Below are 115,343 nucleotides of genomic sequence, written 5' to 3' on the forward strand. Positions count from 1 at the left end.
ACGGTGGCGGTGCTTTCCGGCATCTCGATGATGTCGATATCCGGTGCATGTTCGGCAAAGAAGTGCCGTACCGACTCCAGGCTCATTTTTTTCTCCGGTAAAAACAGAGCCAAAAAAATGCCATAAGGCAGGAAAACTGTAAACGAGAGAAAAGGAGAATCTGTAACAGAATGCGCGGGCGTTACACCGCTTTTAACGTGCAGTTACCGCAGCGCTCAACGTCGGGGATACGATAGCGCTGACAGCAGCTGCGTCGCTCCATTTCGCCATTACGCGGGATCATGGTGCGGTACAACGGGTTATCACTGCCATCCCGCAGCGATTTGCTGAAAAACAGCGCCTGCTCGAGTTGTAACACCGTGTGTTGCGGCAGCTGGTTTTTCAGCTCGCCAAGAAACCAGTAAAACGAATAGCCCATGTTGTTCCAGATGAGTTTGGCGTTGATATCGCCGTGCTGGGCCATACCGTTGACCGCAGGAATCAGGCATTGCTGAATCAGGCGATCGATGCGCTGCTGCCCATTGAGATAGCGCGCGTCTTCATCTTCCTGCACATCGATCCAGAAAGCGCAGGGGTGTCCGTTTTCGTGGAATTCAACGTGAATCAGATGCGGCGAGCAGTTCAACGCACGCGGCTCCAGCAATAGCGCCATCATTAACGGCGGCAACAACAAGCCAAAATACCATTGCGCCCACAGCGACTGCAGCGGCTTGGCTTCCTGCTGAACATCGGGATGGTCGCGGTAGAGGTAATCGCTGTAGCGCTGCGTCAGGCGGCGAAAGTGAACGGGATTTGACCACTCGGCTAGCGTTAAGGTTCCGGCAGGTGCCGGTTGGCCCAGCTTGAGGTTGTCCAGCATATAGCTGCGTTGATCGCGCATCAGATCTTCCAGCGCGCTCGCTAAGCTGCGGTCGCTCTGCATGAAGATCAGGGGATGCTCGCTGTAGCGATGATCCTGACGCGTGATGATGGCCATGCTGGTCCTGAGTGATAACGGGAATCGAGAGACAAATGATAATCGTTCCCGGTTTATTGCACAACTTTTCTGCACGTGTGGACGTTTGGCCTGGTACGCATAAATGCGCACCCTACGGGTACATCGCAGGGACGCCATTCATGGCGACCAGGGTTCAATCCACGCGAAAGACAGGCCGTGCCGCCGTAGGGTCGCCATTCATGGCGACCAGGCATACCAAACCAAACCTTATGTCAGCTCGTTACTCATCTGCGCCACTTTCGGCAAATCTTCCCAGGCAAGAATGGTATTGCGCCCCTGATTTTTCGCCACATAGAGCGCGCGGTCCGCATTGGACACCGCTTGCTCAAAGTCCTCAGCATAAATCGGTGCGATGCCGGCACTCACGGTAACGTGCGTGGAAACCTTTTCATTAAAGCGGTGAGGGATTTCCAAATCGACGACGTACTGACGAATGCGTTCGGCCAGCTTCATCGCAATAGAGGCATTCACGTTGGTTAACAGCACCAGAAACTCTTCGCCACCGTAGCGCGTTACGACATCGCGTGAACGCACCGCATCACGAATCGCCACGGACACGCGCGCCAGTGCCTGATCGCCCATCGCATGGCCGTAATTGTCGTTGTAGGCTTTGAAATGGTCGATATCCAGCAGCAGCACAAAGTGGCTGCCTGCGTGGTTTTCCATGATGGTATCAAGACGATTCTTCAGTCCGCGACGGTTATATAAGCCGGTGAGGGGATCAAGCATACTCAAATCACTAAAGCTCTCTTTCTCCTCATACAGCTGGCTGACCAGGCGCAGCGTAAAGGTATCAAAGCGGCGTCGCATTAAATGGTGCAGTGAAAATCCGATTAACGGCAGCATAATCGTGAAGAGGATCATCATTAAATGCTGCCCATCGTCCAATAACAATACTGTTAATACGGGCGGTGTAATGTGTAAACAAAATGCGATCAAATAATCACTTAAGGCAATGGCACTGATAAAAAAGACGCTTAACAGGCTAATTATTAAAAAGCTGCCATCAAAATAGTAAACCAGATGATATCTGAGGTTAATATGCCATGCCCATAATGCGCCTAATAGAAATGCGACAGGATTTAATAGCGGCAATTTTTGTTTTGACACCATTAAGCAAATAAGCAGCAGTGTGGTGCTACAGCCCGCTACCAGCGCGACCGGCAGCGATCGTACGGGATTATCACTGCCTAAAAATGGCAGCAGACAAAAAAGCGAAACGGCGACATTAAGAAACAGAAAAAGCATCAGCGACAGCCGATATTTACTGTGTTTCAACTCTTCATAAGATTGTAATTTCATTATTATTCTCGTGACTGCCCTGATATATCAAAGCGCTACCCGGAATAAATAGCGTTCCTACCCGGATAGTGAGCACGTTATTGTTGTGTTGGCGATTATAGTTATCGGCGGCAATTTAGCATTTTCCAATAATTCTGTCATCCGACATGACGGAGGATAAAAATCCGCTGCAATATGAGAAATATTGTCATATGATAATACGAATACTTATCATTTGAGGGTTGTGCGATGATCGTGGCGATGATGGCCGCCTGCGGCTTATGGGGGGTGAGCTGGATAATGGGTAAGCGTCTGGACAGTGGCTGGGGTGTGTTATTGCCGTGTGCAGCGATGCCGGTTTTTGCCCTGTGGGAACCCAGCTTTAGCCAGTGGCGCGTGGTGATGATCGTGGCGCTGCTGCTGACCATCGTGATGCTGTTTCACCATCGTCTGCGCCACTATTTACTGCTGCCTTCTTGCCTGGCTTTAGCCGGCGGCTTAGCCGCAGTCTCGGTCAATTTCCACGTTATTTAACACAGTGGGCAAATCGCAGAAACGACAACATCACGCTATGAGCGTGAAGTTCGTTGGCAAAATCTTTTTGAGAATTTACTGCCGGGAAGGAGTGACAACTGTTGGTGCGAAGGGAGGGACTTGAACCCTCACGTCCGTAAGAACACTAACACCTGAAGCTAGCGCGTCTACCAATTCCGCCACCATCGCATCTTAGTTGTCTGTTTATATCATCGCATTGGTGCGAAGGGAGGGACTTGAACCCTCACGTCCGTAAGAACACTAACACCTGAAGCTAGCGCGTCTACCAATTCCGCCACCATCGCTCAGTGCGTACGATATAAACTGTGTGATTATGAGTTTGGTGCGAAGGGAGGGACTTGAACCCTCACGTCCGTAAGGACACTAACACCTGAAGCTAGCGCGTCTACCAATTCCGCCACCATCGCAAACTCACAACACTCTAAAGTATTGCTAACCACGGAGGCGCATTTTAGAGATTTTACTCATTGCGTCAACACATATTTCGCGACGGCAAAACGATCGCTGTAAAAAGCAACGTTTCTGCCGCCGCGCTGGTTGAATCGCGGATTAACGCGTTTTGGCGCCGCGACCATAGACGGCACGATACACCTTAAAGCGGCCGGTTTGCGCCAGCACTTCATGGTTGCCGAAAGTTTCATCCAGAATCTGTGGATACGGTAGGAAGGCGTTGGCCACAATGCGCAGTTCGCCGCCGCTGTTCAGATGCTTCAACGCGCCGCGAATCAGCGTGTTGGCGGCATCAAGACTGGTTTGCAGACCATCATGGAACGGCGGGTTGGAGATGATCATATCGAAACGGCCGGTTACGTCAGAGAACACGTTACTGGCGAACACTTCACCTTCCAATTCATTCGCCGCCAGCGTCGCTTTACTGGCTTCAATGGCGGCGGCATGCACATCACACAGCCATAAACGCACGCGCGGCGAGACTTTGGCCATCACGGTCGCCAGCACGCCGCTGCCGCAGCCGATATCCAGCACCTTACCACGGAAGTGCGGCGTCAGCGTGGAGAGCAGCAGATCGCTGCCGATATCCAGACCATCGCGGCTGAACACGCCCGGCAAAGTGTGAATAGTCAGATCGTCGAGCTGATAAGTATTGCCATAGCTGCTGGCATCAAAGGTTGGCTGCTTGTCGAGACGACCGTGGTACAGGCCGCAACGGCGCGCGCTGTCGACTTTCTCCAGCGTTGCCCACGCTTCCAGCATGCCTTCGGCGCTGCGCACGCCGCTGCGGTTTTCACCCACCACGAAGATATCGCAGCCAACCGGCAGCAGCGACAGCAGGTTTTGCAGCTGGAACTGCGCTTCGGGTTTGTTTTTCGACCAGTAATAGACCAGCGTATCGCAGCCTTCAACATCTGCCGCCGTGGCAACCATGCTGTAAACCGCACGTTCACCGAGGCGATGGCTAAGGTTCTGCCAGTGATGATATTGCTGGGTATGCACGCGGCTCGACGCGGTTTCTAGCTGGGCGGGCAGGTCATCCTGCAGGTCGCCAGCAAACAACACGTGGCGGGCGGTAAATTCATCACTGTGGCGCAGAATCACTTCGCTGGCCGGGGTAAAAGCAGACATGGAACGCTCCTGTTAAATCAGAGCGGCGATTATAGTGCTTTGTTGGCGCATGTTCGATGGGTTTGCTAGCATAGCGTCGCATTCTGGCAGCATAACGGGTAATAGCATGAGCACAAGGCGCGACTGGCTTCTACAGCAAATGGGGATCACGCAGTATCAGCTGCGGCGTCCGCGCGTGCTGCAAGGGGAAATTGCCGTCACGCTTTTGCCCGATACGCGTTTAGTGTTGGTAGCCGAACAGGCGCCGACGCTGCAAGAACCGCTGATTCGCGACGTGCTGCGTGCGCTGAATATCCAACCTGCGCAGGTGATGGCGCTAACGCCCGAACAGCTGCAAATGCTGCCGGAGCAGGTGGATTGCGCCGGCTGGTTGCTGGGCGTGGAGAGCGAGCATCCCTTTAACGGCATTACCTTCAATACCGCCGTTTTTAATGAACTGATCAGCAGCGGCGCGGCAAAACGCGCCCTGTGGCAACAGATGTGTAACTATGACAGCCATCTCTTTAGTCACCCCTGAAGACCAGCCGCAGCTGCTGGCAATTGAACGTCGCGCGCATGCTTTCCCGTGGAGCGAGCAGACGTTTGCCAGCAATCAAGGCGAACGTTTTGTTAATTTCCGCATTGCAGCAGATGGTCAGCTGGCTGGATTTGCCATCACCCAAGTGGTGCTGGATGAAGCGTCGCTATTCAACATCGCGATAGATCCCGATTTTCAGCGTCGTGGCCTCGCGCGCCAGCTGTTGCAGCATGTGATTGCCGAGCTGGAACAGCGCGACGTGATGACGCTGTGGCTGGAAGTGCGCGCCTCAAATACACCGGCGATTGCATTATATGAGCAGCTGGATTTCCACCAGGTGAGCGTACGCCCCAACTACTATCCCACCGCCAGCGGGCGAGAAGATGCCATTATTATGGCGCTAACCCTTTAAGCGATTTGAAAGGAGCACCATGCTAAACGACTGGGACTGCATCCTGTTTGATGCAGACGACACGCTTTTCCATTTCGATGCTTATGCCGGTTTGCAGCGTATGTTTGCCCGCTACGACGTGCAGTTTAGCGCGCAGGATTACAGCGACTATCAGGCGATCAACAAACCGTTATGGGTTGATTATCAGAATGGCACTATCTCCGCGCTGCAGCTGCAAACGCGACGTTTCACCTTGTGGGGTGAAAAGCTCAGCGTGGCGCCGGAAGTGCTTAATAGCGATTTTCTCAGCGCGATGGCCGATATCTGCCTGCCGCTTGAGGGCGCGGCGCATCTGCTGAATACGCTGAAAGGCAAAGTGAAGATCGCTATCATCACCAATGGTTTCACGGCGCTACAGCAGGCGCGTCTTGAACGCACCGGTTTCCGCGATATCTTTGATGCGCTCGTCATTTCCGAGCAGGTGGGCGTGCCGAAACCGGACGTGGCGATTTTTGATCACACGCTGGCGTTACTGGGTAACCCGGATCGCCGCCGCGTGCTAATGGTGGGCGATACGCCAGAATCGGACATTCTCGGCGGCATGAATGCTGGCCTGAAGACCTGCTGGATCGATCACGATACGCGTCCGTTGCCGGAACATATCACGCCAACCTGGCAGGTAAAAACGCTGGCCGAGCTGGAAGCGTTAATTATTGAAGCTTAAAGTATCTATTCATCGGTAACCTCATGATGATGCTAACAAGCCCGCTGTGCGGGCTTTTTTGTGCAAAAAATCTATTCAAGTATCTATTCACGAATCTATTCATGAAGCGTTCAGATGAGGTAAAACCGCCGATGTTGTTAACGCCCTTTTTCTGTCTCTGAGGCCGCCGCTTCTTCTTCCTCTTTCTCTTTATCCTCTTTCACCGTGCGGCTGGCCGTTAGCAGGAACGGTGATTGCTGCCAGCGGGTGCGGCGGTCACGCAGCAGGGTGCGCGTCAGGATAATGCCGATGGCCAGCGCCAGTAACATCATCAAACGCAGGATATTGGTGGTGTTATCCACCTGGCGGGATTCCGTCACCAACACATGGGTATCCAGCGTGACGCGCAGAAAACCTTGCGGGCCCTCTTTGCCTTCCAGTGGTTGCACGATTTGATGGTTGAAGTAGCTGCCCGCGCGTTTGCCATCCAGCGCCAGACGGTCGCGCACATTAATGCTCTCGCCGCTGTGTGCCACCAGGCTGCCGTCGTCAGCATAAACTGAGGCATCAAGAATGCGGCTGTTGTCGGTCATTTGATTGAGGATGGCAGCAATCTGCGCACGGTTATCATCACTGTTGTCCATCAGCGGTTTAAGGCTGAAGGCGACTTGTCGGGTCAGCGTGTGCGCCAGTTCTTCAACCTGTTCGGATCGCGCCATTTGGTGGCCGAGGCTAAACCAGGATGCGCCTTGCATCAGTACTACTAATAGAGCCAGCGAGATAAGAACAATCACCGTGCGATGCAGGCGAAATTTCAGTGCGGTTTTAACCATCAGAAACCCGTGTGATGTAACAGCAGAAAGGCTGGCAATTATGTTGCCAGAACCCGCGCAGACAAGGTAGCCTCTTGCGTGGTTTTGTTGTCCCTACAGGAGCTGTAATGCCAAATCGTCTTACCTGGTGCGATCTGCCCGCCGATGTTTCACTTTGGCCGGGTCTACCCCTTTCCCTCAGCGGTGATGAAGTGATGCCGCTGGATTACCGTGCCGGTCGGACTGGCTGGCTGCTGTATGGGCGCGGGCTCGATAAACAAACCCTGACCGATTACCAGCACAAGCTCGGTGCGGCGATGGTGATCGTCAGCGCCTGGAATGTCGATGAGTATCAGGTGGTACGGTTAGCCGGTTCACTGACGCCGCGCGCCAGCAAACTGGCACACGAAGCCGGTTTCGACGTGGCGCCACTCGGTAAGATCCCGCATTTGAAAACGCCAGGTTTACTGGTGATGGACATGGATTCCACCGCTATCCAGATTGAGTGCATCGATGAGATCGCTAAACTGGCGGGCTGCGGCGAGCAGGTGGCGGACGTCACCGAACGCGCGATGCGCGGCGAACTCGATTTCAAAGCCAGTCTGCGCGAGCGCGTGGGCACTCTAGCGGGCGCGGATGCCAATATCCTGATGCAGGTGCGTGATGCGCTGCCGCTGATGCCGGGTTTAACCACGCTGGTGCAGAAACTGCAGGCGTTGGGCTGGCAGGTGGCAATTGCCTCGGGCGGCTTCACGTTTTATGCCGACTACTTGCGTCAAACGCTGCATCTGGCTGCGGCAGTCGCTAACGAGCTGGAAATTCGCGACGGCAAGCTGACTGGCCAGGTGCTGGGACAGATTGTCGATGCTCAATTTAAAGCCGATACCCTGAACGATCTGGCACAACGCTTTGAGATTGCCCCGGAACAAACCGTGGCGATTGGCGATGGCGCTAACGATCTGCCGATGATTAAAACGGCGGCGCTGGGTATCGCGTATCATGCTAAACCTAAAGTGAATGAGCAGACGGAAATCATCATCCGCCATGCTGACCTGATGGGCGTATTCTGCATCCTGACCGGCAGCCTGATTCACGAAGAGCGTTAACTGAGGATTTGATTTGGCCAAAGCGGCAAAACGCGCCTTCGTTTGTAACGAATGTGGCGCTGATTATCCGCGCTGGCAGGGGCAATGCAGCGCCTGCCATGCGTGGAACACCATCACCGAGGTGCGCATTGCCGCCTCGCCTGCGGCGGCGCGTAACGAGCGTCTAAGCGGTTATGCCGGCGGCAACGCGGGCGTTAGCCGCGTGCAGAAGCTATCGGAAATCAGTCTCGAAGCCCTGCCGCGTTTCTCTACCAGTTTCAAAGAGTTCGATCGCGTGCTGGGCGGCGGCGTGGTGCCGGGCAGCGCCATTCTGATTGGCGGTAATCCGGGCGCCGGTAAATCGACGCTGCTGCTGCAGGTAATGTGTAAGCTGGCGGAAGGGATGAAAACCCTGTACGTCACCGGCGAAGAGTCGCTGCAACAGGTGGCGATGCGCGCCCATCGTCTGGGATTGCCGACCGAAAATCTGAATATGTTGTCGGAAACCAGCATTGAGCAGATCTGCCTGATCGCCGAGCAGGAACAGCCGAAACTGATGGTGATCGACTCGATCCAGGTGATGCACATGGCGGAGATCCAGTCGTCGCCGGGTAGCGTAGCGCAGGTGCGTGAAACCGCCGCGTACCTGACGCGTTTCGCTAAGACGCGCGGCGTGGCGATCATTATGGTCGGCCACGTCACCAAAGATGGTTCGCTAGCCGGCCCGAAAGTGCTGGAACACTGCATCGACTGTTCGGTGATGCTGGATGGTGATGCTGATTCACGTTTCCGTACCTTGCGCAGCCATAAAAACCGCTTTGGTGCGGTGAATGAGCTCGGCGTGTTCGCCATGACCGAGCAGGGTATGCGTGAAGTGAGCAATCCGTCGGCCATTTTCCTGTCACGCGGTGATGAAATCACCTCGGGCAGCTCAGTGATGGTGCTATGGGAAGGCACGCGCCCGCTGTTGGTGGAGATTCAGGCGCTGGTCGATCACTCAATGATGGGCAATCCGCGCCGCGTGGCGGTAGGCCTGGAGCAGAATCGTCTGGCTATTTTGCTCGCGGTGCTGCATCGCCACGGCGGGTTGCAGATGGCGGATCAGGATGTATTTGTCAACGTGGTCGGCGGGGTAAAAGTCACCGAAACCAGCGTCGATTTAGCACTTTTGATGGCGATGGTCTCCAGCTTCCGCGATCGTCCGCTGCCGCAAGACTTGGTGATCTTCGGCGAAGTCGGACTCGCGGGCGAAATTCGTCCGGTGCCGAGCGGCCAGGAGCGCATTGCTGAAGCGGCAAAGCACGGCTTTAAGCGCGCCATTGTCCCGGCCGGTAACGCACCGAAAAAGCCGGTAGAAGGGATGAAGGTGTACAGCGCGAAGAAGCTGGCGGATGCGCTGGCGATTCTGGATGAGCTGTAAGTTTTACCGGTCGGCATGAATGCCGACCCTACATTCGTAGGGTGCGCATTTATGCGCACCGTCTTAAAGGCCGCACCGCCCTTTATTCCACGCAGGAGGCACTAAATGTCATCGTTTGACTACCTGAAAACAGCCATTCGCCAGCAAGGCCACACGCTGCAGCAGGTTGCCGATGCCAGCGGAATGACCAAAGGCTACTTAAGCCAGCTGCTCAACGCCAAAATCAAAAGCCCGAGCGCGCAGAAGCTGGAAGCGTTACACCGTTTTCTGGGGCTGGAATTTCCCCGTCGCGACAAAACCGTTGGTGTGGTATTTGGTAAATTTTATCCGCTGCACACCGGCCATATCTATTTGATCCAGCGCGCCTGTAGCCAGGTGGATGAACTGCATATCATCATGGGCCACGACGATCCGCGCGATCGTGAACTGTTTGAAAACAGCGCCATGTCACAGCAGCCGACCATCAGCGATCGTTTGCGCTGGCTGCTGCAAACCTTCAAATACCAGAAAAATATCCGCATCCACTCGTTTAATGAGGAAGGCATTGAACCTTATCCGCACGGCTGGGACGTGTGGAGCGGCGGCGTTAAAACGTTTCTGGCTGAGCAGGGCATAGAGCCGAATTGTGTTTATACCAGCGAAGAACCTGATGCCGCGATGTATGAGCAGCACCTCGGTATTCCGGCGGTGGTGGTTGATCCTAATCGATCGTTTATGAACATCAGCGGCGGTCAGATTCGCCAGGATCCGTTCCGCTATTGGGAATACATTCCTACCGAAGTGAAGCCGTTCTTCGTGCGCACCGTGGCGGTGCTGGGCGGCGAGTCGAGCGGTAAATCGACGCTGGTGAACAAGCTGGCAAACATCTTCAATACCACCAGCGCGTGGGAATATGGCCGCGACTATGTCTTCTCGCACCTCGGCGGCGATGAGATGGCGTTACAGTATTCCGACTACGACAAAATCGCGCTGGGACAGGCGCAGTACATCGATTTCGCGGTGAAATACGCCAGCAAAGTCGCCTTTATTGATACTGACTTCATCACTACGCAGGCGTTTTGCCTCAAGTACGAAGGGCGTGAACATCCGTTTGTGCAGGCGCTGATTGATGAGTACCGTTTCGATCTGGTGATTCTGCTGGAGAACAATGTGCCGTGGGTGGCGGATGGTTTACGCAGCCTCGGCAGCTCAATGGATCGCCGTGAGTTCCAGACGATGCTCATCACCATGCTGCGCGAAAACAATATTGAGTTTGTCCACGTAAAAGAGGATGACTACGATGCGCGCTTCCTGCGCTGTGTGGAGTTGGTGAAGCAGATGCTGGGCAGTTAAAACACAATATCAGGCGGTGTCATAGCCGCCTAAATCACGGCTCAGGCAAGACAAATACATGCTGTAAGAAAAGCGTATTAAGCGCATCAGGACCTATCTCGTAAGCTGAAATATTCGCTTTTAGCCAATCCTCAACCTGCAAATTAGACCAATCGATACGATATCCTGCATTCAACGCAATGTGTTCAAACAGAATGCGTAGTGTTCGTCCATTGCCTTCGCGAAACGGATGCAAAATGTTGAGTTCACCGTAATACCATGCCAGTCTCTGACAAAACTCTGGATGGTTAAGATCGCTGAGCCAGTTTTCCTGTTCCATTTTACTAAACAGCAGTTCAGCTTCGCGTCGGATAAACATAGGTTGGCAAAAGCGTGTATTGCCTTTGCTAATGGCAATATCGCGAATATCGCCTGCCCATGAATAGAGTTCGGCAAATAATGTACGGTGAATGGTGCTCAATGTGTTTAATGAGAAAGGGGGATGAAGCAGGGTGATTTGATTAATAGTAAGGGCTGTCACGCTACGTTCGGCAGCTTCAAGTTGTTCACCATCACGAATGTTATAGCGATTAATCAGTATCGAAGAATCGGGATAGCAATAGTGATCGCGCCATGAAGAGTAGCGATCCATGATGGTTAACTCTGCTGAAAGTGTTTACGAACTTGCGCCAGCGAGGTAAATACAGGCTCTTTAGGGATCTCAATGCCTTCCAGCGAAGAGCTGGCAATAAAATTGGCATGTTTAGTTTGCTCGTAAATCATCTCTTCACGCTTCATTGAACGACTTTTTTGATCTTTTCTCATCGCACACCTCATATTAAGTAAAAGGTGCCATTGCTGGCACCTTTTATAAATTACTTCGCCATACGTTTGTACTTGATACGCTTTGGCTCGAGCGCGTCGGCGCCGAGGGTGCGTTTCTTGTACTCTTCGTATTCGGTAAAGTTACCTTCGAAGAACTCCACCTTGCCTTCATCCTGATAATCGATGATATGGGTGGCGATACGGTCGAGGAACCAACGGTCATGCGAGATCACCATGGCACAGCCAGGGAATTCCAGCAGGGCGTTTTCCAGCGCGCGCAGGGTTTCGATGTCGAGGTCGTTGGTCGGTTCATCGAGCAGCAGCAGGTTGCCGCCCACTTGCAGCAGTTTCGCGAGGTGCAGACGACCGCGCTCGCCACCTGACAGCTCACCGACGCGTTTGCCCTGATCGGTGCCTTTGAAGTTAAAGCGGCCAACGTAAGCACGGCTTGGCATCTCGGTATTGCCGACACGCATAATGTCCTGGCCACCAGAGACTTCTTCAAATACGGTTTTGGAATTATCCATCGCGTCACGGAACTGATCAACCGACGCCAGCTTGACGGTTTCGCCCAGCTCGATGGTGCCAGAATCTGGTTGCTCCTGGCCTGACATCATGCGGAACAGCGTGGATTTACCTGCGCCGTTCGGACCGATGATGCCGACAATCGCGCCTTTTGGTACGGAGAAGGTCAGATCGTCGATCAGCACGCGATCGCCATACGATTTCTTCAGATTGGTCACTTCCAGCACTTTGTCGCCGAGGCGCGCGCCAGGTGGAATGAAGAGTTCGTTGGTTTCATTACGCTTCTGGTAATCGGTGTTATTCAGCTCTTCAAAGCGTGCCAGACGGGCTTTGCCCTTCGACTGACGGCCTTTCGCGCCTTGACGCACCCACTCCAGCTCTTTCTCGATAGATTTGCGACGTGCCGCTTCAGAAGAGGCTTCCTGCGCCAGACGCTGATCTTTCTGCTCCAGCCAGGAAGAGTAGTTACCTTCCCACGGAATACCTTCGCCGCGGTCCAGTTCAAGAATCCAGCCGGCAACGTTATCAAGGAAGTAACGGTCGTGCGTGATCGCCACAACGGTACCTTCGAAGTCGTGCAGGAAGCGTTCCAGCCACGCCACGGATTCCGCATCCAGGTGGTTGGTCGGTTCGTCGAGCAGCAGCATGTCTGGCTTTTCCAGCAGCAGACGACACAGCGCGACGCGGCGACGTTCACCACCAGAAAGGGTGGCGATTTTGGCATCCCAGTCTGGCAGACGCATCGCATCGGCCGCACGGTTCAGCTGCGTATCAAGGTTGTGACCATCGTGCGCCTGGATCACTTCTTCTAGACGGCCCTGCTCGGCGGCTAGTTTGTCGAAATCGGCATCCGGATCGGCGTACAGCGCATAGACTTCATCAAGGCGCTTCAGCGCACCCACCACTTCGGAAACCGCTTCTTCCACGGATTCACGTACGGTGTGTTCCGGGTTCAGCTGCGGTTCCTGCGGCAGATAGCCAACATTAATGCCCGGCTGCGGGCGTGCTTCCCCTTCGATATCGGTATCAATACCGGCCATGATGCGCAACAGCGTCGATTTACCGGAACCGTTTAGGCCGAGGACGCCGATTTTTGCTCCAGGGAAGAAGCTAAGAGAAATATTCTTCAGGATGTGACGCTTCGGCGGAACGACTTTGCCGACGCGATGCATGCTATAGACGAATTGAGCCACGTTGTTATGAGCCTTTTGGTCTGTGAGTGGTGGACAACTGATGCAGAAGTTTAGCCGTTTTCCCCCTTTATTCATACCCGTCATACTTCGAGCTGCAGGTGCGCAAGAATGCGCACCCTACAAAAGGCTGGCGCATAATTCGTAGGGTCGCCATTCATGGCGACCAACATGTGATTAATTTAGAAATACTAAAACGTTATGGCAGGCGCAGTGGGATGTTATGTTGCGCCAGCCAGTTCTTCAGCGCCGGTTCCGGTGCGCTGTCGCTCACCAGCAAATCAAAACCGCGCAGGTCGCCAATCCGTGCCGGCAGCACTTTGCCAAACTTACTGCTGTCGGCCACCAGCACCCGCTGGCGCGCTCGCAGCATGGCATGGTGCTTCATCGCCAGTTCATTGATGTTGTAGCAGGTTGCGCCCTGTTCATGGTCGATCCCCGCCGCGGAGATAAAGGCCAGCGTGGGACAGAGATCGTCGAGGATCGAATGTGCGCCAATCGGCGTAAACAGCGCATTATCAGCATGAAACTCGCCGCCGCTAAGGATCACATTGCAGGCCGGTTTCTCTTTCAGCGTCAGGAAGGTGTTCATGGCGCAGCAAATCGCCGTGAAGGGCAGGCCATCTGGGATCGCATCGACGATGTAAGGCAGCGTGGTACCGCAATCAAAAAACACCGTGTCATTTTCACCGATTAGGTCCGCAGCGGCCTGCGCCAGGCGCTGCTTGCGTGCGGCATTTTGTCCATGTTGATCGGAAATGAAATAGTGGCCAGCGTGGTTTTTCGGATCGCTAACAATATAACCGCCTAGCAGCACCACGCTTGAGGCGGGTTCGGTAAGGTCACGGCGGATGGTCATTTCTGAAACGCCCAGTAGCTGCGCCGCGTCTTTCAGGTGCAGTTTATCAGTGCGTTTTAACGCCTGAGCCAACTTGTGAATACGTTCGTCGCGCCGGGTTTCCATGATCATCTCTGCGTTATGAATCCTGAAGTCGAAGTTGCCTGGTCAAAAATCACGATAAATCTCACAGTTTTTAATCAGTTGCGACCTATCTCGTAGGTCGGTTTTCAATCTTACCTGTAATGAGATCGCCCCGCAAACGCCACGCAAATCCGTAATCACCGCGCTTCGCTCACCGGTTGGCTTACTTCTTAATGATGTTGTTTTGTTAGAATAATAACATTCCATTCCATGAATGTTTGGCTGTTTTTCGGCTTTTGTTGGCAACTCTGAGGTGTGAAATTTATCACATAATTAACTTTATTAACCTGATATTGTTATTTTTATAACATTTAGGCGTTGAAAATTTACCGGGAGAAAAAAATGGATATCGCGGTCATTGGGTCAAACATGGTTGACCTCATTACCTATACCAATCAGTTACCTAAAGCAGGGGAAACGCTGGAAGCCCCCGATTTTGCCATTGGCTGTGGTGGTAAAGGTGCGAATCAGGCGATTGCGGCAGCGAAAATGGGGGCGAGCGTCATGATGGTCAGCAAAGTTGGCGACGATCTCTTCGCGCCGAACACCGTAGCCAATCTGCAACAGCAGGGTGTTGATACGCGTTTTGTAACGACCGCGCCCGGTACCTCGAGCGGTGTCGCACCGATTTTCGTCGACGATCAATCACAAAACCGCATTTTGATTATCAAAGGAGCCAACCAGCAGCTGAAACCAGCCGATATCGATGCCGCCGCCGACGCGTTGAAAGCCTGTAGGCTTATCATCCTCCAGCTGGAGATCCCGCTGGAAACCGTCTATTACGCCATTGATTTTGCCCGCCAGCACGATATCAACGTGATCCTCAATCCGGCACCCGCCGTGGCGGATCTCAATATTGACTACGCCTGTAAATGCGACTTTTTCATGCCGAACGAAACCGAGCTGGAGATCCTCACCGGTATGCCGGTTAACACCGATGAAGAAGTGCAACTGGCGGGGCAATCACTGCTCAAACGCGGGCTGAAAAACCTGATCATCACGCTCGGCGGCCGCGGTTCGCTGTGGATGTCTGGCGACCAGCTGCATCACGTGGCACCTACCGCTGTTAACGCGGTGGACACCAGCGGCGCGGGCGATGCCTTCATTGGCTGCTTTGCACAGGCGCTGGTGAAAACCGGCGATATTGCGGGCGCGATGGTACAAGCCTCCGCCTATGCCGCCTGCAGCGTGACCGGTCGCGGCACGCAGCGCTCCTATCCCGACGCGGAAACCTTCCAGCGTTTTCTCAACGTTCATTGAGGTCGAGTTATGCAAACGAACATTGTTCAGCAATCTGATGGCTATTTGAATAAAACGCCGCTGTTCCAGTTCATTTTGCTCTCGTGCCTGTTCCCGTTGTGGGGCTGTGCGGCGAGCCTGAATGATATCCTGATCACCCAGTTCAAAAGCGTATTCGCGTTGAGCGACTTCGCCAGCGCGCTGGTGCAGAGCGCGTTCTACGGCGGCTACTTCCTGATTGCCATTCCGGCCTCGCTGGTGATCCGCAAAGCGACATACAAACTGGCGATTTTGCTCGGTCTGGCGCTGTATATCGTCGGCTGCGTGATGTTCTATCCCGCTTCACACATGGCGACTTACACCATGTTCCTTGCGGCGATTTTTGCCATCGCCATTGGTTTGAGTTTTCTGGAAACGGCGGCCAATACCTATAGCTCGATGATTGGTCATCGCGATCACGCGACGCTGCGGCTCAACATCAGCCAGACGTTCTATCCCGTGGGTGCTTTAATGGGCATCGTGCTGGGCAAATATCTGGTGTTCCAGGATGGCGACAGTCTGGCAAGCCAGCTGGCGGGCATGAACGCTGAACAGGCGCACGCGTTCCGCCTTTCCATGCTGGAGCACACGCTGGAACCGTACAAATATCTGGTTATGGTGCTGGTGGTGGTGATGCTGCTGTTCCTGTTCACCCGCTATCCGCGCTGTAAACCAGAAAGCAGCGAAAAATCATTGCCGTCGCTCGGCGAAACCTTCCGCTATCTGGCCTCCAATCGTCACTTTAAACGCGGCATCCTGGCCCAGTTTCTGTATGTCGGCATGCAGGTGGCGGTGTGGTCGTTCACCATTCGTCTGGCGCTGACGCTCGGCGCAACTAACGAACGTCATGCTTCCAACTTCATGATTTATAGCTTTATCGGCTTCTTTATCGGCAAGTTTGTGGCCAACTTCCTGATGACGCGTTTCCGCGCGGAAAAAGTGCTGATTGCCTACTCGGTACTCGGCGTGATCACGCTGGCGTGGGTGATGTTTGTGCCGAACTTTACTGCCGTGTATGCCGCCATCTTTGTCAGCGCGCTGTTCGGCCCCTGCTGGGCGACCATTTATGCCGGTACGCTGGCGACTGTCGATAACAAATACACTGAAGTGGCAGGTGCGTTTATCGTGATGTCGATTGTCGGTGCCGCCTTTATTCCCGCGCTGCAGGGCTTTGTTTCCGACCATCTGGGATCGATGCAGCTGGCCTTTGGCGTATCACTGCTGTGCTTTGCCTGGGTTGGTTTCTTCTTCTGGGGCGAACTGCGCCATAAAAAGCAGGCTGAAGCGGCCGGTCGTTTAGTCGAGGAGATGCCATGAAAACCCGTTTGCCGTTACGTCGTGAACAGTTTCAGGAAACACCGAGCACGCTGCTGCGCAACGAGACTTTTCACGTTGAGCTGTTTCGCTACCCAGCGGGCGTGGAAGCGGTGCGCATCAGCAACCCTCGCGGCACGGTGATCGTGCTGCCGTTTTACGGCCAGATGGTGTGGGACGCCCATTTTGATGGGCATTCGCTCACGATGGGGCACAGCTTTAAACAGCCGCTGCTCGGCAGTTCGATAATTGATACCTACGGCTGCTTTGCTTTCCACTCCGGGCTGTTGGCCAACGGCTGCCCGGCGGCCGATGACGACCATCCGCTGCACGGCGAAATGGCCTGTGCGCGTATGGATAGCGCGTGGATGGTATTGGAAAACGATCGCCTGTCACTGGAAGGCGAAACCGAATATGTGAAGGGCTTCGGTCATCACTATCTCGCTGCGCCTGCAGTGCGGCTTGAGGCCAATGCGGCAAGGCTGCACATTGAGATGAACGTCACTAATCTGGCCGGTGCGCCGATGCCCTTGCAGTACATGTGCCATCTCAACAGCGCGTGGATTGAGCAGGGCCGTTTCCAGCAGTCAATCCCGACGGATGCGTTCCAGCTGCGCACCTCGATCCCGGCACACGTCAAGCCTACGCCGCAGTGGCGCGCTTATACCGAGCGGCTGGCGGCCGATCCACTGGCGTTTCAGCAGTTGGATCAGCCTGAGATGTGCGATCCGGAGATCGTGTTCTTCGCCGACGATCTGCAGCAGTATGGCGATGAGGTGCAGTTCGAGCTGCACTCGCCGCAGGGTTTTGCCCTGATGACGCGCTTCTCCAGCCAGCAGTTCCCACACGCTACGCGCTGGATGCTGCATAATCGCGATCAGCAGGTCGCTGCCTATGTGCTGCCGGCAACCTGCCGCCCGGAGGGGTTCAAGGCGGCGCAGCACGCGGGAACGTTGATCGAATTGGCGCCCGGCGAGCAGCGCCACTTCAGCGTCGAAACCGGGATTTTGTAATTAAACCGTAGGGTCGCCATTCATGGCGACCAGGTGCGCATCAATGCGCACCCTACGATTAAATGGCGCGACTAAATCGCCACCAACCCGCGCACGCCGTCGGCTTCCATGCTGGAGCCGGCGCCGCGCTGCACGATCTCACCGCGCGACATCACCAGATAGCTGTCGGCCAGCTCGGCGGCGAAATCGTAAAACTGCTCGACGAGCAGGATCGCCATATCACCGCGCTGCGCCAGCTGGCGGATCACCGCGCCGATCTCCTTGATCACCGACGGCTGGATCCCTTCGGTAGGCTCATCGAGGATCAACAGCGTTGGTGAACAGGCGAGGGCGCGGCCAATCGCCAGCTGCTGCTGCTGACCGCCCGACAAATCGCCGCCACGGCGCGCTTTCATCTCGCGCAGCACCGGGAACAGCTGGTAGATCTCCTCCGGCACCGCTTTGGCCTGCGCGCCAGAAAAGCGCGCCAGCCCCATCAGCAGATTCTCTTCCACCGTTAAACGCGGGAAGATTTCACGCCCCTGCGGCACATAAGCGATGCCAGCCTGCACGCGCTGGTGTGGCTTGCGGCCGTTAATCACTTTGTCCTGCCAGCGAATCTCGCCGGATTTGGCCGGAATCAGCCCCATCAAACACTTCAACAGCGTGGTTTTGCCCACGCCGTTGCGTCCCAGCAGGCAGGTGATTTCACCTGGTTTAGCCTCAAACGACAGGCCGCGCAGAATGTGGCTGCCGCCGTAAAATTGATTTAGATCCGCCACTTGCAGCATGTTAGCGCCCCAGATAAACGTCGATAACCCGATCGTCCGCCTGCACTTCGCGTAACGATCCCTCGGCCAACACCTGGCCCTGATGCAGCACGGTAACGTGATCGGCAATGGTTTCGACAAAGCCCATGTCGTGTTCAACCACCATCAGCGAATGCTTGCCGGCGAGGCTGCGAAACAGCTCGGCGGTGTACTCGGTTTCGGCATCGGTCATGCCTGCCGCCGGTTCATCCAGCAGCAGCAGATGTGGGTCCTGCACCAGCAGCATGCCAATTTCCAGAAACTGCTTCTGGCCGTGCGACAGCAAACCGGCCTGACGCTGACGCTCGCCGCCGAGTCGTAGCAGCTTTAACACCTCATCAATGCGATCCTGCTGCTCGCCGTTCAGCCGGGCGCGCAGGCTGGCCCACACCGATTTGTCATTTTTCAGCGCGATTTCCAGATTCTCGAACACCGAGAGCGCTTCAAACACCGTGGGTTTCTGGAACTTGCGTCCAATGCCGGCGCGCGCGATTTCCACCGGCGACATTTTGCTGAGATCGGTATCCTGGTCGTAGATCACCTGGCCATTGTCCGGCCGGGTTTTACCGGTGATCACATCCATCAGCGTGGTTTTACCCGCGCCGTTGGGGCCGATCACGCAGCGCAGTTCGCCGACGCCGATCTTCAGGGAAAGATCGGTCAGCGCGCGGAAACCGTCGAACGACACGTTGATCTTCTCCAGCTGCAATACCGGATCGGTCTGCGCACGATGACGATCCGCTGGATGAGGTTGGGTAAACAGGTGTTCAGTCATCACGCCTCCGGCGCAGCAGGCCAATCACGCCACGCGGCAGGAACAGCGTGACCAGGATAAACATCAGGCCGAGGAAGAACAGCCAATATTCCGGGAAGGCGACGGTAAACCAGCTCTTGGCACCGTTAACGATCGCCGCGCCAAGCAGCGGTCCAATCAGCGTGCCGCGTCCGCCTAATGCCACCCAGATTGCGGCTTCAATCGAGTTGGTCGGCGACATTTCACTCGGGTTGATAATGCCGACCTGCGGCACATAGAGCGCGCCCGCCAGCCCGCATAGCACCGCCGAGAGCGTCCAGACAAACAGCTTGAAGCCTTTGGGATCGTAACCGACGAACATCAGGCGGTTTTCCGCATCGCGCACTGCCGTCAGCACGCGGCCGAATTTGCTGCGTGCCAGCGCGAAGCCGATGCCGAGACTCACCAGCAACAGCAGCACCGTGGCAACGAACAGCCCGATGCGCGTGCCGGTCGCGGTGACGTTAAAGCCAAGCAGCGTGGTGAAGCCGGTAAACCCGTTGTTGCCGCCGAAGCCCGTTTCGTTACGGAAAAACAGCAGCATGCCGGCGTAGGTCAGCGCCTGCGTCATGATGGAGAAGTAGACGCCTTTGATTTTCGAGCGGAAGGCGAAGAAGCCGAACACCAACGCCAGCAGGCCCGGCGCCAGCACGATCAGGCACAGCGCCCAGGCGAAATGCTGCGTGCCCGCCCAGAACCATGGCAGCTCGTTCCACGAAAGAAACGACATAAACGCCGGCAAGCCGTCGCCGGAGGCCTGACGCATCAAATACATGCCCATCGCATAGCCGCCGAGCGCGAAAAACAGGCCGTGACCGAGTGACAGCAAACCGGCGTAACCCCACACCAGATCGAGCGCTACCGCGACGATGGCGTAACAGAGGATTTTGCCGACCAGCGTCAGCGTGTAGGTGGAGATCGCCAGCGGATGCGTGGCGGGCAGCAAGGCGCAAAACGGCAGCACCAGCAGCAGCGCCGTGATGGCTACACCCAGGCTGAGGGTCAGGCGCGGCGCTTTACGCGCGAGGGTTAACGTCATTGGTTGGCTCATCAGTCAATCACCCTCCCTTTGAAGGCAAACAGCCCCTGCGGACGTTTCTGGATAAACAGCACGATCAGCACGAGGATGAGGATTTTGCCCAGCACTGCGCCAATCTGCGGTTCCAGCACTTTGTTAAGAATGCCGAGGCCAAACGCCGCCACGACAGTGCCCGCCAGCTGGCCAACGCCGCCCAGCACCACCACAAGGAAAGAGTCGATGATGTAACCCTGGCCGAGCTCCGGGCCAACGTTGCCCAACTGCGACAGCGCCACGCCACCGAGCCCGGCGATGCCGGAACCGAGGCCAAACGCCAGCATATCGATGCGTCCGGTAGGCACGCCGCAGCAGTCGGCCATCGCCCGGTTCTGCGTCACGGCACGCACGCTGAGGCCAAGCCGGGTTTTGTTTAGCAGCAGCCAGGTGAGGCCCAGAACGGCAAATACGAACAGGATCACTGCGATGCGGTTGTACGGCAGAACCAGATTCGGCAACAGCTGCAGGCCGCCGGAGAGCCAACCTGGGTTAGCCACCTCGAGGTTTTGTGCACCAAACAGCATGCGCACCAGCTGAATCAGCATCAGGCTGATGCCCCAGGTGGCGAGCAGCGTTTCCAGCGGACGTCCGTACAGATGGCGGATGATGGTGCGCTCCAGCAGCATGCCCATGCAGGCGGTGACCAGAAATGCCACCGGCAGCGCCAGCAGCGGATACCAGGCGAGCCACTGCGGCGCGAACTGCTGGAACAGACTCTGCACAAACCAGGTGGCGTAGGCGCCGAGCATCAGCATTTCACCGTGCGCCATGTTGATCACCCCCAGCAGGCCGTAGGTGATCGCAAGGCCGAGCGCTGCCAGCAGCAGAATCGAGCCGAGCGACAGGCCGGTAAACGCCTGGCCGAGCAGATCGCCCCACATCAGGCGCTGTTTAATCTGCTTCAGGCTGGCGGCGGCGGCCTCGCGTACTTTGGCATCGGGTTCATTGCTGGCCTGGGTTAAGCGAGTAAGACTAGCCTGCATGTTGGGATCGCTGGATTCGCCGAGCAGCGTCACCGCGTTGAGGCGCAGCGCGGCATCCGGGCTGGCCAGTTGCAGGTTTGCCGCCGCCATCAGCAGCACCGCATGAACCTGCGTGTCTTTCTCACTGGCGAGGCGCTGTTCAAGCAGTGGCAGCATGTCGGCGACGCCATCGTTTTGCAGCTGCTGTGCGGCGCGCAAGCGGATCGCGGGGTCCTCGCTCACCAGCTGGTGGGCGGCGAGGGCGCTGGCGATTACTACGCGCAGCCGATTATTCATAAACAGCTTTTTCGTGTCGCCGCTGGGCTGTTGCGCGCTGTCGAGCGGCTGCAACGTATCGCCCTGTTTGCTGAACGGCTGCTGTTTTTGGTCGATGACCACGGTTTCATTGCGCAACGCCTCGAGTAGCGGCAAGCGGCTGGCCTGCGGCGCGGCGGCCCACTGTTGCAGCAGCGCAGCTTGTTGGGTGCGGCTGGCGGCCGCGAAGTCTGCGCCATCGCCCGCCTGGGCGAGCCAGGGCAGCAGTAACAGCAGACAGCAGAGATAACGGCGAATTGTCATGGTTCTGGCCCTGAAGGAGGTTGAGGTCGCCATCAATGGCGACCCTACGGCACGGTTAATGTAGGGTCGCCATTTATGGCGACCGCTATCGCTTACTGCGTTGATTTCACCGGATGATCGGGCTTCTTGTCGTTACCCGCGATGTACGGGCTCCACGGCTGGGCGCGCACCGGTTGCTCGGTCTGCCACACCACGTTGAACTGGCCGTTCTCTTCCACTTCGCCAATCATCACCGGCTTGTGCAGGTGGTGGTTGGTTTTATCCATGGTGAGAGTGAAACCGTCCGGCGCTTTGAAAGTCTGGCCCGCCATCGCCGCGCGTACTTTGTCCACATCCGTGGTGCCGGCCTTCTCCACCGCCTGTGCCCACATATGCAGCCCAACGTAGGTCGCTTCCATGGGATCGTTAGTGACGACGGTATTGGCGTTCGGCAGATTGTGTGCCTTGGCATAGGCGCGGTAATCGGCGACAAACTTAGCGTTGGTTGGGTTATCCACCGACTCAAAGTAGTTCCACGCCGCTAGCTGACCAACCAGCGGTTTGGTATCAATACCGCGCAGCTCCTCTTCACCCACTGAGAAGGCGATCACCGGAATATCGGTGGCTTTGATGCCCTGATTCGCCAGCTCTTTGTAGAACGGCACATTGGAGTCGCCGTTAATGGTGGAGATCACCGCGGTTTTGCCACCGGCAGAGAATTTTTTAATGTTGGAAACGATGGTCTGGTAATCGCTGTAACCAAACGGCGTGTAGACCTCTTCGATATCTTTATCCTGCACCCCTTTGCTGTGCAGGAAAGCGCGCAGAATCTTGTTGGTGGTGCGCGGATAGACGTAGTCGGTGCCCAGCAGGAAGAAGCGTTTAGCGCTGCCGCCATCTTCACTCATCAGGTACTCCACCGCCGGAATCGCCTGCTGGTTAGGCGCGGCACCGGTGTAGAACACGTTCGGCGACATCTCTTCGCCTTCGTACTGCACCGGATAGAACAGCAGGCCGTTCAGCTCTTCAAACACCGGCAGCACCGATTTGCGCGAGACCGAGGTCCAGCAGCCGAATACCGCCGCGACTTTATCCTGCGTCAGCAACTGGCGCGCTTTCTCGGCAAACAGCGGCCAGTTGGAGGCCGGATCCACCACCACTGGCTCCAGCTTTTTACCCAGCACGCCGCCTTTGGCGTTGATCTCATCGATGGTCATCAGCGCCACGTCTTTCAGCGGCGTCTCGGAGATCGCCATGGTGCCGGAGAGTGAGGACATAATGCCCACCTTGATGGTGTCAGCAGCCTGTGCGGCAAAGGCAAAGCCCATGCTGGCCACCGAGGCAGAGAGCGCAAAAGCCTTGAGCAACGAACGTCTTTTCATCAGTAAACCCCTAACTGTGTTTATGTTGTTATTCAATGGGTTGAAGTCGAGCCTGCTGTAACATATGCAATGTGATCTTTCTGACCTCAGCCTTACTGACGGCGATGTGGTCGGTTAAAATGCGCTGCGCCTCCTCGGTCTGTTGCTGGAAAATCGCCCGTAAAATCTGAGCGTGTTCGCGGTATGTCGCCTCGATTCGGTCGTCGCGGGTGAAATCGAGACGGCGAATGATGCGGATTTTTTCGGTCAGTTCGGCGTGGATGCGCGCCATCTCCTGATTGCCGGCGGCCGCCACCAGCGCCATATGAAAGGCTTCATCCTGCGCGGAGACCGCTTTGCCATCGGCCAGCGGTAGCGCATCAATCCAGAAGCTTTTCACCGCCGTTAAGGTTTGTGCGCACTGCGCAGCAGGCAGCGCGCACAGGCGGCGCACCGCTTCGCACTCCAGTACGGTACGCAGATCGTACAGCTCCTCGAAATAGGCGAAGTCGAACGGCTTCACCTGCCAGCCGCTGCGGAACCACACTTCGACGTAGCCCTCGCGCTCCAGCCAGAACAGCGCCTGACGCACCGGCGTGCGGCTGACTTCCAGCCGGTCGGCGATTTCGTTTTCGCTGAAACGGTCGCCAGGCATCAGACGGAACTCAAAAATGTCCTGTTTCAGCGCCTGGTAAACCTTCTCGGCCAATGCTTCAGGGCGACCTTTGCTGCGTGGGTTCGTGTTCATGCCGTCTCCTTATTCCAGCCACAGCAGGGCATCGCCCGGACTCACCGGACGTCCTGCCTGGCAGGCAATGCGTTTCACCTGGCCTGCCTGCGGCGCGACAATCGCCAGTTCCATTTTCATCGCTTCCACGATGATCAGCGTTTGACCGGCCTCCACCACGTCGCCCGGCTGAACCAGCACTTTCCAGATGTTGCCGTTCATATCGGCGCACACCGCCAGCGCATCGTCGTCGGCTTCGGCCACCACCAACGTCTCCTCGCTGGTGAGCGGCGCGTTCTGCTCTTCCTGCGCCCACAGCGTCACCTCCTGTTCGAAGGCGGCGGATTGGCGCTGACGAAAATCATGAATCGATGCGGCATGATCGGCCAGGAACTGCTGATGCGCGGCGAAGTCGAATACCGTTTCTTCGATGCGCACCGTGGCGCGGCCTTCGCGGAAGTCATCGCGCAGCTGCGTCAGTTCGTCTTCGGTGACCGGATAGAAGCGCACCTGATCGAAGAAGTGCAGCAGCCAGGGTTCGTCGGCGGCGAACTGCGGGTTTTTGAGGAACTTGTTCCAGATTGGCAGGGTGCGGCCCACCAGCTGATAGCCACCCGGTGAATCCATGCCGTAGATGCACATGTACATGCCGCCAATGCCAACGGTGCCTTCGGCGGTGAAGGTGCGCGCCGGGCTGTATTTGGAGCTCAGCAGGCGATGGCGTGGATCGATCGGCACCGCGCACGGTGCACCGAGATAGACATCGCCGAGGCCGAGAATCAGGTAGCTGGCGTCAAAAATCGTGTCGCGCACCGCTTCACGGCTGGCTAAACCATTAATGCGCTGGATAAAATCGACGTTGTTCGGTAGCCACGGTGCGCTGGCGCGCACGGTTTCTTTGTAGCGCTCCACCGCGCCGAGCGTGGCGCTGTCTTCGAACGCCATTGGTAGCCAGACAATGCGCGACGGCACTTTCAGCTGGCTGACATCGCCAAGTCCAGACTCCAATTCCAGCAGCAGCTGCATCAGCTGTTTCTGGCTGAGGATCAGGCTGTCGTAGCGCACCTGCAACGAGCGTACGCCAGGCGATAGCTCTTCCACGCCGGGCACCGCGCGCTCACGCAGCGCATTCATCAGCAGATGCACGCGCAGGCGCAGCGCCAGATCCAGCACGTTGTCGCCGTACTCAATCAGCACATATTTGTCGCCAGCCTGACGATAGACCGCCGCGGGCGTGGTTGCCGTGGCCGGTAACGCCGCCAGCAGGGTGGCGGAGCCGATGTCGCTAGCGGCCAGCGATGGCACGGTAAAGGTTGGTGCATGCGCGCTGCGCAGGGTGGCCACGCTGTGCGCCTGGGCTTTTTCCAGCGCCACCGCTTCGTCAGCGCTGATCGGGTGGAAGCGAATGCGGTCGCCCGGTTTCACCTGGCCCACTTTCCACAGCTCGGCTTTGGCAATGGTCACCGGGCAGACGAAGCCGCCGAGGCTTGGGCCGTCATGTGTCAGGATCACCGGGAAGTCGCCGGTGAAGTTCACCGCGCCAATGGCGTATTCGCAGTCGTGTACGTTGGACGGGTGCAGACCGGCTTCACCGCCGTTGGCGCGCGTCCATGTCGGTTTTGGGCCAACCAGGCGTACGCCGAGACGGTTGGAGTTGTAGTGCACCTGCCAGTCGCTGGCAAAGAACTCATCAATTGCCGCCTGAGTGAAGAAATCCGGTGCGCCGTGCGGTCCGTACAGCACGCCAATGCGCCACTCACTGCCGTAATGCGGCACCAGTGCATGATCGAGCGGCTGCGGTGCGCTAACCGGCGCGGGCGTGGTGCAGGCCGGCAGCTGCGGCTGGGAGATCGGCAGCATATCGGCGACGCGCAGGGTGCGTCCGGCGTGGCCGCCAAACTGGCCGAGCGAGAAGGTTGAGCGGCTGCCGAGATACTCCGGCACGTCGAAGCCGTTGCGCACCGCTAAATAGGTGCGGCAGCCGCTTTGGGCGCGGCCTAACGTCAGGGTTTGACCTGCTTTAACGCTGACGGGCTGCCAGTAGGCGATGCTGTCGCCATCAATATCGGCTGGGCAATCGGCGCCGGTTAAGGCGATCACCGCATCGCTATGGAAGCGCAGCGTGGGGCCTTGCAGGGTGAATTCGAGGCCCGCGGCGCTGTCGTGGTTGCCGACAATGCGGTTGGCGAGGCGGAAGGCGAAATCGTCCATCGGGCCGGACGGCGGCACGCCGATATCCCAATAGCCAAGGCGGCCAGGGAAATCCTGAATGCTGCTGAAGGTGCCGGGCTGCAGCACTTCAATCACGGTGGCGGATGGCGTGAAGCTGTCGAGGAAGCGCGTCCACACCTTGCCGCTGCGGAAGGCCTCGGTGGCGACGATCTGGCGCAGATAATCGAGGTTGCTGGCAATGCCGTGCAGCTGCGTGGCACCCAGCGCCTGCTGCATTTTTGCTAGCGCCGCGTCACGCGTCTCGGCATGCACGATCAGTTTGGCCACCATCGGATCGTAAAATGCCGAGACTTCGGTGCCGGTGTCGATCCAACCATCGACGCGCACATCATCCGGGAAGCTGACGTGGGTCAGCACGCCGGGGCTGGGCTGGAAGTTTTTCAGCGGATCTTCGGCGTAAATGCGCACTTCAATCGACGCACCTTGCGGTACCTGCTGCAGACGCGCCCAGTCGATGGCATCGCCCGCCGCCACTTGCAGCATGCACTCCACCAGATCGAGACCGGTGACGCATTCGGTGACCGGATGTTCCACCTGCAGGCGGGTGTTCACTTCGAGGAAGTAGAAAGCATCCTGCTCGGCGTCGTAGATGTACTCCACCGTACCGGCGCTGCGATAGTTGACCCGCTCGCCAAGGCGCACCGCCGAAGAGAGCAGCGCTTCACGCGTGGCCTGTGGCAGATTCGGCGCCGGGGTTTCTTCCACCACTTTCTGGTTGCGGCGCTGCAGCGAGCAGTCGCGTTCGCCGAGGGCAATCACTTTGCCGCGGCCGTCGCCAAAAATCTGCACTTCCACGTGGCGTGCGCGGTCGATGCAGCGTTCTAAAAACACCCCCGCATCGCTGAAGAACTGCTCGCCAAGACGGCGCACGCTCTCCCACGCGTTGCGCAGCGCGTCGGCGTCGGCGCAGCGCGTCAGACCAATGCCACCGCCGCCAGCGGTGCTTTTCAGCATCACCGGATAACCGATGCTGTCGGCGGCGCTTAAGGCTTCGTCCAGCGAACTCAGCAGCGGCGTGCCCGGCGTCATTGGCACGCCAGCGCTGGCGGCTAATTCACGCGCGCGGTGTTTCAGGCCAAACTCGCCAATCTGCTGTGCGGTGGGGCCGACAAAGGCGATACCGGCTTTTTCACAGGCATCGGCGAACGGCAGGCTTTCCGAGAGGAAACCGTAGCCGGGCCAGATGGCTTCGGCGCCGGTTTCCTGCGCGGCGGCGAGAATTTTATCGATGCGCAGATAGCTGTCGCTGGCTTTATCGCCGCCAAGCGCGATCGCCACATCGGCTTCTTTGACGTGGCGCGCGTTGCGATCGGCATCGGAATAGACGGCGACGCTTTTCACGCCGAGGCGTTTTAAGGTGCGGATGGCACGACAGGCGATTTCACCACGGTTAGCAATCAAAACGGTGCTGAACATGCTTATTTACTCCCCTGAGCAGCCAGCCAGTTGCGCCAGCCGCCAAATTCGGTAATTTCCAGCGCCTGCGACAGCACCGCCGGTTCACAGATAAAGCCTTTGACGCTGCGGCCGTCGGCCAGCGTTAACGAGCCAATGCCGAGCGGGGCGGGGATTTCTGCTACGAACTCGCCAAAGCGTGCCAGCGGGATATCCCACAGCTCGACGGTAATCGCCGCGCCGCTCTCGCCGCGCAGCAGGCCCGGCTTCTTAATCGGGCCATCGAGCAGGGCGAACAGGCGGTAGTTACTGGCGGTTTGCGTCTCTTCCACCAGCACCGCCTGACGCGTTGTCAGCTGGAAGTTGAGCGGCATACCGGTGAGATGCGCGCCAACCACCGCCACGCGTACGTGATCGGCAGAGAGCGGGAAGGTGGCAGATTCCGCAGGCTGCGCTTTGCCAGTGGCACCCAATGGCAGCGCCATCTGCTGCTGCCAGCGCACACCGAAAGCGGCCAGTGCGCGATCCTGCCAGGCGGGCGCAATCAGCGTGATGCCCGCCGGTAAACCATCGGCGCGGAAGGGCGCTGGCAGCGCCAGCGCGCTGAGGTCGGCAAGGTTGGTGAAGTTGGTGTAGGTGCCAAACTGCGAGTTGTAGTGCACCGGCTCCTGCTGCATTTCGGCCAGCGTGTGGATGGTGGGCGAGGTGGGCACCACCAGCGCATCAAACTGCGCCAGCGTTTGCTGGATCTGACGCGTCAGCTCGGCGCGCAGGTATTCCGCCTGATAGGCTTCCACCGCGCTGTATTTCAGGCCGCTGCTGACAATGCCGAATACCACCGGATCCATCTCTTCCGGACGATTGATCATCTCGCCCACCGCGACGGTGCGCTCGGCGACCCACGGGCCGTAATAGAGCTGTTCGGCCAGCTGGTGGAACACGGAGAAATCGATTGGGTGCAGCGTCGCGCCACCCGCCTGCAGTTGCTCCAGCGCCGCCAGCCATGCCGCTTCGGCCAGTTTGTCGCCGAAAAATTCGGGCGAGGCGGGAATGGCGAAATCGGGCTGCGCTTTGAAACTGGCTGGCGCGGTGTGCGGATTGCTGCGCGAGTAGGCGTCGCCCGCGTCATAGCCGCCCGCCGCTGTTGCCACCGCGAAGGCATCTTCCACCCGCAACGCGAATACCGAAATGGTGTCGTTCAGGCGGCAAGCCGGTACCACGCCGCTGGCCGAGAACCAGCCTTTGGTGGGCTTGAGGCCGACGATATTGTTGAAACCAGCGGGCACGCGGCCCGAACCGGCGGTATCGGTGCCGAGTGAGAAGCCCACCAGCCCGCGCGCCAGGACCGAAGCCGAACCGGAGCTGGAACCGCCGCTGACATAATCAGGATTGAAGGTGTTACTCACCGCACCAAACGGTGAACGCGTACCGACTAAGCCGGTGGCGTATTGGTCGAGGTTGGTTTTACCCATCACCACCGCGCCGGCGGCTTTTAGCTGTGCCACCACAAAAGCATCGGCCTGAGCGGTATAAGTGAAGGCAGGGCAGGCGGCGCTGGTCGGCCAACCGGCAACATCAATATTGTCTTTCACCGCAAAAGGTACGCCAAACAGCGGCAGCGCGGCCGGATTGCGCTGGTAGCTGGCCAGCAGCGGCTCGATTTGTGCCTGCAGCTGCGCGGGCGTGGCGAGATAGAGCCAGGCATTATCCTGCGGGTCGATGGCGTCAAGATGCGCCGCCAGCAGGGAGGTAATTTGCTGTGGATCCTGTTGGTAACTGTGCTGCCAATCCTGGAGCGTAAAGCCAAAGGTCGATGCCATGAGTGAATTCCAACTGGTATACAAGATGGAATTCAACAGAGCAAAGCGCGTGCCATTTTTGTAAGCCGATGAAAGAGCGTAGTTAATTGATGTGTAATACGTTTTTCTGATGATAAATTGCACAACGGCGGCGCAAACGCTGCGCAATGGCGGTGCGCGAGCGTAAATTTTGTGAAGAACATGGCAAGAGGCGGTTGGCCTGGTTAGCATGAAGGAAGTCTGGCATGAGCTGGATCGCAGCACTGAGAGGAGAGCGTAATGGAGAAGTGGCGTTACTGGATGCTAGGGATCTGTCTGGCCAGCACGGCCAGCAGCGTATGGGCCGATTCGCTGGATCAGCAGCGACAGCGCTATGCGCAAATCAAGCAAGCCTGGGATAATAAACAGATGGACCAGGTAACGCAGCTGATGCCAACGCTGCAGGATTATCCGCTCTACCCGTATCTGCAATATCGCCTGCTGGCGCAGGATCTCGATCAAGAGACGCCGCTGGCGGTGAAAAACTTTATTCAGCAGTATCCTACGCTGCCGCCGGCGCGCTCGCTCTCAACGCGCTTTGTGAATGTGCTGGCTAATCGTCAGGACTGGCAAGGCGTGCTGAGTTTCAGCCCGGATGAACCAAAACCGGTGCAGGCGCGCTGTAACTGGTATTACGCCAAATGGGCCACCGGACAGCAGCAGGCTGCGTTTGCCGGCGCGAAAGAGATTTGGCTGCGCGGCACCGCGTTGCCGAATGACTGCGACAAGCTGTTCTCGGTCTGGCAAGCCAGCGGGCAGCTCTCGCCGATCACCATTCTGGAGCGTATCCGTCTGGCGATGAAAGCCGGTAACGATAGCCTGGTGAATTATCTGGCGAAAATGCTGCCGGCGGATTATCAAACCACCGCCAGCGCGCTGATTGCGCTGCAGCAGAATCCGCAAACCGTCACTTCCTTTGCCAGCAGCATGGGCCCCACTGATTTCACTCGTATGGCAACCAGCTATGCCTTCGCCCGCGTAGCGCGTGAGGATATGGACAACGCGCGTATGATGATTCCGCAGCTGGTGCAGGCGCAGAAGATGAGCCAGGCCGATGAGCAGGATCTAAAAGAAACCGTGGTGTGGCGCATGATGGGCGCGGATCTCACCAGCGAGCAGGCGCGCTGGCGTGATGCGGTGGTGATGAACAGCGAATCCACCGCGCTGGTGGAGCGCCGCGTACGTTTGGCGCTGAGCCAGAACGATCGCCGCGGGTTGAATACCTGGATCGCGCGTTTGCCGGTGGAAGCCAAAGAGAAAGATGAGTGGCAATACTGGCAGGCGGATTTGCTGATATCGCAGGGCCGCAAGGAGGAAGCGGATGAGATTCTACGTAAGCTGATGCAGGCGCGCGGCTTCTATCCGATGGTGGCGGCACAGCGGCTTGGCGTGGAGTATCCATTGCAGGTCGATCAAGCGCCAGCAGCCGACAAGAGCGTGGTGCAGGGCGCCGAGATGGCGCGCGTGCGTGAGCTGATGTATTGGGGACTGGATAACCTGGCGCGCAGCGAATGGGCCAATCTCATCGCCAGCAAAACCCGTTCACAGCAGCAGATGCTGGCGCGTTATGCCAACGAGCAGGATTGGTGGGATCTTAGCGTGCAGGCCACCATCACCGCGAAGATGTGGGATAGCCTGAAAGAGCGCTTCCCGCTGGCGTGGCAGAATCTGTACCAGCAATACACCAGCGACAAAGGTATTCCGCCAAGTTATGCGATGGCAATTTCGCGTCAGGAGAGCGCGTGGAATCCGAAAGCACGTTCACCGGTGGGCGCCAGCGGCTTAATGCAGGTGATGCCCGGCACGGCGACGCATACCGTGAAGATGTATAACATTCCCGGCTATGTGAACAGCAGCCAGCTGCTGGATCCGCAGACCAATATCCAGATTGGCACGCAGTATCTGGAATATGTCTATCAGCAGTTTGGTCAGAACCGTATCTTTGCCTCGGCGGCTTACAACGCTGGCCCGGGACGCGTACGTACCTGGCAGAATAACAGCGGCGGCAAGCTGGATGCGGTGGCGTTTATCGAAACCATTCCGTTCTCAGAAACGCGTGGCTACGTGAAAAACGTGCTGGCCTACGATGCGTATTATCGTTATTTCATGGGTAAGCCGGACAAGATCCTCGCCGACAGTGAGTGGAATCGTCAGTATTGACTGTGCTATGCTTCCGTACTCGCTAATGAGTACGGAAGCCCGCCATGAGCCAACCCCTTTCTTCCCAGCCGGAATCGGCTCAGCCTGTTGAAGATAACTGGCTGCGTTTTATTGAATTAATGCAAAACGCCTTTGCCGATGGCGTCGCGCTACCATTGCTACAGCTGATGATGACGCCCGATGAGCGTGAATCTTACGGCACGCGTTTGCGCATTATCGAAGAGCTGATGAGCGGTGAGATGAGCCAGCGTGAACTGAAAAATGAGTTAGGCGTGGGTATCGCCACCATTACGCGCGGCTCAAATAGTCTGAAAGAAGCGCCGCCAGAGCTGAAACGCTGGCTAGAGGCGCATCTTGGTCGCGATTAATCTTGATCGTAGAGCGGATGGGTGAAGGGACACAGCGCCAGAATTAGCGCCTGATGATACACGCTCGAGCGGCTCAGCAGGCCATGCGTAAAGGCACCAATCGCGCCGCCTTTGTGTTTGATATTCTCTACGCCGGTCAGGCGTGCCATTTCGTCACCGAGTTCACGTCCGGCCGCTAAGCCAGCCACGACAATCGGTGGCAGGGTAAAGCTGGCGGAACGCGATTCACCGCGCTGCTGTGCATTCTCAATCACCATCCACGCAAAGGCACAATCTCCCTCAATTCCCGCTTCAATCGCCACCCAATAATCGGCCTGTGGACGTTCCTGACGCGCGTTGGCTACGCGTTGACGTGCGCCAGTTCGCGTTTCAACATCGCTAATTGGCTGGGCTGCGACGCCGCTCTCGACCTCGACCCCTTCAATGTGGCAGGATCCTTCGCCGAAAACGTCGTTGAACGCCTGCGCAATCGCGCGAATTTTTGCCGGGTTGATGGTGGCTGCGACAACATGGTACATAATTGATTGAACCCTCGAGGCAAATTTGTCGCAGTATAACGGAAATTAAGCATGCTACAGGTCTATCTTGTTCGTCACGGTGAAACGGTATGGAATGCGGCGCGACGCATTCAAGGGCAATCTGACAGCCCGCTAACGGAAAAAGGTGAGCTGCAGGCTCATCAGGTTGGCGAGCGCGTGAAATCGCTGGGCATTACCCACGTGATTGCCAGCGATTTAGGACGTACACGTCGCACGGCGGAGATCATCGCCGATGCGTGTGGCTGCACCGTTACGCTCGATGCGCGTCTGCGTGAGCTCAACATGGGCTGCCTGGAACAGCGTCCTCTCGATGGTTTGACGGAAGAAGAGGAAAACTGGCGTAAAACGCTGGTGGACGGGACTACGGCGGGTCGTATCCCGGGCGGTGAATCGATGGCAGAGATGGCGGCGCGTATGCACGAAGCGCTGAATGCACTGCTGGAATTGCCGGCCGGCAGTCGTCCGCTGATTGTTAGCCACGGCATGGCGCTTGGCGTGCTGGTCAGCACCATTCTTGGCCTGCCTGCGCATGCGGAACGTCGTTTGCGTTTGCGTAACTGCTCGATTTCCCGCGTGGACCATCAGCAGAGTGCGTGGCTGGCGGCGGGTTGGGTGGTGGAAACGGCGGGCGATGTTTCGCATCTGGATGCGCCGGCGTTGGATGAACTTCAGCGTTAAAAAAGGTCGCCAGCAATGGCGACCTTACGATGTTGTAGGGTGCGCATTAATGCGCACCTTGCTGATAGGATTAATGATTTTGCGGGCGAATCGGAATCAGGTATTCGCAGCGGATCTCTGCCGGTGGCTCGCTACGCTTCTTGCCGCCGTGCGTATAGAAGCGCTCAATGTCCTGCCCCTGGCGACGCACTAAACCGAGCGTAGGCATGCAGGTTCCATACAGCAGCAGGATGAATTCCCCCAACGCGCTACGCGCACCCTGATAGGTAAACTGTACGTAATCGCCCGCGTCCACTATCACGCTCTGGTTCGATTGCATGCTCAATGCCTGCTGATCGGTTGGCACCGCCGTGGTGTAGAGAATCTCCTGCTCATCATCCTTTTCATGGCTGGCGCGTACCTGATGCAGGCCATACAGCACCGGCGGCACCGTATCGGTTTCCAGCAGGAACTGCTTCCAGAAATGAATGCGCATCTCATCGCGGTAGCTGGATATCTGCTCCAGCGTGCAAGAGTAGCTCTGCGTCTGACCGACCAGAACAGTTTCTGGCAGGGTAACAAACTGCGCTTCTGGCAGGCTACTGTCATCCAGCCGAATCGGCGGACGGATACCAAAGGAGTTCCACTCCGATGAGCGACGATACCAGGCGGGCGTTTGGTTAAACTGCTTTTTAAACGCGCGCGTGAACGTCTGCTGTGAATCGAAGCGATATTGTAAGGCGATGTCGAGAATGGGGCGGCTGGTCAGGCGCAAGGCCACCGCGGCTTTCGACAGCCGACGCGCGCGAATGTACGCGCCAATCGCGTGGCTGGTTACTTCCTTGAACATACGCTGCAGATGCCACTTGGAGTAGCCCGCTTTCTGCGCAACGTTATCTAATGAAAGCGGTTGATCCAGATGGCTCTCCAGCCAGACAAGCAAATCGCGAATGATACCGGCTTGGTCCATAAAACATCCTCATAACTCTCTGGTGGCGCAACTATGAAGTCGTCGAATAATAGCACGAAATGCACAAAAGCGTGGGGGCGGTTTGCTAATCGAGTGTGCTAAGTCAATGCGGGTTAAAACCCGTTTAGGTTTGGTTCTGGGTTCGATTGACAGTACATTACATTCTCATCTATTCGATTGGCAATGGTAACTCAATGACAATAGCTCGTATTCTTATAATCACGCTGGCAACTTATGTGTTCAGCGCTGGCGTTCAGGCCGAGGAAATCGGCTCTGTAGACACGGTATTCAAGATGTTCGGGCCCGATCATAAGATCGTGGTGGAAGCCTTCGATGACCCCGATGTAAAAAATGTAACCTGTTATATCAGTCGGGCAAAAACCGGTGGCATTAAGGGCGGACTGGGTTTGGCGGAAGATACTTCTGACGCCGCCATCTCCTGCCAACAGGTTGGGCCGGTAGAGCTTAGCGATAAAATCGCACAAGGCAAGTCGCAAGGTGAAGTGGTGTTCAAGAAACGGACATCGCTGGTATTCAAGAAACTGCAGGTAGTGCGCTTCTTTGACCAGAAACGTCATGCTCTGGTGTACCTGAGCTACTCAGACAAAGTGGTGGATGGTTCGCCAAAAAATGCGCTTAGCGCCGTGCCGATTATGCCTTGGCATTAATGCAGGCATAAAAAAACGCCCTGATGGGCGTTTTTTTTCATTCATACTTAATCCTGCAGCTCACCGCAGAAGCGGTAGCCTTCGCCATGAATGGTGGCGATGATTTCTGGCGTATCTGGGGTAGATTCGAAATGCTTGCGAATACGGCGGATGGTGACATCCACGGTACGGTCATGCGGCTTCAGCTCGCGACCGGTCATTTTCTTCAGCAGGTCGCCACGCGTTTGGATTTTGCCTGGGTTCTCACAGAAGTGCAGCATGGCGCGGAATTCACTGCGCGGCAGTTTGTACTGTTCGCCATTCGGGCTGATCAGTGAGCGGCTGTTGATGTCAAGCTCCCAGCCATTAAAGCGATAGCTTTCAACCTGACGGCGCTCTTCACTCGGCATTGCCAGATTCATGGTGCGCGACAGTAAATTGCGGGCACGAATAGTCAATTCACGCGGGTTGAAAGGTTTGGTGATGTAATCATCGGCACCAATTTCCAGACCGAGGATTTTATCCACTTCATTATCACGACCTGTCAGGAACATCAGCGCCACGTTTGCTTGTTCGCGCAATTCGCGCGCCAGCAGCAAACCGTTTTTACCTGGCAGGTTAATATCCATAATCACCAGATTGACGTCGTTCTCCGTCAAAATCTGATGCATCTCGGCGCCGTCGGTGGCTTCATAGACCACGTAACCTTCTGCCTCAAAGATGCTTTTGAGGGTGTTACGCGTGACCAGTTCGTCTTCAACGATAAGAATGTGCGGGGTCTGCATGTTTCGCTACCTAAAATTTGCCAACAAATCGAAAACAGGGCGTACGGCGGTTGCTGAACCTTGTCGCAACCGGTATACGAAATAATCTTCGGAATACACCATCCATCTACGTCAACTTCAGTGTTAGCTCAGCCAGTCAGGATGGATATTTGCGCGCCCCGAGGGTATCGGACTGGCGCTCATCCTAACCGTATTAACAGCAACCTAACAGCACCAACAACAACCGATAAGCATAAAAACAACGCTTCGTTGACTTATATCAAATGCAAGTGTAGCACGTTAACACTTTTATGAAAAACTTCTCCAGGAATGCTAGTTTAGCTCACAAAATGCAGCATTTTCGCTACATTTATCCCTAGCTGAACGGAAAGGTAAATGCGCAGGAAATTATATTTCAATAAATTGAAATGAAAGGGGTTTGTGCCAGATAAGTGCTATAATTTTGCTTATGCCCACTAATTTTCCCTACACAGCGATTTTCTCCTCTTTTAACATCCTTAACATCTTATTTTCTCACACCGCGACGGTTGGTATTTTCTCTGCTGCATGCCAACATAATGCGAGTTGTTAATTGCTCGATGGAAAAATCATGCATTTCCCCTTAATCCTTGTCTCTCCCGCCCGTCCGGAAAATATCGGCGCGGCTGCTCGTGCCATGAAAACCATGGGATTCAGCGAGTTGCGCATTGTGGCCAGCGATGCCTGGCAAGATCCGGCAGCACGGCGTGTGGCGCACGGTGCCGGCGAGATCCTCGATAACGTAAAAACCTATGCCACGCTGAGCGAGGCGCTTAAGGATGTGGATTTCTCCGTGGCGACCACCGCACGCAGCCGCGCGAAGTTTCGCTATTACGCTACACCCGTTCAGGTTGAAAACATTCTGCAGGAAAAACGTCAGTGGCTAAGCCGTATCGCACTGGTGTTTGGCCGTGAAGACAGCGGCTTAACCAATGAAGAGCTGGAGCAGGTTGATCTGTTGACCGGCATTCCCATGGCGAATGACTATCCTTCGCTTAATCTTGGCCAGGCGGTGATGGTGTATTGTTATCAGCTGTCAGCGCTGAATCAGATTGCGGCCGAACCTGCCGAGGCGGCTAACGCCCATCAACTTCAGGCGCTGCGAGAGCGTTTCCACCAGCTGTTGGTGAAACTGGATGTTACCGATGACGTCAAAATGTCTGACTGGATCGACCAGCGCATTGGCCTGTTGGAACAGCGCGATAGCGCCATGCTGCATCGCTTACTCCACGATGTAGAAAAAAAACTTATAGATAATTGCTCGGATAAATCCTGAGTTGCTAGTGACAGATCGGGTTAATCCCCTCATCTCGTGAACGATCGCAATAGGATTTACCCCGACAAGCGCAGCAGTGCGCAGCAGTGAAGCGGGCGCGGCTAAGACAAATTCGTTGACTTAACGTGCGCTTTGCTTTACTTCTGGAAGGCAGACGGACAAGACAAAGACAGACAGAAAAAAATCTAAATGCGTAAACTCAGCCTGAACACCACAATTATTATTACCACCACCATTACCACAGGTAACGGTGCGGGCTGACGCATACAGGAAAAACAAAGAAAAAAGCCCGCACCTAAACAGTGCGGGCTTTTTTTTCGGCAAAAATTCAGGAGAGCTTCAACTATGCGAGTGCTGAAATTCGGCGGAACCTCAGTGGCCAATGCGGATCGTTTTCTCCGCGTGGCGGACATTCTGGAAAGCAATGCACAACAGGGACAGGTTGCGACCGTTCTCTCTGCGCCAGCGAAAATTACCAATCATCTGGTGGCGATGATTGAGAAAACCATCAGCGGCCAGGATACGTTACCGAATATCAGTGATGCCGAACGCATTTTTGCCGACCTGCTGCAAGGCTTGCATGATGCGCAGCCCGGTTTTGACTTCGACGGACTGAAAACCCGCGTACAGCTGGAATTTGCGCAATTAAAGCAAGTGCTGCACGGCATCAGCCTGCTGGGCCAATGTCCCGATGCCGTCAACGCAGCCATCATCTGCCGTGGCGAGAAGCTGTCGATTGCCATTATGGAAGCGCTGCTGCAGGCGCGCGGCCATAAAGTGACCGTTATCGATCCGGTTGAAAAGCTGCTGGCCGTCGGTCATTACCTTGAATCTACCGTTGATATTGCTGAATCCACCCGCCGCATCGCTGCCAGCCAGATCCCGGCGGATCATTTTATCCTGATGGCCGGTTTCACCGCGGGCAATGAGAAGGGCGAATTGGTGGTGCTGGGCCGCAACGGCTCTGACTATTCTGCTGCCGTGTTGGCCGCTTGCCTGCGCGCCGACTGTTGTGAAATCTGGACTGATGTCGACGGTGTCTACACCTGCGATCCACGTCAGGTGCCAGATGCGCGCTTGCTGAAATCCATGTCTTATCAGGAAGCGATGGAGCTCTCCTACTTCGGCGCTAAAGTACTTCACCCTCGCACTATCGCACCTATCGCCCAGTTTCAGATTCCTTGCCTGATCAAAAACACCGCCAATCCGCAAGCGCCTGGCACCTTAATTGGCGGCGAAGGCGAGCTGGATGAAAATCCGGTAAAAGGCATTACCAACCTGAACAACATGGCGATGTTTAACGTCTCCGGTCCGGGTATGAAAGGCATGGTGGGCATGGCGGCGCGCGTGTTCGCTGCCATGTCACGCACCGGCATTTCGGTGGTACTGATCACTCAGTCCTCTTCCGAATACAGCATCAGCTTCTGCGTACCGCAAAGCGACCAGGCGCGTGCGCGTCGCGTGCTGGAAGAGGAGTTTTACCTGGAGTTGAAAGATGGCCTGCTCGATCCGCTCGACGTGCTGGAACAGCTGGCGGTGATCTCGGTGGTGGGCGATGGCATGCGTACGCTGCGCGGCATCTCCGCTAAATTCTTCTCGGCATTGGCGCGCGCCAATATCAATATCGTGGCGATTGCGCAGGGCTCGTCTGAGCGTTCCATCTCGGTCGTCGTGAGCAATGATGAAGTCACCACTGGCGTCCGCGTGGTGCACCAAATGCTGTTCGCTACCGATCAGGTGATCGAAGTGTTCGTGGTCGGCGTTGGCGGCGTTGGCGCGGCGCTGCTCGATCAGCTGCACCGCCAGCAAGCGTGGCTGAAACAGAAGCATATCGATCTGCGCGTGTGCGGCATCGCTAACTCGCGTGCGCTGTTAACCAACGTGCACGGTATCGACCTCAGCAACTGGAAGGCGGAGTTGAGCGAAGCCAAAGAGCCGTTCAATCTCGGCCGCTTGATTCGTTTGGTGAAGGAGTATCACCTGCTGAATCCGGTGATCGTCGATTGTACCTCCAGCCAGGCGGTGGCCGATCAATATGCGGATTTCCTCGCCGAGGGCTTCCATGTGGTCACGCCGAACAAAAAGGCCAACACCTCGTCGTGGAATTATTACCAGCAGATGCGTGCCGCAGCAGCGAAGTCGCGCCGTAAGTTCCTGTACGACACCAACGTGGGCGCCGGTTTACCGGTGATCGAAAACCTGCAAAACCTGATGAACGCCGGTGATGAGCTGATCAAATTCTCCGGTATTCTTTCGGGTTCACTCTCCTTTATCTTCGGTAAACTCGATGAAGGCGTTTCGCTGTCAGAAGCCACCAAAATGGCGCGTGAGCTGGGCTTTACCGAGCCGGACCCGCGCGACGACCTTTCCGGCACCGACGTGGCGCGTAAACTGCTGATTCTGGCGCGCGAAGCCGGACATCAGCTGGAGCTAAGCGATATCGACATCGAACCGCTGCTGCCCGCCAGCCTGGCGGATATCGCCGACGTTGAGCAGTTTATGGAACGCCTGCCGGAGTTGGATAATGCTTTTGCGGCGCGCATTGCCAAAGCGCGTGACGAAGGGAAAGTGCTGCGCTTCGTCGGTGCGATTGAAGAGGGCGGCGTCTGCAAAGTGAAGATTGATGCGGTGGACGGCAACGATCCGCTGTACAAAGTGAAGAACGGTGAGAATGCGCTGGCATTTTACAGCCGCTATTATCAGCCCATCCCGCTGGTTCTGCGTGGATATGGTGCGGGGAATGATGTAACAGCTGCTGGCGTATTTGCTGACCTGTTGCGTACGCTGTCGTGGAAGTTGGGAGTTTGATGATGGTAAAAATTTATGCACCGGCCTCGATAGGCAACGTTAGCGTCGGCTTTGATGTGCTAGGCGCAGCGGTTTCGCCGGTGGATGGCACCCTGCTGGGTGACTGTGTTTCCGTGGAAGCGGCCGACAGCTTTAGCCTGGTGAATTCCGGGCGCTTTGTCAGCAAACTGCCGAGCAATCCGCAGGAGAACATCGTTTATCAGTGCTGGGAGCGTTTTTGCCAGGCGATTGGCAAACAGGTTCCGGTGGCGATGACGCTGGAAAAAAATATGCCGATCGGTTCCGGCCTCGGCTCCAGCGCCTGCTCGGTGGTGGCTGGGCTAATGGCGATGAACGAGTTCTGCGGCAAACCGCTGAATGATACTGAACTGCTGGCGCTGATGGGCGAGCTGGAAGGGCGGATTTCCGGCAGCGTGCACTACGATAACGTCGCGCCATGCTTCCTCGGTGGCGTACAGCTGATGATTGAAGAGAACGGCATTATCAGTCAGGAGGTGCCGTGCTTTGACGAATGGTTGTGGGTGATGGCCTATCCGGGCATCAAAGTCTCCACCGCCGAAGCGCGCGCCATTTTGCCGGCGCAATATCGCAAAGAAGATGCCATCAAGCATGGACGTCTGCTGGCGGGCTTTATTCACGCCTGTCATACGCGCCAGCCTGGGCTGGCGGCTAAACTTATGCAGGATGTTATCGCCGAGCCGTATCGTACCAAACTGCTGCCGGGCTTCGCCGATGCGCGTAAAGCCGCGCAGGATATTGGCGCGCTGGCGTGCGGCATTTCGGGTTCTGGCCCCACGCTTTTCGCCGTTTGCAACGAGATGGCAACGGCACAGCGGATGGCGGACTGGCTGAGCCAGCACTATCTGCAGAATGAAGAAGGTTTCGTCCACATCTGCCGTCTTGATACGGCTGGCGCACGTAAATTGGGATAATGCATGAAACTCTACAACCTTAAAGATCACAACGAGCAGGTTAGTTTTGCTCAGGCGGTTAAACAGGGCCTCGGCTCGCAGCAAGGGCTGTTTTTCCCGCTCGAACTGCCGGAATTTGAACTAACCGATATCGATGCCATGCTGGAGATGGATTTCGTCAGCCGCAGCAGCAAAATCCTGTCTGCTTACATTGGCGATGAAATTGCGGCGCATCAGCTGGCTGAGCGCGTGAAAAACGCCTTTGCTTTCCCGGCTCCCGTCGCGAAGGTGAGCGCTGATGTGGCTTGCCTTGAGCTGTTCCACGGCCCAACGCTGGCGTTTAAAGATTTCGGCGGCCGCTTTATGGCGCAGATGCTCTCGTACGTAAGCGGCGCGGATGAGCAGATCACTATTCTGACCGCGACTTCCGGCGATACCGGTGCCGCCGTGGCGCATGCGTTCTACGGCATGGAAAACGTGCGCGTGGTGATTCTCTATCCGCAGGGTAAAATCAGCCCGTTGCAGGAGAAACTGTTCTGTACGCTGGGCGGCAACATTGAAACCATCGCGGTTGAAGGCGATTTCGATGCGTGCCAGGCGCTGGTAAAACAGGCATTTGATGATGAAGAGCTGAAGAAGGCGATTGGTCTGAACTCGGCGAACTCTATTAACATCAGCCGCCTGCTGGCGCAGATTTGCTACTACTTCGAAGCGGTGGCGCAGCTGCCACAAGAGCAGCGCAATCAGCTGGTGGTTTCCGTACCAAGCGGTAACTTTGGTGACCTGACGGCGGGTCTATTGGCGAAATCGCTGGGTCTGCCGATCAAGCGTTTTATCGCCGCAACCAATGCCAACGACACCGTGCCGCGCTTCCTCGGCAACGGCGCATGGCAGCCAAATGCGACGGTGGCTACGCTGTCGAATGCGATGGATGTTAGCCAGCCTAACAACTGGCCGCGCGTGGAAGAGTTGTTCCGCCGCAAAACCTGGCGTTTGACCGATCTGGCTTATGGTGCGGTTTCTGATGAAACCACTAAATCCACTATGCGCGAGCTGGCGGAGATTGGCTATATCTCTGAACCGCATGCGGCAATCGCTTATCGTCTGCTGCGCGATAACCTGCAGGAGGGCGAATATGGTCTGTTCCTTGGGACTGCGCATCCGGCGAAGTTCAAAGAGAGCGTGGATGAGATTTTAGGTCAGGATCTGCCGCTGCCAAAAGAGCTGGCCGAGCGTGCCGATTTGCCACTGCTGTCACACAATCTGAAAGGCGATTTCGCTGAGCTGCGGGCGTTTTTGCTGAAGTAAATCCAGTAGGTGCGCATTAATGCGCACCCTACATAACCATGCTGAGATGGGGTCGCCATTCATGGCGACCTTGCTTATTTCTGCTCGCGGCGCTTAAACACCAGCTCGTTATCTTTGCTTTCTGCCGCATCAAAGAAGTAGCCATCCACATCGAATTTCTTCAACTGCGCTGGCTTGGTCAGGCGGTTCTGGATCACATAGCGGCTCATCAAACCACGCGCTTTCTTAGCGTAGAAGCTGATGACTTTAAACTTGCCGTTCTTCTCATCCAGGAAAACCGGTTTGATCAACTGCGCGTTGAGTTGTTTTGGCTTGATGGCTTTGAAATACTCATCGGATGCCAGATTAATCAGCACTTCATCGCCCTGTTCCGCAATTGCCTCGTTCAACTTCTCTGTTAGCAGATCGCCCCAGAAGCCGTAAAGATCCTTCCCGGCCGGATTCGCCAGCTTGATCCCCATCTCCAGACGATAGGGCTGCATCAGATCGAGCGGTCGCAGCAAGCCATATAAGCCGGAAAGCATGCGCAGGTGCTGCTGGGCAAACTCGAAATCGCCATCATTGAAGGTTTCAGCCTGCAAGCCGGTATAGACATCACCTTTAAACGCCAGAATCGCCTGACGCGCGTTGTCTGGTGTGAATGTGGGTTGCCAGCTGTGAAAACGATCGGCATTGAGATGCGCCAGCTTATCGCTAATGCCCATCAGCGAGCTGATTTGCGCCGGTGAAAGGCCGCGCGCCACCTGAATCAGCTGTTGTGACTTGTCTAACAACGCCGGCTGAGTAAAACGCTTGGTCGCCAGCGGGCTTTCGTAATCCAGCGTCTTCGCAGGAGAGATGACAATCAGCATGGTTTTGCTTTTCCATTGAGTTTTGAAATGACGTGATGAGTGTAACAAATTCATCTGCGTAATCGAACCGGCCAAAGTGCGTTGTTAATTATCAAAGCAACAGGTGGACTTTTAAGAAACGGTAAATAGAGGTATCGATGTTATTTGTGGTGCAGGTTAAGCCCAGTCTTAAATTTAACTTTTTTCCTTTATAAAATTCTGAAAGTTTAATGTTGAGAACGGTCTCAAAGGATGTCTTTTTGCATTTTGTGTTTATTTATCAATTATTTATTATTTTTGTTCAATCGTTTTCTTCTGATAAATTAAAGCGGCTGTTAATGGCTATTGGCGCATATCTCTATTAGCAATGGAGTGAAACTTTAACTATATGGATGAATGGTTATGAGCAATGAAGAAAATAAATTAATAAAAGAAAAAAGACGGTCGCAGCGAAATAGATCATCAGTTCAATTATCGGGTAAAAAATGGGTTGCCTGGACGACGTTATCCATACAGATCGCCACCCTATTAAGTTCAACATTGCTGCCGGTCGCGCAGGCCGCTTCAATAAGTCGCGACAATGAAAAAGCGCTCACGGCCAAACAGGCTGAAACCTTACAACAAACTGAACAAGAACGTTACGCCACTTACAGTGATAAAGCACAAACTTTGGCGACGGTACTCAGCCAGAAAGACAGCGCCAATGCCGCCAGTTCGCTGGTACGCGGTGCTGCCGTTAATGAAGTGAATCGTTCAGTTGAAAGCTGGCTAAATTTATATGGATCGGCGCGTGTTGCGCTGAACGTTGATGCAAAAGGTGGGCTGGACGGCAGTGCTGCCGATGTTCTCTTCCCGCTGTACGATCGTGAATCCTGGCTGTTATTTAATTCGCTGGGGCTGCGCCATATCGATCAACGTACCACCGGGAATATCGGTATTGGCGGTCGTTATTTCGCTGATAGCTGGATGATGGGTATTAATACCTTTCTGGATAATGACTTTACCGGTAAAAATCGTCGTTTTAGTGTGGGAGCAGAACTGGGGCGTGATTTTGCTAAAATCTCAGCCAACACTTACTGGCGCATCAGCGACTGGCATCAGTCGCGCGATTTTGTCGATTATGATGAGCGTCCAGCCAATGGTTACGATTTGCGCTTCGAAGGTTGGCTGCCGATCTACCCGCAATTAGGGGGGACGCTGGCGTATGAAAAATATCGCGGTAACGAAGTGGCTTTATTTGGCAAAGACCATCGTCAGAAAGATCCTTCCGCATTGACCATGGGCATTAATTACACCCCAATTCCACTGGTCACATTAGGCAGTAACTATCGAAGCGGAAGCGGCGGTAATAACGAAACGCAGTTCAATCTGCAGCTGAATTATCGCTTGGGTGATAAATGGAGCGATCACCTTGATAGCGATCGCGTAAAACAAACCCGAACATTAGCAGGCAGTCGCTACGATTTAGTCGATCGTAATAATACTATCGTTCTTGATTACCGCCGTAACGATACCGTCACGCTGGATATCGCGCCTAAACATAGCGGCAATGCCAGTGATACGTTATTAATCAAAGGTCATGTCAGGTCAAAATATCCGCTCAAGGCGATTGATTGGGATATAGGACCTATTTTGGCTGCCGGTGCGAAAATGGTTCAACAACAGTCTGATTCGATAGTGATTATGCTGCCCGCCTATCATTACGATCGTGACCTGAATGCGAACAAGTATGTTATTTCCGCCGTCGCTCGGGATGAAAAAGGCAACGCTTCCAAACGCGTACAGACCGTGGTTGAAGTTATGCCTGCAACCGGTTCATTTGGCGCCGTGAAGGTAGTTAAGAATTACGCGGTCGCCAACCAGATTGAACACAACCAAATCACGGCTGAAATTCTGGACAATCTCGGGCAGCCGCTGGAAAACGTCGAAGTTCGCTTCAGCACATCCTCCGCCGCTCTGCTTTCCAGCAATAAAGCCTTGAGTGATGCCCAGGGTAAAGTCAGCGTGGACATCCGACATAACAAGGCGATATCGGTTCCCGTGACATTTGAAGTCAGCGGGAAACAACAGACAACGGCAGTGGACTTTATTGCTGACAGCACAACGGCCACCTTTGAGCCGGGAACGCTGCTGGTTAAACAGGATAATGCCATTGCGGATGGCGGTTCATTTAACCAGGTAACCGGACGTATCCTGGATGCTTTTGGTAACCCGGTCGCGGGCATGAAGATGACCCTGACGATGACCAATGGCGCGACGATACAGGGCGATGTGATTACCGATGAAAATGGTGTCTTCGTCGCGGATGTCTTCAACAAAAAAGCCGGCGAAGCGCGGGTTACTGTACAGGTCAATGGTCAATCTCAGGAGTTGAGTACGACGTTTATTGCCGATAACGGATCTGCTTCGCCAACCTTGACGCTGGTGAAGGATAACAGTGCCGCCAATGGCACGGCGATGAACACCTTGCAGGTGAAAGTCGTTGATGCCAATAGCAACGACGTTCCCGCACAGAGCATCACTGTCTCAGCCAGCAATGGCGCTAAATTAAAGGCCGATACCGTGGTGACCAATGCAAGCGGCGTGGCGACTATTGAAGTCAGTAATACGCTGGCTGGCATCACGAATGTCGTTATCGAAACCAACGGTAAGCAGCGTAAGCTGGATACGCACTTTATTGCTGATGTTGCTACGGCAAAAGTCACCGACTTTGTGGTGCAGCAGAATGGTGTGGTTGCCAATGGCAGTGCGACAAACACGTTGAAAGCAGTGCTTAAGGATGCCTTGAATAATCCGATTGCAGGCGAGGTCATCAATTTTACGGCGACCAATGGTGCATCTATACAGGGCAGTGGCACGGCGAGTAATGCACAAGGGGAAGTGATCGTTGCCGCGACGAACCTGCGTGCAGGAACCAGCAAGGTCAGCGCGGCATTCAATGGCTCGCAAATGACGCAGAATATTCAGTTTATTGCTGATGCCAGCACCGCTAAAGTTGATGATGCTACTTTTATTATCACCCGCGATCGTGCCGAAGCAGGAAAAGAAGCCAACCGCGTATCGATGAAAGTTGTGGATGCTAATAGTAACCCGGTGGCAGGCGTGAAAGTGCGGTTCAGCGCCACGAACGGCGCTACACCAGCAAATCCCGAAGTATCTACCGACAAAGATGGCAATCTTTCCGTGGAGATTAACAGCACAAAGATTGGCACTGCTCGCTTAACCGCAACGTCAGGGAATGTGCTGACTCGCGATCTCACGTTCTCGGGAATAAGTAGCATTGAGGGATTGGATCTGGCCAATGGCGCCGTTCGTAGCCATCAGCCTGGTGCTGCATTCCCTCAAACCGGTTTTAAAAGTGCCAGCTTCAATGTGGTGGTGAATAATCTGACGGCAGCGGCAACCGACTTTATCTGGAGTAGTAGCGACCCTGCGGTAACCGTCAATGCGAGCGGTAAAGTCACAATTAACGACTTGCCTGCTAGCCGCACGGTTGAAATCAGTGCCAAAGATAAGACAACAGCAACATCATTGCGCTACAGCTTTACGATTAAACACTGGGCGTTTGTTCCTTCGCCTAATAGCGACATCACTTATTCAGTTGCAAAATCGTATTGCGCATCTGAAGGAGCCGTCCTTCCCAACTCCACCTTGCTGGGGGCTAAAGGCGTTCGGGGTGTAGGAACGGTGTTTGGTGAATGGGGCGATTTAACGCGTTTGATAGCAACCTTATTCTGGTCTGATAATTCTCTCTACCATTTCCATCAAGATAGTGCTGAATATCATGCTAATACCGGAACGCTGTACTATCAGACTCTATGTATAAAATGAGTTTAAAATAGTTTTATTTTCTTCCTAAGAGGCAGATTAGCTGCCTCTTTTCCCTTTTTTCAGTAGCACTCTGTGCACTGAACCTCTCCTTGCACCGCCGTTGCTGCATGATATTATCCCTTCAGCTTTTTTCACCCTGACAGTCAACTAAGAGAAAAGAACATGACGGACAAACTTACTTCCTTGCGTCAGCTGACCACCGTAGTCGCCGACACCGGTGATATCGCAGCGATGAAGCTGTACCAGCCGCAGGACGCTACTACCAACCCTTCTCTGATTCTGAACGCCGCGCAAATCCCTGAATACCGCAAACTGATTGACGAAGCCATTAGCTGGGCGCGTCAGCAGAGCAGCAACAAAGACGATCAGCTGGCGCTGGTTTCTGACAAGCTGGCCGTCAATATTGGTCTGGAAATTCTTAAACTGATCCCGGGTCGCATCTCGACGGAAGTCGATGCGCGCCTCTCTTACGACACTGAAGCGAGCATCGCGAAAGCGCGTAGCCTGATCAAACTGTACAACGATGCCGGCATCAGCAATGACCGCATTCTGATCAAACTGGCGTCAACCTGGCAGGGCATCCGTGCCGCCGAGCAGCTGGAAAAAGAAGGCATCAACTGTAACCTGACGCTGCTGTTCTCCTTCGCGCAGGCGCGTGCATGTGCCGAAGCGGGCGTGTTCCTGATTTCGCCATTCGTAGGCCGTATCCTCGACTGGTACAAGCAGAACACCGATAAGAAAGAGTACGCAGCACACGAAGATCCAGGTGTGGTCTCTGTGGCTGAAATCTACAACTATTACAAGCAGCACGGTTATGAAACCGTGGTCATGGGCGCCAGCTTCCGTAACGTTGGTGAAATCATTGAGCTGGCTGGCTGCGACCGTCTGACCATCTCTCCAGGCCTGCTGAAAGAGCTGGCGGAGAGCGAAGGTACCGTTGAGCGCAAACTGAGCTATACCGGCGAAGTGAAAGCGCGCCCGGCGAAAATGACCGAAGCTGAATTCTTCTGGCAGCACAACCAGGATCCAATGGCTGTGACCAAGCTGGCCGAAGGCATCCGCAACTTTGCCATCGATCAGGGCAAACTTGAGAAGATGATCGCCGAACTGCTGTAAGGTGATATGTCGTGGCGGCGTCGAGTCGCCACGGTTTTACCCGCTTCCCTCGCTACTGTATTATCCTTTTCATTTCCCCCATTTGCAGCCTACACAGCGATAACACTATGGATACTTTACGTATTGGCTTAATTTCCGTTTCCGATCGTGCGGCTAACGGCATCTATCAGGATCAGGGCATTCCAGCGTTGGAAAGCTGGCTCGCCGCCGCGCTTGCCACGCCGTTTGAAATCGAAACGCGGCTGGTGCCGGATGAGCAGCCGATGATTGAGCAGGCGATCTGCGAACTGGTCGACGAGCTGTTCTGCCATTTGGTGCTCACCACCGGCGGTACCGGACCGGCGCGGCGCGATGTAACGCCCGACGCCACGCTGGCGGTCGCCGATCGTGAAATGCCGGGTTTTGGCGAGCAGATGCGCCAGATCAGCCTGCAGTTCGTACCCACGGCGATACTTTCGCGTCAGGTTGGTGTGATTCGCAAGCAGTCATTGATCCTCAACTTGCCGGGCCAGCCGAAATCCATCAAAGAGACGCTGGAAGGGCTGAAAGCTGACGATGGAACGATCAAAGTGCCGGGGATTTTTGCCGCTGTACCTTATTGTTTACAGTTGCTTGAAGGGCCATATGTGGAAACGCATCGCGACGTCGTAGCAGCTTTTCGCCCTAAAAGCGCACGCCGTGAGACAAATAACTAAAGATCGGCATTTTCAGGTATAAAATCTAGCAGCGCTGGTGTGGCAAAATATTGACGGTATAGTAATTCAATCTTTACAAACGTCTGTTTAGCCTTTGGATACTGCTGGATTATGGATTCGCACACCTCGCGTCGACTCAATGGACAGGATTACAAAACGCTGTCGCTAGCCGCCCTTGGCGGGGCGCTGGAATTCTACGACTTCATTATATTTGTCTTCTTTGCCGCCGTCATTGGCGAGCTATTTTTCCCGCCAGACATCCCCGAATGGTTGCGCCAGGTGCAAACCTTCGCCATCTTTGCCGCTGGCTATCTGGCGCGTCCACTGGGCGGCATCATCATGGCGCACTTTGGTGACAAGGTCGGGCGCAAGAAGATGTTTAGCCTGAGTATTCTGCTGATGGCGTTGCCCACGTTGGCGATGGGTGCGCTGCCAACCTATGCCAGCATCGGCATCGCTGCGCCGTTGTTAATGCTGCTGATGCGCGTGCTGCAAGGCGCCGCGATTGGTGGTGAGGTGCCTGGCGCGTGGGTGTTTGTGGCCGAACATGTGCCTGAGAAACGCATCGGCTTTGCCTGCGGCACGCTAACAGCCGGATTAACCGCCGGCATTCTGTTGGGTTCGCTGGTGGCAACCGTGCTGAATACCGCTCTATCCCCGGCGGCAATTCGCGATCACGGCTGGCGCATTCCGTTCTTCCTCGGCGGTATATTTGGCCTGCTGGCAATGTATTTGCGCCGCTGGCTGCATGAAACGCCGGTGTTCCAGCAGCTGCAGCAGCGTAAAGCGCTGGCAGATAAATTGCCGCTGCAAACCATTCTCACCAGTCATAAGCGCGGCATCGTAATTTCGATGCTGCTCACCTGGCTGCTGTCAGCCTGCATTGTGGTGGTGATTTTGATGGCGCCCACGCTGATGCAGAAACAGCATGGCATTTCAGCGGCGCTCAGCCTGCAAGCCAACAGTGTCGCTACCATTATGCTGTTGCTGGGGTGCATTATCGCCGGATGGCTGGTGGATCGCTTTGGCGCGGCGCGTACGTTGGTGGTGGGTTCGATACTGTTGGCCATCGCGAGCTGGAACTTCTTCCATCAGCTGGGCAACACACCAGAAATGTTGTTTGTCTGGTATGGCTTAGCGGGTTTGAGCGTCGGCGTGGTGGGCGTGGTGCCTTTTGTTATGGTGCATGCGTTTCCGGCGGCGGTGCGCTTTACCGGCATCTCTTTCTCGTACAATGTCTCATACGCCATTTTTGGTGGACTGACGCCGATTAGCGTGACGCTAATGATGAGTCTGACGCCGATGGCACCCGCGTGGTATGTGCTGGCGTTAGCGGTGATGGGTTTTCTGGTGGGCGTTTGGCTGTGGCGAGATAGTCGCCAGCAGCATACACAGCTGGATGTGTCGCTGCACTCTTCTTAAAAAAACGCGGAGCCCAACAGGCTCCGCGTTTTTTTTAATCACCGATTGGCAGCACGCTGCGGCCAAACTTTTCGTTCAGGACTTCGCCCATCGCCAGATAGAACGCGCTCGATCCGCAAATGATGCCAATCCAGCCGGCAAAACGTATTAAGCCAGCGTTGTCAGCCAGATGTCCGATTGCCAGCAACGCAAACAGCAGCGTCAGGCTGGCAAACACAAACTGCAGCATTTTCGCTGACTTCAGCGTACCGACGAACAGGAATGCGGTAAAAATCCCCCACAGTGCCAGATATGCGCCGAGGAAGTGGCCATCCGCCGCGGCAGCCAGTCCCAGTTTCGGCAGCAGCAGGATGGCGACCAGCGTTAACCAGAAGCTGCCGTAAGAGGTGAAGGCGGTCAGCCCGAAGGTATTGCCTTTTTTGTACTCCAGCAGCCCGGCAAAAATTTGCGCGATGCCGCCATAAAAAATGCCCATTGCCAGGATGATCACATCCATCGCGAACAGACCGGTGTTGTGTAAATTGAGCAGGATGGTAGTCATACCGAATCCCATCAGGCCCAACGGGGCGGGATTCGCCAGCGTAGTGTTGCTCATAATTCCTCAGAAGCAGCGTTTAAGATATTTTTAATGTTTACCCACGCATACCGCTGGGGGCGCGAGGCGCTGCATAATAATCAACCTCATTTTGGCCAACTTTGATCTTAATCGCGCAGAGAATGAAATTTTTTTTAGTTTTAACCCTTGATGCGCATCGAACCGGCCCCATTTAGTTGTCATCGAGCGTTGTGAGGCAGCAAAAAAAAGCCTGCTCCAGCAGTTGAAAGTGGTCAGTTTGACCGCATCTCTGTTTCACAACCCAAATTGGCAAAGAATTTAAGTAGGAGACGTTTAGATGGGTAAGATTATTGGTATTGACTTGGGTACAACCAACTCATGTGTTGCGGTTATGGATGGTGGTAAAGCACGCGTGCTGGAAAACGCCGAGGGCGATCGCACCACGCCGTCGATCATTGCGTATGCACAAGATGGCGAAACTCTGGTAGGTCAACCGGCTAAACGTCAGTCTGTGACCAACCCGCAAAACACCCTGTTTGCGATCAAGCGCCTGATTGGCCGTCGCTTCCAGGACGAAGAAGTACAGCGTGATATCAAAATCATGCCTTACAAAATTATCGGCGCTGATAACGGCGACGCATGGCTGGATGTAAAAGGCCAGAAAATGGCACCGCCGCAGATCTCTGCTGAAGTGCTGAAAAAAATGAAGAAAACCGCGGAAGATTTCCTCGGTGAAGCAGTAACCGAAGCGGTTATTACCGTTCCAGCTTACTTCAACGATGCGCAGCGTCAGGCGACTAAAGACGCCGGCCGTATCGCAGGTCTGGAAGTAAAACGTATCATCAACGAACCAACCGCAGCCGCGCTGGCTTATGGTCTGGACAAAGGTCAAGGCAACCGTACTATCGCGGTTTATGACCTGGGTGGCGGTACCTTCGATATCTCAATCATCGAGATCGATGACGTTGATGGCGAGAAAACCTTTGAAGTGCTGGCAACCAACGGTGATACCCACCTTGGTGGTGAAGACTTCGATAGCCGTTTGATTAACTACCTGGTGGCTGAATTTAAGAAAGATCAGGGTATCGATCTGCACAACGATCCACTGGCAATGCAGCGTCTGAAAGAAGCCGCTGAGAAAGCGAAGATCGAGCTGTCTTCTGCGCAGCAGACCGACGTTAACCTGCCGTACATCACGGCTGATGCAACCGGTCCTAAGCACCTGAACATCAAAGTGACCCGTGCGAAACTGGAATCACTGGTTGAAGATCTGGTTGCGCGTTCTATCGAGCCGCTGAAAGTCGCTCTGCAGGATGCGGGTCTGTCGGTTTCAGACATCAACGACGTGATCCTGGTTGGCGGTCAAACGCGTATGCCAATGGTTCAGGCCAAAGTCACTGAGTTCTTTGGTAAAGAGCCACGTAAAGACGTGAACCCGGATGAAGCAGTTGCCGTTGGTGCTGCGGTTCAGGGTGGCGTGTTAGCGGGTGAAGTGAAAGACGTACTGCTGTTGGACGTTACTCCGCTGTCGCTGGGTATCGAAACCATGGGCGGCGTGATGACCTCGCTGATCAGCAAGAACACCACCATCCCAACGAAACACAGCCAGGTGTTCTCGACGGCTGAAGATAACCAGTCTGCCGTGACCATTCACGTGCTGCAGGGTGAGCGTAAACGTTCGGGTGATAACAAATCACTGGGCCAGTTCAACCTCGACGGTATTCAGGCTGCACCGCGCGGTATGCCGCAGATCGAAGTCACCTTCGATATCGATGCGGATGGTATCCTGCACGTGTCTGCGAAAGACAAAAACAGCGGTAAAGAGCAGAAGATCACCATTAAGGCGTCTTCTGGTCTGAACGAGGAAGAGATCGAAAAAATGGTGCGTGACGCGGAAGCGAACGCCGAGTCTGACCGTAAGTTCGAAGAGCTGGTGCAGACCCGTAACCAGGGCGATCAGATTTCGCACAGCACCCGTAAGCAGTTAGATGAAGCGGGCGACAAGCTGTCTGCTGACGATAAAGCGCCGATCGAAGCGGCACTGACCGAGCTTAACACCGCGCTGAAAGGCGAAGATAAAGCTGAAATCGAAGCCAAAATGCAGGCCTTGATGGAAGTGTCCAGCAAACTGATGGAGCTGGCACAGCAGCAGGGTCAGGCAGCTGACGCTGGCGATGCTTCTGCGAAGAAAGATGACGACGTAGTCGACGCTGAATTCGAAGAAGTAAAAGACAAAAAATAATTGCCCCTGACCGGGCGCGACGGCTGGCCTGACAGCCGTTGAAACCAGCACGGGCGTAGGAGATTTCTCCACGCCCGTGCGATCATGTTAAGGGCAGAACAAATATGGCTAAGAGTGATTTATACGAGATCTTAGGCGTCTCTAAATCCGCAGATGAGCGTGAAATCAAAAAGGCTTATAAGCGCCTGGCGATGAAATACCATCCGGACCGTAATCCGGACAATAAAGAAGCCGAAGCGAAGTTTAAAGAAATTAAGGAAGCCTACGAAATCCTGACCGATGCGCAGAAGCGTGCGGCCTACGACCAATACGGTCATGCAGCCTTTGAACAAGGTGGTATGGGTGGCGGCGGTGGCTTCGGCGGCGGCGGTGCTGATTTCAGCGATATCTTTGGCGACGTATTTGGCGATATTTTTGGTGGTGGCCGCCGTCAGCGTGCCTCTCGTGGCGCCGATTTACGCTACAACATGGAGCTAACGCTGGAAGAAGCGGTACGCGGCGTGACCAAAGAGATCCGCATTCCTACGCTGGAAGAGTGCGATGTCTGCCACGGCAGCGGCGCCAAAGCGGGCACCAAACCGCAGACCTGCTCAACCTGTCACGGAGCGGGCCAGGTGCAGATGCGCCAGGGTTTCTTCACCGTGCAGCAGGCGTGTCCAACCTGTCATGGTCGCGGTTCGGTGATCAAAGATCCGTGCAATGCTTGTCATGGTCACGGTCGTGTTGAGCGCAGTAAAACCCTATCGGTGAAAATCCCGGCGGGCGTCGACACCGGCGATCGCATTCGCTTGAGCGGTGAAGGTGAAGCGGGCGAGCACGGTGCACCGGCGGGCGATCTCTACGTTCAGGTTTCGGTGAAAAAACACCCGATCTTTGAGCGTGAAGATAACAACCTGTACTGCGAAGTTCCGATCAACTTTGCTATGGCAGCATTGGGCGGCGAGATTGAAGTGCCAACCCTTGATGGCCGCGTAAACCTGAAAGTGCCTTCTGAAACGCAAACCGGCAAACTGTTCCGGATGCGGGGTAAAGGGGTGAAATCGGTACGTGGCGGTGCGGTAGGCGATTTGCTGTGTCGTGTGGTGGTAGAAACGCCAGTGAGCCTTAATGACAAACAGAAAGCGCTGCTGCGCGAACTGGAAGAGAGCTTTGGTGGTGCAGGCGGCGAGAAAAACAGCCCGCGCTCCAAAAGCTTCTTCGATGGCGTGAAAAAGTTCTTTGACGATCTGACACGTTAATCTTGCCAGGCATGCTAACGAAGCGGAGAGGAAACTCTCCGCTTTTTTTATGTTTCGCTGTTAACCTGCCGCTCCTGATATATGCTCAATTTTGCCGGAATTGATGTAAGCCAAAAAAAACCTGCTAAAAATCGGTATTATCGAGCAATCACTGAGAAATAAGCTGCTTTTAACGAGGTGTTTGAATCGCTACACTTCTCAGCCAAATGTCTCTAATCAGGAGGAGTTGTGAACAAACCCCGCAGTATTCGAAGCTTGCTGAAAAGCTTCATCGCCAGTGATGCCAGTAATGGCCTGGTACTGATTCTGGCCGCCGTGGTGGCAATGATATTAGCGAACAGCGCGGAGACCGCTCAGGGCTATCAATCATTGCTTGCGCAACCGGTACAAATTCGCTTTGGCGCATTAGATATCAGCAAAAACCTGCTGCTCTGGATCAATGACGCTATGATGGCGCTGTTTTTCCTGGTGATCGGCTTAGAAGTGAAACGCGAACTGGTTACCGGCGAACTGGCCAGCCGCGATCGCGCCATATTTCCGGTTATTGCTGCGCTCGGCGGCATGGTTTTACCGGGACTGATATTTTTTGCGTTAAACCATGGCGATCCTATTGCACGCAATGGCTGGGCGATTCCCACTGCTACCGATATTGCCTTTGCTTTAGGCGTGCTGGCTCTATTGGGAAGCCGTGTTCCGACCGCGCTGAAAGTATTCCTGATGGCGCTGGCGATTATTGATGACCTCGGCGCCATCGTGATTATCGCGCTGTTCTATACCAGCGATCTTTCTGTACTGTCGCTGAGCGTGGCGGCGGGGGCAATTGTGCTGCTGGCGATTCTTAATCGCTGTGGTGTACGCAATATCGCGATCTATATGCTGGTCGGCATAGTGCTGTGGACTGCGGTGCTGAAATCTGGCGTGCACGCCACGCTGGCGGGCGTTGTTGTCGGCTTCTTTGTGCCGCTGGAAGAGAAGAACGGCCATTCACCGGCTGAGCATTTAGCGCATGGCTTGATGCCATGGGTAAACTGGCTGATTCTGCCGCTGTTTGCCTTTGCGAATGCCGGTATTTCACTGAGCGGCATTACCTTTATGGATACGCTGTCGCCAGAACCGCTCGGTATCATTCTGGGATTGCTGGTCGGTAAACCGTTGGGTATTACGCTGTTCTGCTGGCTGGCGGTGAAGTGGCGGCTGGCGGTGCTGCCTGCAGGCACTACGATACGCGATATCATGGCGATTGGCGTGCTGTGCGGTATTGGGTTCACCATGTCGATATTTATCAGCTCGCTGGCCTTTGATGCCGCACATGAGCAACTGGTGACCTTCTCCAAACTGGGGATTCTTAGCGGCTCAATGCTCTCAGCGGTGATCGGTTATACGCTGCTGCGCATCAAACTGCGTTAAAGAGAGGAAAGAGGGAGCAAGCCCTCTTTTTTTGCCGATGAATCAGCTTAACTTCAATCATCTCTACTATTTCTGGCAGGTGTGCAAAACCGGTTCGGTGGTGCGGGCGGCAGATGTGCTGTGCCTTGCGCCACAAACCGTTACCGGCCAGATTAAGTCACTGGAAGAGCAGTTAGGCGGCGTGCTGTTTCGCCGTCAGGGACGCGGCTTAGTGCCTTCAGAACTCGGACAATTGGTGTTCCGCTACGCCGACCGCATGTTCATGTTGAGCCAGGAGATGCTCGATATCGTTAACTACCGCAAAGAGTCGCATCTGCTGTTTGACGTGGGCGTCGCGGATGCGCTGTCTAAGCAGTTGGTGAGCAAGGTGCTGGAAGCTGCGGTGGTCGCTGATGAGAGAATCCATCTGCGCTGCTTTGAATCGACACACGAGATGCTGCTGGAGCAGCTCAGCCAGCATAAGCTGGATATGATCCTCTCCGATTGCCCGATTGATTCCACGCAGCAGGAAGGGCTGTTTTCGGTCAAACTTGGTGAGTGTCCAGTTAGCTTCTGGTGTCACACCCCGTTGCCAACCATGCCGTTTCCCGCTTGTCTGGAAGCGCGTCGCTTGTTGATTCCGGGACGGCGCTCCATGCTCGGACGCAAACTGCTGAACTGGATTCATAGCCAGGGTTTGCAGGTGGAGATTCTAGGGGAATTTGATGATGCGGCATTGATGAAGGCGTTTGGTGCGCTAAATAACGCGATTTTCGTCGCCCCCTCACTGTACGGCGCAGACATCTATCGTGATGATGCTATCCGGGAAATTGGGCGTTTAGATACGGTGCTGGAGGAGTATCACGTGATCTTTGCCGAACGTATGATCCAGCATCCGGCGGTACAGCGGATTTGCCATCGCGATTTCAGTACGCTGTTTACCACGGAATGACAGGCATAAAAAAACCGGCTAAGCGCCGGTTCTTTCTACAAAGCGATTAACAGACGGGCGATTAAGCCAGTTTGTTGATCTGTGCAGTCAGGTTTGCTTTATGACGTGCAGCTTTGTTTTTGTGGATCAGACCTTTAGCAGCCTGACGGTCCACGAGTGGTTGCATTTCGTTGAATGCGTTCTGCGCAGCAGCTTTGTCGCCTGTTGCGATAGCCGCGTATACTTTCTTGATGAAAGTACGCATCATTGAACGGTTGCTTGCGTTATGCTTGCGACGTTTCTCAGATGTTACGGCGCGTTTCTTAGCTGATTTGATATTAGCCAAGGTCCAACTCCCAAATGTGATCTATATGGACAAATCAAAGGCCGAGGACTATGCCTTTTGCGCCTTCTTATGTCAATGGATTTGTGCAAATAAGCGTCGTTTTAGTAACAACACTCGATTACGTAATTGATGGCGCAGGATTCTACCAGCAACGCGTCGTTGAATACAGTATTTCGCAGCAAAAATCTTCAGATCCTTGCTAAGCGACTGGCCACATACGGATTAACCCGCTTCAGAAGCAGGAAAGGCACGTATACGGGTTAACCTCAACGCCATTCAAGGGTATAATCCGCCGATTTCCACCGGTTTGAGTCAGCCATGAAGTTTATCCGCGGTATTTATAATCTGAAAGAGCAGCATCGCGGCTGCGTCCTGACCATTGGTAATTTCGACGGCGTACATCGCGGCCACCAGGCTTTGATGGCGCAACTGATTACCGAAGGACGACAACGCAATCTGCCGGTGGTGGTGATGCTGTTCGAGCCACAACCGCTTGAATTGTTCGCTGGCGATAAAGCCCCGGCGCGCCTCACGCGTTTACGTGAAAAACTGAAATACCTCGAACAAGCGGGCGTCGATGCGGTGCTCTGCGTGCGTTTCGATCGCCGCTTTGCTGCGCATTCAGCGCAGAGTTTTATCTCTGAGCTGTTGGTCGATAAGCTGAACGTTAAATTCCTCGCGGTCGGCGATGATTTCCGCTTTGGCGCTGGTCGCCAGGGGGATTTCCTGTTATTACAGAAAGCCGGTGCGGAGTATGGCTTTGAGGTCATCAGCACCCAGACTTTTTGTGATAGCGGCAAGCGTATCAGCAGCACAGGTGTTCGTCAGGCGCTAGCGCAGGATGATTTTGCGCAAGCTGAAGCGCTGCTGGGCCATCCATTCAGCATCTCAGGCCGCGTAGTGCACGGTGATGCACTTGGGCGCACCATCGGTTTTCCTACGGCTAACCTTCCTTTACGGCGTACCGTTACGCCGGTGAAAGGCGTGTTCGCGGTTGAAGTTTTAGGCCTCGGCGAACAGCCGCTGCCGGGCGTGGCAAATATTGGTACACGTCCAACGGTGAAAGGTTTACGTCAGCAGCTTGAAGTTCATCTGCTTGACACACATATGAATCTTTATGGGCGTCACATTGAAGTGGTGCTGAAACAGAAGATTCGCGATGAACAGCGTTTCGCTTCGCTGGACGCGTTGAAAGAACAAATTGCGAAAGATGTGGTGACGGCCCGCCAATTCTTTGGGCTAAAAACACCGGTTTAATGACCGAAATACGGAATCGAGAATCTGATGAGTGACTATAAATCTACCCTGAATTTGCCGGAAACGGGGTTCCCGATGCGTGGCGATCTGGCCAAGCGTGAACCGGGAATGCTGCAACGTTGGTATGATGACAACCTGTACGGCATCATCCGCGAAGCCAAAAAAGGGAAAAAAACCTTTATTTTGCATGATGGCCCTCCTTATGCGAACGGCAGCATTCATATTGGTCACTCAGTTAACAAGATTCTGAAAGACATTATCGTTAAGTCGAAAGGCATGGCGGGCTATGACTCGCCGTACGTTCCTGGTTGGGACTGCCATGGCTTGCCGATTGAACACAAAGTTGAGCAGATGATCGGTAAGCCGGGCGAGAAAGTGAGCGCGGCTGAATTCCGTGCAGCTTGCCGTCAATATGCGGCTGAGCAGGTAGAAGGTCAGAAAAATGACTTCATCCGTCTCGGCGTATTAGGCGACTGGGATCGTCCTTACCTGACGATGAATTTCCAGACTGAAGCCAACATCATCCGCGCGCTGGGTAAAATCATCGGCAACGGACATCTGCACAAAGGCGCCAAGCCGGTGCACTGGTGCATGGATTGCCGTTCTGCGTTGGCTGAAGCGGAAGTCGAGTACTACGACAAAACCTCGCCATCCATCGACGTGATGTTCAATGCCGTTGATGCTGACGCAGTGCGCGCGAAGTTTGGCGTGACGGCTTCAGAAGGCCCGGTTTCTCTGGTTATCTGGACCACCACGCCGTGGACTATGCCGGCCAACCGCGGTATCTCGCTGCATCCGGAATTTGAATACCAGCTGCTGCAGATTGAAGGCCGCAGTCTGATCCTCGCTAAAGAGATGGTCGAAAGCGTGATGAAGCGCGCCGGCATCAGCGACTGGACAGTGCTGGGCGAATGCAACGGCGCGGCACTTGAGCTGCAACTGTTCCAGCATCCGTTCCTTGAGCAGATCCAATCCAAAGTAGTTCTGGGTGAACACGTAACCCTGGAAGCCGGTACCGGTGCGGTACACACTGCACCTGGTCACGGCCCGGATGACTATGTGATCGGACAGAAATATGGCCTGGAAACCGCCAATCCGGTTGGTCCGGACGGCGCTTATCTGCCAGGCACGTATCCTACGCTGGATGGCGTGAACGTCTTTAAAGCCAACGACATGATCGTTGAGCTGCTGAAAGAGAAGGGCGCGCTGCTGCACGTTGAGAAACTGCTGCACAGCTATCCGCACTGCTGGCGTCACAAAACGCCGATCATCTTCCGCGCTACGCCGCAATGGTTCATCAGCATGGATCAGAAAGGCCTGCGTGCGCAGTCGCTGAAAGAGATTAAAGGCGTGCAGTGGATTCCGGATTGGGGCCAGGCGCGTATCGAAGCGATGGTGGCCAACCGTCCAGACTGGTGTATCTCACGTCAGCGTACGTGGGGCGTGCCGATGGCGCTGTTCGTGCATAAAAAGAGCGAGCAGCTGCACCCAGATACCCTGGAGCTGATGGAAAAAGTCGCCAAACGGGTTGAGCAGGACGGCATCCAGGCATGGTGGGATCTCGATCCACGCGATCTCATGGGCGACGACGCTGATCACTACATGAAAGTGCCAGATACCTTAGACGTCTGGTTTGACTCCGGATCGACCAGCTACTCGGTGGTGGATGCGCGTCCAGAGTTTGGTGGCCACACGCCAGATATGTATCTGGAAGGGTCGGATCAGCATCGCGGCTGGTTCATGTCTTCCCTGATGATTTCCACGGCAATGAAAGGCAAAGCGCCTTATCGTCAGGTACTAACGCACGGCTTTACCGTTGACGGTCAGGGCCGCAAGATGTCGAAATCCATCGGCAACACCGTGGCACCGCAGGACGTCATGGATAAGCTGGGGGCGGACATTCTGCGTCTGTGGGTTGCCTCAACCGATTACTCTGGTGAGATGGCGGTATCCGACGAAATCCTCAAGCGTGCCGCAGATAGCTATCGTCGTATCCGTAATACCGCGCGTTTCCTGCTGGCTAACCTCGCTGGCTTCAATCCGGCGACCGACTGCGTGAAGCCGGAAGAAATGGTCGTGGTAGATCGCTGGGCGGTCGGCCGTGCGCTGGCAGCGCAGCAGGATATCGTGCAGTCCTACGAGAACTATGATTTCCATGAAGTGGTGCAGCGCCTGATGCACTTCTGCTCCATCGAAATGGGCTCGTTCTATCTCGATGTGATCAAAGATCGTCAGTACACCGCGAAAGGCGATAGCCTGGCGCGTCGCAGCTGCCAAACCGCGCTGTGGCACATTGTGGAAGCGCTGGTGCGCTGGATGGCACCCATCATGTCCTTCACCGCCGATGAAATCTGGGGTTATCTGCCGGGCGATCGCGTGAAATACGTGTTCACCGAAGAGTGGTATCAAGGCCTGTTTGGTTTAGCGGATAACGAAGCGCTGAACGACGCCTACTGGGATGATCTGCTGAAAGTGCGTGGCGAAGTGAACAAGGTTATTGAACAGGCACGTAGCGATAAACGCATCGGTGGTGCGCTGGAAGCCACGGTCACGCTTTACGCGGATGCCGAGCTGGCAGCCAAGCTGCAGGCGCTGGGCGATGAGCTGCGCTTTGTGCTGCTAACCTCAGGCGCAACCGTAGCGGATTACGCCACAGCCAGCGATGAAGCGCAGCAGAGCGAGTTGTTAAAAGGTCTGAAAATCGCGCTGCACAAAGCTGAAGGCGAGAAATGTCCGCGCTGCTGGCATTACACTACCGATGTAGGCCAGAATCCCGAGCACGCTGCAGTATGCGGTCGTTGCTATACCAACGTTGCCGGTAATGGCGAACAGCGGAAATTTGCCTGATGAGTAAAGCGCTTTGTTCAACCGGTTTGCGCTGGCTGTGGCTGGTGCTGGTGGTGATTGCCATCGATTTTGGTAGCAAGATGTGGGTCATCAACAACATGATGCTGCATGAAACGCAGCCACTAATGCCGTTCCTGAATCTGTTCTACGCGCACAACTACGGCGCGGCGTTCAGCTTCCTGGCGGATAAAGGCGGCTGGCAGCGCTGGTTCTTTGCCGGTATCGCCATTGCTATCGTGGTGGCGCTGTTGGTGATGATGTATCGCAACCGCGCCGCTAACAAGTTAACCAATATCGCCTACGCGCTGATTATCGGCGGGGCGTTAGGCAACCTGTTTGACCGTTCATATCACGGCTTTGTGGTCGATTTTATCGACTTCTATGTCGGTGACTGGCACTTCGCAACCTTTAATATCGCCGATTGCGCCATCTGCATCGGGGCGGCGCTGGTGGTGATAGAAGGTTTTCTCAGCCCGAACGGCAAACCGGCTAAGGAATAAAAGATGACAGACTTAGTTCAGCGCGATAGCGCGTTGCTGGTGCATTTTACATTGAAGCTGGAAGATGGCTCGACAGCTGAATCCACGCGCGCCAACGGCAAACCTGCGCTGTTCCGTCTGGGTGATGGCAGCTTATCGGCCGCGCTGGAACAGCATCTCATCGGGCGTAAAGTGGGTGATAAGCACGCCTTTACACTGGAACCGGAAGATGCGTTTGGCGGCACCAGTCCTGACCTGGTTCAGTACTTCTCGCGTCGTGACTTCAACGATGCGGGCGAACCGGAAGTGGGCGCCATCATGCTGTTTAGCGGTCGAGGCGGCAGCGAAATGCCGGGTGTGATCCGTGAAGTTTCTGGCGACTCGATCACCGTGGATTTTAACCATCCGCTGGCGGGTCAACGCATTCAGTTCGACATTGAAGTGCTGGAGATTGATCCGGTGCTGGAGGCCAACGATGCAAATCCTGTTAGCTAACCCACGCGGTTTCTGCGCAGGCGTTGATCGCGCCATCAGCATCGTTGAGCGCGCGCTGGAGATGTACGGCGCGCCCATCTACGTGCGTCACGAAGTAGTACATAACCGCTACGTGGTGAGCAGCCTGCGCGAGCGCGGTGCAATCTTCATTGAAGAGATCGCTGAAGTGCCGGACAACGCGATTCTGATCTTCTCCGCGCACGGTGTATCACAAGCCGTTCGCGCTGAAGCCAAAGCACGTAACCTTACCATGCTGTTTGATGCCACCTGTCCGCTGGTGACTAAAGTGCATATGGAAGTGGCGCGCGCCAGCCGTAAAGGTGTTGAAGCCATTCTTATTGGTCATGCGGGTCATCCTGAAGTGGAAGGGACCATGGGCCAATACAGCAATCCGAACGGCGGCATGTATTTGGTGGAATCTCCGGAAGACGTCTTCAAGTTGAATGTGAAAGATGAGAGCAACCTGTGCTTTATGACGCAGACCACGCTTTCCGTTGATGATACCTCGGACGTGATTGATGCCTTGCGTCAGCGCTTCCCGGCGATTATCGGCCCACGTAAAGATGACATCTGCTACGCCACTACCAATCGTCAGGAAGCGGTGCGCGTGCTGGCGCGTGATGCCGAAGTGGTGTTGGTGGTGGGTTCGAAAAACTCCTCTAACTCCAACCGGCTGGCGGAACTGGCGCAGCGTGCCGGCAAGCTGGCGAAGTTGATCGACTCAGCGGATGACATCCAGGAAGAGTGGGTTAAAGATAAGCAGGTCATCGGCGTTACGGCGGGGGCATCAGCGCCGGACATTCTGGTGCAGCAGGTGATTCAACGTTTGCGCGAGCTTGGTGGTGAAGCCGCCATTGAGCTGATTGGTCGCGAAGAGAACATTGTGTTTGAAGTACCGAAAGAACTGCGCGTCGACGTGCGCAACGTGCAGTAAGCGGTTCACGCCGCAGTAGAAATCAGGCCGACATTGTTCGGCCTTTTCTTTGTCTGTCGCCACGGAAAATCCCACTTCCAACATGCGGGATTGCTTTTACTGATAATGTTCCGCGGCTGGCATAAAATTCTTATTATCCCTTTATTATTGTGGCGTGACGGTTATCGGACCGTTAACCTGTTTACGCTTTATATGCATAGATTTGTATCAGGAATGAATAATTATGAGTGAAATCCGCATTGCTATCGTTGGTGCGCCGGGTCGCATGGGACGCAATTTGATTCAGGCCGTTCAGCAGGCGGAAGGTGTCGCACTCGGTGCGGCATTGGCACGTAGCGGTTCATCGCTGCTGGGTGTAGATGCCGGTGAACTGGCGGGCATTGGTAAAACCGGCGTGATTGTCACCGACGATCTGCGACAAGTGGTCAACGACTTCGATGTGCTGATCGATTTCACCCGTCCGGAAGGCACGCTGGAGTATCTGACGTTTTGCCGCCAGCATAAAAAGGCGATGGTGATCGGTACCACCGGTTTTGATGAAGCCGGTAAAGCCGCGATTAGCGCGGCGGCAGAAGAGATTGGCATTGTGTTTGCCGCCAACTTCAGCGTCGGCGTTAACCTGGTGCTGAACCTGCTGCAGCAAGCGGCAAAAGTGATGGGCGACTATGCGGATATTGAAATCATCGAAGCGCACCATCGTCATAAAGTTGATGCACCCTCAGGAACCGCGCTGGCGATGGGCGAAGCGATTGCCGATGCTATGAACTGGAATCTGGATGAGCACGCGGTCTATGCCCGTGAAGGCCATACCGGCGAGCGTAAAGCGCAAACCATCGGTTTTGCTACGGTGCGCGCGGGCGATATCGTCGGTGAGCATACTGCGATGTTTGCAGATATTGGCGAGCGCGTAGAGATTACCCACAAGGCTTCCAGCCGTATGACCTTCGCAAATGGCGCAGTTAAGGCGGCAAGCTGGCTTAAGAGTAAGAAATCTGGCCTTTATGATATGCGTGATGTGCTGGATTTATCGATGTTGTGAGTGTTGTGAACCATCGTGATGTGGTTATTTCAATCGGTAAGACCTTGATTGACGAGGGCAATGTGATCATTGCCCTTTATTTTATGTGAAAAAGGACATCTTGAGTCATTATCTCTATGAGTTTGTTGTTTTGGATTGTTTTAGCATAATTATCAGGCTTAAAAAGGTCATTTTTGACCATTTGGTCAAAAATTTATGCGAGTTAGCACCGCTTTGTAATCATTGCCGTCAGGCAACCGATTATTTTTCCGAGTTATCTCACTCTTTTATCGTCTTTCGCCATTTTTAACATTCAGGTGCCCGAAATATACAAAAAAATAACCTCATGGTGTAGACAAGGCGCAGGCCGATCATTAGAATGCGCGCAATTTGCCAAAATTCGAGTACTCAGGCGGGTTTTGCATTGATTCTGGCACTGCTTTTGAATTAATATGCAAATATTGTGACTGTTTATTCCCTGGAGGATGTTTTGATTAAGTCAGCGCTCTTGGTTCTGGAAGACGGAACCCAATTCCACGGTCGGGCCATCGGGGCTACGGGGTCGGCAGTGGGAGAAGTTGTTTTCAACACTTCAATGACCGGTTATCAAGAAATCCTCACTGATCCTTCCTATTCCCGCCAAATCGTTACCCTCACTTATCCCCATATCGGCAATGTTGGCGTTAACGCCGCTGATGAAGAATCCAGCCAAATTCATGCACAAGGCCTCGTTATTCGCGATCTGCCGCTGATTACCAGCAACTTCCGCAGTGAAGAAAGCCTGTCAGCTTATCTGCAGCGCAATAACATCGTCGGCATCGCCGATATTGATACGCGCAAACTGACCCGTTTGCTGCGTGAGAAAGGTGCACAGAGCGGCTGCATTATTGCGGGCGATAATCCGGATGCCGCACTGGCGCTGCAGAAAGCGCAGGCGTTCCCGGGCCTGAAAGGGATGGATCTGGCGAAAGAAGTCACCACCGCAGAAACTTACGCGTGGCAGCAGGGCAGCTGGACGCTGGAAGGCGACCTGCCGGAGCAAAAAAGCGCTGAAGCGCTGCCGTTCCATGTGGTGGCGTACGATTACGGCGCTAAGCGCAACATCCTGCGCATGCTGGTGGATCGCGGCTGCCGCCTGACGGTGGTACCGGCACAAACTTCGGCGGAAGACGTGTTGGCACTTAATCCAGACGGTATTTTCCTGTCGAACGGTCCTGGCGATCCTGAGCCGTGCGACTACGCCATTAAGGCCATTCAGGCGTTCCTGAAAACGGACATTCCCGTATTTGGTATCTGCCTCGGCCACCAGCTGTTAGCGCTGGCGAGCGGTGCCAAAACCGTCAAGATGAAACTCGGCCACCACGGCGGGAACCATCCGGTGAAAGATCTCGATAACAATACCGTGATGATTACCGCGCAGAACCACGGTTTTGCGGTTGATGACAGCCAGTTGCCAGCGAATCTGCGCGTGACGCATGTGTCGCTGTTCGACCAAACCGTGCAGGGTATTCACCGCACCGACAAACCGGCCTTCAGCTTCCAGGGACACCCGGAAGCGAGCCCAGGCCCGCACGACGCGGCGCCGCTGTTCGATCACTTTATCGAACTGATCGAAGCTTTCCGTTCTAACGCGAAGTAATCAGGAGCCATTGATGCCAAAACGTACAGACATAAAATCCATCCTGATCCTTGGCGCTGGCCCGATCGTCATCGGCCAGGCATGCGAATTTGACTACTCCGGTGCGCAGGCGTGTAAAGCGCTGCGCGAAGAGGGTTACCGCGTCATTCTGGTGAACTCGAACCCGGCCACTATCATGACCGACCCGGAAATGGCCGATGCCACCTACATCGAGCCGATTCACTGGGAAGTGGTACGCAAAATTATCGAAAAAGAGCGCCCGGATGCAGTGTTGCCAACCATGGGCGGCCAGACAGCGCTGAACTGTGCGCTGGAGCTGGAGCGTCAGGGCGTGCTGGCGGAGTTCGGCGTGACCATGATTGGTGCCACCGCCGATGCGATTGACAAAGCCGAAGATCGCCGCCGTTTTGACGTGGCGATGAAAAGCATTGGTCTCGGCACGGCGCGTTCCGGTATTGCGCACAATATGGAAGAAGCGCTGGCGGTGGCCGAAGACGTTGGCTTCCCGTGTATCATCCGTCCTTCCTTTACCATGGGCGGCACCGGCGGCGGTATCGCCTATAACCGCGAAGAGTTCGAAGAGATTTGCGAACGCGGTCTGGATCTGTCGCCAACCAATGAGCTGCTGATTGATGAGTCGCTGATTGGCTGGAAAGAGTACGAGATGGAAGTAGTGCGTGATAAAAACGACAACTGCATCATCGTCTGCTCAATCGAAAACTTCGATGCGATGGGCATTCACACCGGCGACTCCATCACCGTGGCACCAGCGCAAACCCTGACCGACAAAGAGTATCAAATCATGCGTAACGCCTCGCTGGCGGTACTGCGTGAAATCGGTGTAGAAACCGGCGGTTCTAACGTGCAGTTCTCGGTGAACCCGAAAGATGGCCGTATGATCGTCATCGAAATGAACCCGCGCGTGTCGCGCTCTTCGGCGCTGGCCTCGAAAGCTACCGGCTTCCCGATTGCAAAAGTGGCCGCAAAGCTGGCGGTAGGCTTTACCCTCGATGAGCTGATGAACGACATCACCGGCGGCTTAACGCCGGCATCGTTCGAACCGTCAATCGACTACGTCGTGACCAAGATTCCTCGCTTCAACTTCGAGAAGTTTGCCGGTGCCAACGATCGTCTGACGACGCAGATGAAATCGGTGGGTGAAGTGATGGCGATTGGCCGTACTTTCCAGGAATCGATGCAGAAAGCGCTGCGTGGTCTCGAAGTCGGCGCCAACGGTTTTGACCCAAAAGTCAGCCTGGACGATCCCGAGGCCTTAACGCGCATCCGCCGTGAACTGAAAGACGCCGGTTCTGACCGTATCTGGTACATCGCCGATGCCTTCCGCGCCGGCATGTCAGTGGATGGCGTATTCAATCTCACCAACATCGACCGCTGGTTCCTGGTACAGATTGAAGAGCTGGTGCGTCTGGAAGAGCGAGTTGAGCGCGAAGGCGTGAACTCGCTGAATGCTGAGTTCCTGCGAGCTCTGAAGCGTAAAGGCTTTGCCGATGTGCGCCTGGCTGCGCTGGCGGGCGTTTCAGAAGGTGAAATCCGCAAGCTGCGTCAGCAATTTAACCTGCATCCGGTCTACAAGCGCGTTGATACCTGCGCCGCTGAATTCGCCACCGATACTGCGTATATGTACTCCACCTACGAGGAAGAGTGCGAAGCCAATCCAAACCAGGATCGTGAAAAAATCATGATTCTGGGCGGCGGTCCAAACCGTATCGGTCAGGGCATCGAGTTCGATTACTGCTGTGTGCATGCCGCGCTGGCACTGCGTGAAGACGGGTACGAAACCATCATGGTTAACTGTAACCCGGAAACCGTATCGACCGATTACGATACCTCAGACCGCCTGTACTTCGAACCCGTTACCCTCGAAGACGTGCTGGAAATCGTGCGCATTGAGCAGCCAAAAGGCGTGATCGTGCAGTACGGTGGCCAGACGCCGCTGAAACTGGCGCGCGCGCTCGAAGCGGCTGGCGTACCGGTGATTGGTACCAGCCCGGATGCGATTGACCGTGCAGAAGACCGTGAGCGTTTCCAGCAGGCGGTTGATCGCCTGAGCCTGAAGCAACCAGCGAACGCCACCGTGGCTACGCTGGAGCAGGCGGTAGAAAAAGCCGCCGGCATCGGCTATCCGCTGGTGGTGCGTCCTTCTTATGTGCTGGGCGGCCGCGCGATGGAAATCGTTTACGATGAAATCGACCTGAAGCGCTACTTCCAGACCGCGGTTTCCGTCTCTAATGATGCGCCAGTACTGCTGGATCGCTTCCTCGACGATGCGGTTGAAGTGGATGTCGATGCGATTTGCGACGGCGAGCGCGTGCTGATTGGCGGCATTATGGAGCACATCGAGCAGGCGGGCGTGCACTCTGGTGACTCTGCGTGTTCACTGCCGGCCTACACGCTGAGCACGGAAATCCAGAACGTCATGCGTCAGCAGGTCGAGAAACTGGCCTTTGAGCTGAATGTACGCGGCTTGATGAACGTGCAGTTTGCGGTGAAGGACAACGAGGTTTACCTGATTGAGGTTAACCCGCGTGCCGCACGTACCGTACCGTTCGTGTCGAAAGCCACCGGCGTGGCGCTAGCCAAAGTGGCGGCGCGCGTAATGGCAGGCAAAACGCTGGCGGAGCAGGGCGTCACCAAAGAAGTGATTCCACCGTATTACTCGGTGAAAGAAGTGGTGCTGCCGTTCAACAAGTTCCCAGGCGTTGACCCGATTCTTGGCCCGGAAATGCGCTCTACCGGTGAAGTGATGGGCGTGGGTCGTACCTTCGCGGAAGCCTTTGCGAAAGCGATGCTAGGCGCGCAGAGCAACATGAAGAAAACCGGTCGTGCACTGTTGTCGGTGCGTGAAGGCGATAAGAAACGGATCGTCGACCTGGCGGCGAAGCTGCAGAAGTTTGGTTTCGAGCTGGATGCGACACACGGTACCGCAGTGGTGCTGGGCGAAGCGGGTATTAATCCTCGTCTGGTGAACAAGGTGCACGAAGGTCGTCCACACATTCAGGATCGTCTGAAGAATGGCGAATATGCCTATATCGTGAACACCACGGCGGGACGTCAGGCAATTGAAGACTCCAAGCTGATTCGTCGCAGCGCGCTGCAATATAAAGTGCATTACGACACCACGCTGAACGGCGGTTTTGCGACGGCGATGGCGTTGAATGCCGATCCGACTGAGCAAGTTATCTCAGTGCAGGAAATGCACGCGCAAATTAAAGGCTAAGCAGACATTGCGGTATGAAAACGGCTCCTGTGGGGGCCGTTTTTTTTGCCTTTAGTGACCAGGCAAATATCGTTATCTGTAAAAATCATATTAATTTGACATAGTATTTATCAGTTGATGCGGAAAATGTTACATCCAGGAATATCCGCACAAAATTATAAATAACAACCTAGTAAGCGCACCGTACTATTTCGCTCGCTCATCAATAGAGCGCTCACCTTTACTGGGAATAAAAAATGAAAATGCGTGCTTTCACTCTCAGCGCTATTGCTGCATTACTCGCAGCGGCGCCACTTGCTAGCCAGGCGGAAATTACTCTGCTGAAGCAGGATCCACAGGCAGGCGATCCGCTTAGCCGTCTTGACTTCAAAGTGGGCGGCAGTATTCGTCCACAGTTCCAGCATCAGAACGGGGTTAACGACCAATCATACAAACGCAATGGTTATGATGGTGGTTCACGTTTCCGTTTTACCGCTAACTACTACCTGTTTGATGACGTGAGTTGGGTAGGTTATTACGAGCTGGGTGTTAACTTCCCTGCATGGTGGGGATGGGATAATCATCATGCTGATGGTGCTAACAATACCACGCGTCGCCAGCTCTATACCGGCTTCAAGAGCGCCTCTTTGGGTGAACTCTACTTTGGTCAGCAGAACAGCGTTTATTACGATGTAGTAGGCGCGAAAACCGATATCTGGGACTACGATATGCTGGCCCAGGCGCCGGGCAACGGCATCAATGGTGACTACGACGGTTCTTATCGTTCACGCAAAATGCTGAAGTACAAAAACACCTTCGGTGATGCGGATGTGTACGCGGCATATCTGTTTGAAGATGATGATTTCCTGCCGGGAAATGGCCTGCGCTACAAGCGTAAAGGCGGTGGCTCGTTGGGTGTTAACTACCACATCACTAAAGATCTGGCATGGGGCACCGCGTGGAACTACACCCGTGCTGATATCCATAATCCAGGCAACGGCGACAGCAAGCGCTACGACCAGAATATCTACGGTACCGCACTGAGCTGGACGCCGGATAACTGGACGCTGTCAGCCGGCGCCGGTTGGTATGAGAACTTCTCGCCTACCAAACGCAATACCGTCAACAACTACTTCGCCGATGACGCGTGGGGCGTTGAATACTTCGCGGGTTACAAATTCCCGATTGGTCAGTACGCGGTGAAATCCATCCAGCCTTACTTCATGGGTGACCGTCTGGAGTTCGTCAATGGACGTGATTACAAACGTATCGACAATGGGGTTGGCGTGAGCGCACAGCTCGACTATGGCTTCCGTGTTGATTACGAATATGTCATCACATCTAGCACCGACAAATCACTGGGTAACGTAAACCTCGTGCGTCTGCGCTACGATTTCTAATTTGTCTTAACGGCTCCCGCGGGAGCCGTTTTCTTTTATCGCACAGAGTGCGCTTTTCTTTACACTGCGCTACCCATGATCTGCCCTGATGTGCTGAGTTGTGCCGTCTCACCAGCAATTTCTGGCGCCTCTCCCCGCTATTGCTGGAAAAGTCGGTGCAAAACTCTGTCCAATAACAAAAGTGCGGTGGCATCGGAGCTTTACTCAAATAGCGGGGTCGGCCTATCGACGAAAGTTTCGCCTTTACGTATGATGGCGCCAATTTTTTCCTGTAGGTCTTTTAACATGATTAGTCTGATCGCGGCGCTGGCTGCGGATCGCATTATCGGTATGGAAAACGCCATGCCCTGGAACCTGCCTGCTGATTTGGCGTGGTTTAAGCGTAATACCTTGAATAAGCCGGTGATTATGGGCCGTCTGACCTTTGAATCTATCGGTCGTCCGCTGCCTGGGCGTCTGAACATTGTGGTCAGCAGCCAGCCAGGCAACCATGAAGGCGTTACCTGGGTAACGTCGCTGGAAGAAGCAGTGAAAGCCGCAGGTGATGTTGACGAGATGATGGTGATTGGCGGTGGACGCGTTTACGAGCAGATGCTGGCGCGCGCAGATCGTCTGTATCTGACGCATATCGACGCGGAAGTAGAAGGGGATACGCAGTTCCCGGATTACGAGCCGGATGAGTGGCAATCTACCTTCAGCGAATTCCACGATGCCGATGAGCAGAACTCACACAGCTACTGCTTCGAGATTCTGGATCGCCGTTGATTACATTTGTTATTCGTAGGGTCGCCATTCATGACGACCTTTTTATTTATGGCGTATCGCTTAACGGTGGGTGTGCGCTGACCGCACTTTCCGCCATCGCCTGCTCGCGATTGGAGGCTTGCACGTAATAGTGTTTGCTTTCCCAATGCAGCAGCGTCAGTGTTCCGCCCCAGCAGCAACCGGTATCCAGACCAATTACCTGCTCCGGCGTGCCTTTCCCCTCCAGTGACGCCCAATGACCAAATATCTGCGTGTAGTGACTGTCGATCTTGCTCGGCACCATAAACCACGGCTTCAGCGGCGGTGGTGCAGATTCCGGGGATTCCTTGCAAATCATGTCCAGCTGACCATTTGGGAAGCAGAAGCGCATGCGCGTCAGCGCATTGGTGCTAAACCGCAGGCGTGCCAGCCCGCTAAGCTCCGGCGTCCAGTTATTAGGCATGTCGCCGTACATGGCGTCGAGAAACAGCGGATAGCTGTCGCTGGAAAGCACCGCTTCTACTTCGCGCGCGCACATTTGCGCCGTGTCCAGATCCCACTGCGGCGTAATGCCGGCATGAGCCATCAACAGTTTCTTCTCTTCATCCACCTGCAACAGCGGCTGACGGCGTAACCAGTTGATCAGTTCATCGGCATCATCGGCTTCCAGCAGCGGCGTCAGGCGATCCTTCGGCTTATTACGGCTGATTCCCGCATACACAGCGAGCAGATGCAGATCGTGATTGCCCAGCACTAAGCGTACGCAATCTCCCAGCGATTTCACGTAGCGCAGCACCTCAAGCGAGCCGGGGCCGCGCGCCACCAGATCGCCGGTAAGCCATAGAGTGTCGTGCTGCGGATCAAAATCTACCTGCGCCAATAGCGCACGAAGCTCGTCATAACAGCCATGAATATCGCCAATCAGGTATGTACTCATTGTCAGTCCGATGAAAACGCGCCGCCCGGACTGGCCGGGCGGGGGAGGATTAATGAATGTGGGTTTGCACCGCAAGTCGGAACACCGGGATCTCGACGTGGAACTCTTCTCCCGCGTCATCGATCATCACATAGTGGCCCTGCATGGTGCCCATCGGCGTTTCCAGAACTGCGCCGCTGGTATACTGATATTCGCCGCCGGCAGCAATGTGCGGCTGTTCGCCGACCACGCCTTCACCTTGCACTTCAGTCTCGCGACCGTTGCCATTAGTGATGAGCCAATAGCGGCTGCGCAGCTGTACGCTGCTGCGCCCTAAATTGCGGATGGTGATGGTGTAGGCAAACACGTAGCGATCCTCGTCGGGCAAGGATTGCGACTCCACATACTGACTATGTACATGGACACAGACGCGGGCCAATTCACTCATGCACTCAATTCTCCGGAGTTTCTGCCTGATGATTGCTCAACCAGTTTGCCAGTTGGCAATATTGCGCCACAGAAACGTTTTCTGCTCGCAGCGAGGCATCGATGTCCAATTGATCCAGCGCACCAGCCGCAAACATATGAGCGAGGCTGTTGCGCAGCGTTTTACGGCGTTTACCAAAGGCTTCAGTGGTAATGCGGCTCAGCAGACGAATATCGCTGACCGGATACTGCGGCTGCATATAAGGCACTAAACGCACCACGGCCGAATCCACTTTCGGTGCCGGCGTGAATGACTCAGGCGGCACTTCAAGCACAGGAATGACCTGGCAGTAATACTGCGCCATCACACTTAAACGCCCATAAGCTTTGCTGCCCGGTCCGGCGACTAAGCGATTCACCACTTCTTTCTGCAACATAAAGTGCATGTCTTTAATCGAACCAGTATAGCTGAAAAGGTGGAACATCAGCGGCGTCGAGATGTTGTACGGCAGGTTGCCAAACACGCGTAGCGGCTGACCTTTCTCCTGCGCCAGCGCGGAGAAATCAAAGGTCATGGCATCCTGCTGGAAAATGGTCAGCTTTGGACCGAGGAACGGATGCGTTTGCAGACGCGCGGCAAGGTCGCGGTCCAGTTCGACAACGGTCAGCTCATCCAGACGCTCACCTACCGGCTCGGTTAACGCACCAAGGCCGGGGCCAATTTCCACCACCGCTTCACCTTTTTGTGGGTGAATGGCGGAGACAATGCTGTCGATAATGTACTGATCGTTCAGGAAGTTTTGCCCGAAACGTTTACGGGCATAATGCCCCTGATGGACGCGATTATTCATTACTGCTCTTGATCATAGTGATGGCGAGATTAAGCGCCGTGATAAAGCTGCCCGGATCTGCCTGGCCAAGGCCGGCTAATTCAAGCGCGGTGCCGTGATCGACAGAAGTCCGGATAAAGGGCAGGCCAAGGGTGATATTCACCGCACGACCAAACCCCTGAAATTTTAGCACCGGTAAGCCCTGGTCGTGATACATCGCCAGCACTGCGTCGGCATGTTGCAGATATTTCGGCTGGAACAACGTATCCGCGGGCAGTGGTCCGGTGAGTTGGATGCCTTGCTGACGCAGCTCGTTGAGTGCCGGAATAATAGTATCAATCTCTTCGCGGCCCATATGGCCGCTTTCGCCTGCATGCGGATTAAGGCCACAGACGAAGATATGGGGATTCGGCAAACCAAACTTTTGCTGCAGATCGCGATGCAAAATGGCGATCACTTCATGCAGGCTTTCGCGGGTAATCGCAGCGGAAACATCTTTCAGCGGCAGATGGGTGGTGGCCAGCGCAACGCGCAGCTCTTCCGTTGCCAGCATCATCACCACCAAATCGCCGCCAGCGCGATCGGCAAAGAACTCGGTATGGCCGGTAAACGGAATGCCGGCATCATTGATAACGCCTTTATGCACAGGGCCGGTAATCAACGCGGCGAACTCACCGTTGAGGCAGCCGTCACAGGCGCGTGCCAGCGTTGCCAGCACATAGTGACTGTTCGCGACACAGAGTTCGCCAGCCGTGACCGGCTGAGCAATATCCACTTGCAGCAGCGTTAGGGTGCCCGCCTGCTGCGGTTGTGCTGCGACGCCAGGCTGATAATCGCGTAGCGTCAGCGGTAAACCCAGTAAAGCAGCGCGACGGCGCAGAAGCTCGCCGTCGCCGCAGACTACCAACTCAACTGGCCAGTTTTGCTGCGCCAGTTGAACGGTGAGGTCGGGACCAATCCCGGCAGGTTCGCCGGGGGTGATCGCTACACGATAATTACTGACCATTGTTATCCAGGATCTTCACGTAAGCACCGGCGCGTTGTTCCTGCATCCAGGTTTGCGCTTCTTCCGCAAATTTACGGTTGAACAGCATGCGATACGCGCGCTCTTTTTGCGCTGCGTCGGTCTTATCAACCTGACGCGTATCCAGCAGCTGAATCAAGTGCCAGCCAAATGAGGAGTGAACCGGTTGGCTAACCTGGCCTTTCTGCAGTTTCAGCAATGCATCACGGAACGCTGGATCGTAAATTTCCGGGGATGCCCAGCCGAGATCGCCGCCCTGGTTTGCTGAGCCCGGATCGTCAGAGAACTGTTTAGCCGCAGCAGCGAAGGTGGTTTTGCCACTTTTAATATCGGCTGCAATCTGTTCGATCTTGGCTTGTGCCTGCGCATCAGTCAGGATCGGTGACGGCTTCAGCAGAATGTGGCGCGCGTGGACTTCGGTCACGGAGATGTTTTTGCTTTCGCCACGCAGATCGTTCACTTTCAGGATGTGGAAGCCCACGCCTGAACGAATTGGACCGACAATATCGCCTTTCTTCGCCGTGCTCAGCGCCTGCGAGAACAGCGTTGGCAGCTCTTCAATCTTGCCCCAACCCATGTTGCCGCCTTTCAGCGCCTGCGGATCGGCAGAGTAGGTCACTGCCAGTTTGCCAAAGTCGGCGCCGCCTTTCAGTTGACCGACCAGCTGGCGAGCCAGCGTTTCTTGATCGTCAACCTGCTGTTGCGTTGGATTTTCTGGCAGCGGCAACAGAATCTGGCTGATATTCAGTTCGGTACCCTGCGTGTTCTGTGCGCCAACCTGAGCGGCCAGCGTGTCGACTTCCTGCGGCAGGATAGTGACGCGGCGACGCACTTCGTTATTACGCACTTCAGCGATCGTCATCTCTTTGCGAATCTGCGCACGGTACACGTTATAGTCCATGCCATCGTACGCCAGACGGCTGCGCAGCTGATCGAGACTCATGCGGTTCTGCGCGGCGATGTTCTGAATAGCCTCATCCAGTTGCTGATCGGTAATCTGAACGCCCGCTCTTTCACCCATCTGCAGAATGATGGCATCCATGACCTGGCGTTCCAGGATTTGATGACGCAATGTTTTGTCATCAGGGAGCTGCTGTTTTGCCTGCTGCGCCTGTGATTTCACGGTGCGCATCATATCATCAACGTCACTTTCCAGTACCACGCCGTTATTCACGACAGCGGCAACTTTATCAACCACTTGTGGGGCTGCGAACGCAGTGTTGGCGGTAATCGCCACACCAAGAATCAGCATTCTCCAGTTCTTCATACTTTATCCATTGTTGTTTCCGCACTGCGGGATAGCCTGTCAAACATCACAACATCAGAAAGCGCGCTGGTAAGGGATGATGCCCTGACGCAGCATTTCATTGGTGCCTAAGCCATAGTTGGAACTCAGACCACGCAGCTCAATGTTGAATGAGATTTGGTTGTCATACTTACTGTCGTTGTTTTCCCAACCGTTGATCTTGCGTTCGTAACCCAGACGGATGGCGTAGCAGCACGAGCTGTACTGCAGGCCGACCAGCTGCTCAGCCGGACGACTGTTGCGGGTATCGTAGTAATAACCGCCAACCAGTGACCAGGCATCGGCAATGGGCCAGCTGGCGGTGGCACCCACCTGCGAAATCCCGTTTTTGTAAATCGGATCCGTCACCAGGTTTGAGTTATTCAGCGCCTGCGCTACGTATTCCGGGCTGCTGTAGCGGTAGCTCAGCTGTACCATGCGATCGGCATCCTGACGATACTCAACCACGGCGTTGCCCTGTGCCACGTTATCGAGGCGCGTGTCATATTGCAGTCCACCACGCGCGCCCCAGCGATCGCTGATTTTCCAGTAAGTGTCGCCGGCCCAGACCAGGCTGCCGGTGTCATCTTCTTTGTTCGTCTGGTTTACGCCGGTACGAGACGGGGTAAACGAGTAGATTTGACCCACAGAAACGTTAAAACGTTCAACCAGATCGTTATCATAAATACGCGTGGTAACACCAGAAGCCACTTCGTTAGCGGAAGCGATGCGATCCAGGCCGCTGTAGGTACGATCGCGGAACAAACCGGTGTAATCAGTTTGCAGTAGGGTTGAGTCGTAAGGGTAGATATTGCTCTGGTTACGATAAGGAACGTAAAGGTACTGCACACGCGGTTCCAGCGTCTGCGTATAGCCAGGTTCCCAATCCATATCGCGGTCAAACACTAAGCGACCATCGATTTTGAACTGCGGCAGAGTACGGTTAACCGAATCATCCAAACGACCGCTTGAACCGCCGACGTTCGCAATTTCACCGTTGTTATAGGCGTTGATATTTTCTTGTTGGTAATGGGTTGCCAGGAATTTCGCTTCGGTATCCAGGCTTGCCCAGCCGTTTGACAGTGGCAGATCCAGCGTTGGTTCGAGGTGCAAACGCGTCGCTTCCGGCATGCGGCTGTTTACGTTGGTAAATTTCACCGCTTGCGCATAGACGTGGCCATCAAACGGTCCTATATCGTTCTGATAGAAATTCAGATCGAGCTGAGGCTGAGCGCGATAGACATTGCTGTTGCTGGTGTTACCAAAGACCTGGAAGTCTTTACTCGATAGGGTGGCATCCCAGTTGGTGTCCGCATAGCCAAAACTGAACTTCTGCGTGGCGTAACCGTCGGTGGAGCTGTAGTACTTCGAGTCGAGATCGTTGAAGTAATACGGATCGCTCACTTTGGTGTAGTCAGCATTGAAACGCCAGTGCTGATCGTAAACGCCTGCATGACGCCAGAAGAATAACCAGCGATCGGAGCTGTCATTCTGTGCGATTCCGCGCACGGCTTTGTCGTTATCGTACTGCTTATCTGACTGGAGATAATCCAGCTCCATCAGACCCGCACCAAACACCGTCAGATAGCGGAATTCGTTCTGCAATTGCAGACCGCGTTTTTCCATATAATGCGGCGTAATGGTGGCATCGGCCTGTGGCGCGATATTCCAGTAATACGGCAGCATGAATTCGAAGCCGTTATTGCTACCGTACTTCGCATTCGGGATCAGGAAGCCAGAACGACGACGATCGCCAATCGGCAACTGCAAATAGGGGCTGTAAAACACCGGCACATTGCCGAGTTTAAAGCGGGCGTTCCAGATCTCCGCGACTTCTTCTTCGCGGTCCTGAATCACTTCGGAACCCACCACGCTCCAACTGTTGGAACCCGGCAAGCAGGAGGTAAAGCTGCCGTTTTCCAGAATGGTATAGCGATTATTACCGCGCAGTTTCATCTGATCGGCATCGCCGCGGCCCTGGCGGCCAACCATCTGATAATCACCGTTCCACACATTGGTGTCTTTGGTGTTCAGATTTGACCAGGCTTTCGGACCTTTGAGGATGACCTGATTGTCGTCATAGTGCACATTACCCAGCGCATCCACGGTGCGAACCGGCGTGGTTTGGCCATCCTGCGGACGTTGATGCAGCTGCACCTCGTCGGAACGCAGGCGGCTATTGCCCTGTTGCACATCGACGTTGCCAGTGAACACCGCGTCATTCGGATAATTGCCTTTGGCTGAATCAGAATTGATGGTGACCGGCAGCGAATTGGTATCGCCATTAACCAGCGGGCGGTTGTAGCTCGGCACGCCCAGCATGCACTGCGACATCAGATCGTCGGCAAGTGATGACTGGCTATAAAGCGCTGCACCAATCATGGTAGCCAGCAGGGTAGGTATACGTTTTTTCATACGCGGTTTCGATAATTCCATGAAAACTGGCATCATGCCGACAATCCGGTCAGAGACTAACTTACTGCCCGGCGTTGCGCCAGTGTTAATCCTTGTCTGTCCGCGTTGCCGTTAGGCGCTGAGATAAATGACAGGTATGATAATGCAATTTTCAGCCGCAAGCATGGCGAATTGAGGAGTTTATGCGCTACTGGGGAAAAGTAATCGGTCTGGCTATCGGGATATTTTCCGGTGCAGGCTTTTGGGGCATTGTACTGGGTCTGATCATTGGTCACATGTTTGACAAAGTACGCAGCGTGAAGGGACAGGGTTATTTTGCCAATAACCAGGCGCGTCAGACGCTGTTTTTCAGTACCACTTTCCAGGTGATGGGCCATTTGACCAAGTCAAAAGGGCGCGTGACCGAAGCAGATATCCAGATTGCTTCCTTATTTATGGATCGTATGCAGCTGCACGGTGATGCACGTACCGCCGCACAGCGGGCTTTTCGTGAAGGCAAACAGAGCGACTATCCATTGCGTAGTAAACTACGCGAGCTGCGCAGCGCCTGCTTTGGTCGTTTCGATCTGATTCGGATGTTTCTGGAAATCCAGATTCAGGCGGCGTTCGCCGATGGTTCACTGCATCCCAACGAGCGGCAGGTGCTGTATGTCATCGCCGAAGAGTTGGGCATTTCACGAGCACAGTTTGATCAGTTCCTGCGTATGATGGAAGGCGGCCAGCAGTTTGGTGGCGGCGGTTCTTACTCCGGCGGGGCCTATCAACAGTCGCAACGTGGGCCTACGTTAGAAGATGCCTGCAGCGTGCTGGGCGTGAAAAGCAGCGATGATGGCACCACCATCAAGCGCGCGTACCGCAAGCTGATGAGCGAGCATCATCCCGACAAGCTGGTGGCGAAAGGCTTGCCGCCGGAAATGATGGAGATGGCGAAACAGAAAGCGCAGGAAATTCAGGCGGCTTACGATTTGATTCGTAAGGAGAAGGGGTTTAAGTAAGGTTGTTTTTCCCTCACCCCGGCCCTCTCCCGCAAGCGGTAGAGGGGGCTGATCGAGCAAATTTTGAGGTTGAGTGACTCACTTTAACATCGCACAAAACGGTTCCCTCGCCCGCTTGCGGGAGAGGGCTAGGGTGAGGGACGAAACTAAAAATCTGCCGGCTGTCTAAACGTCATACTGTTACCAAACGCCGGATGGGTAATCGACAGCGACTCGGCATGCAGTTGCAAACGTGGTGCCATCGCCAACGCTTCCTCATGCGCATAAAAGCGGTCGCCAAGAATCGGATGCCCCAGCGCCAGCAAATGCACACGTAGCTGGTGGGAACGCCCGGTAATGGGCTTCAGCTGTACGCGCGCACTGTTGGTGGTTTCATACTCCAGCACCTGATATTCGGTCTGCGCTGCTTTGCCGTTCTCGAAACACACCATCTGCTTCGGTCGATTTGGCCAGTCGCAAATCAGCGGCAGATCGATTAAGCCTTTCTCGGCGGCCGGATGGCCCCAAACGCGCGCCACATAATACTTAGAGGGCTCACGCTCACGGAACTGGCGCTTGAGTTCACGCTCAGCGGCTTTATTCAGGGCCACGACAATCACGCCGCTGGTCGCCATATCAAGACGATGCACCGATTCCGCCTGCGGGAAATCACGCTGGATGCGCGTCATCACGCTATCCTTGTGCTCCTCCAGGCGGCCCGGCACCGACAGCAACCCGCTCGGTTTATTCACCACCATAATGTGCTCGTCCTGATACAGAATATGCAGCCAGGGTTCGAGCGGCGGGTTGTACGCTTCCATCAGCATGATGTCGTGGTCCTGAACATTATTGGTGCGTCACGACGATCAGGCGCAGCGCATCAAGACGCCAGCCGGCGTCGCCGAGGCTTTCCAATACCTGCTCGCGATTGCTTTCCAGCGCTTCAACCTCATCATCACGGATGTTGGGGTTAACGGCGCGCAGCGCTTCAAGGCGTGACAGTTCGGCTCCCAGCTTCTCTTCGGCTTCGACTTTCGCCGCAGCAATAATCGCCTGCGCTTCCGGCACGATCACTTTTTCCGCCTGGGTCAGAATCTCATGCACGTCTTGCTGCACCGCATTCACCAGCTTGCTGCCGGTATGACGATTCACCGCATTCAGCTGACGGTTGAAGCTTTCGAACTCGACCTTGCCAGCCAGGTTATTACCGGCACGGTCCATCAACAAACGCACTGGCGTTGGCGGCAGGAAGCGGGTGAGCTGCAGGTTTTTCGGTGCCTGCGCTTCCACCACATAGATCATCTCGACCAACAGCGTGCCTACCGGCAGCGCCTTGTTTTTCAGCAGCGATAGCGCGCAGCTGCCGGTATCGCCCGAAAGAATCAGGTCAAGACCATTGAGGATCAGCGGATGCTCCCAGGTGATGAACTGGGTATCTTCGCGCGACAGCGCCTGATTGCGGTTAAAGGTCACAGTGCAACCGTCTTCCGGCAAGCCTGGGAAATCGGGAACCAGCATATGATCGGAAGGCGTCAGCACGATCAGACTATCGCTGCGATCTTCCTGATTGATGCCGACGATATCGAACAGATTCAGCGCGAAACTGACCAGATCGGTATCGTTGTCCTGCTCGCCGATCGCGTTCGCCAGCGCTTGCGCCGCTTCACCGCCATTGGAGTTCAGTTCCAGCAAGCGATCGCGCCCCTGTTCCAGCTGAGATTTCAGCGCATCATGCTGCTTACGGCTTTCCGTGATGAACGCATCCAGCCCCTGCGGATTCTCCGGCGCGGCGAGGTATTCAATCAGCTGAGAGTACTCTTTATCGTAAATGGCGCGGCCGGTTGGGCAGGTATGCTCAAACGCGTCCAGACCTTCGTGATACCAGCGCAGCAGCACCGCCTGTGCGGTTTTTTCCAGCCACGGCACCAGAATCTGGATGTCATGCATTTGGCCGATACGATCGAGACGACCGATACGCTGCTCGAGCAGATCCGGGTTAAACGGCAGATCGAACATCACCAGGCGGCTAGCGAACTGGAAGTTACGGCCTTCAGAACCGATTTCTGAGCACAGCAGCACCTGCGCACCATCCTCTTCTGAGGCGAAGAAGGCTGCCGCGCGGTCACGCTCGATGATCGATAAACCTTCGTGGAAGACGGCGGCGCGGATGCCTTCGCGCTCACGCAGCACCTGCTCCAGCTGCAGCGCGGTGGCCGCTTTAGCGCAGATCACCAGCACTTTCTCTTTGCGGTTGCTGGTGAGATAGCCCATCAGCCACTCTACGCGCGGATCAAAGTTCCACCAGGTTCCGCTATCGCCTTCAAATTCCTGATAAATCTGCTCGGGATACAGCATGTCACGCGCGCGTTCTTCTGCGCTTTTACGCGTGCCCATAATGCCGGAGACTTTAATGGCGGTTTGATACTGCGCCGGCAGCGGCAGGCGAATCTGATGCAGCTCGCGTTTCGGGAAGCCTTTTACACCGTTACGCGTGTTGCGAAACAGCACGCGGCTGGTGCCGTGGCGATCCATCAGCATTGAAACCAGCTCTTTACGCGCATCTTCTTTGCCGTCGCGATCGCTATTAGCCACCTGCAGCAGCGGCTCGATATCCTGCTCACCGATCAAATCGTTGATCAGATTCATTTCATCTTTGCTGATGGCGTGATCGGCCAGCAGCGAGCTGACGGCATCCGCCACCGGGCGGTAATGCTGCTGTTCTTCAACGAACTGGCCAAAATCGTGGAAGCGATTCGGATCGAGCAGGCGCAGACGGGCAAAGTGGCTCTCTAAGCCCAGCTGTTCCGGCGTTGCGGTCAGCAGCAGCACGCCAGCCGTTTTCTCAGCCAGCTGCTCAATAACCTGATATTCACGGCTCGGTGCGTCTTCGCTCCACGCCAGGTGGTGCGCTTCATCGACCACCAGCAGATCCCAATCGGCATCCGCCAGCAGTTCAAGACGCTGCTTGTTACGGCGTACAAAATCGAGCGAACAGATAATCAGCTGCTCGGTTTCAAAGGCGTTATCGCTGTCGTGCTGCGCTTCGGTATAGCGATCATCATCAAACAGCGCAAAGCGCAGGTTGAAGCGACGCAGCATTTCGACCAGCCACTGATGTTGCAGCGTTTCTGGCACCACGATCAGCACGCGCTCGGCACGACCCGCCAGCAGCTGTTGCTGGATGATCATGCCGGCTTCGATGGTTTTACCCAAGCCGACTTCATCCGCCAGCAGCACGCGCGGTGCGTGACGACGGCCAACATCGTGCGCAATGTGCAGCTGATGCGGGATCAGGTTGGTGCGCATGCCGCGCAGGCCGCTGATCGGCAAGCGGTATTGCTCACTGTGATATTTGCGGGCGCGGAAACGCAGCGCAAAACGATCCATGCGGTCGAGCTGACCGGCGAACAGGCGATCCTGTGGCTTGCTGAACACCAGTTTGCTGTCCAGCATCACTTCGCGCATCACCACACCCGTTTCTTCGGTATCAAGACGCGTGCCGATGTAAGTCATTAATTCGTTTTCGTTGCGGACTTCATCGACGCACATCTGCCAGCCTTCATGGCTGGTGATGGTGTCACCCGGATTGAAAATTACGCGAGTTACCGGAGAATCATTTCGGGCATAGAGGCGATTTTCGCCGGTTGCCGGAAACAGCATGGTGATCATGCGCGTATCGATCGCAACAACCGTGCCCAGTCCCAGTTCACTTTCCGTATCACTAATCCAGCGCTGACCCAGTGTAAAAACCATATATTTTTTGCTCGACTCTCTTACATGCCATAAAGAAGTTCACCTGCACTCAGGCAATACGCAACCGCCAAACGGGTGTTTGGTCAGATTGTGTGTGCGGTGAGAATCAGGAAGGGCGCTATGGTACTGGATGGCAAGGCATTCGTCACCTGTCAAAAAAGCCCCAGCTGCCCAGTAATCAGTGTAGCAAAGTCATCACCCACGAACGGTAAAATGCCGTCAGCCACCGGTTGTAGCTGTTTGGTGACGTAATGATCGTAGTCGAGAGGCGTGTTACGCGCCTCAAGCGGTTCCGGTCCTGCCGTCGCCATCACATAGCGTATCGAGCCGCCGTTTTGGTACTGCAACGGCCGTTGCAGCTTACGATTTTGCTCATCGGCGAGGCGCGCGGCGCGCACGTGGGGTGGCACATTGCGCTCGTAATCTTTTAACGCACGACGCAGCCGCTTTTTGTAAATCAGCTGCTCATCGAGCTCCCCGGCCAGCAGTTGCGCTACGGTTTCGCGGATATAATCCTGCCACGGTTCGCCGCGGAAAATGCGGCCATAAAGATTTTGCTGGAACTGCTGCGCCAGCGGCGTCCAGTCGGTACGCACCGATTCAAGACCTTTAAACACCAGCCGTTCGCCGCCGTCGCTTCGCATCATGCCGGCGTAGCGCTTTTTGCTGCCTTGTTCAGCGCCGCGAATCGTTGGCATCAGGAAACGGCTGAAATGGGTTTCGTACTCAAGCTCCAGCGCGCTCGCCAGTCCATAAGTCGCGTGCAGATGCTGTTGCCACCAGCCGTTGACGTGTACAGCCAGACGGCGACCAATTGCCGCAGCATCCTCTTCGCTGTGCGCGCCTTTCAGCCAGACAAAGGTAGAATCGGTATCGCCATAAATCACATCAAAGCCTTCCGCTTCAATCAGCTCACGCGTTTGCTGCATGATGGCGTGGCCGCGCAGCGTAATGGATGACGCCAGGCGCGGATCGAAAAAGCGACAGGCGCTGGTACCGAGCACGCCATAAAAGGCGTTCATGATGATTTTCAGCGCCTGTGACAGCGGTTTATTGCCGTCGCGCTTGGCCGCTTCGCGCCCTTGCCAAATCTGCTCAACAATCGCCGGTAAGCAGTGGATTTCGCGGGAAAAGCGCGCGTTGCGAAAGCCGGGCACGGAATCGGCATCATCCGGGTGCGCCAGGCCCTCGACCAGCCCAACCGGATCGATCAGGAAGGTGCGAATAATCGAGGGATAAAGGCTTTTATAGTCCAGCACCAGCACCGAGTCGTACAAGCCGGGACGGGAATCCATGACGTAGCCGCCGGGGCTGGCTTCCGGTGCTACTTCACCAAGGTTAGGCGCGACGAAACCGGCGCGGTGCATGCGAGGAATATAGAGATGACCAAATGCCGCCACCGAACCGCCGTGGCGATCGACTGCCAGGCCGTTTACCGTGGCGCGTTCCAGCAGAAACGGCATGATGGCGGTGTGCTGAAATATGCGCGTTACCAGCTCGCAATCCTTAAGATTGTATTTCGCTAACGCCGGCTTGTCGTTAGCAAAGCGCCAGTTGATCTCTTCCATGCGCTGCCACGGATTGTCGATGGCTTTACCTTCGCTCAGCAGCTGGCGTGAGACCGCTTCAAGGCTGAAAGAGGGGAAATCCCAGAAGGCAGATTTAAGCGCGTCGATGCCGTCAATAATTAAGCGGCCGGTGGCCTGCGCGAAGAATACACCGGGTTTAAAACCGTGCTCACGCCACTCTAAAGCCTGTTTCTGACGACCTAAACGCAGCGGAATGCCGTAGCGATCGGCATGTTTTTGTAACACGCGCAGGTCAAACTGCACCACGTTCCAGCCGATAATCACGTCTGGTTCATGTTGCTCAAACCACGCGTTGAGCTGCTCCAGCAGCTGCGGGCGGCTTTCAACATAGATGAGTTCAAAATCGAGGGTGCTGGCGTCACCGTTAGCGGGGCCGAGCATGTAGACCTGACGCTGGCCACAGCCTTCCAGGCCAATACAGTAAAGCTCGCCGTGCTGGGTAGTTTCGATATCCAGCGACACCCATTTTAGCTGCGGACGGTAATCCGGGTGCGGCTTCAAGCGCGCGTTGACCACGCTGTCGCCGCGCGTTTCACCGCTAAACCATACCGGCGCGGTAATAAAGCGCTCCATCAAATAGCGTTCGGGCGGACGAATATCCGCTTCGTAAACGGGAATGCCGTTCTCGCGCAGGCGTTTTTCCAGATTCTGCAGTTGGCGGTTGCTGCGGCAATAGAGGCCAAACACCGGGCGGCGGCGAAAATCCTTCAGCTCCAATGTTTGCAGGCGCGTATGGCGCTCGTCGTGCAGTAGCGCCTCAGTTTGCGCGCGAAACTCCTCAGGAATAAACGCCACCGATTCCTGGGCAGGCAGTACCAGCCGCTGAGGGCCGCTGTCGGTTGCCAGCCATAGCACCACTTCGCTGCCGGTCGGCGTATCTCGCCAATGTCGGGTAAGCAGAAAACCTGCGCGCGGATCGGTCACGTTAACTCCTGAGAATGAATTAGGCTCAGTATAACATGGATGTTTATACAGTGTCTCGGCGGGTGAAATTGTCACCACTTTGTCAACATCGTTCTACAATTCTTGCCTTGACGCTGGCGCACGCGCTCTGGACAATCCAGCCTCTATATTCCGCAGAGGATATTTATGGAAGCCTGGATTCAACACCTGTTTTCGCAATCGCTGGAGTACGCGCTGATCGCCGTAGCGCTGGTGACCTTTCTTGAGTCGCTGGCCTTCGTGGGATTGCTGTTGCCGGGCACGGTATTAATGGCCAGCCTTGGGGCGCTGGTTGGCAGTGGACAAATTGGTCTTTACCCCGCGTGGGCGGCCGGATTCGTGGGTTGTTTAATCGGCGACTGGGTCTCTTACGGCATCGGCTGGAAGTTTCAGGGCCCGCTGCATCGCTGGAAATATCTGAAAAAGTACAAGGGATTGCTGGATAAAACTGAGCATGCGCTGCATGAACACAGCATGTTCACAATTTTGGTGGGGCGCTTTGTGGGTCCGACGCGCCCGCTGATTCCGCTGGCAGCTGGCATGCTGGAGTTGCCGGTGCGCAAGTTTCTGCCGCCTAATATCATCGGCTGCATTCTTTGGCCGCCCGCCTACTTGATGCCGGGCATTTTAGCGGGTGTGGCGATTGATGTACCGCAGGCCGCGCAGGGCGGCAGCTTTAAATGGCTGCTGTTGCTGGTGGCGCTGCTGGTATGGATCGGTGGCTGGCTACTGTGGCGCTGGTGGCGTAGCGGGAAAACCGTCGATTGGGCAACGAAGTATCTGCCGACTGCGCGTCTGCGCTGGCTGGCACCTTTAGCGGCGGCGATTGGAGTGGGCGCGTTTATCGCTATCCAGTTCCATCCGATGATGCCGATCTTCCGCCAGCTGCTGTGGAAAGTCTTCTTCGCTTAACGCGCTTGCACGCCAAGGATGGCGGCTGCCTCACTTTCGCCTCGCATCAAACTCTCCGTGCTGCCATCCCAGTAGATGCGCCCATCGACAATCACCAAACTGCGCGGCGCAATCTGCTGGGCATCTTCCAGGCTATGCGACACCATGAGCAGCGTGATATTGCGCGTTTCGCACACCGAACGCACCAGCTGTAACATTTCGCCGCGCAGCGCCGGATCGAGCGCCGAAAACGGCTCATCCAGTAGCAAAATAGGCTGATTACGTAGCAGGCAACGCGCCAGCGCCACGCGCTGGCGCTGGCCACCCGAAAGTTGGCCCGGCAAGCGCGTCAGCATCTCCTGCAAGCCGGTTTGTTCGGCAATGTCAGTGACTTGCTGCTGCTGCGCGCGCGTGAGTTTCAAGCCCGGATGTAAACCCAGCGCCATGTTTTGCTGCACCGTCAGGTGCGGAAAGAGGTTGTTCTCCTGGAATAGCATCGAAACAGGCCGCGCCGACGGCACGCTCTGAGTATGATCAACGCCGTTCATCACCAGCGAACCCTGGTTTACCGCTAAAAAGCCGCCAAGCAAACTCAGCAAGGTGCTTTTCCCTGCGCCGCTCGGGCCAAGGATCGCCAGGCGTTCACCGGCCTGTGCCGCGAAAGTGAAGCGCATCGGCAGATGCTGATAAAGGTAAGTGAGGTTATTCAGTGTCAGCATGGCGGCCCGGTAATTTTTCCATCAGCGTAAAGAGGAGCAAGCAGAGTAGTAGCAGCAGCAGTGCGGTGACGGCACCGTCCGCGCCACGATAGGCACCGATCTGCTGGAACAGGTAGAAGGGCAGCGTGCGGAAATCGGCGCTGCCAAACAGCGCGACCACGCCGAAATCGCCGATCGACAGCACGCAGGCAAATGCCAGCGCCTGTGCAATTGGACGTTTCAGCGCGCGCAGCTCAATCAGCCGCAGGCGGTTAAAACCTGAGATGCCAAGTGAAGCGCAGAGCTGGCCGTAACGGGCGCTGATGTCGCGCATCGGGTTCTCCAGCACTTTCATCGCGTAGGGAATGGCGATCAGCGCGTTAGTGAAAATCACCAAACCATCGGCGCGCTGCGGCAGGCCAACGGTGGCATTAAACAGCAGGAAAAAACCGCTCGCCAGCACAATGCCCGGCATCGCCAGAATTAGCATGCCGCTGAGTTCCATGGCCTGAGCGGAAAACATGCGCTGGCGCTGACGCAGTTCGCGGCTGCTCCACAGTAGCATCATGGTCAGCACCACACACAGCACGCCGGCACCGAGAGCGATGCGCAGTGAAGTCAATGTGGCTTGCCATAGCGCGGATTGTTGCAGCGCACCGGCCACGCCGCCGCGCAGGCCATCCACCACGACCGCAGCCAGTGGTGGTAGCAACAGGATTAATGCCGACATGATCAACAGCGTGTCGCCAACGCGCGCAGGCCATGAATCCTGCGGATCGCGCCAGCCGCGAATGTTCTGGCTGCCGGTAGGAATGGCTTTGCTAAAGCGCTGGCTAAGCAGTACCAGCAGTAAACAGCAGCCGAGCTGTAACAGCGCCAGCAGCGCCGCGCGCGCCGGATCGTAATCAAAATTCAGCGCCTGATAGATCGCCAGTTCCAGTGTGGTAGCCTGCGGCCCGCCGCCCAGCGCCAGCACGGTGGCAAAGCTGGCAAAGCACAGCATAAAGATTAGCGCCGCAGTCGGCAGAATCTGGCGGCGCAGCCACGGCCACTCCAGCAGACGAAACAGATTCCAGCCGCGCAGGCCGAGCTGCGCGGCCAATTGCCGCTGCTCGCCGGGAATGTTCTCCAGCGCCTGCAGCAGCAGACGCGTTGCCAGCGGCAAATTAAAGAAGACGTGCGCCAGCAAAATGCCCTGCAGGCCGTACGGCGAAAAGTGGTAGTCAAAGCCGATGGCCGCGCACCATTGCGCCAGCCAGCCGCTGCGGCCATACACGCTCAGCAGGCCGAATACCGCCACCAGCACCGGCAGCACCAGCGTCATGGCGCACAGGCGCAGCAGCAGAGTGCGGCCAGGAAAACGGCGGCGATAGAGCGCGCGTGCCAGCAGGATAGCAGGCAGCACCGACAGCAGCGCCGAAAGTAGCGCCTGTTCAAAGGAAAACGCCAGCACATGATGCAGATAGCTGTCATCAAGCAACGCGCGCCAGTCAGTAGCCGGTGCGACCATCACCAGCGCACCAAAGGCCAACAGCGCCACCGCGCACAGCAACAGCGCGGTGATGCTGCCTGGAATTAACCAACCGGGCATTAGCGGCTAACTGCGCGTTGCCAGGCGCTAATCCACGCGGCGCGATGATCGGCTACTTCCGCTGGCGTGAATTGCAGAGCTTTATTTGGCACCTGCAACGCGTGATAACCCGCTGGCAAATCGCTTTTGATCACCGGGTACATCCAGTTACCGCTGGGAATGGTCTGCTGGAAGGCTGGAGAAACCATAAACTGCATGAACTGCTGCGCCAGCTTTGGCTGCTTGCTGCTGGCGAGCTGCGCGGCAACCTCCACCTGCAAATAGTGGCCTTCGCTAAATTCTGCCGCGGCGTAGTTCTCTTTCTTCTCTTCGATGATGTGGTAGGCCGGAGAGGTGGTGTAGCTCAACACCAGATCGCCTTCGCCTTTCAGGAACAGACCGTAAGCTTCACTCCAGCCTTTGGTGACGGTGACGGTTTTTTGCGCCAGCTTCTGCCAGGCATCTGGCGCATTATCGCCATAGACCTTCTGCATCCACAGCAGCAGACCAAGGCCAGGCGTGCTGGTGCGCGGATCTTCATAAATCACGCGCCATTTCTCCGGGCTCTCGACCAGTTCTTTCAGGCTTTTGGGCGGGTTCTTCAGCTTGTTTTTATCGTAGACGAAGGCGAAGTAGCCATAATCGAATGGGATGAAAGTCTCGTTGTGCCAGCCATCCGGCAGCTGCAAAGCCTGGGTATCGACGCTGCTTTTGGCAAACAGGCCGGTTTTCTCTGCCGCCTGCACCAGATTGTTATCGAGGCCCAGCACCACATCGGCTTTGCTGTTTTTGCCTTCCATACGCACGCGATTAAGCAGCGATACGCCATCTTCCAGCGCCACGTAATTCAGCTCGCAACCACACTGCGCTTCAAAGGCTTTTTTTACCGCCGGACCGGGGCCCCAATCGGCAGAGAATGAATCGTAGGTGTAAACGGTCAGAACCGGTTTGGCAGCCAAAGCCGGTGCAGCAACCAACAGCATCACAGGCAGAACTTTGTTTAACACTTTGCGCTCCTTGAGGAGAAGATAAGGTTGAGTCGCAAAGGATCTGAGGAGTGAGGCATCTCAAATCCCTACGCCGGTATTAGCCGGATCAGGTTCGACGGGTCTATCTCAGCCAAATTAAGGCACCCCGTTGAGAACGGCACATTCTAGACATTTAAATGACAGCGCGAAAGGTTCACCGGTTGGAAGTTTGGTGCCACGCTTCCCGGTGCGCATGAATGCGCACCCTACCAAACCGCGCCGGCGCGGTGGTCACAGCTCCGGAGGCGCAAACCAGGCGGATTTGAAGTCAAACCAGCCGAGGGTATTCAGCCGTACGCCGCGCATGCTGCGTTGACCTTCCAGCAGCAGCCAGTGGTGGAACAGCGGATGCAAATAATCGCTATCAATTAACTGCTTGCTCCATTCTGCCAGCGCTAAATCTTTCTGACGCCAGCGCGCTGCGTCGGCTTGCCAGTCAATCGGAATGCAGTGATGCATCAGCGGCAGTTCATACAGCTGAGCGAACAGCGCATACTCGAGCGGCAGGGTAAAGTTGACGCTGCCGAGCCAGATATCACTCTCGCCCGCGCCCTCAAACCACGCTTCATAACTCACCTCACGCGTAATCAACTCGACGCCTTCCAGCGCCAGCAGCGGACGCAGCGCGTTAGCGATACCCTCATGCTCAACATGATGGCTGTACCAGCTGAGGGTTAATTGTGTGAGTCCTTCCGGCTTGTCGGCAGGCGTGAGGTCGCGGCGATGATGCCAGCGCGGCAACAGGCCATACGCCGGAAACCAGTAGCGCTGATAACCTACACCCGCATGGTTAAGCAGGGCGATAGGATTGAACAGATAGCTCACCCAGCGGCGAAAATGGGCATTTTGTCCGAGGGTGGAGCGCTGATCGAACAGCAGAAAATAGCAGCCTTCTTCTAAACGACTCTCTTCTGATTTCTCATCAGCGGTTTCGCCCTGCAGTTTTACCCCAGCGTACACTAGCTCATCGCTGATCTCGGGCAGTACCCAAATCGACACATCATCAATCAAGGCACGATAGCCAAAGTAATCATCGAAGGCGGCGATTTTTAGCTGCGTTTGCTGGTTACGCACCACGCTGTACGGACCGGTGCCAATCGGTTGGCGAGCAAAGTGGCGTAACGTCGGCCACTCGCGCGGCAGAATCATTGCGCTGACGCTCGCCAGCAGCCAGGGCAACCAGTCATCCGGCTGGCTCAAATAGATATCCAGCGTCCAGGGGGCGGGCGAATGCAGCTTTTCGATATGGGAAAACAGCGGCTGGCTGCGCACGCGTTCCAGCGAGGTAATGATATCCTCCATTTCCAGTTCGCGACCATGATGAAAGCGAATCGCCGGGCGCAGGAAAAAGCGCCAGTGCAGGGGGGAGGTTTGCTGCCAATGGTGCGCGATATCGGGTTCGATTTCCCCCTTTTCCTCATTTATGCGCATCAGGCCGTTGAAGATTTGCCGTGCCAGGTGAGTTTCTGAGCGGCGTAGCGGTGAACCGGGCAGCAGATTGGGCAACGGGCGATAATAGAGCACGCGCAGGATATGCTTGCCCTGGCGGAAGCTGCGGCCTAAATGTGCCGCGATCATCTGGCGCACCTGATTTTTGTCGCCGACCAACTGCACCAGCTGCTCAATGCGATCCTGATCCAGCAGATCTTCAGCACGCTGCTGCTGCAGCGCTAAACCGGTGTAACAGAAACTCAGCGTTGAACGCTTGCCACGCCCCGCTTCCGCCTGCCAAATCAGCCAGCCTTCATGCTGCATGGCGTTAAGCAGATTACGCATATGGCGGCGTGAGCAATGCAGCAGATCGGCCAGATCGCTTAACGTAGTTTCCTGATCCTGCCCCTGACAGCTTTGCCATAAGCGGATAAATTGCTGTTGCAGACGTGAAGAGGACATAAAAGGGGAACTCCTTCTCAGAATCGCTCATTTTTTCCTGCCTCATATTAGAGGCATACTGCCCGGCAATGGAAGAGCGGGAGGCATTCAGCAATGAATGGCGCTCTGCCAGCGGTTCCGCCGACGTGGAACCTCTTTCTGAGTAGGGTGCATTTTCACCGCCAGCAGCGCTTTATCTGCTGGCTTTTTTCGTTTTGCTGTAGGATCTTCTACCCTCATTTCTCTACCTGTTTTTTTCCGCAAAGGGATTTCGGCATGAAATCGCTGTTAACGCGTCAACGTCGCATCAATCCGGTCTATCTCTCGTTTATGGCGGTGTCATTTATGACCGGCGTCGCCGGTGCGCTGCAGGCACCGACGTTAAGTCTGTTTCTGACGCGTGAAGTGCAGGTGAGCCCGTTTTGGGTTGGCTTGTTCTTTACCATCAATGCGATAGCGGGGATTGCCATCAGCCTGCTCATGGCCAAGCGCTCTGATAATCGGGGCGATCGTCGCAACCTGATTCTATTCTGCTGTCTGATGGCGACGCTTAATGCGCTGCTATTTGCTTTCAATCGCCACTATTTAACCCTTGTCACGCTGGGCGTGTTCTTATCTGCACTTGCCAGCGTTTCCATTCCGCAGGTGTTTGCGCTCGCGCGTGAATATGCCGATCAGTCAGCGCGTGAAGTGGTGATGTTTAGCTCGGTGATGCGCGCGCAGCTATCGCTGGCGTGGGTGATCGGCCCGCCCTTATCGTTTGCACTGGCGCTTAATTACGGCTTTGTGACGCTGTTTTGCGTCGCGGCGGGGATTTTTCTGCTGAGCATGCTACTGATCTGGCGCACCTTGCCGTCGGTGCCACGCGTGGTGGCTTCACCCGAAGAAGTGTTAACGCAGCTGAGCCCGTGGAAAGAGAGTCAGGTGCGGCTGCTGTTTATCGCTTCGGTGACTATGTGGACATGCAACACCATGTATATCATTGATATGCCGCTGTATATCAGTACCACGCTTGGCCTGCCGGAGAAGCTAGCAGGGTTACTGATGGGCACCGCCGCCGGGCTGGAAATTCCGATCATGCTGGTGGCCGGGCATTACGCGCGTCGTATCGGCAAACGGATGCTGATGTTGTTGGCGCTGGTGGCAGCGATTGTATTTTATCTCGGTTTGGTGATGTTCCAGACGCGCACTGCGCTAATGGTGCTGCAGCTATTCAACGCGGCATTTATCGGCATCATCGCCGGGATTGGCATGCTGTGGTTCCAGGATTTAATGCCGGGGCGTGCGGGTGCGGCAACCACCTTGTTTACCACGTCGATTTCCACCGGCATGATTATCGCGGGCATCATCCAGGGCACCATGAGCGAGCGCTTTGGTCACGAGTCGGTTTACTGGCTGGCGTTGGGGTTAGCGGTGCTGGCGCTGGGATTAGCGTCGCGCGTGCGAGATGTGGTGGAGAGTTAGAAAAGAGAAGGGCGACATCAGTCGCCCTTATTGCCTTAGCGTAAGAACGCGGGCTGATTGGTTTCGTAGCTGGAGATCGACGCTTCGTGCTGCAGCGTCAGGCCAATGCTATCGAGACCGTTGATCATGCAGTGACGGCGGAAGCTGTCGATTTCGAAGCTGTAGGTTTTATCGCCTGCGGTTACCGTTTGCGCTTCCAGATCTACCGTAAAAGTGATGCCCGGCTGTGCGGCGACCAGTTTGAACATCTCATCCACTTCTTCATCGCTCAGCTTCACCGGCAGCAGCTGGTTGTTGAAACTGTTGCCATAGAAGATGTCGGCGAAACTTGGCGCAATCACCACATGGAAACCGAAGTCGGTCAGCGCCCAGGGCGCATGCTCACGCGACGATCCGCAACCGAAATTCTCACGCGCCAGCAAAATGCTGGTGCCTTTGAATTCTGGCTTGTTCAGCACGAAGCTGGCGGTGGGTTGGGTACCTGCATCGTCATCGAAACGCCAGTCGTGGAACAGGTGCGCGCCAAAACCGGTGCGCGTCACTTTCTGCAAGAACTGCTTCGGAATGATGGCATCAGTATCGACGTTGGCCGCATCCAATGGCGCCACAATCCCGGTGTGTTGAGTAAATTTGTTCGCCATGGTTTAAGCTCCCTGAGTCAATTCACGAATGTCGGCAAAGCGACCGGTTACGGCAGCCGCCGCAGCCATCGCCGGGCTTACCAGGTGAGTGCGTCCACCGCGGCCCTGACGACCTTCAAAGTTACGGTTGCTGGTTGATGCGCAGCGCTCACCCGGATTCAGGCGGTCGTTGTTCATTGCCAGACACATAGAGCATCCCGGCAAACGCCATTCAAAACCGGCTTCGAGGAAGATTTTATCCAGGCCTTCGGCTTCGGCTTGGGCCTTCACCGGACCTGAGCCCGGCACCACCATTGCCACAACGCCTGGTGCCACTTTGCGACCTTTAGCAATCGCGGCCGCCGCGCGCAGATCTTCAATACGTGAGTTGGTGCAGGAGCCGATAAACACTTTATCGATCGCTACGTCGGTCAGTTTGATACCAGGTTGCAGATCCATATAAGCCAGCGCTTTCTCTGCGGAGGCGCGCTCCACCGGATCGGCAAAGGATTGTGGATTCGGGATGGCTTGATCCACCGCCATCACCTGGCCTGGATTGGTGCCCCAGGTGACCTGCGGTGCGATATCTTCCGCATGCAGGGTAACGATAGTATCGAATGTGGCACCTTCATCGGATTTCAGCGTGCGCCAGTAAGCCACCGCTTGATCCCACTGTTCGCCTTTTGGTGCGAACTGCTTATCTTGCAGGTAATTGAACGTGGTGTCATCCGGCGCGACCAGACCCGCTTTGGCACCCATTTCAATCGCCATGTTACACAGCGTCATGCGGCCTTCCATGCTCAACGCTTCGATCGCGGGGCCGCAGAATTCAACGACGTGACCGGTACCACCGGCGCTGCCGGTTTTGCCAATGATCGCCAACACGATATCTTTGGCGGTAATGCCCGGTGCAGCCTTGCCCAGCACTTCAATTTTCATGGTTTTCGCGCGACCCTGTTTCAGGGTTTGCGTGGCGAAGACATGCTCAACTTCCGAGGTGCCGATCCCGAACGCCAGCGAACCGAACGCACCGTGGGTGGCGGTGTGAGAGTCGCCGCAGACGATGGTCATGCCCGGCAGCGTCATGCCTTGTTCTGGCCCAATGACGTGCACAATGCCCTGGAACGGGTGATTCAGGTCATACAGCTGAATGCCGAACTCAGCACAGTTCTTAATCAGCTCTTGCATCTGAATACGCGCCATTTCGCCAGACGCATTGATATCTTTGGTCTGAGTGGAAACGTTGTGATCCATGGTGGCGAAGGTTTTCGACGGCTGGCGCACTTTGCGGCCGTGCGCGCGCAGACCATCAAAGGCCTGCGGTGACGTTACTTCATGAATCAGATGACGATCAATATACAGTAACGGGGTTTCTTTAGGCGCTTCGTGGACGACATGTGCATCAAATAACTTCTGGTATAAGCTTTTCATTTTATTATTTTTCCTCGGCGATAAACCCGGCAATGATGCTGCCCATCTCATCGGTGCTCACGGCTTTGCCGTCACCGGCCAAATCACGGGTGCGATAACCCGCTTCCAACGCGCGGCTCACGGCGCGTTCAATGCTAGCAGCGGCGTCATCCGCATTCAGGCTATAACGCAGCAGCAGCGACAGCGACAGAATCTGCGCAATCGGGTTGGCAATGTTCTGACCGGCGATATCCGGTGCGGAGCCGCCTGCGGGTTCAAACAGGCCGAAACCCTCTTCATTCAGGCTGGCGGAAGGCAGCAAGCCCATGGAACCGGTGATCATCGCGCATTCGTCAGACAGGATGTCACCGAACAGGTTAGAGCAGAGCAGCACGTCAAACTGTGAGGGATCTTTAATCAGCTGCATGGTGGCGTTATCGATGTACATATGGCTCAACTGCACATCCGGGTAATCTTTTGCCACTTCGTTGACAATCTCGCGCCACATGACTGACGTCTGCAACACGTTGGCTTTATCGATAGAGGTGACGATGTTGCGACGTTTGCGGGCAGATTCAAAGGCGATGCGGGCAATGCGCTCAATTTCGAAACGGTGATACACCTCAGTATCGAAAGCGCGCTCGTGCGGACCGCTGCCTTCGCGGCCTTTCGGTTGGCCAAAATAGATGCCGCCGGTCAGTTCACGCACGCACAGGATATCGAAACCGCGCTCGGCGATATCGCTGCGCAGCGGACAGAAGGCTTCAAGACCTTTATACAGCCCAGCCGGACGCAGGTTGCTGAACAGCTTGAAGTGCTTCCGCAGCGGCAGCAACGCGCCGCGCTCTGGCTGCTGGGCAGGCGGCAGATGCTCCCATTTGGGCCCACCTACTGAGCCGAACAGAATCGCATCGGCTTGTTCTGCGCCAGCAACGGTAGCCGGTGGCAGCGGTTCGCCGTGACGATCGATGGCGATACCGCCAACATCATATTCGCTGGTGGTGATACGCATATCGAAACGCGTACGAATGGCATCGAGAACTTTCATGGCCTGCGCCATCACTTCCGGACCAATTCCGTCGCCTGGCAATACCGCGATATGAGAAGACTTAGACATAGTTACACCGTTTCCTTCTGATCTTTAAATTTACGCTGCAATTCTTTTTCCACCTGCTTAGCACGCCAAATGTTGTTCAACGCGTTCACCATCGCTTTAGCAGAGGATTCGACGATATCGGTCGCCAGACCCACGCCGTGGAATTTACGACCGTTGTAATTGACCACGATATCAACCTGACCCAGCGCGTTCTCGCCGTGGCCTTTCGCGGTCAACTTGTAATTCATCAGTTCGGCTTCAAAGCCGGTGATGCGGTTGATGGCTTGATAAACCGCATCCACTGGGCCATTACCGGTGGCGGCATCCGACTTCGTCTCTTCACCGCAGCCCAATTGCACAGATGCGGTAGCGGTAACGCTGGAGCCGGTCTGCACGTTGAATTCGTTCAGCTGGAAATACTCTGGCTCTTCGTTCTGTTTGTTAATGAAGGCTAAGGCTTCCAGATCGTAATCAAAGACCTGACCTTTCTTATCAGCCAGCTTCAGGAAGGCGTCATATAAGGTATCCAGATTGTAATCAGACTCTTTGTAGCCCATCTCTTCCATGCGGTGTTTTACCGCAGCACGACCCGATCGTGAGGTCAGATTCAGCTGGATTTTATGCAGGCCGATAGATTCTGGCGTCAGGATTTCATAGTTTTCACGATTCTTCAGCACGCCATCCTGATGAATGCCCGAGGAGTGGGCGAAGGCGTTGGAGCCAACCACCGCTTTGTTAGCGGGAATTGGCATGTTGCAGATTTGGCTAACGGTTTGGCTGGTGCGGTAGATTTCCTGATGATTGATGTTGGTGTGCACATTCATGATCTGCTGACGGGTTTTAATCGCCATAATCACTTCTTCCAGCGCACAGTTACCGGCGCGCTCACCCAGACCATTTAAGGTTCCTTCAACCTGACGTGCACCTGCTAACACTGCGGCGATAGCATTGCCGGTCGCCATACCCAAATCGTCATGGGTATGAACAGACAGGATGGCTTTATCGATGTTCGGCACGCGTGCTACCAATTGGCTGATGATGTTGGCGTATTCGCCAGGTAAGGTGTAGCCCACGGTATCCGGAATGTTGATAGTGGTTGCACCGGCATGAATTGCAGCTTCAACCATGCGGCACAGATCGTCGATTGGCGTACGGCCGCCATCTTCACACGAGAACTCAACGTCGTCGGTATAGTTGCGGGCGCGTTTAATCATGTGTACTGCGCGTTCAATCACTTCTGGCAATGTGCTGCGCAATTTGGTGGCGATGTGCATCGGCGAAGTGGCGATGAAGGTGTGAATACGGAACGCTTCAGCAACACGCAATGATTCATATGCGGCGTCAATGTCCTTCTCAACGCAGCGTGCCAGTCCGCAGACACGGCTGTTTTTAATGGTACGAGCGATGGTTTGTACGGATTCGAAATCACCTGGGGAGGAAACGGGGAAGCCCACTTCCATCACATCCACGCCCATACGTTCCAACGCCAGAGCGATCTGCAGTTTTTCTTTAACACTCAGGCTAGCCTGTAAAGCCTGTTCGCCGTCACGCAGAGTGGTATCGAAAATAATAACTTGCTGGCTCATCGTAATCTTCCTTTTGCATTAACTTTGCCGGTGCTACGAGCATAAAAAAACCCGCGCATTGGCGCGGGTTTCTTAAACTTCTGCAGGTTCGAATCAGTTATTGATTCCGCCCACGAGTCTACCGCGCAAACTGGATGCGTTTAGTAGTAGACCGAGTAGGCGGAAAGAATGAAACATGACTCAAACCTCGTAAATTGTGTGCTGCACATATTGGTACTGGAATTGACGAGTGAAGTCAACCTCAAGTGCAAGGGTATTTTAGCGCAGTCAAAAGGGTGATGTGCTGCGATTTTTCGGCTGAGCAGAGCAATGGCATTAATTAGCGGCTGGATAAGCAGAATCCGCAGCTTAAACAAACGTTTATAAAATAGAGTTTATTTTAAATTGTTGTTATTTAACGTTTTAAATGATTGAGGCAAGATGTGGTAAAAACAGGACAAAGCTTGTTGTTTAGAGGAATATGATGTGAGCGAAGCATTTTCCAGTTAATCACGCCAGAAAGTAATTATCCCAAAAGATTGTGGCCTGAGTGGCCAGGTAATATGAAAATCATATTTCTTATATCACGCTGCAAATAATCTCCAATCCAGCATTTTCCTCTGAGGTTATGACAAAGCATTAGTTTAATCCTCGCAGGCGATAATCACGCATCAGTGCCTTTATTGCCGGATCGAACGTGAGGTGGCGTGCTGGCGTTTGCAGGCCGGGTTGTCTGCGGTTATGGTAATCGACCTACTCTCAGAAGAATTAACTCAAGTAGATTCCCTGTACCTGGAAGGCGGAAATGAACGCCGTCTTCTGAGCATAAACATAAGGTTTTGATCTTAATTGGTATGCGGGGGCCGGATATCAGTGGCGTGCGGGAAACGCGAACGTCAGTGGATTCAGTCCCTCAAGCCTGGAGGCAGAAAATGGAGATGTTGTCAGGAGCCGAAATGGTCGTCCGTTCGTTAATCGATCAGGGCGTAAAGCAGGTATTCGGCTATCCGGGCGGAGCGGTGCTCGATATTTACGATGCACTGCAAACGGTCGGTGGAATTGACCACGTATTGGTCCGTCATGAACAAGGCGCGGTGCACATGGCCGATGGTCTGGCGCGCGCCACCGGCGAAGTGGGCGTAGTGCTGGTAACTTCGGGTCCTGGCGCCACCAATGCCATTACCGGCATTGCAACCGCCTATATGGATTCTATCCCGATGGTGATTCTGTCGGGTCAGGTGCCTTCTTCACTCATCGGCTACGATGCGTTCCAGGAGTGCGACATGGTCGGCATCTCCCGCCCGGTGGTGAAGCACAGCTTCCTGGTAAAAAGCACCGAAGAGATTCCAACCGTGCTGAAAAAGGCCTTCTGGCTGGCGGCGAGCGGTCGTCCGGGCCCGGTGGTTATCGATCTACCAAAAGATATCCTCAATCCGGCTAATAAATTGCCTTACGTCTGGCCGGAAACCGTGAGCATGCGCTCTTACAATCCAACGATTCAGGGCCATAAAGGCCAGATTAAGCGCGCATTGCAAACATTGCTGGCGGCACATAAGCCGGTGATTTACGCGGGCGGCGGTGCGATTATGTCCGGCTGTGAAGCTGAGCTGCTGCAGCTGGCTGAGCAACTCAATATACCGGTAACCATGTCGCTGATGGGCTTGGGTGTATTCCCCGGCACACATCGTCAGAGCGTTGGCATGCTTGGTATGCACGGCACCTACGAAGCTAACATGACCATGCATAACGCTGACCTGATTTTCGGGATTGGCGTGCGTTTCGACGATCGCACCACCAACAACCTGGCGAAGTACTGCCCGAATGCCACCATCATGCATATCGACGTTGATCCAACCTCGATTTCAAAAACCGTCAGCGCAGATATTCCAATTGTCGGTGATGCGAAACAGACGCTGGCGCAAATGCTTGAACTGTTGGCACAAAGCGATGCGAAGCAGGAGCTTGATAGCCTGCGCGATTGGTGGCAAACCATTGAAGGCTGGCGCAGTCGTAAATGCCTGGAATTTGATCGCAGCAGCGACAAAATTAAACCGCAGGCGGTCATCGAAACCATCTGTCGTCTGACGAAAGGCGAAGCTTACGTCACCTCTGACGTGGGCCAGCATCAGATGTTCGCTGCGCTTTATTACCAATTCGACAAACCACGTCGTTGGATTAACTCCGGCGGCCTGGGCACCATGGGCTTCGGCCTGCCTGCTGCGCTGGGCGTGAAGATGGCGCTGCCGGATGAAACGGTTATTTGCGTGACCGGCGATGGCAGTATCCAGATGAACATTCAGGAACTCTCTACTGCACTGCAGTACGATTTGCCGGTGCTGGTGTTGAACCTTAACAACGGCTTCCTCGGCATGGTTAAGCAGTGGCAGGACATGATTTACTCTGGTCGCCACTCTCAGTCTTACATGCAGTCGCTACCGGACTTCGTTCGTCTGGCGGAAGCGTACGGCCATGTGGGTATCGCGATTCATCATCCTGCTGAGCTGGAAGAGAAGCTGCAGCTGGCGCTGGATACATTGGCGAAAGGGCGTCTGGTGTTTGTTGATGTGAATATTGACGGCAGCGAGCACGTTTACCCGATGCAGATTCGCGGTGGTTCGATGGATGAGATGTGGTTGAGCAAAACGGAGAGGACTTAATTATGCGTCGTATTTTATCGGTTCTGCTGGAAAACGAATCCGGCGCATTGTCCCGCGTAGTGGGGCTTTTCTCGCAACGCGGCTATAACATCGAAAGTCTTACCGTGGCGCCCACCGATGATCCCACGCTATCGCGTATGACCATCCAAACGGTTGGCGATGCGAAAGTGCTGGAGCAAATCGAAAAGCAATTGCACAAGCTGGTTGACGTGTTACGTGTCAGCGAGCTGGGGCAGGGCGCCTATGTTGAACGCGAAATCATGCTGGTGAAAATTCAGGCTAGCGGCTACGGTCGTGAAGAGGTGAAACGCAGTGCGGAGATTTTCCGTGGGCAGATTATTGACGTCACACCAACGCTTTACACGGTTCAGCTAGCGGGAACGAGCGATAAACTCGACGCGTTTCTCAACACGGTTCGTGACGTGGCGGAAATTGTTGAAGTGGCACGTTCAGGAATCGTTGGCGTATCACGTGGCGATCGCGTTATGCGCTAATAACGCACCGTAACCATCATATTCTGTGCTAACCCGGCGAAATGCCGGGTTTTTTTATTTTATGCGCTTCGGCAAGATGCTGGAGAAAAGCGGTTGCTCAGCGTACTTTTCTGCGGTTAGATGTTACAAATGTTTTATCCTTAGCTACTCTGCGGATATTTTCGCCAGCGCTGGCTTATCAGAATTAAGGTGTCATCGTGAAACTGGATGAAATTGCGCGCCTGGCAGGCGTGTCGCGCACCACGGCCAGCTACGTAATCAATGGCAAAGCGCGGCAGTATCGTGTCAGCGAAAAAACCGTCGAGAAAGTCATGGCGGTGGTGCGTGAACACAATTATCACCCCAATGCCGTCGCGGCAGGCCTTCGCGCCGGACGCACGCGCTCAATTGGCCTGGTGATCCCTGATTTGGAAAATACCAGTTATACGCGTATCGCTAATTATCTTGAGCGTCAGGCGCGTCAACGTGGTTATCAACTGTTGATTGCCTGCTCGGAAGATCAGCCAGATAACGAAATGCGCTGTATTGAGCATCTGTTGCAACGCCAGGTGGACGCCATCATTGTTTCCACCTCGCTGCCGCCTGAGCATCCGTTCTATCAGCGCTGGATTAACGATCCTTTGCCAATTATCGCGCTGGACCGCGCGCTGGACCGTGAGCACTTCACCAGTGTTGTGGGGGCCGATCAGGATGATGCGCAGATGCTGGCCGCTGAATTGCGTCAGCTTCCAGTTAAAAATGTGCTGTTCCTTGGCGCGCTGCCGGAGCTGTCGGTCAGTTTTTTGCGTGAATTGGGCTTTCGCGATGCGTGGAAGGACGACGCGCGACCAATCGATTACATCTACTGCAATAGCTTCGATCGTGCTGCGGCGGCAACGCTGTTTGAAAAGTACCTCGAAGATCATCCGATGCCGGACGCACTATTCACAACCTCATTTGGCCTGTTACAAGGGGTGATGGATATCACGCTCAAGCGCGATGGTCGTTTACCCACCGATCTGGCGATTGCCACCTTTGGTGACCACGAACTGTTGGATTTCCTGGAATGCCCGGTCCTGGCAGTGGGGCAGCGTCACCGCGATGTTGCGGAAAGAGTTCTGGAGCTGGTATTAGCCTCATTAGATGAGCCGCGGAAACCGAAGCCGGGTTTAACGCGCATTCGCCGTAATTTATTCCGCCGCGGACAATTAAGTCGTCGCACTAAATGAAAGTGTGGGCAGTTCTCTGCCCGCGCTTTATTATCTTCACAACTATTTTGCTCAAATGCACCAGGCGTAAAAAAGCGTAAATTATCGCCACCCTATCTAACAATTTATCCCCACTGACTTTTCGTATTTGTTTACATATTCAGCAGTAGCTGCTAGCAGAGCTGTTGTGATGGTGCTGGGCTTCCTTTCAGAAATCCCCTAAAATGCAGCCGCTGTCGCATATTACGGGGCAAATATAATTTTGCCTAACAGCGTTTTATTTTTCGCCACTTTTCACATTGCGAAAAAATTTATTCAACTATTCATCAGGTTAATTTTTTATTTCTCTACTTATTACCCTTTTATTCCCTCCCGGATTAATTTCACGCGATGTAAATAGTGATATTCACTTGCCGTTGCGGCTTGACAAGGATTTCATCGGCTCCGTAAACTCGTTTCGTGGTAAAAAGTGGGATAAAGTGGTGAAAACGGGTGATTGAGGGGTAAGGCTGGCATGTTCCGTGGAGCAACGTTAGTCAATCTCGACAGCAAAGGACGATTAGCAGTACCAACACGCTATCGTGAATTGCTTGTCGCAGAGTCTCAGGGGCAAATGGTATGCACCATTGACCTCCACCAGCCATGCCTGCTGCTTTATACCCTGCCCGAATGGGAAATTATTGAGAAAAAGCTCTCTCGCTTATCCAGCATGAATCCCAGCGAGCGTCGCGTGCAGCGATTGCTGTTAGGACATGCTAGTGAGTGTCAGATGGATAATGCGGGCCGTTTGTTGTTGGCGAATACGCTGCGACAACATGCAGGCCTGAGCAAAGAAGTGATGCTGGTTGGACAGTTCAACAAGTTTGAGCTGTGGGATGAACAGACCTGGTATCAACAAGTTAAGGATGATATTGACACAGAACAGTCGGCTCAGGAGCCTTTATCTGAGCGGTTGCAGGACTTGTCGCTATAGCTATGCAGGAAAATTTTAAACACACCACAGTGCTGCTGGATGAGGCGGTTAACGGCCTCAATATCAGGGAAGACGGCATTTATATTGACGGCACTTTTGGTCGCGGCGGTCACTCGCGCTTAATCCTTTCGCAGCTTGGCGAGAAAGGGCAATTGATAGCGATTGATCGCGATCCGCAAGCGATAGCCGCAGCCGCTGAGATAAAAGATCCCCGTTTTTCGATCGTTCATGGGCCATTTTCGGCGCTGGCGGAGTATGTCGAAGCACGCGGGCTGACGGGCAAGATCGATGGCGTTTTGCTTGATCTTGGCGTCTCTTCACCGCAGCTGGATGATGCCGAACGTGGCTTCTCCTTCATGCGTGATGGACCACTGGATATGCGCATGGACCCCACGCGTGGGCAGTCGGCAGCAGAGTGGCTAATGAGCGCTGAAGAGGCCGATATCGCCTTCGTGATTAAAACCTACGGTGAAGAGCGTTTTGGTAAACGTATCGCGCGCGCCATCGTTGAGCGCAATCGTGAACAGCCAATGACGCGCACCAAAGAACTGGCCACGGTTATCGCTGCGGCAATGCCGGTGAAAGACAAGTTTAAGCATCCGGCGACGCGTACCTTCCAGGCGATTCGTATCTGGATCAACAGCGAGCTGGAAGAGATCGATATCGCGTTGAAGGGCGCGCTGTCAGTTCTTGCTCCCGGCGGCAGATTATCGATCATCAGCTTCCATTCGCTGGAAGATCGCTTAGTGAAGCGTTTTATGCGCGATCAGAGCCGTGGTCCGCAGGTGCCGGCCGGGATCCCAATGACTGAAGCGCAGCTTAAAGCCTTGGGCGGCCGTGAATTGAAAACGCTTGGCAAGCTGATCCCCGGCGAAGCCGAAGTGAACGAAAACCCACGAGCGCGCAGTTCGGTATTGCGTATCGCGGAGCGAACCGCGTCATGATTGGCAACGAGCGCCATAGCTTACCGGGCGTCATCGGGGGGGACCTGCTGCGATTTGGCAAGATACCGGTGCTGCTGTTGGTGGCCGTGCTGGTCTCCTCAGTCTTGGTTGTGACGACTACGCATAAAACGCGTCTGCTGACGGCGCAACGTGAACAGCTGGTGCTGGAGCGTGACGCGCTTGATATCGAATGGCGCAACCTGATTCTTGAAGAAAACGCGCTCGGCGATCATAGCCGGGTAGAGCGGATAGCAACCGATAAACTGCAAATGCAGCATGTTGATCCTTCACAGGAAAATATTGTGGTGCAGAAATAAGGAATCGCAGAACTCAATGAGTGGCGCAGGCAAAACGCTGAAGTTAAAAAAACAAGAAGATAAGGCCAGCTTTGTAAGCTGGCGTTTTGCGTTACTGTGCGGTTGCATTTTACTGGCGCTGGGCGGACTGCTGTCGCGCGTAGCGTGGCTGCAGGTGATCAACCCCGATAAACTGGTCAAAGAGGGCGATTTACGCTCGCTGCGCGTTCAGGCGGTGCCCACAGCACGCGGCATGATTAGCGATCGAGCGGGACGTCCGCTGGCGGTAAGCGTGCCGGTAAATGCGATCTGGGCCGATCCCAAAGAGCTTCATGAGCACGGCGGTGTATCGCTGGATGGTCGCTGGAAGGCCCTGTCTGATGCCTTATCGATTCCACTGGATCAGCTCGCATCCCGAGTTAACGCCAACCCAAAAGGACGCTTTGTATATCTGGCGCGTCAGGTAAATCCAGCGATTGGCGAGTACGTAAAAAAACTTAAACTGCCGGGCATTTATCTGCGTGAAGAGTCGCGTCGTTATTATCCCGCGGGCCAGGTTACCGCGCACCTGATTGGTTTCACCAACATCGATGGCCAGGGCATCGAAGGCATCGAAAAGAGCTTCGACAAATGGCTGACTGGCGCACCAGGCGAACGTACTGTGCGTAAAGACCGCAACGGCCGCGTAATCGAAGATATCTCCTCGGTTGATAGCCGTGCGGCACATAACCTGACGCTGAGCATTGATGAACGTCTACAAGCGCTGGTTTACCGCGAACTGAATAACGCCGTGGCCTTCAACAAAGCGGAATCGGGCACTGCGGTGCTGGTGGATGTGAACACCGGTGAAGTGCTGGCAATGGCAAATAGCCCCGCTTATAACCCGAATAATCTCAGCAACACGCCGAAAGATGTCATGCGTAACCGCGCCATCACCGATATTTTCGAACCGGGTTCCACCGTGAAACCGATGGTGGTGATGACGGCTTTACAGCGTGGCGTGGTGAAAGAAAATAGCGTCCTAAATACCGTGCCGTACCGCGTGAATGGTCATGAGATCAAAGACGTGGCGCGCTACAGCGAATTAACCCTTACCGGGGTTTTACAGAAGTCGAGTAACGTCGGGGTTTCACGTTTGGCGTTAGCGATGCCCTCCTCAGCGCTTGTAGATACTTATGCGCGCTTTGGCTTGGGTAAACCGACCAATTTGGGGCTGGTCGGGGAAAGCAGTGGCTTATACCCTCAAAAACAACGGTGGTCTGACATAGAGAGGGCCACCTTCTCTTTCGGCTACGGGCTAATGGTAACGCCGTTACAGTTAGCGCGAGTCTACGCAACCATTGGCAGCTATGGCATTAACCGCCCGCTGTCGATCACCAAAGTTGACCCGCCGGTAGCGGGTGAACGCGTTTTCCAGGAAGACCTGGTGAGAACGGTGATGCATATGATGGAAAGCGTGGCGTTGCCAGGCGGCGGCGGCGTCAAAGCCGCCATCAAAGGCTATCGCATTGCTATTAAAACCGGTACCGCCAAAAAGGTGGGACCGGATGGTCGTTACGTCAATAAATACATTGCTTATACCGCAGGCGTTGCGCCTGCCAGTCATCCTCGTTTTGCGCTGGTTGTGGTTATCAACGATCCACAGGCCGGTAAATATTATGGTGGTGCGGTTTCAGCACCGGTGTTTGGCGCCATCATGGGCGGCGTGTTACGTACCATGAACATTGAACCTGATGCGCTGCCAACGGTTGATAAGAACGAGTTGGTGAAGAATAGAAGTGAGGAATCAAGTGACAGATCGTAACCTGCGCGACTTACTGGCCCCGTGGGTGCCGGGTGCGCCGGCGCGTCCACTCCGTGACATGACACTAGACAGCCGCGCGGCGGCTTCTGGCGATCTGTTTATCGCCGTGGCGGGCCATCATGCTGATGGACGTCGTTTTATTCCGCAGGCTATCGCACAAGGCGTGGCGGCAGTCATTGCCGAGGCCGAAGGCGAAGCCAGCGATGGAGATATCCGCGAGATGCATGGCGTCCCGGTTATTTATCTGGCGCAGTTACAGCAGCGTCTCTCTGCACTGGCCGGACGCTTTTATCAGCAGCCTGCGAGCAAACTGAAATTAATTGGTGTGACCGGCACCAACGGTAAAACCACCACCACACAACTGATGGCGCAGTGGGCCAATCTGCTGGGTGAAACCGGCGCAGTGATGGGCACGGTGGGCAATGGTCTTTACGGTCAACTGGTGGCAACTGAAAACACCACCGGTTCCGCGGTAGATGTGCAACACGTTCTGAATGATTTGGTCGAGCAGGGCGCAACCCTGACAGCAATGGAAGTGTCTTCACACGGTTTGGTGCAGCACCGCGTCGCAGCGCTGCCGTTTGCCGCGGCGGTATTTACCAATCTAAGCCGCGATCACCTTGATTATCATGGTGATATGCAGGGCTACGAATCTGCCAAATGGCTACTGTTCTCTGAGCATCAGGTGGCCGAAGCCATTATCAATGCCGATGATGAAGTAGGACGTCGCTGGCTGGCAAAATTGCCGGATGCCGTAGCGGTGACTATGGAAAATAATCTGCAATCTGGCTGCCATGGCCGCTGGCTCAAAGCCACGGCGGTGAATTACCACGATGGTGGCGCACATATTCAATTCAGCTCCAGCTGGGGCGACGGCGAGTTTGATAGCCGCCTGATGGGCGCTTTCAACGTCAGCAATTTGCTGCTGGCGCTGGCGACATTGCTGACGCTGGATTATCCGCTCGATGCGTTGGTAGCGACTGCGCCACAGTTGTTACCGGTTTGTGGTCGCATGGAAGTCTTCACCGCACCAGAAAAACCTACGGTTGTTGTCGATTACGCTCACACGCCGGATGCGCTGGAGAAAGCGTTGGAAGCCGCGCGTCTGCACTGTAAAGGTCAGCTTTGGTGCGTGTTTGGCTGCGGTGGCGATCGTGATAAAGGCAAACGCCCATTGATGGGTGCAATTGCTGAGCAATTCTCCGACATCGTGGTGATCACCGACGATAATCCGCGCAGCGAAGAGCCGATGTCCATTGTGAATGACATTCTCACTGGGCTGCTCGATCCAGGCCGCGCACGCGTAGTCGCAGGGCGTGCGCAAGCGGTGACCAACGCCGTCATGCAAGCCCGCGCGGATGACATCGTGCTAGTGGCCGGAAAAGGCCACGAAGATTATCAAATCATTGGTAACCGCCGCTTAGATTATTCGGATCGTGACACCGTCGCCCGTTTGTTGGGGGTGATGGCATGATCCCCGTTTCTCTGCAAACCCTGGCCGATATCAGCGGCGGTAAACTGCACGGTGCGGATTTAACCGTCGCCGACGTCACCACTGATACGCGTAAAGTCACCGCCGGCAGCCTGTTTGTGGCGCTGGTCGGTGAACGTTTCGATGCCCATGATTTCGCCAATGATGCAATTACCAACGGTGCGCAGGCGCTGCTGGTCAGCAAACTGTTGCCGTCTACAGTGCCGCAGGTGGTCGTGGCTGATACGCGCATTGCCTTTGGACAGCTCGCTGCGTGGGTGCGTCAGCAGGCGAACGCACGTGTCGTAGCGCTGACAGGTTCATCCGGTAAAACCTCCGTTAAAGAGATGACCGCCGCGATTCTGCGCCAATGCGGTGAAACGCTCTACACCGCAGGCAATCTGAATAACGATTTTGGTGTGCCAATGACGCTGCTGCGTCTCACCAAAGAGCATGCTTACGCGGTAATTGAGCTGGGCGCCAACCACCAGGGCGAAATTGCCTACACCACTGATTTAGTGCGTCCGGAAACGGCGCTAGTGAATAATCTTGCGGCGGCGCATCTGGAAGGCTTCGGTTCGCTGGCGGGCGTCGCCAAAGCAAAAGGCGAAATTTTTGGTGGACTGCCGGTTCACGGCACCGCGATCGTCAACGCCGACAGCAACGACCTTGCCCACTGGCAATCTCAGTTCGTAGATAAAACTTTGTGGCGCTTCTCACCGCAGCCGATGGCTGATGCTGAGTTTCGTGCCAGCGAAATCATTCTGCGTGCGGATGCCACGCTGTTCACCATGCATACACCGCGCGGCGATATTGCGGTTGAGCTGCCGCTGCCTGGGCGTCATAACATCGCCAATGCGTTAGCCGCAGCAGCGCTGGCGCTGTCGGTAGATGCACCACTGACGGCAATTCAGAGCGGGCTAAAAACGTTGCAGCCGGTTCCCGGACGCCTGTACCCGATTCGTCTGGCGGCCAATCAATTACTGTTGGATGACAGCTATAACGCCAACGTCGGTTCGATGACGGCCGCGGCGCAGGTACTGGGTGATATGCCTGGATTCCGCGTGATGGTAGTGGGCGATATGGCAGAGCTGGGTGATGAAGCGGAGCTGTGTCACCGTCAGGTGGGCGACGCAGCGAGAACGGCAGGCATTGATTGCGTATTAAGCACCGGAACGCTCAGCCAGCTGATTGGCGAAAGTAGCGGTAAAGGCGAGCATTTCGCCACTAAAGCCGCGTTGACTGAACGTTTACGCACATTGCTGTCCGAACATCAGGACATCACTATTTTGGTTAAAGGTTCACGTAGTGCCGCCATGGAGCAGGTAGTACAGAGCTTACAGGAGAAAGGAACATGCTAGTCTGGCTGGCCGAACATCTGGTCGCATTTTATTCCGGCTTTAACGTCTTCTCGTATCTGACGTTTCGCGCCATTGTCAGCCTGCTGACCGCTCTGTTCATTTCTCTGTGGATGGGTCCACGCCTGATTGCCTGGCTGCAGAAACTGCAGATTGGCCAGGTGGTACGTAACGATGGCCCAGAATCGCACTTCAGCAAGCGCGGCACGCCCACCATGGGCGGCGTGATGATCCTCACCTCCATCACCATTTCGGTGCTGATGTGGGCGTACCCGTCCAATCCTTATGTCTGGTGCGTGCTAGTGGTGCTGGTTGGCTTTGGCATCATCGGCTTTGTGGATGACTACCGCAAAGTGGTGCGTAAAGATACCAAAGGCCTGATCGCGCGCTGGAAGTACTTCTGGATGTCAGTGATTTCTCTGGCCGTCGCGTTTGCGCTGTTTATCGCTGGCAAAGATACGCCAGCCACACAGCTGGTGGTGCCGTTCTTTAAAGATGTTATGCCGCAGCTGGGTTTGTTCTACGTAGTGCTGGCGTATTTCGTGATTGTCGGCACGGGTAACGCCGTTAACTTAACGGATGGCCTTGATGGCCTGGCGATAATGCCAACCGTATTTGTGGCAGCTGGCTTCGCGCTGGTGGCTTGGGCGACCGGCAACGTTAAATTTGCTGAGTATCTGCATATTCCGTATTTACGGCATGCCGGTGAATTGGTGATTGTCTGCACCGCGATTGTCGGGGCAGGCCTCGGATTTCTGTGGTTCAACACTTATCCAGCGCAGGTGTTTATGGGCGATGTCGGCTCATTAGCGCTGGGTGGCGCGCTTGGCACCATCGCGGTGCTGCTGCGTCAGGAATTCCTGCTGGTAATTATGGGCGGCGTGTTTGTCGTGGAAACGCTGTCGGTGATTCTGCAGGTGGGATCGTTCAAGCTGCGCGGCCAACGCATTTTCCGCATGGCGCCAATTCATCATCACTATGAATTGAAAGGCTGGCCGGAGCCGCGCGTCATCGTGCGCTTCTGGATTATTTCGCTGATGCTGGTGCTGATTGGCCTGGCAACGCTGAAGGTACGTTAATCATGGCTGACTATCGGGGCAGAAAAGTCGTCATCATTGGATTAGGCATCACTGGCCTCTCCTGTGTTGATTTCTTCCTCGCGCAAGGCGTAACGCCACGCGTGATGGATACCCGTGTCTCGCCGCCGGGACTGGAAAAACTGCCAGCCTCGGTGGAGCGCTATGTTGGCGGTATCAATAGCGATTGGCTGCTGGCGTCTGATTTGATTATCGCCAGCCCTGGCATCGCGCTGGCTCATCCTGCCTTAAGCGAAGCAGCGGATGCCGGGATTGAGGTCATCGGCGATATTGAGCTGTTCTGCCGTGAAGCCCAGGCACCGATTGTGGCGATTACCGGTTCCAACGGCAAAAGTACCGTAACTACCCTGGTGGGCGAGATGGCTCGCGCGGCAGGTTGGCAGGTGGGCGTGGGCGGCAATATCGGTTTACCCGCGCTGACACTACTGAAATCACCGGCTCAGCTATATGTATTAGAACTTTCCAGCTTCCAGCTGGAAACCACGCATAGCCTGAAAGCGGCGGCGGCAACGATCCTCAATCTTACTGAAGATCATATGGATCGCTATCCGCTGGGCATGCAGCAATATCGTGCAGCCAAGCTGCGCATTTACGAAAACGCCAGCGTCTGCGTGGTCAATGCCGACGATGGCATGACCATGCCGGTACGCGGCGTCGATCAGCGCTGCGTGAGCTTTGGTATCAACCTTGGCGATTATCATCTCAATCAGCAGCAGGGCAGTACCTGGCTGCGAGTGAAGGGTGAAAAGGTTCTGAATACCGATGAGATGACGCTGGTAGGTCAGCATAACTACACCAACGCGCTGGCTGCGTTAGCATTGGCCGATGCGGTAAATATTCCGCGTGCCTCCAGTTTAAAAGCGCTTACTACCTTCACTGGCCTGGCGCATCGCTTCCAGCTGGTACATGAAGCTAACGGTGTGCGCTGGATTAACGATTCCAAAGCCACCAACGTGGGTAGCACCGAAGCGGCACTGAATGGCCTGCAGGTGAAAGGTACGCTATGGCTGCTGCTGGGCGGTGACGGTAAGTCGGCTGATTTCAGCCCGCTGGCGCGTTATCTGCAAGGCGACAACGTAAAGCTGTTCTGCTTCGGCCGCGATGGCGACGCGTTAGCGGATCTCCGCCCGGAAATCGCAACGCGCACCGAGACTATGCAGCAGGCGATGGTTCAGATCGCCGCTCAGGTGAAGCCTGGCGACATGGTGCTGTTATCACCGGCTTGCGCCAGCCTCGATCAGTTTCGTAATTTTGAACAGCGTGGCGATCGGTTCGCGCAACTGGCGAAGGAGCTGAGCTGATGCGTATTCCTGGTTCCGGTATAGCCAGCTATCTGTCACTTCGCTTACGCGATTGGGTGATGGGCGCGCGTGATAACGATGATGCGCCGGTGGTGCTGTATGACCGAACGCTGCTGTGGCTGACCTTTGGTTTGGCGCTGATAGGTTTTGTTATGGTGACATCGGCGTCAATGCCAGTAGGCCAGCGTCTGAACGAAGATCCCTTCTATTTTGCCAAGCGTGATGCATTTTATATCGCCCTGGCATTCGGTATGGCGCTGGTGACATTACGTGTCCCAATGGATTTCTGGCAGCGCTATAGCAACGTGATGCTGATGGTTTCGGTCGTCATGCTGCTGATTGTATTAGTTGTCGGCAGCTCCGTTAACGGCGCATCTCGCTGGATTGCCCTTGGCCCGCTGCGTATTCAGCCAGCCGAGCTTTCGAAGTTAACGCTGTTCTGCTATCTCGCCAGCTATCTGGTGCGCAAAGTGGAAGAAGTGCGCAATAACTTCTGGGGTTTCTGTAAACCAATGGGCGTAATGGTGGTGCTGGCGGTACTTCTGCTGGCACAGCCGGACCTCGGTACCGTGGTGGTGCTGTTTGTTACCACGCTGGCGATGTTGTTTCTCGCCGGTGCGAAAATGTGGCAGTTCCTGGCGATTATCGGCTCCGGCATTTTTGCTGTGGTGCTGCTGATCATCGCTGAGCCTTACCGTATGCGCCGCGTCACTTCCTTCTGGAATCCATGGGAAGATCCCTTTGGTAGCGGCTATCAGCTGACGCAATCCTTAATGGCTTTTGGTCGCGGTGAGTTTTGGGGCCAGGGTTTAGGCAACTCGGTACAGAAACTGGAATATCTGCCAGAAGCCCATACCGACTTTATCTTCTCCATCATCGGTGAAGAGTTGGGTTATGTCGGTGTGGTTTTAGCGCTGTTGATGGTATTCTTCGTCGCTTTTCGCGCGATGTCGATTGGTCGCCGTGCTCTGGAGATCGATCAGCGCTTCTCAGGCTTCCTCGCTTGCTCAATTGGCGTGTGGTTCAGCTTCCAGGCGCTGGTTAATGTCGGTGCGGCAGCCGGTATGCTGCCCACCAAAGGTCTGACGCTGCCGCTGATCAGTTACGGTGGTTCGAGTCTGATCATCATGTCGACCGCCATCGTGTTTTTATTACGCATAGATTATGAAACGCGTCTGGCAAAAGCGCAGGCGTTTACCCGAGGTGCTCGATGAGTGGCAAACGGCTGATGGTCATGGCAGGCGGTACTGGCGGACACGTGTTCCCCGGTCTGGCCGTTGCCCATCACCTGATGGAACAGGGCTGGCAGGTGCGCTGGCTCGGAACCGCTGACCGTATGGAAGCGGATTTGGTGCCGAAAAACGGTATCGAAATTGATTTTATCCGCATCAGCGGTTTGCGCGGCAAAGGTGTGAAAGCGCAGCTTTTGGCACCGGTGCGCATCTTTAATGCGTGGCGCCAGGCGCGTCGCATTATGAAGAGCTGGCAACCGGATGTGGTGCTGGGCATGGGCGGTTACGTTTCGGGTCCCGGCGGATTGGCCGCGTGGAGCTGCGGCATTCCGGTGGTGCTGCATGAGCAGAACGGCATTGCCGGGCTGACCAATAAGTGGCTGGCGAAAATCGCTACCAAAGTGATGCAGGCATTTCCGGGCGCATTCCCAACGGCTGAAGTGGTGGGGAATCCGGTGCGTACCGATGTGCTAGCCCTGCCGTTACCGGCAGAGCGGCTGAGTGGACGTTTCGGCCCGATTCGCGTGCTGGTGGTCGGTGGCAGCCAGGGCGCACGCATCCTCAATCAGACCGTGCCACAGGTGGCTGCGGAATTGGGTGAAGCCATTACGGTTTGGCATCAAACCGGCAAAGGCGGGCTGGAAACCGTGCAGCAGGCTTATCGTGCAGCTGGCCAGCCGCAACATAAAGTCACCGAATTTATTGATGACATGGCAGAAGCCTACGCGTGGGCGGATGTGGTGGTGTGCCGTTCCGGGGCTTTGACGGTTAGCGAAGTGGCTGCCGCAGGTTTACCGGCGATCTTCGTGCCGTTTCAGCACAAAGATCGTCAGCAGTACTGGAATGCGCTGCCGTTGGAAAAGGCGGGCGCGGCCAAAATTTTCGAGCAGCCGCAGTTTACTGCGTCTGTTGTAGCGGACACGCTGCGTCACTGGGATCGCACCACATTACTGGCGATGGCAGAAAAAGCCCGTCAGGTGGCGATTCCGGATGCAACCGAGCGGGTTGCAAATGAAGTGGCGCGCGTCGCGAAGTAAATTAATCGGCCAGTTGATTTGGCCCGTACCTTAAGCGGGTACAAACGGGAAAAACAGGTAATTGAAACAGATGAATACACAACAATTGGCAAAACTGCGTTCTATTGTGCCCGAGATGCGTCGCGTCCGGCACATTCACTTTGTTGGCATCGGTGGTGCTGGCATGGGCGGTATTGCCGAGGTGTTGGCGAACGAAGGTTATCACATCAGCGGTTCTGATTTGGCGCCAAACCCCGTGACGCAGCATTTGGCCTCGCTGGGCGCAACGATTTACTTCAACCATCGTCCAGAAAACGTGACCGATGCGAGTGTTGTCGTGGTCTCAACGGCCGTAGCGCAAGATAACCCGGAATTAGTGGCCGCGCGTGAGCAGCGTATTCCTGTGATTCGCCGTGCGGAAATGTTGGCGGAACTTATGCGTTTCCGTCACGGCATTGCGGTTGCCGGAACGCACGGCAAAACCACCACTACCGCGATGGTGACCAGTATTTATGCCGAAGGCGGCTTGGATCCAACTTTCGTTAACGGTGGATTGGTTAAAGCTGCAGGTACACATGCGCGCCTTGGCAGCAGCCGTTATCTGATCGCCGAAGCGGACGAAAGCGATGCGTCCTTCCTGCATCTGCAGCCGATGGTGGCGATTGTGACCAACATCGAAGCGGATCACATGGACACTTATCAGGGCGATTTCGAGAATCTGAAACAGACGTTCATTAACTTCCTGCACAACCTGCCATTCTACGGACGCGCGGTGATGTGTGTGGATGACGCGGTGATTCGTGACCTGATTCCACGTGTAGGCCGTCAGGTCACAACTTACGGCTTCAGCGATGACGCTGACGTGCGTATTGAAAATTACGAGCAGCGTGGCGCGCAGGGGCACTTCACGCTGATCCGTCAGGACAAGCCAGTGCTGAACGTCACGCTGAATGCGCCTGGCCGTCATAACGCATTGAACGCGGCGGCGGCGGTGGCGGTGGCCAGCGAAGAAGGTATTGAAGATAACGCGATTCTGGCCGCGCTTGAGAGCTTCCAGGGCACCGGACGCCGCTTTGATGTCTTGGGCGAGTTTGATACCGCCGCAGTCAATGGCAACCCGGGCAGCGCGATGCTGGTCGATGATTACGGCCATCATCCAACCGAAGTGGATGTCACCATCAAAGCCGCACGTGCCGGCTGGCCTGAGAAGAAACTGGTGATGGTATTCCAGCCACATCGTTACACGCGTACGCGTGACCTGTTTGATGATTTCGCTAACGTGCTGTCGCAGGTGGATGTGCTGCTGATGCTGGATGTTTATCCGGCCGGTGAAGCCGCCATTCCGGGCGCCGATAGCCGCTCCTTGTGCCGCGCGATTCGTAACCGTGGCAAGGTGGACCCGATTCTGGTCTCTGAGCATGATGCCTTACCAGATGCATTGGCCCCGTTGCTGTCAGGTGATGACCTGGTGATCGTTCAGGGCGCAGGCAACATCGGTAAGATTGCACGTAAGCTGGCGGAAAACGCCCTGCAGCCTGCGGTAAAAATGGAGGCGCGTCATGACTGAGAAGGTCGCAGTATTGATGGGCGGCACCTCGGCCGAACGTGAAGTCTCGCTGATGTCAGGTGCGGCGGTGCTGGCCGGACTGCGTGAAATGGGTATTGATGCGCATGCTGTCGATACGCGTGATGTGTCGGTACTGAAGCTAAAACAGCAAGGCTTTGCGAAAGCGTTTATTGCGCTGCACGGTCGCGGTGGTGAAGACGGCACCTTGCAAGCGGTGCTGGAGTTCTTGCAGCTCCCTTATACCGGCAGTGGCGTAATGGCCTCGGCGATCACCATGGACAAACTGCGCAGCAAATTGTTGTGGCAGGGCAGGGGATTACCTTCAGGCAAATTTGTCTGGCTGACGCGTCAGCAATATCAGCAAGGTTTAGATGCAGATACCACCGCCGCCGTTCAGGCGCTGGGTTTACCGCTGTTTGTGAAGCCAAGCTGTGAAGGTTCCAGCGTTGGCATCAGCCGTGTGAATCATGCGGACGCCCTACCCGCCGCGCTGGAAGAGGCATTTCGTCACGATAACGACGTGCTGATTGAAGCGTTTCTCAGCGGCGCCGAGTACACCGTGGGCATCGTGGGTGAGCAAATTCTGCCTTCAATCAGAATTAAAACCGCCAGCGAGTTCTATGACTATGAAGCTAAATACATTTCTGACGATACTGAGTACTTCTGTCCGAGCGGTTTAAGCGCTGAGCAGGAAGCAGAGTTGCAGACGCTGGTGTGGGCAGCCTGGCGCGCGTTGGGTTGCAGCGGCTGGGGACGTGTGGACGTTATGGCTGACGGCGAGGGCAATTTCCAGCTGTTGGAAGTGAATACCTCACCAGGCATGACCAGCCACAGTCTGGTACCCATGGCGGCGAAGCAGGCGGGATACAGTTTCCCGCAGCTAGTGGCGCGTATTCTGGAGCTGGCTGACTGATATGTCTCAGGCGGCGATACGAGTACGCAATCGAGAACCTCAGGAGCGTGCGCGCTCCGGGCGTAGCAACGGTGCACGACTGTTTG

General features: G+C 55.1%; 97 protein-coding genes, 3 tRNA genes, 1 riboswitch and 1 other annotated feature (2 of these 102 cut by a window edge). Of the genes, 56 read left to right on the forward strand and 44 right to left on the reverse strand.

All coding sequences use genetic code 11. The annotated features are described in order from the left end of the window. The 3 genes from AC07WB_RS02875 to AC07WB_RS02885 form a co-directional block, all read right to left on the reverse strand. On the reverse strand, positions 1–86 hold the beginning of the coding sequence (locus tag AC07WB_RS02875) for a YbaK/EbsC family protein (protein WP_494940006.1). It extends 379 nt beyond the left edge of the window; 86 of the gene's 465 nt are visible here — the first part of the coding sequence; it begins with the start codon at positions 84–86; its stop codon lies beyond the left edge, outside the window. A 95-nt stretch (positions 87–181) separates the two neighbouring features. Continuing rightward, on the reverse strand, positions 182–976 hold the full coding sequence (gene fhuF, locus AC07WB_RS02880; RefSeq protein WP_097095017.1) for a siderophore-iron reductase FhuF: 795 nt from the start codon (positions 974–976) through the stop codon (positions 182–184). Between the two features lie 228 nt (positions 977–1,204). Further along, positions 1,205–2,299: a GGDEF domain-containing protein gene (locus AC07WB_RS02885; protein WP_494940007.1), complete on the reverse strand. Its 1,095-nt coding sequence runs from the start codon at positions 2,297–2,299 to the stop codon at positions 1,205–1,207. 228 nt (positions 2,300–2,527) lie between these two features. Between AC07WB_RS02885 and AC07WB_RS02890 the strand changes: the two genes are divergently transcribed. Continuing rightward, the gene (locus AC07WB_RS02890) at positions 2,528–2,812 is read left to right on the forward strand and encodes a DUF1435 domain-containing protein (protein WP_097095015.1); all 285 of its coding nucleotides are present in this window, start codon (positions 2,528–2,530) and stop codon (positions 2,810–2,812) included. Between the two features lie 102 nt (positions 2,813–2,914). On the opposite strand, the gene AC07WB_RS02895 is transcribed toward AC07WB_RS02890, so the two are convergent. From AC07WB_RS02895 to rsmC, 4 genes are all read right to left on the reverse strand, one after another. Then, positions 2,915–3,001 (reverse strand) — tRNA-Leu (locus AC07WB_RS02895). A 29-nt stretch (positions 3,002–3,030) separates the two neighbouring features. Continuing rightward, positions 3,031–3,117 (reverse strand) — tRNA-Leu (locus tag AC07WB_RS02900). Positions 3,118–3,153: 36 nt separating this feature from the next. Beyond that, positions 3,154–3,240: transfer RNA gene (locus AC07WB_RS02905), tRNA-Leu, on the reverse strand. A 142-nt stretch (positions 3,241–3,382) separates the two neighbouring features. Further along, positions 3,383–4,414: a 16S rRNA (guanine(1207)-N(2))-methyltransferase RsmC gene (rsmC, locus tag AC07WB_RS02910; protein ID WP_400458032.1), complete on the reverse strand. Its 1,032-nt coding sequence runs from the start codon at positions 4,412–4,414 to the stop codon at positions 3,383–3,385. 106 nt (positions 4,415–4,520) lie between these two features. On the opposite strand from rsmC, the gene AC07WB_RS02915 reads away from it, so the two are divergent. The 3 genes from AC07WB_RS02915 to yjjG are packed head-to-tail and all read left to right on the forward strand — an operon-like array spanning position 4,521 to position 6,046. After that, positions 4,521–4,931, forward strand: coding sequence for a DNA polymerase III subunit psi (locus AC07WB_RS02915; protein WP_494940008.1), 411 nt, complete (start codon positions 4,521–4,523; stop codon positions 4,929–4,931). Then, entirely contained in the window at positions 4,903–5,343 is a 441-nt protein-coding gene (rimI, locus tag AC07WB_RS02920; protein ID WP_494940009.1) for a ribosomal protein S18-alanine N-acetyltransferase, read from the forward strand. The genes AC07WB_RS02915 and rimI overlap by 29 nt, the downstream gene beginning before the upstream one ends. 19 nt (positions 5,344–5,362) lie before the next feature. After that, positions 5,363–6,046: a pyrimidine 5'-nucleotidase gene (gene yjjG / locus AC07WB_RS02925; protein WP_494940010.1), complete on the forward strand. Its 684-nt coding sequence runs from the start codon at positions 5,363–5,365 to the stop codon at positions 6,044–6,046. Between the two features lie 137 nt (positions 6,047–6,183). Here the strand turns inward: yjjG and AC07WB_RS02930 are convergent, their stop codons facing one another. After that, complete coding sequence (locus AC07WB_RS02930; protein WP_097095010.1) at positions 6,184–6,858, reverse strand: YtjB family periplasmic protein; 675 nt, start codon at positions 6,856–6,858, stop codon at positions 6,184–6,186. Between the two features lie 107 nt (positions 6,859–6,965). Between AC07WB_RS02930 and serB the strand changes: the two genes are divergently transcribed. The 3 genes from serB (at position 6,966) to nadR (ending at position 10,674) form a co-directional block, all read left to right on the forward strand. Next, positions 6,966–7,943 (forward strand): phosphoserine phosphatase, encoded by a 978-nt coding sequence (serB, locus tag AC07WB_RS02935; protein ID WP_097095009.1) that lies wholly within the window; start codon positions 6,966–6,968, stop codon positions 7,941–7,943. A 13-nt stretch (positions 7,944–7,956) separates the two neighbouring features. Beyond that, positions 7,957–9,342 carry a DNA repair protein RadA gene (radA, locus tag AC07WB_RS02940; protein WP_345827314.1) on the forward strand — a complete coding sequence of 462 codons (1,386 nt, stop codon included), beginning with the start codon at positions 7,957–7,959 and terminating at the stop codon, positions 9,340–9,342. A 105-nt stretch (positions 9,343–9,447) separates the two neighbouring features. Then, positions 9,448–10,674 (forward strand): multifunctional transcriptional regulator/nicotinamide-nucleotide adenylyltransferase/ribosylnicotinamide kinase NadR, encoded by a 1,227-nt coding sequence (nadR, locus tag AC07WB_RS02945; RefSeq protein ID WP_097095008.1) that lies wholly within the window; start codon positions 9,448–9,450, stop codon positions 10,672–10,674. 34 nt (positions 10,675–10,708) lie between these two features. On the opposite strand, the gene AC07WB_RS02950 is transcribed toward nadR, so the two are convergent. The 4 genes from AC07WB_RS02950 to deoR form a co-directional block, all read right to left on the reverse strand. Next, the gene (locus AC07WB_RS02950) at positions 10,709–11,305 is read right to left on the reverse strand and encodes a putative adenosine monophosphate-protein transferase Fic (RefSeq protein ID WP_345827313.1); all 597 of its coding nucleotides are present in this window, start codon (positions 11,303–11,305) and stop codon (positions 10,709–10,711) included. Positions 11,306–11,310: 5 nt separating this feature from the next. Then, positions 11,311–11,478 carry a YhfG family protein gene (locus tag AC07WB_RS02955; RefSeq protein ID WP_345827312.1) on the reverse strand — a complete coding sequence of 56 codons (168 nt, stop codon included), beginning with the start codon at positions 11,476–11,478 and terminating at the stop codon, positions 11,311–11,313. A 50-nt stretch (positions 11,479–11,528) separates the two neighbouring features. Next, complete coding sequence (gene ettA / locus AC07WB_RS02960; protein ID WP_097095007.1) at positions 11,529–13,196, reverse strand: energy-dependent translational throttle protein EttA; 1,668 nt, start codon at positions 13,194–13,196, stop codon at positions 11,529–11,531. Between the two features lie 196 nt (positions 13,197–13,392). Continuing rightward, the gene (gene deoR, locus AC07WB_RS02965; RefSeq protein ID WP_345827310.1) at positions 13,393–14,157 is read right to left on the reverse strand and encodes a DNA-binding transcriptional repressor DeoR; all 765 of its coding nucleotides are present in this window, start codon (positions 14,155–14,157) and stop codon (positions 13,393–13,395) included. A 360-nt stretch (positions 14,158–14,517) separates the two neighbouring features. On the opposite strand from deoR, the gene rbsK reads away from it, so the two are divergent. The 3 genes from rbsK to AC07WB_RS02980 are packed head-to-tail and all read left to right on the forward strand — an operon-like array spanning position 14,518 to position 17,780. Next, positions 14,518–15,435 carry a ribokinase gene (gene rbsK / locus AC07WB_RS02970; RefSeq protein WP_494940011.1) on the forward strand — a complete coding sequence of 306 codons (918 nt, stop codon included), beginning with the start codon at positions 14,518–14,520 and terminating at the stop codon, positions 15,433–15,435. A gap of 9 nt (positions 15,436–15,444) precedes the next feature. Then, positions 15,445–16,770 (forward strand): L-fucose:H+ symporter permease, encoded by a 1,326-nt coding sequence (gene fucP, locus AC07WB_RS02975; protein ID WP_494940012.1) that lies wholly within the window; start codon positions 15,445–15,447, stop codon positions 16,768–16,770. After that, positions 16,767–17,780, forward strand: coding sequence for an aldose 1-epimerase family protein (locus AC07WB_RS02980; protein WP_494940013.1), 1,014 nt, complete (start codon positions 16,767–16,769; stop codon positions 17,778–17,780). Before fucP ends, AC07WB_RS02980 begins: the two co-directional genes overlap by 4 nt. Before the next feature lie 71 nt (positions 17,781–17,851). On the opposite strand, the gene urtE is transcribed toward AC07WB_RS02980, so the two are convergent. The 8 genes from urtE to atzF form a co-directional block, all read right to left on the reverse strand. After that, entirely contained in the window at positions 17,852–18,550 is a 699-nt protein-coding gene (gene urtE, locus AC07WB_RS02985; protein WP_345827306.1) for an urea ABC transporter ATP-binding subunit UrtE, read from the reverse strand. 1 nt (position 18,551) lies between these two features. Beyond that, positions 18,552–19,343 (reverse strand): urea ABC transporter ATP-binding protein UrtD, encoded by a 792-nt coding sequence (gene urtD / locus AC07WB_RS02990; RefSeq protein ID WP_494940014.1) that lies wholly within the window; start codon positions 19,341–19,343, stop codon positions 18,552–18,554. Beyond that, entirely contained in the window at positions 19,336–20,412 is a 1,077-nt protein-coding gene (urtC, locus tag AC07WB_RS02995; RefSeq protein ID WP_345827305.1) for an urea ABC transporter permease subunit UrtC, read from the reverse strand. Before urtC ends, urtD begins: the two co-directional genes overlap by 8 nt. Then, the gene (gene urtB, locus AC07WB_RS03000; RefSeq protein WP_400458020.1) at positions 20,412–21,977 is read right to left on the reverse strand and encodes an urea ABC transporter permease subunit UrtB; all 1,566 of its coding nucleotides are present in this window, start codon (positions 21,975–21,977) and stop codon (positions 20,412–20,414) included. Before urtB ends, urtC begins: the two co-directional genes overlap by 1 nt. 92 nt (positions 21,978–22,069) lie before the next feature. Beyond that, positions 22,070–23,338 (reverse strand): urea ABC transporter substrate-binding protein, encoded by a 1,269-nt coding sequence (gene urtA, locus AC07WB_RS03005; RefSeq protein ID WP_097094999.1) that lies wholly within the window; start codon positions 23,336–23,338, stop codon positions 22,070–22,072. A gap of 28 nt (positions 23,339–23,366) precedes the next feature. Continuing rightward, complete coding sequence (locus AC07WB_RS03010; RefSeq protein ID WP_400458018.1) at positions 23,367–24,065, reverse strand: GntR family transcriptional regulator; 699 nt, start codon at positions 24,063–24,065, stop codon at positions 23,367–23,369. 9 nt (positions 24,066–24,074) lie between these two features. After that, positions 24,075–27,692, reverse strand: a complete 3,618-nt coding sequence (gene uca / locus AC07WB_RS03015) for an urea carboxylase (RefSeq protein WP_494940015.1) — start codon at positions 27,690–27,692, stop codon at positions 24,075–24,077. A 2-nt stretch (positions 27,693–27,694) separates the two neighbouring features. Continuing rightward, the gene (gene atzF, locus AC07WB_RS03020; RefSeq protein ID WP_494940016.1) at positions 27,695–29,491 is read right to left on the reverse strand and encodes an allophanate hydrolase; all 1,797 of its coding nucleotides are present in this window, start codon (positions 29,489–29,491) and stop codon (positions 27,695–27,697) included. Positions 29,492–29,749: 258 nt separating this feature from the next. Between atzF and sltY the strand changes: the two genes are divergently transcribed. Next, the gene (gene sltY, locus AC07WB_RS03025) at positions 29,750–31,669 is read left to right on the forward strand and encodes a murein transglycosylase (protein ID WP_097094995.1); all 1,920 of its coding nucleotides are present in this window, start codon (positions 29,750–29,752) and stop codon (positions 31,667–31,669) included. 44 nt (positions 31,670–31,713) lie between these two features. After that, on the forward strand, positions 31,714–32,037 hold the full coding sequence (gene trpR / locus AC07WB_RS03030; protein WP_097094994.1) for a trp operon repressor: 324 nt from the start codon (positions 31,714–31,716) through the stop codon (positions 32,035–32,037). Here the strand turns inward: trpR and yjjX are convergent. Then, positions 32,034–32,555 carry an inosine/xanthosine triphosphatase gene (yjjX, locus tag AC07WB_RS03035; RefSeq protein WP_494940017.1) on the reverse strand — a complete coding sequence of 174 codons (522 nt, stop codon included), beginning with the start codon at positions 32,553–32,555 and terminating at the stop codon, positions 32,034–32,036. The two genes, trpR and yjjX, sit on opposite strands and share 4 nt — an antisense overlap. Before the next feature lie 51 nt (positions 32,556–32,606). Between yjjX and gpmB the strand changes: the two genes are divergently transcribed. Beyond that, complete coding sequence (gene gpmB, locus AC07WB_RS03040) at positions 32,607–33,254, forward strand: 2,3-diphosphoglycerate-dependent phosphoglycerate mutase GpmB (protein ID WP_097094992.1); 648 nt, start codon at positions 32,607–32,609, stop codon at positions 33,252–33,254. A 70-nt stretch (positions 33,255–33,324) separates the two neighbouring features. On the opposite strand, the gene robA is transcribed toward gpmB, so the two are convergent. Next, positions 33,325–34,203 (reverse strand): MDR efflux pump AcrAB transcriptional activator RobA, encoded by an 879-nt coding sequence (gene robA / locus AC07WB_RS03045; protein ID WP_097094991.1) that lies wholly within the window; start codon positions 34,201–34,203, stop codon positions 33,325–33,327. Positions 34,204–34,397: 194 nt separating this feature from the next. Here robA and creA point away from each other — a divergent pair, with 194 nt between their 5' ends. Continuing rightward, entirely contained in the window at positions 34,398–34,871 is a 474-nt protein-coding gene (creA, locus tag AC07WB_RS03050) for a protein CreA (RefSeq protein ID WP_097094990.1), read from the forward strand. A gap of 47 nt (positions 34,872–34,918) precedes the next feature. On the opposite strand, the gene arcA is transcribed toward creA, so the two are convergent. Then, complete coding sequence (arcA, locus tag AC07WB_RS03055) at positions 34,919–35,635, reverse strand: two-component system response regulator ArcA (RefSeq protein ID WP_097094989.1); 717 nt, start codon at positions 35,633–35,635, stop codon at positions 34,919–34,921. A 589-nt stretch (positions 35,636–36,224) separates the two neighbouring features. Between arcA and AC07WB_RS03060 the strand changes: the two genes are divergently transcribed. The 5 genes from AC07WB_RS03060 (at position 36,225) to thrC (ending at position 41,956) form a co-directional block, all read left to right on the forward strand. Further along, positions 36,225–36,929, forward strand: coding sequence for a tRNA/rRNA methyltransferase (locus tag AC07WB_RS03060; RefSeq protein ID WP_494940018.1), 705 nt, complete (start codon positions 36,225–36,227; stop codon positions 36,927–36,929). A 189-nt stretch (positions 36,930–37,118) separates the two neighbouring features. Beyond that, entirely contained in the window at positions 37,119–37,190 is a 72-nt protein-coding gene (gene thrL, locus AC07WB_RS03065; RefSeq protein ID WP_071531027.1) for a thr operon leader peptide, read from the forward strand. Continuing rightward, positions 37,126–37,248: a sequence feature (Thr leader region), on the forward strand. Its footprint overlaps the gene before it by 65 nt. A 26-nt stretch (positions 37,249–37,274) precedes the next feature. Then, positions 37,275–39,737, forward strand: a complete 2,463-nt coding sequence (gene thrA, locus AC07WB_RS03070) for a bifunctional aspartate kinase/homoserine dehydrogenase I (protein ID WP_097094987.1) — start codon at positions 37,275–37,277, stop codon at positions 39,735–39,737. A gap of 2 nt (positions 39,738–39,739) precedes the next feature. Beyond that, on the forward strand, positions 39,740–40,669 hold the full coding sequence (thrB, locus tag AC07WB_RS03075; protein WP_097097598.1) for a homoserine kinase: 930 nt from the start codon (positions 39,740–39,742) through the stop codon (positions 40,667–40,669). A gap of 3 nt (positions 40,670–40,672) precedes the next feature. Beyond that, entirely contained in the window at positions 40,673–41,956 is a 1,284-nt protein-coding gene (gene thrC / locus AC07WB_RS03080) for a threonine synthase (RefSeq protein WP_097094986.1), read from the forward strand. A 74-nt stretch (positions 41,957–42,030) separates the two neighbouring features. Here the strand turns inward: thrC and yaaA are convergent, their stop codons facing one another. After that, positions 42,031–42,807, reverse strand: coding sequence for a peroxide stress protein YaaA (gene yaaA / locus AC07WB_RS03085; protein WP_400458012.1), 777 nt, complete (start codon positions 42,805–42,807; stop codon positions 42,031–42,033). A 381-nt stretch (positions 42,808–43,188) separates the two neighbouring features. On the opposite strand from yaaA, the gene AC07WB_RS03090 reads away from it, so the two are divergent. The 4 genes from AC07WB_RS03090 (at position 43,189) to AC07WB_RS03105 (ending at position 49,850) form a co-directional block, all read left to right on the forward strand. Beyond that, positions 43,189–46,617 carry an inverse autotransporter beta domain-containing protein gene (locus AC07WB_RS03090; protein WP_494940019.1) on the forward strand — a complete coding sequence of 1,143 codons (3,429 nt, stop codon included), beginning with the start codon at positions 43,189–43,191 and terminating at the stop codon, positions 46,615–46,617. 162 nt (positions 46,618–46,779) lie between these two features. Further along, positions 46,780–47,733: a transaldolase gene (tal, locus tag AC07WB_RS03095; protein WP_097094983.1), complete on the forward strand. Its 954-nt coding sequence runs from the start codon at positions 46,780–46,782 to the stop codon at positions 47,731–47,733. 107 nt (positions 47,734–47,840) lie between these two features. Next, the gene (mog, locus tag AC07WB_RS03100) at positions 47,841–48,428 is read left to right on the forward strand and encodes a molybdopterin adenylyltransferase (protein ID WP_494940020.1); all 588 of its coding nucleotides are present in this window, start codon (positions 47,841–47,843) and stop codon (positions 48,426–48,428) included. A 111-nt stretch (positions 48,429–48,539) separates the two neighbouring features. Beyond that, a complete protein-coding gene (locus AC07WB_RS03105; RefSeq protein WP_494940021.1) occupies positions 48,540–49,850 on the forward strand; it encodes an MFS transporter in 1,311 nt (436 codons plus the stop codon). Between the two features lie 34 nt (positions 49,851–49,884). Here the strand turns inward: AC07WB_RS03105 and satP are convergent, their stop codons facing one another. Continuing rightward, positions 49,885–50,445 carry an acetate uptake transporter gene (gene satP / locus AC07WB_RS03110; RefSeq protein ID WP_494940022.1) on the reverse strand — a complete coding sequence of 187 codons (561 nt, stop codon included), beginning with the start codon at positions 50,443–50,445 and terminating at the stop codon, positions 49,885–49,887. Positions 50,446–50,743: 298 nt separating this feature from the next. Here satP and dnaK point away from each other — a divergent pair, with 298 nt between their 5' ends. The 4 genes from dnaK to nhaR all read left to right on the forward strand — a co-directional run bounded on the left by dnaK (position 50,744) and on the right by nhaR (position 56,224). Then, a complete protein-coding gene (gene dnaK, locus AC07WB_RS03115) occupies positions 50,744–52,648 on the forward strand; it encodes a molecular chaperone DnaK (RefSeq protein ID WP_097094979.1) in 1,905 nt (634 codons plus the stop codon). Between the two features lie 104 nt (positions 52,649–52,752). Then, a complete protein-coding gene (gene dnaJ, locus AC07WB_RS03120; protein ID WP_097094978.1) occupies positions 52,753–53,886 on the forward strand; it encodes a molecular chaperone DnaJ in 1,134 nt (377 codons plus the stop codon). 228 nt (positions 53,887–54,114) lie between these two features. Further along, complete coding sequence (gene nhaA, locus AC07WB_RS03125) at positions 54,115–55,293, forward strand: Na+/H+ antiporter NhaA (RefSeq protein WP_400458009.1); 1,179 nt, start codon at positions 54,115–54,117, stop codon at positions 55,291–55,293. A gap of 37 nt (positions 55,294–55,330) precedes the next feature. Next, positions 55,331–56,224 (forward strand): transcriptional activator NhaR, encoded by an 894-nt coding sequence (gene nhaR, locus AC07WB_RS03130; protein ID WP_097094976.1) that lies wholly within the window; start codon positions 55,331–55,333, stop codon positions 56,222–56,224. Between the two features lie 61 nt (positions 56,225–56,285). On the opposite strand, the gene rpsT is transcribed toward nhaR, so the two are convergent. Continuing rightward, positions 56,286–56,549, reverse strand: a complete 264-nt coding sequence (rpsT, locus tag AC07WB_RS03135; protein WP_036619798.1) for a 30S ribosomal protein S20 — start codon at positions 56,547–56,549, stop codon at positions 56,286–56,288. Positions 56,550–56,867: 318 nt separating this feature from the next. Here rpsT and ribF point away from each other — a divergent pair, with 318 nt between their 5' ends. The 10 genes from ribF (at position 56,868) to folA (ending at position 70,600) form a co-directional block, all read left to right on the forward strand. Further along, complete coding sequence (gene ribF, locus AC07WB_RS03140) at positions 56,868–57,806, forward strand: bifunctional riboflavin kinase/FAD synthetase (protein WP_494940023.1); 939 nt, start codon at positions 56,868–56,870, stop codon at positions 57,804–57,806. A 27-nt stretch (positions 57,807–57,833) separates the two neighbouring features. Next, a complete protein-coding gene (gene ileS, locus AC07WB_RS03145; RefSeq protein ID WP_494940024.1) occupies positions 57,834–60,653 on the forward strand; it encodes an isoleucine--tRNA ligase in 2,820 nt (939 codons plus the stop codon). Beyond that, the gene (lspA, locus tag AC07WB_RS03150; RefSeq protein ID WP_494940025.1) at positions 60,653–61,153 is read left to right on the forward strand and encodes a signal peptidase II; all 501 of its coding nucleotides are present in this window, start codon (positions 60,653–60,655) and stop codon (positions 61,151–61,153) included. The genes ileS and lspA overlap by 1 nt, the downstream gene beginning before the upstream one ends. Positions 61,154–61,156: 3 nt before the next feature. Further along, entirely contained in the window at positions 61,157–61,627 is a 471-nt protein-coding gene (gene fkpB / locus AC07WB_RS03155) for an FKBP-type peptidyl-prolyl cis-trans isomerase (RefSeq protein ID WP_097094972.1), read from the forward strand. Then, positions 61,608–62,561: a 4-hydroxy-3-methylbut-2-enyl diphosphate reductase gene (gene ispH / locus AC07WB_RS03160; RefSeq protein WP_064737614.1), complete on the forward strand. Its 954-nt coding sequence runs from the start codon at positions 61,608–61,610 to the stop codon at positions 62,559–62,561. Before fkpB ends, ispH begins: the two co-directional genes overlap by 20 nt. Positions 62,562–62,784: 223 nt before the next feature. Continuing rightward, the gene (gene dapB / locus AC07WB_RS03165) at positions 62,785–63,600 is read left to right on the forward strand and encodes a 4-hydroxy-tetrahydrodipicolinate reductase (RefSeq protein WP_494940026.1); all 816 of its coding nucleotides are present in this window, start codon (positions 62,785–62,787) and stop codon (positions 63,598–63,600) included. Positions 63,601–64,069: 469 nt separating this feature from the next. After that, the gene (gene carA / locus AC07WB_RS03170; protein ID WP_494940027.1) at positions 64,070–65,218 is read left to right on the forward strand and encodes a glutamine-hydrolyzing carbamoyl-phosphate synthase small subunit; all 1,149 of its coding nucleotides are present in this window, start codon (positions 64,070–64,072) and stop codon (positions 65,216–65,218) included. A 13-nt stretch (positions 65,219–65,231) separates the two neighbouring features. Beyond that, a complete protein-coding gene (gene carB, locus AC07WB_RS03175) occupies positions 65,232–68,456 on the forward strand; it encodes a carbamoyl-phosphate synthase large subunit (RefSeq protein ID WP_400458005.1) in 3,225 nt (1,074 codons plus the stop codon). A 236-nt stretch (positions 68,457–68,692) separates the two neighbouring features. Continuing rightward, positions 68,693–69,835, forward strand: coding sequence for a porin (locus AC07WB_RS03180; RefSeq protein ID WP_097094968.1), 1,143 nt, complete (start codon positions 68,693–68,695; stop codon positions 69,833–69,835). A gap of 285 nt (positions 69,836–70,120) precedes the next feature. Next, a complete protein-coding gene (gene folA, locus AC07WB_RS03185; RefSeq protein WP_097094967.1) occupies positions 70,121–70,600 on the forward strand; it encodes a type 3 dihydrofolate reductase in 480 nt (159 codons plus the stop codon). A gap of 46 nt (positions 70,601–70,646) precedes the next feature. On the opposite strand, the gene apaH is transcribed toward folA, so the two are convergent. From apaH to lptD, 6 genes are read right to left on the reverse strand one after another with little or no spacing between them, the layout of a single operon-like run. Next, positions 70,647–71,516: a bis(5'-nucleosyl)-tetraphosphatase (symmetrical) ApaH gene (apaH, locus tag AC07WB_RS03190; protein WP_494940028.1), complete on the reverse strand. Its 870-nt coding sequence runs from the start codon at positions 71,514–71,516 to the stop codon at positions 70,647–70,649. A gap of 49 nt (positions 71,517–71,565) precedes the next feature. After that, positions 71,566–71,943: a Co2+/Mg2+ efflux facilitator ApaG/CorD gene (gene apaG, locus AC07WB_RS03195; RefSeq protein WP_097094965.1), complete on the reverse strand. Its 378-nt coding sequence runs from the start codon at positions 71,941–71,943 to the stop codon at positions 71,566–71,568. Positions 71,944–71,947: 4 nt separating this feature from the next. Next, positions 71,948–72,772 (reverse strand): 16S rRNA (adenine(1518)-N(6)/adenine(1519)-N(6))-dimethyltransferase RsmA, encoded by an 825-nt coding sequence (rsmA, locus tag AC07WB_RS03200; RefSeq protein ID WP_097094964.1) that lies wholly within the window; start codon positions 72,770–72,772, stop codon positions 71,948–71,950. Further along, the gene (gene pdxA / locus AC07WB_RS03205) at positions 72,765–73,757 is read right to left on the reverse strand and encodes a 4-hydroxythreonine-4-phosphate dehydrogenase PdxA (protein WP_097094963.1); all 993 of its coding nucleotides are present in this window, start codon (positions 73,755–73,757) and stop codon (positions 72,765–72,767) included. Before pdxA ends, rsmA begins: the two co-directional genes overlap by 8 nt. Beyond that, positions 73,747–75,042, reverse strand: a complete 1,296-nt coding sequence (gene surA, locus AC07WB_RS03210) for a peptidylprolyl isomerase SurA (RefSeq protein ID WP_097094962.1) — start codon at positions 75,040–75,042, stop codon at positions 73,747–73,749. The genes pdxA and surA overlap by 11 nt, the downstream gene beginning before the upstream one ends. A gap of 54 nt (positions 75,043–75,096) precedes the next feature. Then, complete coding sequence (gene lptD / locus AC07WB_RS03215) at positions 75,097–77,475, reverse strand: LPS assembly protein LptD (protein ID WP_494940029.1); 2,379 nt, start codon at positions 77,473–77,475, stop codon at positions 75,097–75,099. Positions 77,476–77,657: 182 nt separating this feature from the next. On the opposite strand from lptD, the gene djlA reads away from it, so the two are divergent. Beyond that, positions 77,658–78,470, forward strand: a complete 813-nt coding sequence (gene djlA / locus AC07WB_RS03220; protein WP_097094961.1) for a co-chaperone DjlA — start codon at positions 77,658–77,660, stop codon at positions 78,468–78,470. Positions 78,471–78,616: 146 nt separating this feature from the next. Here the strand turns inward: djlA and rluA are convergent, their stop codons facing one another. From rluA to polB, 3 genes are all read right to left on the reverse strand, one after another. Further along, entirely contained in the window at positions 78,617–79,276 is a 660-nt protein-coding gene (gene rluA, locus AC07WB_RS03225; protein WP_097094960.1) for a bifunctional tRNA pseudouridine(32) synthase/23S rRNA pseudouridine(746) synthase RluA, read from the reverse strand. Positions 79,277–79,295: 19 nt separating this feature from the next. Continuing rightward, the gene (rapA, locus tag AC07WB_RS03230; RefSeq protein ID WP_400458000.1) at positions 79,296–82,202 is read right to left on the reverse strand and encodes an RNA polymerase-associated protein RapA; all 2,907 of its coding nucleotides are present in this window, start codon (positions 82,200–82,202) and stop codon (positions 79,296–79,298) included. Between the two features lie 152 nt (positions 82,203–82,354). After that, positions 82,355–84,715: a DNA polymerase II gene (polB, locus tag AC07WB_RS03235; protein ID WP_494940030.1), complete on the reverse strand. Its 2,361-nt coding sequence runs from the start codon at positions 84,713–84,715 to the stop codon at positions 82,355–82,357. A 165-nt stretch (positions 84,716–84,880) separates the two neighbouring features. On the opposite strand from polB, the gene AC07WB_RS03240 reads away from it, so the two are divergent. Continuing rightward, positions 84,881–85,645 carry a DedA family protein gene (locus tag AC07WB_RS03240; protein WP_097094957.1) on the forward strand — a complete coding sequence of 255 codons (765 nt, stop codon included), beginning with the start codon at positions 84,881–84,883 and terminating at the stop codon, positions 85,643–85,645. On the opposite strand, the gene thiQ is transcribed toward AC07WB_RS03240, so the two are convergent. The 4 genes from thiQ to sgrR form a co-directional block, all read right to left on the reverse strand. Then, the gene (thiQ, locus tag AC07WB_RS03245) at positions 85,642–86,343 is read right to left on the reverse strand and encodes a thiamine ABC transporter ATP-binding protein ThiQ (RefSeq protein WP_345827281.1); all 702 of its coding nucleotides are present in this window, start codon (positions 86,341–86,343) and stop codon (positions 85,642–85,644) included. The genes AC07WB_RS03240 and thiQ overlap by 4 nt on opposite strands. Further along, positions 86,327–87,913 (reverse strand): thiamine/thiamine pyrophosphate ABC transporter permease ThiP, encoded by a 1,587-nt coding sequence (thiP, locus tag AC07WB_RS03250; protein ID WP_494940031.1) that lies wholly within the window; start codon positions 87,911–87,913, stop codon positions 86,327–86,329. The genes thiQ and thiP overlap by 17 nt, the downstream gene beginning before the upstream one ends. After that, positions 87,913–88,899 (reverse strand): thiamine ABC transporter substrate binding subunit, encoded by a 987-nt coding sequence (thiB, locus tag AC07WB_RS03255; RefSeq protein ID WP_097094954.1) that lies wholly within the window; start codon positions 88,897–88,899, stop codon positions 87,913–87,915. Before thiB ends, thiP begins: the two co-directional genes overlap by 1 nt. Before the next feature lie 47 nt (positions 88,900–88,946). Then, positions 88,947–89,039: riboswitch (TPP riboswitch) on the reverse strand. 112 nt (positions 89,040–89,151) lie between these two features. Next, positions 89,152–90,813 carry an HTH-type transcriptional regulator SgrR gene (gene sgrR / locus AC07WB_RS03260; protein ID WP_494940032.1) on the reverse strand — a complete coding sequence of 554 codons (1,662 nt, stop codon included), beginning with the start codon at positions 90,811–90,813 and terminating at the stop codon, positions 89,152–89,154. Between the two features lie 255 nt (positions 90,814–91,068). Here sgrR and AC07WB_RS03265 point away from each other — a divergent pair, with 255 nt between their 5' ends. Next, positions 91,069–92,256, forward strand: a complete 1,188-nt coding sequence (locus AC07WB_RS03265) for an MFS transporter (RefSeq protein ID WP_494940033.1) — start codon at positions 91,069–91,071, stop codon at positions 92,254–92,256. Between the two features lie 35 nt (positions 92,257–92,291). Here the strand turns inward: AC07WB_RS03265 and leuD are convergent, their stop codons facing one another. From leuD to leuL, 5 genes are all read right to left on the reverse strand, one after another. Beyond that, positions 92,292–92,897 carry a 3-isopropylmalate dehydratase small subunit gene (leuD, locus tag AC07WB_RS03270; RefSeq protein WP_097094951.1) on the reverse strand — a complete coding sequence of 202 codons (606 nt, stop codon included), beginning with the start codon at positions 92,895–92,897 and terminating at the stop codon, positions 92,292–92,294. A gap of 3 nt (positions 92,898–92,900) precedes the next feature. Next, entirely contained in the window at positions 92,901–94,307 is a 1,407-nt protein-coding gene (gene leuC, locus AC07WB_RS03275) for a 3-isopropylmalate dehydratase large subunit (protein ID WP_400457994.1), read from the reverse strand. 4 nt (positions 94,308–94,311) lie between these two features. Next, on the reverse strand, positions 94,312–95,403 hold the full coding sequence (gene leuB, locus AC07WB_RS03280) for a 3-isopropylmalate dehydrogenase (protein ID WP_494940034.1): 1,092 nt from the start codon (positions 95,401–95,403) through the stop codon (positions 94,312–94,314). A 2-nt stretch (positions 95,404–95,405) separates the two neighbouring features. Then, positions 95,406–96,968, reverse strand: coding sequence for a 2-isopropylmalate synthase (gene leuA, locus AC07WB_RS03285; RefSeq protein WP_494940035.1), 1,563 nt, complete (start codon positions 96,966–96,968; stop codon positions 95,406–95,408). Between the two features lie 93 nt (positions 96,969–97,061). Beyond that, a complete protein-coding gene (leuL, locus tag AC07WB_RS03290) occupies positions 97,062–97,145 on the reverse strand; it encodes a leu operon leader peptide (RefSeq protein ID WP_099686952.1) in 84 nt (27 codons plus the stop codon). Between the two features lie 734 nt (positions 97,146–97,879). On the opposite strand from leuL, the gene ilvI reads away from it, so the two are divergent. From ilvI to ftsQ, 16 genes are all read left to right on the forward strand, one after another. Continuing rightward, positions 97,880–99,604 carry an acetolactate synthase 3 large subunit gene (ilvI, locus tag AC07WB_RS03295; protein WP_097094948.1) on the forward strand — a complete coding sequence of 575 codons (1,725 nt, stop codon included), beginning with the start codon at positions 97,880–97,882 and terminating at the stop codon, positions 99,602–99,604. A gap of 2 nt (positions 99,605–99,606) precedes the next feature. Then, positions 99,607–100,098, forward strand: a complete 492-nt coding sequence (ilvN, locus tag AC07WB_RS03300; RefSeq protein ID WP_007885011.1) for an acetolactate synthase small subunit — start codon at positions 99,607–99,609, stop codon at positions 100,096–100,098. 197 nt (positions 100,099–100,295) lie between these two features. Beyond that, the gene (cra, locus tag AC07WB_RS03305) at positions 100,296–101,306 is read left to right on the forward strand and encodes a catabolite repressor/activator (RefSeq protein WP_097094947.1); all 1,011 of its coding nucleotides are present in this window, start codon (positions 100,296–100,298) and stop codon (positions 101,304–101,306) included. 493 nt (positions 101,307–101,799) lie between these two features. After that, positions 101,800–102,258 (forward strand): division/cell wall cluster transcriptional repressor MraZ, encoded by a 459-nt coding sequence (mraZ, locus tag AC07WB_RS03310; RefSeq protein WP_097094946.1) that lies wholly within the window; start codon positions 101,800–101,802, stop codon positions 102,256–102,258. A 2-nt stretch (positions 102,259–102,260) separates the two neighbouring features. After that, on the forward strand, positions 102,261–103,202 hold the full coding sequence (rsmH, locus tag AC07WB_RS03315; protein WP_345827273.1) for a 16S rRNA (cytosine(1402)-N(4))-methyltransferase RsmH: 942 nt from the start codon (positions 102,261–102,263) through the stop codon (positions 103,200–103,202). Continuing rightward, the gene (gene ftsL, locus AC07WB_RS03320; RefSeq protein ID WP_097094944.1) at positions 103,199–103,519 is read left to right on the forward strand and encodes a cell division protein FtsL; all 321 of its coding nucleotides are present in this window, start codon (positions 103,199–103,201) and stop codon (positions 103,517–103,519) included. The genes rsmH and ftsL overlap by 4 nt, the downstream gene beginning before the upstream one ends. Positions 103,520–103,535: 16 nt before the next feature. Further along, the gene (locus tag AC07WB_RS03325; protein ID WP_097094943.1) at positions 103,536–105,302 is read left to right on the forward strand and encodes a peptidoglycan glycosyltransferase FtsI; all 1,767 of its coding nucleotides are present in this window, start codon (positions 103,536–103,538) and stop codon (positions 105,300–105,302) included. Then, entirely contained in the window at positions 105,289–106,776 is a 1,488-nt protein-coding gene (gene murE / locus AC07WB_RS03330) for a UDP-N-acetylmuramoyl-L-alanyl-D-glutamate--2,6-diaminopimelate ligase (protein WP_345827272.1), read from the forward strand. Before AC07WB_RS03325 ends, murE begins: the two co-directional genes overlap by 14 nt. Continuing rightward, a complete protein-coding gene (gene murF / locus AC07WB_RS03335) occupies positions 106,773–108,134 on the forward strand; it encodes a UDP-N-acetylmuramoyl-tripeptide--D-alanyl-D-alanine ligase (RefSeq protein WP_345827271.1) in 1,362 nt (453 codons plus the stop codon). The genes murE and murF overlap by 4 nt, the downstream gene beginning before the upstream one ends. Next, on the forward strand, positions 108,128–109,210 hold the full coding sequence (gene mraY / locus AC07WB_RS03340) for a phospho-N-acetylmuramoyl-pentapeptide-transferase (RefSeq protein ID WP_097094940.1): 1,083 nt from the start codon (positions 108,128–108,130) through the stop codon (positions 109,208–109,210). Before murF ends, mraY begins: the two co-directional genes overlap by 7 nt. Before the next feature lie 2 nt (positions 109,211–109,212). Next, positions 109,213–110,529 (forward strand): UDP-N-acetylmuramoyl-L-alanine--D-glutamate ligase, encoded by a 1,317-nt coding sequence (murD, locus tag AC07WB_RS03345; protein WP_345827270.1) that lies wholly within the window; start codon positions 109,213–109,215, stop codon positions 110,527–110,529. Then, on the forward strand, positions 110,529–111,743 hold the full coding sequence (ftsW, locus tag AC07WB_RS03350) for a cell division protein FtsW (protein ID WP_097094938.1): 1,215 nt from the start codon (positions 110,529–110,531) through the stop codon (positions 111,741–111,743). Before murD ends, ftsW begins: the two co-directional genes overlap by 1 nt. Next, positions 111,740–112,798: an undecaprenyldiphospho-muramoylpentapeptide beta-N-acetylglucosaminyltransferase gene (gene murG / locus AC07WB_RS03355; protein ID WP_097094937.1), complete on the forward strand. Its 1,059-nt coding sequence runs from the start codon at positions 111,740–111,742 to the stop codon at positions 112,796–112,798. Before ftsW ends, murG begins: the two co-directional genes overlap by 4 nt. A 70-nt stretch (positions 112,799–112,868) precedes the next feature. Continuing rightward, complete coding sequence (gene murC, locus AC07WB_RS03360) at positions 112,869–114,344, forward strand: UDP-N-acetylmuramate--L-alanine ligase (RefSeq protein WP_097094936.1); 1,476 nt, start codon at positions 112,869–112,871, stop codon at positions 114,342–114,344. Continuing rightward, the gene (locus AC07WB_RS03365; protein WP_097094935.1) at positions 114,337–115,257 is read left to right on the forward strand and encodes a D-alanine--D-alanine ligase; all 921 of its coding nucleotides are present in this window, start codon (positions 114,337–114,339) and stop codon (positions 115,255–115,257) included. Before murC ends, AC07WB_RS03365 begins: the two co-directional genes overlap by 8 nt. 1 nt (position 115,258) lies before the next feature. Further along, positions 115,259–115,343 carry the beginning of a cell division protein FtsQ gene (ftsQ, locus tag AC07WB_RS03370; RefSeq protein WP_097094934.1) on the forward strand. It continues 755 nt past the right edge of the window, so 85 of the gene's 840 nt are visible here — the first part of the coding sequence; its start codon is at positions 115,259–115,261; its stop codon lies beyond the right edge, outside the window.

The organism is Pantoea sp. GW821-FHT03E06, from assembly GCF_059420725.1.

Coding starts and splice junctions, on each gene's coding strand:
- fhuF (WP_097095017.1), bottom strand. CDS start 976: ATGGCCATCATCACGCGTCAGGATCATCGCTACAGCGAGCATCCCCTG.
- AC07WB_RS02885 (WP_494940007.1), bottom strand. CDS start 2,299: ATGAAATTACAATCTTATGAAGAGTTGAAACACAGTAAATATCGGCTG.
- AC07WB_RS02890 (WP_097095015.1), top strand. CDS start 2,528: ATGATCGTGGCGATGATGGCCGCCTGCGGCTTATGGGGGGTGAGCTGG.
- rsmC (WP_400458032.1), bottom strand. CDS start 4,414: ATGTCTGCTTTTACCCCGGCCAGCGAAGTGATTCTGCGCCACAGTGAT.
- AC07WB_RS02915 (WP_494940008.1), top strand. CDS start 4,521: ATGAGCACAAGGCGCGACTGGCTTCTACAGCAAATGGGGATCACGCAG.
- rimI (WP_494940009.1), top strand. CDS start 4,903: ATGACAGCCATCTCTTTAGTCACCCCTGAAGACCAGCCGCAGCTGCTG.
- yjjG (WP_494940010.1), top strand. CDS start 5,363: ATGCTAAACGACTGGGACTGCATCCTGTTTGATGCAGACGACACGCTT.
- AC07WB_RS02930 (WP_097095010.1), bottom strand. CDS start 6,858: ATGGTTAAAACCGCACTGAAATTTCGCCTGCATCGCACGGTGATTGTT.
- serB (WP_097095009.1), top strand. CDS start 6,966: ATGCCAAATCGTCTTACCTGGTGCGATCTGCCCGCCGATGTTTCACTT.
- nadR (WP_097095008.1), top strand. CDS start 9,448: ATGTCATCGTTTGACTACCTGAAAACAGCCATTCGCCAGCAAGGCCAC.
- AC07WB_RS02950 (WP_345827313.1), bottom strand. CDS start 11,305: ATGGATCGCTACTCTTCATGGCGCGATCACTATTGCTATCCCGATTCT.
- AC07WB_RS02955 (WP_345827312.1), bottom strand. CDS start 11,478: ATGAGAAAAGATCAAAAAAGTCGTTCAATGAAGCGTGAAGAGATGATT.
- deoR (WP_345827310.1), bottom strand. CDS start 14,157: ATGGAAACCCGGCGCGACGAACGTATTCACAAGTTGGCTCAGGCGTTA.
- rbsK (WP_494940011.1), top strand. CDS start 14,518: ATGGATATCGCGGTCATTGGGTCAAACATGGTTGACCTCATTACCTAT.
- fucP (WP_494940012.1), top strand. CDS start 15,445: ATGCAAACGAACATTGTTCAGCAATCTGATGGCTATTTGAATAAAACG.
- AC07WB_RS02980 (WP_494940013.1), top strand. CDS start 16,767: ATGAAAACCCGTTTGCCGTTACGTCGTGAACAGTTTCAGGAAACACCG.
- urtE (WP_345827306.1), bottom strand. CDS start 18,550: ATGCTGCAAGTGGCGGATCTAAATCAATTTTACGGCGGCAGCCACATT.
- urtD (WP_494940014.1), bottom strand. CDS start 19,343: ATGACTGAACACCTGTTTACCCAACCTCATCCAGCGGATCGTCATCGT.
- urtC (WP_345827305.1), bottom strand. CDS start 20,412: ATGAGCCAACCAATGACGTTAACCCTCGCGCGTAAAGCGCCGCGCCTG.
- urtB (WP_400458020.1), bottom strand. CDS start 21,977: ATGACAATTCGCCGTTATCTCTGCTGTCTGCTGTTACTGCTGCCCTGG.
- urtA (WP_097094999.1), bottom strand. CDS start 23,338: ATGAAAAGACGTTCGTTGCTCAAGGCTTTTGCGCTCTCTGCCTCGGTG.
- AC07WB_RS03010 (WP_400458018.1), bottom strand. CDS start 24,065: ATGAACACGAACCCACGCAGCAAAGGTCGCCCTGAAGCATTGGCCGAG.
- uca (WP_494940015.1), bottom strand. CDS start 27,692: ATGTTCAGCACCGTTTTGATTGCTAACCGTGGTGAAATCGCCTGTCGT.
- atzF (WP_494940016.1), bottom strand. CDS start 29,491: ATGGCATCGACCTTTGGCTTTACGCTCCAGGATTGGCAGCACAGTTAC.
- sltY (WP_097094995.1), top strand. CDS start 29,750: ATGGAGAAGTGGCGTTACTGGATGCTAGGGATCTGTCTGGCCAGCACG.
- trpR (WP_097094994.1), top strand. CDS start 31,714: ATGAGCCAACCCCTTTCTTCCCAGCCGGAATCGGCTCAGCCTGTTGAA.
- yjjX (WP_494940017.1), bottom strand. CDS start 32,555: ATGTACCATGTTGTCGCAGCCACCATCAACCCGGCAAAAATTCGCGCG.
- gpmB (WP_097094992.1), top strand. CDS start 32,607: ATGCTACAGGTCTATCTTGTTCGTCACGGTGAAACGGTATGGAATGCG.
- robA (WP_097094991.1), bottom strand. CDS start 34,203: ATGGACCAAGCCGGTATCATTCGCGATTTGCTTGTCTGGCTGGAGAGC.
- creA (WP_097094990.1), top strand. CDS start 34,398: ATGACAATAGCTCGTATTCTTATAATCACGCTGGCAACTTATGTGTTC.
- arcA (WP_097094989.1), bottom strand. CDS start 35,635: ATGCAGACCCCGCACATTCTTATCGTTGAAGACGAACTGGTCACGCGT.
- AC07WB_RS03060 (WP_494940018.1), top strand. CDS start 36,225: ATGCATTTCCCCTTAATCCTTGTCTCTCCCGCCCGTCCGGAAAATATC.
- thrA (WP_097094987.1), top strand. CDS start 37,275: ATGCGAGTGCTGAAATTCGGCGGAACCTCAGTGGCCAATGCGGATCGT.
- thrB (WP_097097598.1), top strand. CDS start 39,740: ATGGTAAAAATTTATGCACCGGCCTCGATAGGCAACGTTAGCGTCGGC.
- thrC (WP_097094986.1), top strand. CDS start 40,673: ATGAAACTCTACAACCTTAAAGATCACAACGAGCAGGTTAGTTTTGCT.
- yaaA (WP_400458012.1), bottom strand. CDS start 42,807: ATGCTGATTGTCATCTCTCCTGCGAAGACGCTGGATTACGAAAGCCCG.
- AC07WB_RS03090 (WP_494940019.1), top strand. CDS start 43,189: ATGAGCAATGAAGAAAATAAATTAATAAAAGAAAAAAGACGGTCGCAG.
- tal (WP_097094983.1), top strand. CDS start 46,780: ATGACGGACAAACTTACTTCCTTGCGTCAGCTGACCACCGTAGTCGCC.
- mog (WP_494940020.1), top strand. CDS start 47,841: ATGGATACTTTACGTATTGGCTTAATTTCCGTTTCCGATCGTGCGGCT.
- AC07WB_RS03105 (WP_494940021.1), top strand. CDS start 48,540: ATGGATTCGCACACCTCGCGTCGACTCAATGGACAGGATTACAAAACG.
- satP (WP_494940022.1), bottom strand. CDS start 50,445: ATGAGCAACACTACGCTGGCGAATCCCGCCCCGTTGGGCCTGATGGGA.
- dnaK (WP_097094979.1), top strand. CDS start 50,744: ATGGGTAAGATTATTGGTATTGACTTGGGTACAACCAACTCATGTGTT.
- dnaJ (WP_097094978.1), top strand. CDS start 52,753: ATGGCTAAGAGTGATTTATACGAGATCTTAGGCGTCTCTAAATCCGCA.
- nhaR (WP_097094976.1), top strand. CDS start 55,331: ATGAATCAGCTTAACTTCAATCATCTCTACTATTTCTGGCAGGTGTGC.
- ribF (WP_494940023.1), top strand. CDS start 56,868: ATGAAGTTTATCCGCGGTATTTATAATCTGAAAGAGCAGCATCGCGGC.
- ileS (WP_494940024.1), top strand. CDS start 57,834: ATGAGTGACTATAAATCTACCCTGAATTTGCCGGAAACGGGGTTCCCG.
- lspA (WP_494940025.1), top strand. CDS start 60,653: ATGAGTAAAGCGCTTTGTTCAACCGGTTTGCGCTGGCTGTGGCTGGTG.
- fkpB (WP_097094972.1), top strand. CDS start 61,157: ATGACAGACTTAGTTCAGCGCGATAGCGCGTTGCTGGTGCATTTTACA.
- ispH (WP_064737614.1), top strand. CDS start 61,608: ATGCAAATCCTGTTAGCTAACCCACGCGGTTTCTGCGCAGGCGTTGAT.
- dapB (WP_494940026.1), top strand. CDS start 62,785: ATGAGTGAAATCCGCATTGCTATCGTTGGTGCGCCGGGTCGCATGGGA.
- carB (WP_400458005.1), top strand. CDS start 65,232: ATGCCAAAACGTACAGACATAAAATCCATCCTGATCCTTGGCGCTGGC.
- AC07WB_RS03180 (WP_097094968.1), top strand. CDS start 68,693: ATGAAAATGCGTGCTTTCACTCTCAGCGCTATTGCTGCATTACTCGCA.
- folA (WP_097094967.1), top strand. CDS start 70,121: ATGATTAGTCTGATCGCGGCGCTGGCTGCGGATCGCATTATCGGTATG.
- apaH (WP_494940028.1), bottom strand. CDS start 71,516: ATGAGTACATACCTGATTGGCGATATTCATGGCTGTTATGACGAGCTT.
- apaG (WP_097094965.1), bottom strand. CDS start 71,943: ATGAGTGAATTGGCCCGCGTCTGTGTCCATGTACATAGTCAGTATGTG.
- rsmA (WP_097094964.1), bottom strand. CDS start 72,772: ATGAATAATCGCGTCCATCAGGGGCATTATGCCCGTAAACGTTTCGGG.
- pdxA (WP_097094963.1), bottom strand. CDS start 73,757: ATGGTCAGTAATTATCGTGTAGCGATCACCCCCGGCGAACCTGCCGGG.
- surA (WP_097094962.1), bottom strand. CDS start 75,042: ATGAAGAACTGGAGAATGCTGATTCTTGGTGTGGCGATTACCGCCAAC.
- lptD (WP_494940029.1), bottom strand. CDS start 77,475: ATGAAAAAACGTATACCTACCCTGCTGGCTACCATGATTGGTGCAGCG.
- djlA (WP_097094961.1), top strand. CDS start 77,658: ATGCGCTACTGGGGAAAAGTAATCGGTCTGGCTATCGGGATATTTTCC.
- rluA (WP_097094960.1), bottom strand. CDS start 79,276: ATGCTGATGGAAGCGTACAACCCGCCGCTCGAACCCTGGCTGCATATT.
- rapA (WP_400458000.1), bottom strand. CDS start 82,202: ATGGTTTTTACACTGGGTCAGCGCTGGATTAGTGATACGGAAAGTGAA.
- AC07WB_RS03240 (WP_097094957.1), top strand. CDS start 84,881: ATGGAAGCCTGGATTCAACACCTGTTTTCGCAATCGCTGGAGTACGCG.
- thiQ (WP_345827281.1), bottom strand. CDS start 86,343: ATGCTGACACTGAATAACCTCACTTACCTTTATCAGCATCTGCCGATG.
- thiP (WP_494940031.1), bottom strand. CDS start 87,913: ATGCCCGGTTGGTTAATTCCAGGCAGCATCACCGCGCTGTTGCTGTGC.
- sgrR (WP_494940032.1), bottom strand. CDS start 90,813: ATGTCCTCTTCACGTCTGCAACAGCAATTTATCCGCTTATGGCAAAGC.
- AC07WB_RS03265 (WP_494940033.1), top strand. CDS start 91,069: ATGAAATCGCTGTTAACGCGTCAACGTCGCATCAATCCGGTCTATCTC.
- leuD (WP_097094951.1), bottom strand. CDS start 92,897: ATGGCGAACAAATTTACTCAACACACCGGGATTGTGGCGCCATTGGAT.
- leuC (WP_400457994.1), bottom strand. CDS start 94,307: ATGAAAAGCTTATACCAGAAGTTATTTGATGCACATGTCGTCCACGAA.
- leuB (WP_494940034.1), bottom strand. CDS start 95,403: ATGTCTAAGTCTTCTCATATCGCGGTATTGCCAGGCGACGGAATTGGT.
- leuA (WP_494940035.1), bottom strand. CDS start 96,968: ATGAGCCAGCAAGTTATTATTTTCGATACCACTCTGCGTGACGGCGAA.
- leuL (WP_099686952.1), bottom strand. CDS start 97,145: ATGTTTCATTCTTTCCGCCTACTCGGTCTACTACTAAACGCATCCAGT.
- ilvI (WP_097094948.1), top strand. CDS start 97,880: ATGGAGATGTTGTCAGGAGCCGAAATGGTCGTCCGTTCGTTAATCGAT.
- ilvN (WP_007885011.1), top strand. CDS start 99,607: ATGCGTCGTATTTTATCGGTTCTGCTGGAAAACGAATCCGGCGCATTG.
- mraZ (WP_097094946.1), top strand. CDS start 101,800: ATGTTCCGTGGAGCAACGTTAGTCAATCTCGACAGCAAAGGACGATTA.
- rsmH (WP_345827273.1), top strand. CDS start 102,261: ATGCAGGAAAATTTTAAACACACCACAGTGCTGCTGGATGAGGCGGTT.
- ftsL (WP_097094944.1), top strand. CDS start 103,199: ATGATTGGCAACGAGCGCCATAGCTTACCGGGCGTCATCGGGGGGGAC.
- AC07WB_RS03325 (WP_097094943.1), top strand. CDS start 103,536: ATGAGTGGCGCAGGCAAAACGCTGAAGTTAAAAAAACAAGAAGATAAG.
- murF (WP_345827271.1), top strand. CDS start 106,773: ATGATCCCCGTTTCTCTGCAAACCCTGGCCGATATCAGCGGCGGTAAA.
- mraY (WP_097094940.1), top strand. CDS start 108,128: ATGCTAGTCTGGCTGGCCGAACATCTGGTCGCATTTTATTCCGGCTTT.
- murD (WP_345827270.1), top strand. CDS start 109,213: ATGGCTGACTATCGGGGCAGAAAAGTCGTCATCATTGGATTAGGCATC.
- ftsW (WP_097094938.1), top strand. CDS start 110,529: ATGCGTATTCCTGGTTCCGGTATAGCCAGCTATCTGTCACTTCGCTTA.
- murG (WP_097094937.1), top strand. CDS start 111,740: ATGAGTGGCAAACGGCTGATGGTCATGGCAGGCGGTACTGGCGGACAC.
- murC (WP_097094936.1), top strand. CDS start 112,869: ATGAATACACAACAATTGGCAAAACTGCGTTCTATTGTGCCCGAGATG.
- AC07WB_RS03365 (WP_097094935.1), top strand. CDS start 114,337: ATGACTGAGAAGGTCGCAGTATTGATGGGCGGCACCTCGGCCGAACGT.